Here is a 111,410-nt window from a genome sequence, read left to right as displayed (position 1 = left end):
TCGCCCCCTACGAACGCGGCGCCCAGAACCTGATGCTCGGGCCCGTGCCGCCGTCGGCGGCGCACTGGTTCGGCACCGACGAGCTGGGCCGCGACTACCTCACCGAGCTCCTGTACGCCGGGCGGATCTCGCTGGCGATCGGCCTGTGCGTCGCCGTGCTCGCCACCGTGGTCGGCACCGCGCTGGGCGCCGCGGCGGGCTTCTTCGGCGGCTGGGCGGACGAGATCATCATGCGGATCACGGACCTGTTCATCGTCCTGCCCGCGATCGTGGTCCTGGCGGTCGTGCTCCAGGGCGCCGGCCGTTCCCCCGTCGTGATCGTCCCTGTGCTGGCGGCGATCGGCTGGACCACCGTGGCCAGGATCGTCCGCGGCCAGGTGCTGTCGCTGCGGGAGAAGGAGTACATCGCCGCGGCCACCGTGCTGGGCGTGACCAGGTGGCACATCATCGTGCGACATATCCTGCCCAACCTCACGGGTGTCATCGCCGTCAGCACCTCCCTCGGCGCGGCGAGCGCGGTGATCGTCGAATCGACGCTCTCCTTCCTGGGGTACGGCGTGCAGCCTCCGGAGTCCAGCTGGGGCAACCTGTTGAGCCAGGCGTCCGGGCTGATCGGCACCGGCAAGGTCTACCTGCTGTACTTCCCCGGCCTGTTCATCCTCCTGACGGCGCTGGCCATCAACTTCCTCGGCGACGGCCTCAGAGACGCCTTCGACCCGAAGGGAGCACGCCCGTGACCGCCCTGCTGGAGGTCGACGACCTCACCGTCCGGCTCCCCACGGACGGCGGCACGGTCGCGGCCGTCACCGGGCTCTCGTTCTCCGTCGCGCCCGGCGAGACGCTCGCCATCGTCGGCGAGTCGGGCTCGGGCAAGAGCGTCACGTCGATGGCGGTGCTCGGGATCCTGCCCGGCCGCGCCCGGGTCACGGGGTCGATCCGGTTCCGCGGCGAGGAACTCCTGGGCCGCTCCGAGTCCGACCTGCGCACCCTGCGGGGCAGCCGCATCGCGATGATCTTCCAGGACGCGCTGACCGCGCTCACGCCGGTGCACACCGTCGGCGCGCAGATCGCCGAGGCCATCAGCGTGCACGACGCCTCGGTCACCCGCGCCGCGCTGCGCGAGCGGGTCGTCGAGCTTCTCGACCTGGTCGGCATCTCCTCGCCGGCCAGGCGCGCGAGCCAGTACCCGCACGAGCTGTCCGGCGGCATGCGCCAGCGCGTCATGATCGCGATGAGCATCGCCAACGAACCGGATCTGCTCATCGCCGACGAGCCCACGACCGCCCTCGACGTGACCGTGCAGGCGCAGATCCTCGACGTGATCAGACGGATCCAGCAGCGCACCGCGACCGCGCTCATGCTGATCACCCACGACCTGGGCGTGGTGGCCGGCGTCGCCGACCGGGTGCTGGTGATGTACGCGGGCGCCAAGGCCGAGGAGGCCGCCGTCGAACCGATCTTCTACACGCCCGCCCACCCCTACACCAGAGGGCTGCTGGCCTCGCTCCCCCGGCTCGACGCCCGGCACGGCGAGCGGCTCTACCAGATCCCCGGCCAGCCCTCGCGGGCGCCGGGCTGCCCGTTCCATCCGCGCTGCGAGCACGCCCGCGCCGGTCTGTGCGACACGACGGTCCCGCCGCCGGTCCGGATCGGCGACGGCCACACGGCGTCCTGCCTGCGCGCGGCGGAGCTGAAGGAGGTGCGGCCGCGATGACGGCGCTACAGGTCACAGACCTCGTCAAGACCTATCCCGTGCGCGCTGGGGCGTTCCGCCGCCGGTCCGGCACCGTGCAGGCCGTCTCCGGGGTGTCGCTGCGGATCGAGCGCGGCAAGACGCTCGGGCTCGTCGGGGAGAGCGGCTGCGGGAAGTCCACGCTGGCCGCGTGCCTGGTACGGCTCGTCGAACCGACCTCGGGCCAGGTGCTTCTCGACGGCACCGACTTCACGGCGCTGCCGTCCGACCGGTTGCGCCGGTCGCGGCGGCGCATCCAGATGGTCTTCCAGGATCCGTACGCCTCGCTCAACCCCCGCATGACCGTCCGCGCGATCCTCACCGAGGCGCTCGAGACCCACGGCCTCGGCACCGGGCGCGTCCCCGAACTGCTGGAGCTCGTCGGACTCGACCCCCTGCACGCCGGACGGTTCCCGCACGAGTTCTCCGGAGGGCAGCGCCAGCGCGTCGGCATCGCCCGCGCGCTCGCCGTCGAGCCCGACGTGATCGTGCTGGACGAGCCGGTCAGCGCGCTGGACGTCAGCATCCAGGCCGGCGTCATCAACCTCCTGGAGGACCTCCAGGACCGGCTCGGGCTGACCTACCTCCTCATCGCGCACGACCTGTCGGTGGTACGGCACGCCAGCGACGAGGTGGCCGTCATGTATCTCGGCCGGATCGTCGAGCAAGGACCGCCGGACGAGCTCTACCAGCGTCCCCGCCACCCCTACACCCAGGCACTGCTGTCGGCGGTGCCGATCCCCGACCCGCGGGCCGAGCGCGCCCGCCGCCGGATCATCCTGACCGGCGACGTCCCGAGCCCGACCGACCCCCCGTCGGGCTGCCGCTTCCGGACCCTCTGCCCGAAGGCGAGCCCGATCTGCGCCGCCGAGGTCCCCCCGCTCGTCACCGACGCGCGGGGCCACGGCGTCGCCTGTCACCACCCGGAGTTGATCCATGTCCTCTGACGCCTGGCGCGACCGCTTCGACACCCCGATCATCCAGGACATCCGTCCCTGTCCCGGCGACCTCAACCTCGAAATGATCTACGCGGCCGGCCTCAGCGACGCCGAGATCTCCCTGTGGAATCCGGCCACCGGCGAGACCCTGCGGGTGCCGAACCTGCCGCCGCACGTCGCGAACCCGCTGCCCGCCGCGGACGGGCGCTCCATCCTGGTGCTGCACGACGAGGACGGCGGCGAGGTCGGCCATCTGTGGTCCTGCCCGGTCGACGGCGAACCCGCGGACCTCACCCCCGAGCTGCCTCCTTACACGCTGCGCGGCATCGACGTCGCGCGCGACGGCTCGGCGGTCGTCATCGCGACGGTCACCGACGAGGGATTCACGCTCTACCACCTGACCGGGTCAGGCCCCCACCGGCTGTACCGCAGCAGGAACGAGGCCTGGAACAGCCTGGTCTCCGCCGATGGAACGCTGGCGAGCATCGACACCACGGACCACAACCCCGGCATCCGCCGCTTCGCCGTCACGGTGCTCGACGCCTCCGACGGCGCGGTGCTGGCGTCGGTCTCGGACGGGCCGCTCGCGCCCGTGCGCGGGGTCCGGTTCTCGCCGGTCGCCGGGGACCCCCGGATGCTGCTCAGCACCGAACGCACCGGGTACGCGCGTCCCGCCGTGTGGAACCCCCTCACCGGTGAGCGGACCGACGTCGAGGCGCCCGAGCTGGAGGGTGAGCTCGTCCCGCTCGACTGGTCCGACGACGGCGCCCGGCTGCTGCTCGTCCACGTCGACGGCGGCCTCCACCGCGTCTGCGAATACGACCTGCGGGCCGGTCGGCTGCTGCGCGTGTCCCATCCTGACGGCGCCTACTTCTTCCCCGAGGTGGCGTGCGCGGTGACCAACCAGTGGAACTCGCACTACGGGCCCCGTGGTCAGATCCGGCTGCTGCGCCAGCGCGCCGACCTGCCGTTCGAGATGCTCGCCCTGGAGCGCGGCCAGAGCGAGCCGCGCGGTGTCATGGCCCCGCGCGGGGTCGTACCGGGCATCCCGACGCGTTCGGTCACCGTCACCTCCAAGGACGGGACCGCGCTGCAGCTGTGGGTCGCGGTGCCGGAGGGCGCGAGCGGGCCGGTGCCGCTGGTCCTGCGGGTGCACGGCGGCCCGAACCTCGCCGACGTGGGCGGATACCACCCCGCCGCGCAGGCGTGGCTGGCCGAGGGCTTCGCCTACGCGTCGCTGAACTACCGGGGATCCGTCACCTTCGGCAGGGCGTTCCGCGAGGGGTTCTGGGGAGCCGTCGGCGACCGCGAGCTGGAGGACGTCGAGGCGGCCTGGCGGTGGCTGGTCGACGAGGGCGTCGCCGACCCTTCGGCCGTGTTCATCCGCGGCTCCTCCTACGGCGGGTTCCTGACGCTGCTCTCGCTCGGCCGGCTCCCCGGCCTGTTCGCGGGCGGGTTCGCGTTCATCGCGCTGGCCGACTGGAAGCTCGCCTACGAGGACATGCACCCCGCCCTTCAGGCGGCCTGGCGCGGGTTCCTGGGCGGGCGGCCCGAACTCGCGGAGGAACGCTTCCGGCTCAGCTCGCCCATGACCTACGTCGAGGACGTGCGGGCGCCGGTGCTGATCAACCAGGGGCGCCACGACACCCGCACCCCGGCCCGCCAGGCCGAGGAGTACGCGCGCCGGCTGCGCGCCGCCGGCGGTGACGTGCTGCTGCGCTTCTTCGAAGGCGGGCACGGACCCGTCGGCAACGACGGCGTGGTCGGCAAGATCGAGCTGGAGATGGAGCTGGCCCGCAAGGCCCTGCGCGGGGAACGCTGGTCCTGAGGGCCACTCCGGCCGGGGCCCTGTCTCAGGCCCCGGCCAGGAACGCCTCCAGCTCCGCGGTGACCAGGCCGGGAGCCTCCTCCGGGAGGTAGTGGTCGCTCGGCAGCGCCGTACCGCCGAGATGATCGGCGTACTCGCGCCAGACCTTCAGGACGTCGTAGGCGCGGCCGACGAAGCTGTGCTCGCCCCACAGCGCCAGCACCGGGCAGCGCACGCGGCGGCCCGCCGCGGCGTCGGCCTCGTCATGCTCCAGATCGACGCCCGCCGCCGCCCGGTAGTCGGCGCACGACGCGGCGATCGCGGCGGGGTCGGAGAAGCAGCGCACATACTCCCGGACCGCGGCCTCGTCGTAGGCGGCTCCGCCGGAGTGCCGTGCCGTCATCCGGCTACGGATCCAGAACTCGGGGTCGTTGCCGATCAGCCGCTCGGGGATGCCGTTCCCGGCGGCGAGGAAGAACCAGTGGTAGTAGCCGAGGCCGAAGGCGGCGTCGGCGTGCGCGAACGTGTGCCGGGTCGGCACGACGTCCAGGACGGCGAGCGCGTCGACGGCGCCGGGGTGGTCGAGGGCCATCCGGTGGCCCACCCGCGCCCCCCGGTCATGGCCCACCACGGAGAAGCGCTCGAACCCCAGCTCCCGCATCACGCCGAGCTGGTCACCGGCCATCGCCCGCTTGGAGTAGACGTCGTCGGTGACCGGCTCCGGCTTGGCGCTGTCGCCGTACCCACGCAGGTCGGTCAGCACGACCGTGTGCCGGGACGCCAGCGCCGGGGCCACGTCGTGCCAGATGAGGTGCGTCTGCGGGTAGCCGTGCAGGAGCAGCACGGGCGGCCCGTCACCCCCGACGACCGTGTGGATGGCGACGCCGTCCACGTCGATGGTGCGTGATGAGAACGTGCTGGGCAGCGGGACGCTCATGCTTTCCTTCACCGGGCTTCGACAGTGGATGGTACCGATTCGAGCAGGCCCGTCGGGCCGGCGTCCAAGAGCCCCTGCCTATCTGACCGATCGCCACCGCCTATCCATCGAGTGCCGTGGCGCGCTGGTCGAAGAACAGGCGGGCGACCAGGTCACCCCTGGACCCGGTGCCCGACTGGGCGAGATGGTCCTGAACGGCGTACGTCGTCAGGTGAAGCCGGTTGGCGATCTGCCCTCACCTACGGAGGCGGCCACTACGACATCGCGCAGTGGCCGATCATCGCCGGCGCGGGCAAGGGGCTCAACCTCGGCGGCGGCTCCACCACGATGGCCTGCGGCGACAGCGACGGCGGTCCGGTCCTGACGAACGTCCCCTTCGGCAGCGAAGCGGCGCCCGGCGCCTCGTCGGAAACTACTTCGGCCGACGTAGAGCACGTTCATCCGTGCGCGACCGGGCTACCCGCTCAGGACACCGCCACCTGGCCGAGATGTGCCCGCACGGCGGCCCGGTCGACGCCCAGGTGGTTCAGGAGCTGCGCCACCGGGTCCGGCTCGCGCTGGGCGAGCAACGCCAGGAGCAGCTGGACGGGCGCCTGGGCGTTCCTGTTCTTGCGCGTCGTTGCCTTGATCGCGTGATTGACGGCGGCTCGGGCGCCGGTGGCGAGCGCGGAGACGGGCACCGGAGGGTGCCGGCGTGGTCCGGTCCGCGGCGCCTGGCCGACGTCCAGGCCGATCGCGCGCAGGGCCGCCGTGTCCAGGTCGGCGAGCGCGGCCCGCGCGGTGGCCACATCCACGCCGAGCGCGCGGCTCGTGGCGGAGCCGGGGTCGCCGAGCAGGCCGAGCAGGAGGTGCTCGGTGCCGATGCGACGGTCGCCGCGCTGCCCGGCTTCCCGCGCGGCGGCCTTGACGGCTGCCGCGAAGGGACTCTTCTCGCTTGCGAACATCGCGGTGTCTCACTTCCCGTATCTGGCGTGCACGGATTGCCGGGACATGCCGAGCGCGTCGCCGATCTGCTCCCAGGTCCATCCCTGCTCGCGGGCGAGCTCCACCGAGACGGCCTCGACCTGTTCGGCCAGCCGGTGCAGCGCTCCCACCGCGCGCAGCCCGACGGCGGGGTCGTTCGACCTGATGTGCTCAGACAGTTCTTGCATATCCACGCTGTCAGGCTAGATTGACAGCTCATATTTGTCAATCTAGCCTGACAGTCATGGACGATGTTGTGATCATCGGTGCGGGGCCTGTCGGGCTCATGCTGGCCTGCGAGCTGAGCCTGACCGGCGCCCGCCCCGTCGTGCTGGACAAGCGAGCAGAACCGGGCCAGACGCCCAAGGCCAACGGACTGGGCGGGCAGATCATCGACCTCCTGGAGCACCGCGGCCTCCTGGAACGCCTCAGCGCCGACAGCCCCTTCTGCGGGATCCCCCCGGGCTTCCCCTTCGGATCGGTCCCGCTGCGCTTCTCCGCGGTCGGCGACATCCCGCTGCGCATGCTGATGATCGCGCAGCCCCGCCTGGAGCGGCTGCTGCGCGAGCGGGCGGCCGAGCTGGGCGTGTCGATCCGCTGGGGGCACGAGCTGGCCTCGCTCACGCAGGACGAGTCCGGCGTGAGCGCTCAAGGCGCCGGATTCAGCCTGCGCGCCCACTACGCCGTGGGCTGCGACGGGGGCGGCAGCCGGGTCCGCGAACGGATGGGAATCGGCTTCCCCGGCACCACTGACGAGGAGGAACTGTGGATCGGCCACTTCACCGCCGACGCCGAGACCGGTGTGTTCGACCACCCCCGGCTGGCCGGACTGGAACCGGGGTGGAACCGCACCCCGGCCGGGCGCATCCTGGCCGCCTCGCTCCAGCCCGGCGTCCACATCGTCGGCGTGCGGGAGAAACACCGGCACCCGGCCGGACCGGTCACCATCGCCGGCTTCCGGGCGGCCGTCCACCGCGTGCTCGGCGATGACCTGCCGCTGGGCGAGCCGATCTGGCTGTCACGCACGAGCGCCCAGGCCCGGCTGGCCGACCACTACCGAACCGGACGGGTGTTCCTCGCCGGTGACGCCGCCCATCTGTTCCCGGCGGGCGGCTCGGCGCTCAACGTCGGCATGATGGACGCGGTCAACCTTGGCTGGAAACTGTCCGCCACGCTCGTCGGCCGAGGACCGGAGCACCTGCTCGGCACCTATGAGTCCGAGCGCCGTCCCGCCGCCGAACGCGCCCTGCTGCAGACCCGCGCCCAGGCGGCCCTCGATCGCCTGGGGCAGGAGGAAGGCGAGGCCCTGCGGACACTGCTCACCGAGGTCTTCGCCTACGAGCAGCCCCTGCGCCACATGGCGGCGCTGCTGCACGGCTCCGACCTCCCGTACGGCACCGCCGCCCATCCGCTGGCCGGCCGTCTGCTCCCCGGCCTGCGCCTGACCACCGACGCCGGCGAGCGGCGACTGGCCGCGTCCATGCGGCGGGGCCGCCCCGTCCTGCTGGATCTCGGCTGTGAGGCCAGGCTCGGCGACGACGCCCACAGCTGGATCGACGTGGTGCGAGCGCGCTGCGACGACGCTCCCGCCGACGCCCTCCTGGTCCGCCCGGACGGGATCGTGGCCTGGGCCGGCAGCGATGGGCTGGCGACGGCCGCGGAGGAATGGTTCGCACCCCGCGCCCACCCCTGAAGGCCACGGGCGTGTTCGCTCATGAGGCGGTGCTCGAACTCGGCGACGGCGTGGAAGACGTGGCGGGCAGGGTGAGGGTCAGGACGGCCCCGCCCCGCGCGTGGTTGGCCGCGGTGAGTGTGCCGCCGTGCAGGCGCGCGTTCTCCGCGGCGATGGCCAGGCCCAGGCCGCTGCCCTCGGTCCGGGCGCGGGCGGCGTCGCCCTTGGTGAACCGGTCGAAGACGTGCGGCAGCAGGTCGGCGGGAATGCCGGGCCCGTCGTCGGAGACGGTGACGACGAGCCGGTCGGTCTCAGCCCGTACCCGCACGAGCACCGGCACCGCCGCGCCGCCGTGCCGCAGCGCGTTGCCGACGAGGTTGGCCAGGATGACGTCCACGCGGCGCGGGTCGAGGCGGGCGCGCAGCCCGGCCGGGATCTCGGTGCGGACCCGCTCCTGCCAGTGCCGCAGCGCGAGCGTGTTGGTGATGAGCTCGCCCAGGTCGACCTCGTCGAGGTGGAGTACGGCGGCGCCGGCGTCGAACCGTGACACCTCGATCAGGTCCTCGACCAGGCGGGTGAGCCGGCGGGTCTCGTCGGAGACCAGGTGCAGCGCCTCGGCGGTGAGCGGCGTGAGCCTGCCGCCGGCGGCGCCGGCGTCGAGCACTTCGGTCACCGCGCTCATGGCCGCGAGCGGGGTGCGCAGCTCGTGGGAGACGTCGGCGGCGAACCTGCGTGCCCGCGCCTCCATGGCGCGCAGCGTGTCGGCGTCGGCCTGGAGGGTGGCGGCCATCGTGTTGAAGGTCCGGCCGAGGTCGGCGAGCTCGTCCTCGCCGGCGACGTTCACCCGGGTGTCGAGCCGGCCGCCGGCCATCTGCACGGCGGCCGCGCGCAGCCGCCGCACCGGCCGCAGCAGCCGGCGCGCCGCCAGCAGCGCGACCGCGATGGAGGCCACGGCGACGGGCAGCGCGGCGGCGCGCGCGGCGGCGGCCAGCGTGTCCACGTCCTGCTGCTGGGAGGTCAGCGGGAAGGACGCGTAGACGACGAGCGGCGCGGGACCGTCCGGGCGCGCGGCGGCGGTGACGGGCAGGGCCACGGCCAGCCAGGGCGACCGGACGTGGTGGAAGCGCTGGGCCAGCGCCGTGGTCGCCGTGGCCGCCCGGGCGCGCAGCGGCGCGGGCAGCGGCGGCGGCGGCTCCCCGGCGGTGACGAGCGGGCCGCCGCGATAGGACAGGGCGGTGCGCCAGCCGCGTGTGCCCATCGCGCGGTCCAGTTGCAGGGCGAGGGCACGCAGGTCCGCCTCGGCGGGGTCGGCGGGCAGGTCGGGCGTGCGGGAGGCGAGGTGGGCGCGCAGCTCCTGCAGGGCGTCGGCCTGGGCGCGTTCCACGATCGCGGTGCGGCCCTGGTGAAAGGTGACCGCGGCGGCGACCACCGCGCTGAGCGCGGAGACCAGGAAGAACGCCATGACCAGCTGGGCTCGCAGGCCGCGGGCGAGCGACAGCCGGATCACAGCGGGCCGAACCGGTATCCGAAGCCGCGTACCGTCTGGATGTAGCGGGGATTGCGGGAGTCGTCCTCGATCTTGGCTCGCAGCCGCATGACGCACGCGTCGACCAGCCGGTAGTCGCCGTGGAAGGTGTGCTCCCACACCTGTTCCAGGAGTTGCTGGCGGCTGAAGGTCTGTTCGGGCGCGGCAGACAGGAACAGCAGCAGCTTCATCTCCGTGGGCGCCAGCTCGAGCGGTGCGCCCTTCTTGAGCACGCGCAGCGCGACCCGGTCGATGAGCAGGTCGCCCTGGGTGGTGCGCGCCTGGTTGCCGGAGGCCGGCGGTGCGGTACGGCGTAGCACCGCGCGCATGCGGGCCTCGATGACCTCGCCGCTGGCGGGTTTGATCACGTAGTCGTCGGCGCCCGCCTCCAGGCCCACGACGATGTCCACGTCGTCGTCGCGCGCCGACAGGATCACGATGGGCACCTGGCTGAAGGCGCGGATGCGGCGGCAGGTCTCCAGGCCGCTCATGCCGGGCAGCATCAGGTCGAGCAGGACGATGTCGGGGGCGCCGGCGACGAGTTCGGCCAGCCCGTCCTCACCGTTCGTCACCGCCACGGGTTCGTGGCCGTGATGGCGAAGGCCGAGGCTCACGCCCCGGCGTACGGCCGGGTCGTCCTCGATCAGCAGGACCCGGGTCATGAGAAGCCTCCCCGCCCGACGGGATCGGCCGTCCCGTTCTCGTCACACCTGACCCGCCAGGTGCCGTTCCCCATGCCGGGCTCCAGCACCTCGATGACGGGATCGCCACCGGCGTCCGAGGCGGCGGCGGCCGTGCACACCAGCTGACTCACCGCCACGCTCTTCATGTCGCGCACCAGCCACGGCAGGCGCACTTCCACTCCGCCCTCCGTGGTGCGGGCCTGGATCGGCCGCGCCGCCCACGGCAGGTGCGTGACCACCCCCCGGGCGCGCTCGTCCGCCGTGGGACCTTCCCACAGCGCCTTCATGGCCTGCGGCAACCGGTCGCCGGCCTGGGCCGGGCGGGACACCGGCCACGTGCCCTGCGGCGTGACGAAGTACACCCGCAGGAGGCGGCCGCCGCTCGCGGTCAGGCTGCCTCGGACCAGCTGACCGGCGGGATGGGCGTCGGTGTCGGTGATCCCGCAGCCCGCCAGCGTCGCCGCGGCGGCCATGACGGCCACCGTGCGGCACAGCACCCCCGGCATCTGTCGTCTCCTGTTCTCCAGCATGATCGGTGCGCTCACGACTGGTCGAGCCTGCTCAGGTCCACCGTCCCGGCGCCCGGCACCGGTCGCGGGATCGCCGTCCACAGCCCCACCGCGGTCACCGCCGTGACGGCCAGCACCGCCCATCCGCGCCGCCCGGTGGCCCATCCGGCGCGCAGCCGTACCGGATCCTCGACCGCGGTCTTCGAGACTACCGCAGCCAGCAGAGACAGCCCGATCGCGGCGATCGTCCAGGCCCAGTTCCAGGCCCAGTTCCAGGCCCAGCCGCCGGGTCCGGGCGTCGGCCGCGGTAGCAGCAGGTAGATCGGCCAGTGCCACAGGTACAGGCTGTAGGACAGCTCGCCCAGCCGGCGCGGCGCGGCACTGCCGATCACCCGGCCCACCCGCCCGTCCGGCAGGTGGGACAGGAGCGCGATCAGCACGGCGCCGCCCAGGGAGTGGGCGAACATCCCTCCCTGGAACAGGCCGGGCGCCTTCTCCCCCGCGGTCACCACCCATGAGGCGCCCAGCCCGCACAGCAGCAGAACGCAGATGACGTCCGTGACGGTGCGCGGCAGGCGGGCCACGACGTCCCGCGCGGGCGCGGTGGCGGCGGCGGCGCCGAGCAGCAGCGAGAACGCCCGGGTGTCGCTGCCTTCGTAGGCGCGGGTGGTGTCCACCGCGGCCCCGAGCCTGATCATGAGCAGGAGTGAGACGAGCGCGCCGGCGACCGCGACGAGCGCGACCCGCCGGTGCCCGCCCGGCCCCCGCCCGGCCACGGCGACGATCAGGGGCCACACCAGGTAGAACTGCCACTCGACGCCGATGCTCCACAAATGGGCGAACAGGCGGGTGCCGGAGGCGTCCCAGTAGCCGATCTGCTCGCCGATGTAATGCCAGTTGACGCTCTGGGCGGCCACCCACGGCGCGTCCTGCAGCGCGGACCTCAGCATGTCCGGTCTGGCGAACGCCCAGGCCAGCAGCAGTGTCGCCACCACCATCAGGGTCAGCGCGGGTAGCAGGCGGCGGGCCCGGCGCGCCCAGAAGGCCGGCAGATCGAGACGGCCGTGCCGGCCGAGCTCGTCCAGCAGCAGGCCGGTGATCAGAAAGCCGGACAGGACGAAGAACAGGTCGACGCCCAGGAACCCGCCGCCCAGGTGCCCGGCGTGAAACAGCAGGACCGCGGCGACGGCGAGCCCGCGTATCCCGTCGAGCGCGCCGATGTGCGCGCGGCGGGAGATCGCGGTCATCAGCCGCAGCCGAGTTTGACGAACCGCTCGTCGCCGGTCCATGACCCGGTGGCCCAGGCGGCGGGGGCGGCCGGGGTGAAGCCCGCCAGCTCGCCGAGCCGCTTGGTGAACCAGGTGGCGAAGGCCGCCGACCCCTGCTGGCAGGAGTGGATGCCGTCCTTGGCGCGCTGGGCCCTGCCGGCCGCGTAGTCGCTGCCCCACAGCTCGGTGGCGTCCAGATAGCGAGCGTCGGCGCCGCCCTCGGCGGCCTCGGCGGCCATCGCGGGCGCCCTCTTGATCGCGGCCTCGTGCGGCTTGAAGAACTCGTCGATCTTGAACGGCGGCGCGGACACCAGCACGAGCCGGGCACCGGCGTCCTTGGCCGTCCGGGCGAGCTTCTGGTAGGCCGACAGTTGCTGGCGGGCGGTGCCCCAGTCGTAGCCGGTGAGCTGGTAGGCGATCACCGTCGGGCGGAAGGAGGAGAGGTCCTCCTTCAGCGCCTTCCAGGTGTCGGCGGCTATCTTGCTCGTCACCGGGTGGCCGCCGGCGACCAGGGTGCCGCCGCCGGCGGAGCTGGCGTTCTTGAACGCCGCCCCGCCGGCCTTCAGGGCCGCTTCCAGGGCCGGGGCCTGCGCGCCGGCGATGGAGTCGCCCATCCACAGCACGCGGACATCGGTCGCGGTCTGCCGCTTGTCCTTGGCCGTCCCGCCGGCCACTGCTGGTCCACCGCCTGCCGACGTGCCGCAACCCGAGAGCATGACCACCGATGCCACGGCCACGGCCGCTGCGGCACGGCGGCCGGCCGACCTCTGGGCAGACCGGACGTTCAGGGAGAGATTCATCGATCGCATGGCCGTCAGGCAATCAGGCGAACCCGGAGTTCACCGGCGTTGTCATCGTTTCATCACACAATGAGGGACTTGCCGTCACAGAGGCGGGCGCGGCGCGCCGGGCCGATACACGGGCTCCGGCAAGCCTTCCAAATCAGCAGAAACCAGGTTAAAACAATCACCCCGATAAAGATTATTGACGCCTTTCGGCGAAGAGCTCCAGCGGGGTTTGAGCCGGGCTCTAGTCGCCCACGCCACTATGAGTAGATATGCCCAAAGTTCCGGTGTAGAAGAGGGTCACATGGCCACCGAAAGTCGCCCGGCGTTCCCCCACAGGTGGCTCGCGCTGCTCGTCGTTCTCACGGCCATGTTCATGAACCAGCTCGATGTGACGATCGTCAACGTCGCCCTGCCCTCCATCCAGCGTGATCTGGGGGCGGGTTTCTCGCTGCAGCAGTGGATCCTGGCCGGGTTCGCGCTCGCGTTCGCGTTGCTCCTGGTCACCGGGGGGCGCCTGGGGGACATCGCGGGCCGTAAGAAGGTCTTCCTCGTCGGCGTCGCGGGGTTCACCGCCGCGTCGGCGGTGGCGGGCCTCGCCCAGAACGGGCAGATGATGGCCGGCGCGAGGGTGGCGCAGGGGGTGTTCGCGGCGCTGATGGTGCCGCAGGTGCTGTCCGTGATCCAGGTGATGTTCCAGCCGCCCGAGCGCATCAAGGCGATGGGACTGCTCGGTGTGGTCGTCCCGATCGCCTCGGTCGCCGGACCCGTCGTCGGCGCCCTGCTCACCGCCGGGCCGGGCTGGCGGTGGATCTTCTGGGTGAACGTCCCGATCGGCGTGCTCACGTTCGGGGGCGCGGCGCGCATGGTGCCCGAGTCGAAGTCCGACCGGCCGCTGCGCCTGGACATGCCGAGCGTGCTGCTGCTCGGGCTCGCCTCGGTCATGCTGATGTTCCCGCTGGTCCAGGGGCACGAGCTGGGCTGGCCGCAATGGGCGGTGGTCTCGATGACCGCCTCGCTGCCGGTGTTCACGGTCTTCGGCCTGCGCCAGTTCCGCCGGGAGGGTCTTTCCCCGCTGGTCCCGCCGGTGCTGTTTCGCAACAGGTCGTTCGTCGCCGGATCCATCCTGATGGCGCTCGTCTTCTCCGGCATCATGTCGTACATGATCGTGCTGGTCTGGGACTTCCAGATCGCGCACGGCTGGACTCCCCTGCGCATGGCGCTGACCGGCCTGGGCTGGACGGTCGGACTCGGCCTCACCGCCACCCTCGCGATCAGGTACGGCGCCGTCGCCGGCCGCCGGCTCATCGCCGTCGGCCTGGTCGTCATGGCCGCGGGCATGGCCGCGCTGATCGTGGTGCTTCGGCTTCACGGCGGCGCCACGGACTCCTGGCAGGTCTTCGCCTGTCTCCTCACGGCGGGGATGGGCTCCGGCCTGGTCGTGCCCATCCTGGTGGACCTGGTCCTGGCCGGAGTACCCGCCGGCGACGCGGGCGCCGGATCCGGCGTGGCCAACGCCACCATCCAGCTGGGCACCGCGGCGGGCGTGGCCGTCGTCGGCGCGATCTTCTTCGGCCTGGCCGGCACCGGACCGCGCGACCCGGCCGCCTGGGCGGGCGCCACCTGGCAGACCCTGCTCTACAACGCCGGGGTGTTCCTCGCCGCGGCCCTGCTGGTCCCGCTCCTGCCCCGGCGCACCCGGGCGCGCGGTGCGCCGGCGGGCGCCCGGCAGTTGCCCACGGGCACTTCCTGAATTCTTCCCTCCCTTAACAGGAATAGGTGTATGCACAAATAGGGGAGAAAATCGTTTGCGCCCATTAAAAGGATCTCCGCATAATGGTTAGGGATTCTTGTCAAGGCGAGGCAACTTTGTAACACTGACCAAGTGGGGTGGCGCGATGACTCCGCGGCCCGTGGGCCGGCGGGGACCATCGCGTACGTAATGTTCGAGCGCACTTCATGTGCCATTCATTACACTCCTGCACGGGGGGCAATACCCATGGAAAAGGGGATACGGTTCGCGATCCTGGGACCGTTGGACGTGCAGCGTGGAAACCGGACGATCGCCGTCAACGCCGAGAAGCAAAGAGCGATCCTCGCCACACTGCTGCTGTCAGCGAACCGTGTCGTCCTGGCGGACGACCTCATGGAGCGGCTCTGGGAAGACCGTCTGCCGCGCTACGCGCGGGCCTCGTTGCAGACACATCTGGCCCGGCTGCGCCGCACGCTCGGCGACGTGGAGGTGATCCACACCATCCCGGGCGGCTACCTCGTCGAGTCCGACCAGGATCACCTCGACCTGCTGCGTTTCCGCGCTCTCGTCGATCGGGCCGCGAGGGTGGAGAACGCCGGCGACCTGCCGGGCGAGCTCAACCTCCTGCGCGAGGCGCTGGCGCTGTGGCGCGGTACCGCGCTGGCCGGTATCCGCTCCGACTCCATCCTGCGCGATGAGGTGCCGCAGCTCACCGAGGAGTGGTTCCGGTGCCTGCATCGGCGGTTCGACGTGGAACTCCTGCTGGGAAACCACGACGGCGTCGTCCCCGAACTGCGAAGGCTCGTCCGCAAGTATCCCTTGCGCGAGCGGCTGTGCAGCCAGTTGATGATCGCGTTGTTCCGCTGCGGCCAGCAGGTGGAGGCGTTGAAGGCGTTCGCCTCCGTCTCCGCCGTGCTGCGGCACGAATACGGGCTCGATGTCGGCGACGAACTGGAGCGCCTCCAGCATGCCGTGCTGACCGGCGACCCCGACCTCGTCTCCGTAAGCGGTTACAGAAGAGGAGGCATGGATCTGGGCGCGGCCGTCTCCTCATGGACGACGCCGCGTCAGTTGCCCGTCGGCATCTCCGATTTCGTGGGACGCACCGAGCTGCTGAAGCGGGTCGGCACGGTCCTGGACCCCGGCAGGACCGGCTCGATGGCGATCGTCACACTGACGGGGCCCGCCGGGGTGGGCAAGACCACCACGGCCGTCCGGATCGCCCATCACGTCCAGGACCGCTTCCCCCACGGCCAGATGTACGTCCGGCTGAACGGGACGGGCGAGCATCCGCGCACCCCCGCCGAAGTGCTGGGCGAGCTGCTGGAGGCCACGGGGCTGAGCCTGTCGGCGATCCCGGAGGGCCAGGAGCAGCGATCGGCGCTCTTCCGGTCCCGGCTGGCCGACCGCCGGGTCCTGCTCGTCTTCGACGACGTGCGGGACGTCGAGCAGGTACGCCCCCTCCTTCCCGGCACGCCGGCCTGTGCCGTGATCGTCACCAGCCGCCGCCTGCTGTCCGCGCTGGCCGGGACCGTCTCGGAGCGCCTGGTCTGCCTGTCGGAAGGCGAGTCGCTCGACCTGCTGACCGTCCTGGCCGGACGCAGGCGGGTCCAGGAGGAGGCCCAGGCGGCCGAGGAGATCGCCGCCGCCTGCGGACACCTGCCGCTGGCGCTGCGGATCGCGGGGGCGAGGCTCGCGGCCCAGCCGCTGGCGCGCCTGGGGTCCTTCGCCGCCCGGCTGCAGGATGGGCACCGCCGCCTGGACGAGCTGAGGATCAGTGATCTCGACCTGCGGCGCAGCCTGGAGCGCAGTTACGTCGCGCTGGACGCGCCGGCCCGCGCCGCCTTCCGCCGGCTCGGCCTGCTGTCCGACACCGTGGTCACGCCGTTGACCTTGGCCGCGCTCGCCGATCCCGCCGACGAGCGGCTGGCCGACCGGCTGATCGAGCACAACCTGCTCGAACCGGTCGGCCTCAACACGCTGCTCGACCCGACCTATCGCCTGCACCCCCTGTCCTCCCTCTACGCGGCCGGCCTCGCTGAGCACGACGACCCGGTGATCACGAGCGCGGCCCTGCGCCGCTACACCGACTCCATCCTCGCGTTCGCGGAACGGGCGTCGGGGCACCTGCCCCGGGCGGTCGGCCAGCTCCCGCCGGAGAGCGGTTTCGGCGCGCCGGTCCCCGCGCACGACATCTCCCGCATCGACGACCTCCCCTGGCGGTGGCTTGCCGCCGAGCGCGACCATCTCCGGGCGATGGTGGTCCGCTGCTGCCGGTACGGCTGGCACGAGCGGGCCGCCCGCATCACCGAGATCATCGCCCAGCTCGCCGGCCACAGCGACGACCTGGCGATGCTCATCCGGTTGTGCGTCGTGGTCCGCGACACCGCGTGGGCCAACGGCGACGAGCGGACCGGGTGGCGGGCCGAGCACTGCCGCGCCCTGCTGCTGCTCAGGCAGGGCCGAGTGAGCGAGGCGCACAGGCTGATCGTCAAATGCGTGAGCAACTTCGAACGGCTGGAGGCCGCCGAGGAGCTGCCCTACAGCCTGGCGGTCCTGGCCTTCGTGAACGTGACACGGTCGAAGGCCGGTGACGCGCTGGCGCTGGCGAAGCGCGCGTACCACCTGGCCAGGGGGCGCGCTGACCCGCACGCCGAGATCCTCGCGCTCGGCACCACCGCCGACGCGCTGCTGGGCCTGCGGCGCAAGGCGGAGGCGCGCGTCACGCTGGAGCGGGTGCTGCGGCAGTCGCGCGAGCTGGGCGAGACCCGGCTGGAGGCGGTGACGCTCAACCGGCTCGGCTGGTCGTCGCTGCGCGTCGGCGATCTGCGCTCGGCGCCCCTCAGGGCCCACGAGGCCAGGGAGCTCAGCGGCATCGGCGACCGCTACGGCAAGGCGCGCCCACTCGCGCTGCTCGGCGCCGTCGCGCTGGAGCAGGGGCAGTTCCCGGAGGCGATGCGGCTGGCCGAGGAGAGCCGCCGCATCTTCGCCCGGCTCGGGGACACCTGCGGCGAGGCGGAGGTCGCCTGCCTCGAAGGGCAGATCCATCTGCGGGCCGGGCGGGCGCGGGACGCCGTCGCCCTCCTGGTTCCGAGCCTGAGCCGGCTCAACGAACTGGGCGCGTACCGTGTGCGGGAGCGCGCCTCGCGCATCCTCGCCGAGGCCAACATCGCGCTCGGCGAGCACCAGCGGGGCGGCCGGTGGCCCGGGGAGTTCACGGCGCGCTCGCTCAGGCGGGACGGTCGCAGCGGCGCCGCCTGAGCCGGGCGCGCACGACCCGGACCGCCACGACGACGCCCACGATCGCCGGCGGGATCAGCGTGCCCCACAACCCCAGTTCGGAGCCGAACTCACGATAGGAGGCGCCGACGGCCGCACCCACCCCCACGTAGAGGCACGACCAGGCCAGGGCCGCCGGCAGGGCCCAGCCGATGAACCGCCGGTACGGCATGGCCAGCGTGCCCGCCGCGATCGGCACCAGGGAATGGATCACGGTGACGAACCGCGACCCGAAGACGGCGGGCCCGCCCCGACGGCGGAGGAAGCTCTCGGCCTTGTCCCATTTGGCGGCGCCGATGCGCCGGCCCGCCCAGCTGTGCCGGATCGACGGGCCGAACGTGCGCCCCAGCACGTACCCGAGCGTTTCCCCCGTCAGGCAGCCGACGGTGGTGGCCGCGACGAGCAGGACGAACCGGAGCGGCGAGTCGACGGTGGTCCCCGCCAGCAGCACCACCCCGTCGCCCGGGACGAAGAGCCCGACCAGCAGCGAGGTCTCCACGGACATGAACAGCAGCGCGGCTGCGCAGAGCAACAGCGGGTGGGCGTCGGTCAAGTATTCGATCAGCCCCATGCCGGGCGATCTCCTCTGAAGGTGTCGTTTTACCTCATGGTGCCGTTGACCGCACTTGTCAGCTGACCGATCGCCGCCTTGTCAGGGTCATCTCAGGGACGGCCGGGCAAACGTCAGGGTTGTTCCCGATGGCACCCGTCACCGTACCTGACGAGCATGGTGGTACGCGGTCGGTGACCGGCGCCCGCCTCTCCCGTGCGAACGACAGCTGCGAAGGAGTGGTCCCATGATCTCCTGTCCTTCGGGGCATCCGATCGACGGAGCCGAGGGCGAGCCACGAGCGCTACGGCTGCTCATCGGCACCGACACCTACCCGCCCGACGTGAACGGCACGGCCGGCTCCGCCTACCGGCTGGCTCACGCCCTGGCCGCCCGGGGGTACGACGTGCACATCGTGTGCCAGTCCGAGTACGGGCCGCCCCGGGTGGAGAGGGCGGGCGGCGTGACGGCGCACCGGCTGCGGTCGGTACGCACGCGGGCCCGGCTGACGAAGCGCGTCACCGTGCCGCTCCTGCTCATGGGCACGCTCACGAAGTTGCTGCGGCGGATCGCCCCCGACGTGGTCCACGTGCACAGCCATTTCCTGGTCGGGCGGACGCTGATCAACGCGGCCCGCCAGTTGTGCGTGCCCGTGGTGGCCACCACCCATGTCACGCCGCCGATCCACCCGCCGCACCGCGCGCCGTCGCCGGCGGGGCGGGGGTCGGTGGCGGGTAACGCGGTGGACGATCTCGTGGGGGCGCTGGCCTGGCGCGATCTCGCCCGGGTGTTCGGGCGCGCGGACCACGTCGCGGTCCCCACCCGGGGCGCCGCGGAACTGCTCGCCGACAAGGGCCTCACCCGGCCGGTCGAGGCGGTGCCGTGCGGCGTCGACCTGAGCCGGTTCCGGCCGCGGGAGGAGCCGAAGACGTGGGCGCGCGCGAAACTCGGCCTGCCCGACCGGGAGACCGCGCTGTTCGTCGGCCCGCTGGACGCGGAGAAGCGGATCGACGACCTGCTCCGCGCCCTCCGGTGCGTGTGCCGCCAGGCGGACGCGCAGGTCGTCCTGGTGGGAGTCGGACCCGAGCGCCCGCAGCTGGCGCGGCTGGCGGACACGCTCGGCGTCGGCCGCCGCACCCACTTCCTCGGGCACGTCGCGGAGGACGACCTGCACCTCGCCTACGCCTCGGCCGACGTGTTCGCCATGCCGAACGTCTCCGGCCTCGAGAGCGTCGCCACCCTGGAGGCGATGGCCAGCGGCCTGCCGGTCGTCGCGGCCGAGACGAACGCGCTCACGCACCTCGTCCAGCAGGGCAAGGCCGGATATCTCTACCGCACCGGCGAGGTGCCGGCGTTCGCCCGCCTCCTCACGCGGGTGCTGACCGACTCCGAGCTGGCGGCGACCATGGGCGGGATCGGCCGCGCCGTCGCGGTCACGCATGACCATCTGCGCTCGCTCGCCAGGCTTGAGGAGATCTACACCGGCCTCACCCAGACGTACGGCCGGCGGGTCCAGCAGCTGGCCTAACCGGCCGCCTTGTCCGCCACCAGGACACGGAAGGCCAGGCCGGGAACCTCGTGCCGATGGCCGTTGGTGAACCCGGCCGCGGCCAGCATCCGCGTGTAGGACCGGACGGTGTGCACCTCTCCCTCGAACGTCCACGTCAGCATCAGGATCGAGAACAGGTGCGGGGCCGGGTCCTCGGCGGGCGGCGCGTCCAGGGTGAAGCCGACCAGCACGATCTTGCCGTCCGGCTTGACCGCCGGGGCGAGCCTGCGCAGCAGCTCACCCGCGCGTTCCTCGGAGAAGTGGTGCAGCACGTTCGTGACCAGGACCACGTCGTACGGCCCGCCGAGCGGCACCTCGAACATGTCGCCCGGCAGCCGGTGGACGCGGTCGTGTACCCCCATGCGCTCGGCGTTCTGCTCGGTCAGCGGGAGCACGTTGGGCCAGTCGAGCGCCCACATCCGCGCCTGGGGGTTGCGCTGGGCCAGGGTGAGTCCGTACATGCCGTGGCCGCAGGCCACGTCCAGCACGTCGAGGCCGTCCCGCCCGGCCGCCCAGGGTTCCAGGGCGTCGGCCACGACCTGGGCCGTGGGGCGGGCCACCGCGACCGCGTAGGACGCGAAGTCCTCCCAGTACGCGTAGCCGGGGGTCTCGGCGTGGACCTCCATGACGGTCCCGCCGTGGCGTACGGCCTGGTCCAGCCTCTTGAGCGCGTCCCACTCCCAATCGCTGGCCATGACGCGGACCATGTCGCCGAAGTACGCCGGGCTCTTGCTCACCAGGAACCGCTCGGCTCCGGCCGGCAGGGCGAAGCGGCCGTCGTTCTCCTCGGCCAGGCCGACGGCGGCCAGGGCGTTCAGCAGGATGCGCATGCCGCGCACGTCGCTGCCCAGGCGGCCCGCCACGGTCTCGGCGTCGGCGGGACCCTCCTCCAGGCAGTCGAACACGCCCATCGAGACGCCCGTCCTGAGCAGGCTCGTCGTCTTGTACGCCTGCATCATGCCGAGCAGCGACTCGCGGGTGATGGATTTCTTGCTGGTGTTCATCGTCCCTCCCTGCCGTCGACGAGGTGGACGGGAGAGCCCGCCGGCTCGGCCTCCCATCGGTAGAACTCCCTGGCCATCGCATCGCGCGGAGAACGCCAGGTCTGCGGGTCGTACGGCTCGATGAACTCCGTGAGCCGCTCGCTCAGCCGCCGGAACTCCGGGTGCCGGCGGATCTGGCTCATCGTGTGCCGGGCGTTCCCGCGTACCTCCATGAGCTGGAAGTACAGGTCGTGGAAGGAGAAGAGGCTGCGGCTCACGGCGCCGCCGAGCCAGGGCAGCTCGGTTTGGTCCGATGCGGCGAATAACCGGGCGACCTCCGCTTCGGCGGAGGGCCGCATGCGCGCGACGACCAGGATGCGTTCCATTCGGTTTCTCCTCGGCGTTTCGCTGACGGCCTTCGGCCGCGCGTCGGGCGGGAAGCGGGGACCGGAAACCAGATAACGATCTGGCCGCCAGTCTGCATCGGCGGGCTAGCACGGGGCTCGAATCCCCCTCGAGGACCTCGACCGGCCTTCGACCTGCCCTCTAGTCGCGGCCTGGAGCATGGCAGGTGTCCGGAAGCCTTGGAGGCGTCATGCATCCCCCTTCCAGCACCCCGAAGCCGCGCGAGCGGCCGCGCTGGATCGTCACGCTGTTCCTGACCGACATGTGGGAGAGGTTCAGCTTCTTCGGGATGCAGGCGATCTTGATCTTGTTCGCGGTCGCCCCCGCGGGGGAGGGCGGGCTGGGCCTGCCGCACTCGACCGCGGTCGCCCTGTACGGCGCCTACGTGGGCCTGATCTTCGTGCTGTCCCTGCCCGGCGGCTGGCTCGGCGACCGGGTCCTGGGCGAGCACCGCGCGACCCTGTACGGCGGGATCGTCATCGCGCTGGGCCACTACCTGCTGATGCTGCCGGCCCGGCCCACCGCCTACCTCGGGCTGGTGACGATCGCCGTGGGCACCGGGCTGCTGAAGCCCAACATGCTGGCGCTGCTGGGGCGGTTCTACGGCCCGCACGAGAGCAACCGGCGCGAGGCCGCGCTCGTCGTCTTCTACGTCGGCATCCAGATCAGCGCGCTGCTCGCGCCCCTGGTCACCGGATTCCTGGGCGAGCGCATGGACTGGCATCTCGGATTCGGGGCCGCCGGGCTCGGCATGACGTTCGGGGTGATCCAGTACGCCGTCGGCTCGCGCAGGTTCGGCGAGATCGGCCGCGCGCCGGCGCAGCGGGCGAGCGGGACCGAGCTGCGCACCGTGGCGGCCCGGGTGGCGCTGGCCGCCGGCGTCCTCGGCGCGCTGCTTTCGGCCGCCGTCCTGTCGGGCGGCTTCGCGATCACCCACGGGATCGCGCTCGTCGGGCTCGTCACCCTGGTCGCGCCGTTCGCCTACCTGGCGATCCTGCGCCGGCGGGCGCGGCTCAGCCGGGCCGAGAACCGGCGGCTGTCGGCGTTCCGGTGGATGCTGCTCGCGGTGGCGCTCTTCTGGATGTTCGTCATCCAGGCCGGCTCGACGCTCAGCCTGTTCGCGCAGCGGCACACCGCGCGCGAGGTGGGCGCTTTCCTGATCCCGGCGAGCTGGTTCCAGGCGGCCATCCCTTTGTTCATCCTCGTGACCGCGCCCGTCGCGGCATGGTTCTGGACGCGCGGAGGCGGACGCGTCGGCGTGGTGGACAAGATCGCTTTTGGGCACGGGCTGGCGGCGACCGGCTTCGCCGCGATCGGCGTGGCGGCCGTGCTGGCGGCGGGCGGGCAGGCCGTCTCGCCGGCGTGGCTGCTGTTCGCGCTGCTCACGCTGGCGATCGGAGAGGTGATCCTCGGGCCGACGGTCATGAGCGCGACCGTGGATCTGGCCCCTTCCGCGTTCGCCGGGCGCACCATGGCGCTCTACTGGATGTTCGCGGGTGTCGGGGGCGGGCTCGGCAGCCTGCTCGGCCGGGTGGTCTCCGGCGGGGATCCGCAGCCCGGGTACTTCCTCGGCCTCGCCGTACTCGCGCTCGTGACGGCCCTGGGGTTCGCCGTCGCCAGGCGGCGGCTCGCGGAGGCGATGTCGCCCTCGGACGCGGTAGCCGTGTCCTCGGCGGTCTCCTGAGTACCAGTACCGGTTTCCGGGGATCTCACGCCAGATAATGCGCGAAAGAAAGACGAAAGCGGCAGTTTAGCAGCATCGACTACAAAGGGTGAGGGGACCGCACTCCCCAGTACACAGGACCCCGGATCGAGCCGACGCCGCTACGTGAGGAAACGATGCGACATGCGCTTTCAAGTGCTCGGAACCCTGGAGGTACAGGACGGTAGGCGTCGGTTGACACCGAGCGCGCCGAAGCAGCGGACCGTGCTCGCCCTGCTGCTGTCCTCGGCGAACGAGGTCATGCCGACCGAAGCGCTGGTCCAGGAACTCTGGGAGGGGCACCCGCCGGTGAGCGCGCCGACCACCCTCCAGACCTACGTCTACCAACTGCGCAAACTGCTGTCGCGGGGCGACCGGGAGGCCGACGGGCCGCGGCTCGTCACCAAACACGGCGCGTACCTGCTGGCCGTCGAGGACGACACGCTGGACGCCGTCCGCTTCGAACGGCTCGTCGACGCCGCGCGGCAGCACCTCAAGACGAACAAGCTCGAACCCGCGTCGGCGGCGCTGTGCCAGGCCCTCGGCCTCTGGCACGGATCGGCGCTCGCCGACGTGGTCACCGGGCCCCGGCTGGCGATCTACACGACCCGGCTGGACGAGCTGCGCGTCCACGCCACCAAGCTCAAGATCGACGCTTGGCTGCGGATGGGCCGCCACCACGAGGTGATCGCCGAGCTCAAGCAGCTCACCGCGGTCCACCCGCTCGACGAGTGGTTCCACCTGAGGCTGATGGAGGCGCTCTCGCTGGCCAGCCGGCGGCATGAGGCGCTGGAGGTCTATCACCGGCTTCGCTACATCCTGCGTGAGGAACTGGGCCTTGAGCCCGGCTCCGAGATGCAGGAGCTGCAGCGAATGGTGCTGGCCACCGGCCACGTTCCCGTTCAGGGCCACGGCACGGCGAACGGGCGTCGCGGGCCGGCGTCCACGCACAAGGCCGACTGCGTCCTGTGAGCTCACGACCTCATGGCCACCATGAGGTCGGCGAGCGACGTGGTGTGCCGGGCGTCACGAAAGCGCGGATCCGCCAGCACGTCCTGGAGGAAGCCGATCGTCGTGCTGATCCCGCGCCCCGTGACCTCGAACTCGCTCAGCGCGCGCGCCATCCGGGCGATCGCCTGGTCGCGGTCGGGCGCCCACACGATGACCTTGGCCAGGAGGGAGTCGTAGTCGGCGCCGATCGTGACGCCGTCGGCGCCGTGGGTGTCGACCCGGGTGAACGGCCCCCCGGGCGGCACGAAGCGCTCGACGACGCCCGGTGTCGGGAGGAATCCTCGCCTCGGGTCCTCGGTGTTCACCCGGCACTCGATCGCCACGCCGCGCAGCACCACGTCCTCCTGGCGGAGGGAGAGCGGGCGGCCGGCGGCGATCAGCAGCTGCTCCCTGACGATGTCGGCCCCGGTGACCATCTCGGTCACCGGGTGCTCGACCTGGACCCGGCAGTTGGCCTCGATGAAGAAGAACCCGCCCGCGTCGTCGACGAGGAACTCGAACGTCCCGGCGCTCACGTAGCCCACGCGCCGCGCCAGAGCGACCGCGGCCTCCCGGATGTGCCCGGCCAGCCCGGCCGGCAGCCCGGGAGCCGGGGACTCCTCGATCAGCTTCTGCCTGCGCCGCTGGACGGTGCAGTCGCGCTCGCCCAGGCTCACGAGGCCGCCGTGGAGGTCGCCCAGCACCTGGACCTCGATGTGGCGGGCGTGCTCGACGTACTTCTCGACGAAGACCCGTGCGTCGCCGAACACCGCCTGGGCGCTCGCCCTCGTCTCGGCGAACGCCCGCGGGAAGTCCCGCGCGTCGCGGAGCACCGCCATGCCGCGGCCGCCGCCGCCGGCCACGGCCTTGATGATGACGGGGTATCCGATCGTGTCGGCGACCTCCTTGGCCTCCGGCCCGCTGTGGAGCGGGCGCGGGCTGCCCGGAAGGACGGGCAGCCCCGCGGCGGCGGCCAGGTTGCGCGCCTGCGTCTTGTCCCCCAGGGAGGCGATCACCGACGGTGAGGGGCCGATGAAGGCCAGCCCCTTCGACGCGCACATCTCGGCGAAGTCGGCGTCCTCGGACAGGAAGCCGTAGCCGGGGTGGACGGCCTGCGCCCCCGTGTTCAGCGCCGCCTCCAGGATCGCGGGCGGGTAGAGGTAGCTGCGCTTCGCCGCCGCCGGGCCGATCTGCACCCGCTGGTCGGCCAGTCGCAGCGCGGGCGAGTCGCGGTCGGCCGTCGAGTGGATCATGATGACGCGGATGCCGAGCTCGCGGCAGCTCCGGGCGATGCGCAGCGCTATCTCGCCCCGGTTGGCGACGAGGACCGACGAGAACATGGAGCCTCCAGGCGCGCGGCCGTTCACGGTGTGGTGAGCGGGGCGACGGCGAACAACCTCTGCCCGTACTCGACCGGCGTGCCGTCGGGCACGAGGATGTCGATGAGCCGGCCGGAGGTGTCGGCTTCGATGGGATTCATGAGCTTCATGGCTTCGAGGATTCCGATCTGCTGCCCCTTCTCGACCAGGTCGCCGACGCCGACGAACGGCGCGGCCCCGGGCTCGGGCGCCAGGTAGAAGGTGCCCACCATCGGCGCGCAGACGTGGCGCAGGTCGTCGGGCCCGGCGGGCGCGTCGGGCATCGGAGCCGAGGCGGGCGCAGGGACCCCGGCGGCCTCCGGCCGTTCCAGCTCGACGACCGTGTCGCCGTGCCGCAGCCGCACTCTGCGCATGCCGCCGCCGACGGCGATGAGCTCGGCGGCGTGGCGGCACAACTCGGCGATCAGCCCCCGTTCCATCGGGTCCTCCGCGCTCATCGTGACCCCGCGTCGTACTGGCGGAACCGCCGGCGGCGCTCCGCGATCAGCTTGCGCGGCTCAAGGGCGGCCAGATCGTCGAACGCCTCGGACACGGCCGCCGCCAGCAGCCGCGCCGCCGCCGCCGGATCCGCGTGGGCGCCCTCCCCCGGCTCGGGGATCACGCCGTCGACGATCCGGTGCCGCAGCAGCTCACGGGTGTCCAGGCGGAGCGCTTCGGCGGCCAGCGGCGCGGCCGCAGGGCTCTTCCACAGGATCGACGCGCAGCCCTCGGGGCTGATCACCGAATACACGGCGTTGGACAGGGCCAGGACACGGTTGGCGACGCCGAGGGCGAGCGCCCCTCCGCTGCCGCCCTCGCCGGTGACGACGGTGACGACCGGCACGGGCAGCGTCGACATCAGGCGCAGGTTCTCGGCGATCGCCCACGCCTGGCCGTCCTCCTCCGCCTCGATTCCGGGGTACGCGCCGGGCGTGTCGACCAGCGTGAGAATCGGATGTCCCAGCTTGGCGGCCAGCCGCATCAACCGGGCCGCCTTGCGGTATCCGGCGGGCGTGGGCATGCCGAAGTTGCGCTCGACACGCTCCCTGGTGGTGTGGCCCTTCTGGTGACCGATGAAGACGATCGGCCGGCCGTCGAGCCGGGCGAGACCGCCGACGACCGCCGGGCAGTCACCGCTCAGCCGATCGCCGTGCAGTTCCACGAACTCCTCCAGCATGTAGCCGGCGTAGTCGAGCGTCGTGGGCCGGTCGGCGTGCCGGGCGAGCTGGACGGCCGTCCAGCCGTCCCTGACCGGCAGCCGCTCCGGCTGGAAGAAGAGCTGGGACGGCTCGGCGGCGGGCACACGCTGGGCCGGCTCGCGCAGGGAGCAGAGGCGGGCGAGCGTGGATCGCAGCGCGGCGCGGGGCCGTACGTCGTCGATGAGCCCTTTCGCGCGCAGGAACTCCGCGGTCTGGAATCCGTCGGGCAGTTCCTGGCCGATCGTCTGCTCGATCACGCGCGGGCCGGCGAACCCGATGTGGGCGCCCGGCTCGGAGAGGATGACGTCGGGCAGCGTCGCGAAGGACGCGGCCACCCCGCCGTAGGTCGGATCGGTGATCACCGCGATGGTCAGGATCCCGGCCTCGTCGAGCTCGGCCAGGGCCTGGCTGGTCCTGGCCATCTGCATGAGCGACAGCGCGCCCTCCTGCATACGCGCTCCGCCCGAGGCCGTCACCAGCAGGAAGGGCACCTGCTCCACCAGCGCCACCTCGGCCGCGGCGACGATGCGCGCTCCAACGCCGACGCCGAGGCTGCCGCCCATGAACCGGAAGTCCATGGCGGCGGCGACGGCCGCGTGGCCCTCGATCGTGCCGCGCACGCACAGCACGGCCTCGTCCATCCCGGTCTTCGCGCGCGCCTCGCGCAGCCGGTCGGGATAGGGCCGGCTGTCGACGAACCCGAGCGGATCTTCGGTGGCCGGCGGCGTGCCGATCGTCCGCACCGAACCGTCGTCGAAGATCTGCTCGATCCGCTGCCGGGCGGTGAGCCGGGTGTGCGACGCGCATCCCGGGCACACGCCGAGATCGCGGGTGAACCGCTTGCCGTACACGATCTCCCCGCACCGCGCGCACCGGATCCATTCGGCGACGCCGACCGTGGGGGGAAAAGTGATGGTCATCGTCGTTCCTCCTTTTCCTCGCTCGACCGCCCGTCGGCGAAGCTCATCCGCCCGATTGCCGGTAATCCAGCCCATAAGTGCTGCCCCACCACGTGCATGATCTGCCGCAGGTCCCCGGGGCCCGGCCGTCCTTCAGAACTGGTCCACGACTTCATAGATCCCGTAGCCTTTGCCGCTGTCGTCGTCGCGGTACGAGCGCAGCGCGGACGTCTGCCCCTTGTGCCGCGAGCCCTGTTCCCAGGCGTTGAACTGCGACAGGCTCGTCCACTCGCTCAGCACGGCGAACTCGCTCGGATCCAGCGCCGACTGCAGGAGCTGGCTGTTCAGCAGGCCCGCGGTGCCGCGCATCCCCCTGCTGACCAGCCGGTAGGCGTCGATCACCGAGCCTTCGTCGCCGGCGGCGGCCGCGTAGAAGACCAGGACGCGGACCGCGCCGCTCACCGGCCCGCCTCCGAGCGTTCGCGGCCGAGGTCGTACACCACGTGCAGGGTCGTCATCGTGCCGTGCGAGCGATAGGGGTGCAGCTTCTCGCGGTGCTCGACGTGGGCGTCGCTGCGCTCGAAGGCGCGGAACCTGGCCTCGTCGGCCCAGTCGCTCATGATGTAGTAGACGCCCGCTTCCTCGGCGCTCTTCGACAGCCACTGGCCGACGTTGGCCGGATCGTCGCCGACCACGTCCGCGACGGAGTACCAGACCCGCTCGAAGTCCTCCTCCTTGCCGGCGATGATCTGCATTCTCAGCATCACCCGGAACACCCGCGCGTTGTCGCTCATCTCAGATCCCTCCGTCGACGTGGACGGTCTCGCCGGACATGTAGCGGGAGCGGTCGCTGGCCAGGAACAGCACGACGTCGGCGACCTCCTCCGGCTCGCCGAGCCGGCCGAGCGCGGTCATGGAGCGGTAGCGCTGCTCCTGCTCGGCGCTGAGGCCCTCGGCGGCGTGGGTGGAGATGATCCCGGGGGCGATCACGTTGATCCTGATCCCGCGCGGGCCGAGCTCCTTGCACAGCGATCTGGCCAGGCCGAGGACTCCCGCCTTCGAGGCCGTGTAGTGCGTACGCAGGGGGACGCCGACCATCGCCGCCTTGGAGCCGATCGCGACCACGGAGCCGCCCTCCGGCATCAGCGGCAGCGCGCCGCGTACCACGAGGTACATGCCGGTGAGGTTGGTGTTCAGCACCCGCTGCCACTCGTCCGGCTCAAGCCGGGCGAACGGTATGTGGCTGATGGCGCCGGCGTTGTGCACGACGACGTCCAGGGTGCCGAGCCGCGTACGGCATTCGTCGATCAGCGCGCCGACCTCGTCCGCCTTGCCCACGTCGGCCTGGACGACGCCGTGCTTGCCCGGTGTGGCGGACAGGTCGTTCTCCAGCCGTGCCGCCGCCTCGGCGTCGGCCCGGTAGCACGCGACGACGTTGCAGCCCTCCTGGGCCAGGCTGAGCACGACCGATCGGCCGATCCCTCTCGTTCCTCCGGTGACCAGGACGTTCTTGCCCTCAAGCCGAAAGCTCATGATGATTCTCCTCTGGATTCGCGGTTCAGAGCAGCGCGACCGCGGCGCCGGTGTTCAGCGTGAGCGCGAGTACGGCCAGCCCCGTCCGGGTCCTGTTCCACCGGGCCCACCGGCGGCGGAAGGCGTCCATGTCCCAGCCGGGCGGCAGCGCGTCCGGATCCTGCGCTTTGACCCAGCGGTTCATCGGCACGTTCCGGGTGAGCGAGACGGCCACCACCGAGCCGGCCGCCAGGGCGGCGGCCGCGCACAGCAGCCGCCCCGCCGGGCGCGGCTCCACCGCCGCGACGAGCACGTCGGCCAGGAGGGCGACCACCAGGCAGACGGGCTGGAACGGGTCGTACCGCCCGACGGCGAACGCGTGGGCCCTGACGTAGTCGCCGGCCGTGAGCGTCATGTAGAACGGCACGACCCCCAGCACGGTGGCCATCAGCACGCCCGCGGCCAGTCCGTTGGCCAGCAGGGCCAGCGGCAGCGCCACCTCGGTCATGGCCCGCTCACGTCTTTCCGGCCCGCCGCGCCGCCCGCTCGACCTTCTCCTTGATCAGCTTCATCTGGCCGGGCGAGTTGCCGTTGATGCGGTCGGTCATCTGCTCCAGGTTCACCGGGGAGTCCGGCTTCATGCGGAAGTCCTGGATCCAGCGCATCTCCACGCCGCCGGGTACCTCCACGTACTCCCAGTGCAGGCGCATGTACTCGAACCAGCCCAGCTCGGCGCGGTGCGCCCGCACCGTGCGCGTCTTGGCGTCGGCGGTGCGCTCCGACACCCACGACCAGGCGTTGCCGTCCTTGTCGGGGTGCATCGTGAGGCGGAAGCGGACCATGTCGCCCTCGCGGTGCAGGATCTCGGCCTTCGCGTACTCGCTGAACAGGCTCGGCCACGACTCGACGTCGTTGGTCATGGTCCAGACCAGCTCCATCGGCGCCGCGATCACGATCGAGTTCTCGGTGTGTCCCGCGGCCATCGCTAGTTCACCGCCGCCCGCCCGTTGACGTAGTCGAGGACCGCGCGTGGCGTCTCCAGCGTGGCCGCCACCTCGTCGGGCACGATCACGCCCCAGTCCCGCTCCAGGCGGCCGGCCATTTCGAGCACGGCCAGGGAGTCGTAGGCGAGGTCCTTGAACGTGACGTCGATGATGTCGCCGTCGAGGTCGATCGACTCGTCCTCACCGGCGCTGAGCCGCATCAGGCTTCGCAGGTCGTCAAGCGTGAGTTCTTTCATCGGTCTCCTCCTGTCGCGTGCTGTTGGGTGCGCGCAGCACGAGCGCGGCGTTGAACCCGCCGTATCCGCGGGCGATGATCAGTGCCGAGCGCACCCGGCGGGGGCGGGGTTCGTCCCTGACCAGGTCGATCTCGTAGTCCGGGACGAGCTCGGCCACGCCGACCGTCGGCGGCAGCACCGAGTCGCGCATGGCCAGCAGCGCGGTGGCCACGTCCAGGGACGGCCCGCCCGCGTACAGCCGGCCCGTCATGGTCTTGGGCGCCGTCACCGGCACCCCGTGGGCGCCGAAGACGGCCGCGATCACCTCGGCCTCGGCCCGGTCGAGCTCCGGAGTGCCCGCGGCGTCGGCGAAGACCACGTCGACGTCCCCCGGCGCCAGGCCCGCCTCGGCGAGCGCCAGCTCGACGGCCCGGCGCAGCGCGGGCGGGCGTCCGGTGCCCGGGGCCGGGTCGAACGTGGCGGCGTGGCCGGCGATCACGCCGTAGACCTTCTCCGCTCCGCGCGCCCGTGCGCTCGCGGCGTCCTCGACGATGAGGATGGCCCCGCCCTCGCCCGCCACGTAGCCGTTGGCGCCGATGTCGAAGGGCCGGTAGGCGAGCGCGGGATCGCCGTGGGTGCTCATCAGGCCACCGGCGATCTGGCAGGTCAGGCCGTACGGGCTGAACGGGGCCTCGGTGCCGCCGCTCACGACCAGGCGGGCGCCGTCCTCCAGCACCCGGCGGGCCTGCGCGAGCGACTCCAGGGCTCCGGCCTGCTCGGCGACCACGACCCCGCACGGGCCGCGCATGCCGTGCCGGATCGAGATCTGGCCGGTGGTCGCCGCGTAGAACCAGGCGATCGACTGGTAGGCGCCCACGTGCCTCGGGCCCTTGCTCCACAGTTCCTGGATCTCGCGCTGGCCGAACTCCACCCCGCCCGCCGAACTCGCCGTGACCACGCCCATCTCGTACTCGGGCAGGGCCGACGGGTCCACGCCCGCGTCGGCGAGCGCCATGTCGGTGGCCACCAACGCCATGTGGGTCCAGTGGTCGGTCTGCGGGATCAACCGGCCGGGCACGTTGCCGGCCGCGACGAAGTTCCCGGCCTCCCCGGCCACGCGCACCGGGTAGGAACCGCTCTCGAACCGCCTGATCGTGCCGATCGCCCGCGTCCCGCTCAGCGTCGCGGACCAGTGCGCCTCCGCGCCGAGACCGGTGGGGGCGACGACCCCGATCCCGGTGATCACGGGGGCGCTCGTCATGCGACCTCCAGTCCGGGCGCGGTGAGCACCATCGCCGTCTGGAAGCCGCCGAAGCCGCTGCCCACGCTGAGCACCACGTCGACGGGCTGCTCGCGCGCCACGTGAGGCACGTAGTCGAGGTCGCACTCCGGGTCGGGAGTCTCCAGGTTGGCCGTCGGCGGAACCGTGCCGTGCTCGATCGCCAGCGCGCTGGCGGCCACCTCGATGGCCCCGATCGCGCCGAGCGAGTGCCCGACCATCGACTTGATCGAGCTGACCGGGGTCCGGTAGGCGTGCTCGCCCAGGCTGCGCTTGAACGCGGCCGTCTCGTGCCGGTCGTTCTGCTTGGTGCCGGAGCCGTGGGCGTTGATGTAGCCGACGGCGTCCGGGTTCAGCCTGGCCTGGTCGAGGGCGACCCGGATGGCCTCCGCCATCTCCCGGCCGTCCGGCTTCAACCCGGTCATGTGGTACGCGTTGCCGCGCGTGGCGTACCCGGCGATCTCGCAGTAGACATGAGCCTCGCGGCGCCGCGCGCGCTCCAGGTCCTCCAGCACGAACACGGCCGCGCCCTCGCCCAGCACGAAGCCGTTGCGCTCGCGGTCGAACGGGCGGGAGGCGTGGGCCGGGTCGTCGTTCCTGGGCGAGGTCGCCTTGATCGCGTCGAAGCAGGCCACGGTGATGGGCGAGATCGGGGCGTCCGTCGCACCGGCCAGCACGACGTCCGCCGAGCCCTCGGCGATCAGCCGCGCCCCGTACCCGACGGCGTCGAGCCCCGAGGTGCAGCCGGTCGAGATGAGCGTGACCTGGCCCTCCGCGCCGCACGCCCAGGCGACCTCGGCGGCCATCGAGCTCGGCACCAGGTGCCCGTACAGGTGCGGGACGCCGTAGGAGGAGTCGACGAGCCAGCCGCGACCGGAGTCGCTGACGACCACGTACTCCTCTTCGAGGCTCATGGTGCACCCGACCGCGCTGCCCAGGGTCACGCCGGTGCGCGCCGGCTCCAGGTCGGAGGGGTCGAGGCCGCTGTCGGCCAGCGCCTCCCGCGTGGAGACGACCGCGAACTGCGCGGCGCGGTCCATGCGGCGGATCTCGCGCGCGCTGAGCCCTTCCGCGGCCGGGTCGAAGTCGCATTCGGCCGCGATGCGCGACCGGAACGCCCCGGCGTCGAACATCGAGATGGTCCGCGTCGCGGTACGGCCGGCCGTCAGCAGCTCCCAGAACGCCTTGTGGCCCGTGCCGCCGGGAGCCACGACACCGATGCCGGTGAGGGCCACCCGCCTGCGATTCATGTCGTCTCCCCCACGTTGAGCGAGGGCTCGGCGGGGCCGGGCAGCGGCTCGGTGTCGACGTGGCCGAGGTCCGGCCGCGGCGCGAGCGGGCTGAGGTGGAACACGACCATGGCCTGCGCGTCGCCGGTGTTCTCGACCCGGTGCCGGACCTCGATGGGAATGTGGAGCGCCTCGCCCGGACCGAGCCGGACCGGCGTTCCGTCCACCAGGACGGTCAGTTCGCCCCGGACGAGACAAAGGAACTCCTCCGAGTAAGGGTGGTAATGCTCGGACACGAACTCCCCCGGTTCCAGCGTGAGCATTCCCATGAATCCGGACGTCGCGCCCACCGTCGCGGGACCGAGCAGAACCCGAATATCACCGCCACGCCGCCGATTGGGTGTGATCTCACTGGCCATGATCTTTGCTGCCCGGGTAATCGTCACGTCGAAGCCTCCCATTCAAGCGGACGACTCTGCTGGAAGCAGCATGGCGGTGCGGGCTAGAGGAATGCTCGAAGCGTGCTCAAGCTTTCCGCAAATGGCGCTCGGCGCTATTTCCCCACCGATATTCGAGTCCGCCTCAAGGTGCCGGCCGGATACTTCGGATGGCGACAGAGGGAGGAGCGACAGACGTGATGGCCCACATTCTCACCGCCGCCGTGCTGGTCACCAGCGGACTCGCCGCCGGCGTGCTGTTCGCCCACGCCGTCGGCGTGTGGCCGGCGCTGCAGGCGATGACACCGGAGCGCTACGTCGCCGCCCACAAGTTGCTGGGCCGCGCCTACGACCCCATGATGCCGATCATCGTCGGCACGTCGACGCTTCTCGATGTCAGCCTGGCCTTTATCACCGAAAGCAGCCTGACCCAGAATCTGTTCATCGCCTCGGCCGTGTGCCTGGTCGGCGTCGGCGCGGTTTCGCAGACCAGGAACGTGCCGATCAACCGGCGGGTGAAATCACTCGACCCCCAGGCCATTCCAGCCGACTGGAAAGACCCGAGAAGCGCCTGGGGAAAATGGAACATGGTCCGGACGACATTCGCCGTGCTCGCCCTCGTGGGAAATGCCGCGGCGGCCGTATCCGCGTTCTGAAAACAGAACTCAGCCCGAGAGGATTCACATGTCCGCGACCGGCACCGCGCGGGGCGTCGGCCTCGCCCCGCCCCGCGACCCCGCCCAGCGCAAAGCCGACGTGCTCGGCCGGCTCGAGACGGCACGGTACGCCTGGCTGGCGACCGGCGGCGAGCCCGGCGCCCACCTCGTCCCGCTCGGCTGCGTGTGGGACGGCGCCCGCCTGGTGATGGCCACGCGGCAGCAGTACGTGACCGTGCGCAACCTGCGCCGGCGCGCCGAGTGCCGCGTCGCGCTCGGCGATCCCGCCGACGTCGTCCTCATCGACGGCGCCGTGGAGATCGTCGCGCACCGTGACCTGCCTCCCGGCGCCCCGGGCGTGCTCGCGGACCTCCCGGTGAACCCCACCCGGGTTCCGGGCTGCGTCTATCTCTTCCTCACGCCCCGGCGCATCCTCGCCTGGCGGCACCGCGGCGAGATCCCCGGCCGCACCGTGATGACCCGCGGCCGCTGGGTCGTGTGACCTGCCTGAGAAGATCTCGGAGGAGCACAGATGCCTGAGGTGACGGTGCCGATCGGCGGCATCCCTCATTCGGCCCTGACCGACCCGTATCCCTTCTATGAGCTGTTGCGGGCGCAGGGGCGGGTCCACCACCTGGACACCCCCATCGGACTGAAAGCGTGGTTCGTCCCGCACCACGCGGACGCCCGCCCGCTGCTCAACGATCCCCGTTTCAGCAAGGCCACGCACCACTCCGACGTGGTCAAGGAGGACGGGCAGAAGGCCGAGAGCTCGTTCGCCGACAACATGGTCAGCACCGACCCTCCCGAGCACACCCGGCTGCGCAAGCTGGTGCAGAAGGCGTTCACCCGCCGCCGGGTCGAACTCCTGCGCCCCCAGGTGGAGCGGTTCGCCGGCGAACTGCTCGACCAGATGGAGAAGGCGGGCGAGGTGGAGCTCATGGAGGACTTCTCCTTCCCGTTGCCCATGATGGTCATCGGGGAACTCCTGGGCCTGCCCCCGGAGGACCTCGCCGACCTGCGCGAGAAGAGCATCTTCTGGTTCATGGAGGAGGAGTTCACCGGCAGCCCGGTCGACGTCTTCCGGGCGCGGCAGGCCGGCATCGGGGCGTACGTGCGCGATCTGATCGAACGCCGCAGGGGCGCTCCCGGCGACGACCTCATCCAGGGGCTGATCGAGGCGCGCGACGGCGAGAACCGGCTCTCCGAGCGGGAACTCGTCGCGACGGTGATGCTGCTCATCTTCGCCGGCTTCCTGACCACCGTGAACCTGATCACCAACGGCATGTACGCGCTGGTGCGCAACCCCGGCCAGCAGGCCCTGCTCGCCGCCCGCCCCGACCTCATCGGCTCCGCCGTGGAGGAGTTCCTCCGCTACGACAGCTCGCTGGCCCTGATCGAAGGCCATGCCACGCAGGACATCGAGATCGCCGGAACCCTGATCCCGGCCGGCTCCCTGATCATCGTGCCCGTGCACTCGGCCAACCGCGACCCGGCGGCCTTCCCCGACCCGCACCGGCTCGACATCACCCGCGACCCCAACCCGCACCTGGCCTTCAGCCACGGGGTGCACCACTGCCTGGGCGCGCCGCTGGCGCGGCTCGAAGCGCAGGTGGCCATCACCGCGCTGCTGCGCCGGTTCCCGAACCTGACGCTCGCCTGCGACCCCGGGGAGGTGCGCTGGCACCGCGACTTCTTCCAGCGGTCCCTGCACGCGCTCCCCCTGCGGCTCAACCCCTGACCGTTTCCTCTGGACCGTTGAGAAAGGACGCCGATGTCCGCAACGCCCCTTGTCAAGACAGCAACGGGATTCTTCCAGGCGCAGGCCCTGTTCGCCGGGATCGAACTGGGGCTGTTCGCCCGCATCTGCGCCGCGCCGGCCACCGCGGAGGAGATCCAGCGCGCGTTCGGCCTGCATCCCAAGCTGACGAGCGACTATCTGGACTCGCTGGTCGCGATGGACCTGCTCGTGCGGAACGGCTCCGCGTACGAGGCGGCCCCCCTGACCGCGGCCTACCTCGACCCGCGCCGGCCCGAGTACATCGGCGGCTTCCTCGCCCACAACCAGCGCCGGCTCTACCCGGCCTGGGGCGAGTTGCCCGGCTTCCTGCGCTCCGGCGAGAGCCTGGTGCGGCAGTTGTCGGAAGCCGACTTCACCGAGGGCCTGTACGCCGACCCCACGCGCGCCCGCCACTTCGCCGACGCGATGGACGGCTACGCGGTGCTGCTCGGGCGCCCGCTGGCGGAGAAGTACGCGTGGGACACGGTCAAGTCCTTCACCGACCTCGGCGGCTGCCGCGGGCTGCTCACCATGCGGCTGGCCGCCGCCCATCCGCACCTGCGCGGGGTGACCTTCGACCTGCCCCCGCTGGAGCCGCTCTTCGACGAGCTCATCGAGAAGGAGAGCGGTGCGAGCGACCTGCGTGACCGGGTCAGCTACCGGGCGGGCAGCTTCTTCACCGACGACCTGCCCGACACCCAGGTGTACATCTTCGGCCACGTGCTGCACGACTGGGTGGACGAGCGGCGCAGGGCACTGGTGAACCGGGCGTTCGAGCAGCTGCCCCCGGGCGGAACACTGCTGATCTACGACAGCATGATCGACGACGAGCGGCGCGACGCGGCCTTCGGGCTCCTGATGAGCCTCAACATGGCGATGATCAGTGGATCCTCGGAGTACACGGCCGCCGAGGGACTCGGCTGGCTGAAGGAGGCCGGATTCGAGGTCCGGCCTCCGGTCGCGCTGAACGAGCTCAGCACCCTGCTCATCGGCGACAAGCCGGTCTGACGGCACCGCCGTTCTCGGCCGGGGTTCAGGCGGCTCCGGCCGAGAAGGCGCGCTCCTTCAGCATCGGGATCCGCTGGGCGGTGCGCAGGAACGTGCGGAAGCCCAGGCGGGCCAGCGGGCTCCTGGTGACGAACCGTCTGGCCGTCTTCAGGGAGTCGCGCACGGCGGCGAAGCCGTACTCCGTCATCTGTCTCTCGTAGGCGGCGATCGCCGCGACGACGTCCTTCCCCTGGGCGGCCGTCAGTTCCTGGCAGAGCAGCCGGGCGTCGCGCAGCGCGGTGTTGGCCCCGAGGCCCAGGTGCGGGGCCATGGTGTGGATGGCGTCGCCGAGCAGCGTGACGTTCGTGGCGGCCCAGGGCCCCGTCGGTACGGCGCTGCGGATCGGCAGCAGCGACACCGTCTCGGCGGGGGTCAGGTCGATCATCCGGAGCAGGTCCGGGTGCCAGTTGCCGATCATGCCGGTGACGAGGTCGCGGATCTCGGCGCCCGGCATCTCGGCGGCGTCCGCCGGGAACCGCCGGGTTTCGGCGCCGAAGGCCCACAGGATGTAGCTGCTGGTGTTGTCGTGCATCGCGCCCTCGCGCTCGCTGGCTCCGATGCCGCCGGGCAGCACGACCGGATCGCCGCCGAAGTCGTGGGGCGCGCAGAACATCGAGTAGCCCCTGGCCGGGACGATGTTGGTCAGGCCCTCGTACAGGTGGGCCGGGATGAGCCGCTTCGTCTCCTCGGTGAGCGGGAACTTGCCGGCGACGCGGGTGATGCCGGTGTCGATCCGCTCGGCCTGCGGAAGGTACTGCCGCCGCACCCGCGAGCCGCTGCCGTCGGCTGCCACCAGGACGTCGGTGGTCTCGGTGGAGCCGTCCGCGAAGTGCAGCGTGATCCGGCCGTCGGCCCTGCGCTCGTACCGCTCGAACGTCCGGCCGAAGCGCACCACCTCGTCCAGGCCGGTGAGGAGGATCTGGCGCAGGGTGATCCGGCTGACCGAGTGGTGGTCGCGCCAGTTGGCGTCCCGCTCGCCGGCCTCCAGCTTGATCAGCGGCCGCAGCCGCTCGGTCATGAACACGAAGTCGAGCCCGCCCCTGCCCGTGGTGGCCAGGAACGCCTGCCACAGCTCGGCGGACATGCACGCGCGCAGCGCTTGGGCACCGAGCGGGTTGATGTGCAGGCGGTAGCCCTGGAGGCGGTTGGCCGGTGTGCGGTCCCGCTCGTACACGGTGAGGTCGACGCCCGCCTTGTGCAGGCCCTGGGCCAGGCAGAGCCCGCCCACCCCGGCGCCGATGACTGCTACGTGGAAGGTCATGCTTCCCCGTTCCCGACGATCATCCATTCGGATGACTGTCTCAACCAAACGTATGGATACTTAGAAGGTAACCCGGATCCGCGCACGCGGCAATCGCTTCTTGACGTGGGGTCGCCGACGACGGCCACCTTCGCGTCGTTGACGGCGCCCACGCCCGCCCAGCGCCCTGACCAGCCACCATCCGCGAGCACGCCACGGCAATATTTACGTTTTCTTGACGCCATGATCGCGCGGGATCGACCTTCGGGCTCAGTAGCGTGCATTCGTCTGACATGCCGCACAAGTGGAGGTGGCCCGGTGGCCGGCGCTGTCCGGGAGCGAACGATGCGGCAATGGCTGCTGAAGGGTCTCAAACGTCCCGAAGGGCTGAGCAGCGCGCCCCACGAAGAGGAGACGCCGGAACACCAGCACTCCTGGTGGCAGGTCATGTGCCTGACCGGCGTGGACTACTTCTCCACGCTGGGCTACCAGCCGGGCATCGCCGCCCTGGCCGCCGGCGCGCTGAGTCCCATCGCCACGCTCGTGCTGGTGGGGCTGACGCTCTTCGGCGCCCTGCCGACCTACCGGGCGGTGGCCGAGCAGAGCCCGCACGGGCTCGGGTCGCTGTCGATGCTGGAACGGCTGCTGCCCGGCAAGCTGCTGGTGCTGTTCCTGCTCGGGTTCGTGGCCACCGCCTTCATCGTCACCATCACCCTGTCTGCGGCCGACGCCACCGCGCACATCCTGCACAATCCGTTCGTGCCCGAGTTCCTGGCGAGCTGGCAGGTTCCCGTCACGCTGGTGCTGATCGCGGCGCTCGGCGGGGTGTTCCTGGCGGGCTTCAGCGAGGCGATCTCCGTCGCCGTCGTGCTGGTGGCCGTCTACCTGCTGCTCAACGTGGTCGTGGTGGGCTCGGCCGTACAACATGTGCTCACGGCGCCGGAGAAGGTGACGGGCTGGCAGAACGCGCTGAGCACCGACTACGCCAGCCCGCTCGCCATGGTCGCGGTAGCGCTGTACGTGATGCCGAAACTCGCCCTGGGCCTGTCCGGTTTCGAGACCGGCGTGGCCGTCATGCCGCTGGTCAAGGGTGACGTCGCCGAACGGGTCAAAGGCGCGCGCAAGCTGCTGACCACGGCCGCGCTCATCATGAGCGTCTTCCTGATCACCTCCAGCTTCGCCACCACCGTGCTGATCCCGCCCGCGGAGTTCGCCGAGGGCGGCGCGGCCAACGGCCGGGCCCTGGCCTACCTCGCCCACCAGTACCTGGGCGACTGGTTCGGCACCGCCTACGACCTGTCCACCATCGCCATCCTGTGGTTCGCCGGGGCCTCCGCGCTGGCGGGCCTGCTCAACATCGTGCCGCGCTATCTCCCCCGGTACGGCATGGCCCCGGACTGGACCCGGGCCTCACGCCCGATGGTCCTGGTCTTCACCGCCGTCGCCTTCGTCATCACCGTCGTCTTCGGCGCCGAGGTCGAGACCCAGGGCGGCGCCTACGCCACCGGCGTCCTGGCCCTCATCCTGTCCGCGGCCGTCGCCGTCACCCTCTCGGCCTGGACCGCGGGCCGTACCCGGCCCGCCCTGTTCTTCGGCTTCGTCACCCTGGTCTTCGCCTACGCCACCGTCGCCAACATCATCGAACGTCCCGACGGGCTCGTCATCGCCCTGCTGTTCGTGCTGGCCATCGTGGTCGTCTCCCTCATCTCGCGCGCCACCCGCTCCACCGAACTGCGCGTCACCCGCATCTCCCTGGACGACGAGGCCCGCCGTTTCATCAACGAAGCGGCGGAGCTCTACCTCATCGCCAACGAACCCCACGGCAGGGAGGCCAAGGAGTACGTCGACAAGGCCCGCGAAGCGTGGGAACTGCACCGCCTGCGCACCGGTGAAGGTCTGCTCTTCCTGGAGGTCACCGTCCCGGACGCCTCCGAGTTCGCCGGGGAACTCCGCGTCACCGGCGAGGAACGCCACGGCTTCCGTGTCCTGCGCATGCACAGCACCACGATCGCCAACTCCATCGCCGCCCTCCTGCTGCACCTGCGCGACCAGACCGGCAAGACCCCGCACGTCTACTTCCACTGGGCCGCGGAAGGCAACCCCATCGGCGCCCTGCTGCGCTATCTCGTCTTCGGCGGCGGCGACATCCCGCCCCTGACCCGCGAGGTCCTCCGCCAGGCCGAACCCGACCCCGACCGCCGCCCTGTCGTCCACGTCGGCTGACCTCGCCGAGTCTCGTGGCTCGGGCGGTATGGCGTGATCTGTGGGGTACGCGTCGTTGCGCCATCCCCGGGACGTCGACGACGCTGAAGGGGTGACTCCACGACCACGTGTCGCCTTCGTCATCTTCGAGGGCTTCCAGCCGCTGGACCTGGCCGGCCCGTACGAGGTGTTCAGCCATCCGGGTGAGTACCTGTGCCAGATCGTGGCCGCCGAATCCGGGCCTGTGCGCTCCGCCGGCGGCCTGTGCGTCCAGGCGGGGCACGGTGTCGGCGACCTCGACCCATACGGCGTCGACACGCTGATCGTCGTCGGCGGCAACGGCGTGGACAGGGCACGGCACGACAGCGCTCTGACCCGGTGGATCGCCGCCGCCGGGACGTCCGCGCGGCGTGTGGCCTCTGTCTGCAGCGGCGTGTTCCTGCTCGCCGCGGCCGGCCTGCTGGAGGGCCGCCGGGTCACCACGCACTGGCGCAGAGAAGATCAGCTTGTCCGGGAGCATCCCGAAGTGATCGTGGACTGCGATCCGATCTTCATCCGGGACGGTCGCGTGTGGACCTCAGCGGGGGTGAGCGCGGGGATGGACCTCGCGCTCGCGCTGGTCGAGGACGATCTCGGACGGCGCGTCGCCCACGACGTGGCCCGCGAGATGGTGCTGTTCCTGCGCCGTCCTGGCAGCCAGTCGCAGTTCAGCGTGCCGTTGTGGTCCACGCAGCCCGCCAGTGACCGGATCCGTGTGGTGGTGGAGGCGATTCACGCCGATCCGGGCGCCCGGCACGGCCTGCGGGAGCTGGCCGCCCGTGCCGGGCTGAGCCCGCGTCACCTGCAGCGGCGCTTCAGCGCCGAACTCGGCGTGCCGCCCGCGACGTACGTGGAGCGGGTACGGGTCGAGGCGGCGGGCCGGGCCCTGGTCGAGGGAGACGAACCGGTCGAGGTGGTCGCCCGGCGAAACGGTTTCGGCACGGCGGAGTCGCTGCGCCGTACGTTCCACCGCCATCGTGGAGTTGCGCCATCCGAATACCGGGACCGATTCCGATCCGCGAAGGAGTACGCATGACGAGCTACGGGTTGCTGATCTTCGAGGGTGCGGAGGAGCTGGACTTCGCCGGGCCCTGGGAGGTGTTCACCGCTTCGGCCATGCTCCGCGACCAGGGTGACACCGCCGTGCTGATCGCCGAGCGGGAAGGCCCGGTTCGTTGTGCCAAGGGCATGCGCGTGCTCCCCGATCACACGCTGGACGACCACCCGCCGCTGGATGTCCTGCTGGTGCCCGGCGGCATGGGCACCCGCCGGGAGGTGGGCAATCCGGCGGTGACCGGCTGGATCACCAAGGTCTCCGCCGAGGCGGCCTGGGTGACCGGCGTCTGCACCGGCGCGCTGCTCCTGCACGAGGCAGGACCGGCACGCAACCGCCGTGTCGCCACCCATCACGCGTTCGAGGACACGCTCCAGGCCCGTGGAGAGATCACCGTCGTGCGTGACGCGCGATATGTCGTCGACGGCAACCTCGTCACCAGCCAGGGCGTCTCGGCCGGAATCGACATGGCGCTGTGGCTGATCGGCCGCCTGCACGGCCGCGACCACGCGCGTGCGGTCCGCCGCTACATCCAGTACGAGCCCGCGCCGCCCTACCTCGCCGACGAGCCCACCGCCTGAGAAGGGCGACGCCGGAATCGACGTGGCGGCGGCGTGATCACGTTGCCCGCAGCCGCTGTCACGCACTCCCGGATACAGACGCGGATCTCCCGCGCCACGCCGCAGCGGGATGACGCGCGGCGACACGTCATCCATCCAGCCTCCGTCGGCGAAGTATGGAAGGACACATCGGACCGACGGAGGGGCTTCACATGCGTACCGTCATCAGGTTTGCCGTCATGCTCGCCGGGCTGGTCATCGTCGCCTCGACGGCAGCCGCCGCTTCGGCCGCGACGGCCATCGAGTACGGGCTCATCTTCTGACCCATGCGACCGATTCTCGGCGCTCGCCCGCGACGTCGAAGCGGCACTGGCCGAGGTCGCGATGCCGCTGGGCTTCCACGCCGAGGTGCCGGGCGAGTACGCCGAGCGGCAGGCCGCCCAGCAACGCCTGTTCGGATACGCCGTCCTCGCGCTCGTCGTCGTGCTGATCCTGCTCAACCTGTCCTTCCGTAGCTGGCGGCTGGCCGTCCTCAGCCTGGCCACCCTGCCCGTGGCCCTGGTCGGCGGTGTCCTGGCCGCCTACCTCGGGGACGGCATCGTCTCGCTGGGCGCGCTGGTCGGGTTCTTCACCGTCATGGGCATCGCCGCCCGCAACGGCATCCTCATGATCAACCACTTCCAGCACCTGGAAGAGCAGGAGCACGAACCCTTCGGGGTCGCCCTCGTGCTGCGGGGCGCGCGCGAGCGGCTGTCGCCGATCCTCATGACCGCGCTCGCCGCCGGGCTGGCGGTGCTGCCGCTCGTCATCATGGGTGACATCCCCGGGCACGAGATCGAACACCCGCTGGCCGTCGTCGTGCTGGGCGGACTGTTCACCTCCACCCTGCTCAACCTCTTCGTCACCCCGTCGCTCTACCTGCGCTTCGCCAAGCGCAGGCGAGACCGGGTCGCCGCCTGAGACCCGGACCGGGCATCTCCTGCTCCGCGCGGACCAGGAGATGCCCGGCACTCTTCCACCCGCGCCGGTCCGTACTCACCCCTGCTTCCCCACCCAGGGGGCCGCACCTCGCATACCCGGGGGGAGACTTGATCCATCGTGGTCGTTGGTCGTGCAGCCTTTGGCTCCCTCAGATCCACGGCAGATCGACGGCTTCCGGCTGAGCGAGGTGCTGGGCCGGGGCGGACAGGGGTCGGTGTATCTCGCGGAGGACTCCGCCGGAGGCAAGGCGGCGGTCAAAGTGCTGCGCACCTCCTTCGCCGGGCAACCGGCCGCTCTGCGCCGCTTCACGCGGGAGGCCGAGACCACCGTCATGATCGTGACCATGCTCTCCCGAGTGCTGATCATCTTGTGGCTGGTGGTGCTGAGCATCCCGCTGATCCGCAGCGCCGCGAGCAGACCCGCCCGCGCTGCCACCGCGTGATCCCGAGCGCGTCGACCACGACATCCATGCGCTCGGAGTGCCCCGCACTCTCGGACAAGACCGCCGGCGGCCCTCCTTCACCGTGCTGGGCGAGGGGAGAGCGTTCTGCCTTCGGATCGTCTGACGAGGCCCAGCACCGCGAGGACGCACACCAGCCCCAGCATCCCTCCCCCGTAGATGACCTGGTGGACCGGGAAGAACTCGGCCGCCAGCCCGGCCAGCGCCATGCCGAGCCCCTGGGCCGTCATCAGCCCGGCCGTCATGACCGTCATCGCCCTGCCCCGCAGTTCCTCCGGCACGGCCGCCACGAACCACTGGTCGAGCCCGAGCGTGTACGCGATCCCGAACCCGGTCATGACCTGCAGCAGCAGCGCCCACCCCGGCCCCGGCTCGAACACGTATCCCAGCGCGGGCACCGAGGAGAACAACGCCACGGGCAATGTCAGCCGGGCCCGGCCACGCGGCCCGAGCAGCGACCCCGCCAGGCTCTGGCTCAGGATCGCCCCGATCGGCATCCCGCACATCAGCAGCCCGAGCCAACCGGGCGCCAGGCCTTCGCCGTACGGGATCATGAGGGCCTCGGAGACGACGACGAACATCGGCGGCACCCAGGCCAGCAGCAGCAGCGCCCGGATGCGCCGGTCGGCGAACAGCAGCCGCAGCCCCGACAGCGAGGAGCGCAGCAGCGTCCCGCCCGAGCCCGGCCTGGCCGGGCGGGCGAGCGTGCCGAGACGCAGCAGCAGCGCGGAGCCGAGAAAGGTCACGACCGTCACCACGAGTACGGCTCGCGCCGACGCGAGCCCCAGCAGCAGCCCGCCCACCCCGAACCCCACGAGCTGCCCGCTCTGCCCGACGATCCGGATGACCGAGCGCCCGAGCACGAACAGTTCGCCGTCGCCCAGGATGTCGCCCAGCGTCGCCGCCCTGGTCCCCTGGAAGACGGGTGCCACGGCGGCGGTCACCACGCGCAGCGCCAGCAGCGCCACGACCGGCATCCCGGGCGCCGCCATCCCCAGCGCGCAGGCCGCGCAGATCAGGTCGCAGACGACCAGCACCCGCCGGGCGGGGAAACGGTCGGCGACGGAGGAGAGCAACGTGCCGCCGAGCGCGTACGGGAGCAGCCCGAGCGCGAAGGTGAGCGCGCTGAGCAGCGGCGACCCGGTGATCCCGTAGACCAGGACCGACAGCGCGATCTCGGCGACGACGACGCCGAGCGTCGACAGCGCGTGCGCGGCGAAGACGGCGCGGAACTCGCGGACGGCGAAGACGGCTCGATATCCCATCCCGACAGGCTGCGAGCGGGCCCGGACCGTCTTCTACTCTTTCGTGCACAGGCGAATCACCTGAAGGGGGGACCGTGCGGCTGGAGTTCGGCGCCGACGACCTGCTGCGCTGCCGGTTCGCGATCTCGCCGCTGTGCGAGACGCACGAGGCGGTACGGATGCTGCGGCGCGGCAGCCGCCACGGCTACCACCAGCCGTGGCTGCGGCGGATGCGGGCCTCGACGGAAGGGCTGGACCTGTCGGATCTGTGGCTGTTCATGCCGGACGGCGGCTACATCCCCGACTTCCTCGGCCCGCCGCCGGCCACCCCGGACACCTCGTTCGAGCAGGAACTGGCGCGACTGCGGGCCACCGATCCGGAGCTCGCCCGCGAGGAGATGGTCCGCTCCCTCGGCGGCAGGGCGCGCTCGTCGCGGGCCCGCAGGATGCTGGACGACCCCGAGTGGGCGGTACGGCGGCTCGCCGACCTGACCGAACGGGTGTGGACGGAGCTGGTCGCCCCGGACTGGCCGCGGCTGTCGGCGCTGCTCGACGCCGACATCGCCTACCGTTCACGCAAACTCGCCGAGGGCGGCCTGGAGCGCGCGCTGGCCGACCTGCACAACTCGGTGCGCTGGTCGGAAGGCTCGCTGACGCTGCGCGACTCCCGCGGCCCCGACCGCGACCTACGCGGACGGGGCGTGCTGCTGATGCCGAGCGTGTTCGTCTGGCCGGACGTGGTGAGCGGCTTCGCGCCGCCGTGGCAGCCCGCGCTGATCTACCCGGCGCGCGGCATGGCCGGGCTGTGGGAACCGATGGCGGCGCGGCGGGAGCTGGCGGGGCTGCTCGGCGCGAACCGGGCGGCGATCCTCTCCGGGCTCGACGAGCCCGCCTCGACGACCGGGCTGGCGCACCGGCACGGGCTGGCGCCCTCGACGGTCTCGGCGCACCTGTCCGTGCTGCGCGGGGCCGGGCTGCTCGACTCACGCCGCGACAGCCTCCAGGTGCTGTACGAGCGGACGCCGCTGGGTGAGGCACTGGTCAGACGAGGAACTCGCGACCAAGATCGGCGATGAACCCGGCCCGCCGTACCCGGACTCCCCGGCCGCGGCCGCCATGCCGTACACGCGATCGGAGACGGCGGAACGCCGGACGACCACGGCGAAGTCAGGCCCGGGAGACCTCGCCCCGAGTGTCATCACACCCGCGAAAGCCAGCATTTCTCACGGCGGCCACCCCAACACGTGTCATCGCCGACCTCGGCCATAGAGTGTCCGGGTGATCCTGGAGCTTCCCCCGGGTGAGTTCGGCGCCTATCTCTTCGACTGCGACGGGACCATCGCCGATTCCATGCCGCTGCGTTTTCTCGCCTGGCGACGGGCGTTGGGCGAGTGGGGATGCGAGCTTTCCGAGGAACTGTTCTACGCGTGGGCCGGTCGGACGGTGGCCGACATCATCACCGACCTCAATACGAGCCAGGGGCTGGCCATGCCGGTGCAGGCCGTCGCCCGCCGCGGTGAGGAACTCTGCCAGGAGATGCTGCCCCGGTTGACTGCGGTGCCCGGTGTGCTGGAGCACATCGAAGCCGCGTTCGGCCGCATCCCGTTCGCTGTGGTGTCTGGTAGCGACCGTGCGTCGGTGACGGCGACGCTGACCGCCCTGGGGTTGCTCGGCAGGTTCGAGGTGATGGTCTGCGCCGGTGACTATCCGCGGGCCAAACCCGCCCCGGACCCGTTTCTGATGGCGGCCCGGCGGTTGGGCGTCGACCCGAGGCGCTGCCTGGTCTTCGAGGACGCCGACAACGGGATCCAAGCGGCTCAGGCGGCCGGCATGGCCTGGGTTCGCGTTCCACCGCCAGGGCGACGCTGACCCGGTGGACCCCCTGCTCAGGCCGGGGACGGCTTCAGGTGCTGCACGATGGAGGAGGTGGAGCGGACGACGCCGATCCCAGAGACGGCGCGGCCGTCGTTGTCCTTCCAGAGCTCGAAGTTGTAGCGGCCCGGACGCAGGCCGGTCCAGGTGTGCATCTGCCAGGAGCCGCACCCGAAGCGGGCGGACGCGCCACCCGGGCGTAAGGCGATCCAGTACTCGATCATCCCGTTGGGGCAGGAGAAGTTCGCCCAGATCTCGAGATCGCCCTCCGTGTGCTGAGTCCACTCGCGCGAGGTCACCTGCTTGTACATGTTGGTGACCTTCCAGGGGAAGCCGCTGGCCGGGGACACCGGCGGAGAGGCCGAGGCGGGAGCCGCGTTCGCGGGACCCGGTTCCCGGCCGGAGAGCCAGAGGTATCCGGCGCCCCCGGCGACGATCACGACGGCGAGCGCGGCGGTCAGCGGGAGCCGCCAGGACCCGCTCCGCGGCGGCTCGCCGGCAGGTTCACCTGGAAGATCCAGGGATGATCCCGGCTCCCCGGCGATTGCGCGCCACCGGGCCTCCCAGACCTCCAGGTCCCCGCCGCAGGCCTCGACATACGAACGGACGAAGTCCAGCGGCGGCAGCTCCGCCGGATTCAGCCGCCGGGAGATGGTGCTGGAGTGGTAGCGCATCCGCTGCCCGACCTCCTGCAACGACATCTCGCCTCGCAGCCGGCGCAGATCGTCGACGAACTCCGCGACGGGACCCGTCTCGCGGTCGATCGGCTGATCCTTGCGTCCACCTCGCGACATGGCCCGCTCCGGGTTGTTGCGGTTGTTGTTGCTATTGATGCGCAGCCCAGAAGCGATGACAAGAGCAATCGGCTATGGCGAGCTAGCACTGTCCCCCAAACTCCCGACCAAAGGAGATGACGGATGTCAGGCCGAGTCCGGACACTGCTGGGCGCCCTCTCCATCATCGCGGCCACCCTGGCCCTCACACCGGCGGTGGCGTCCGCCGACAGCGTCCTGCACCGAGACGTCTATTCCTACGCCGGCGGCTACAAGATCAACCTCACGATCTTCGGGAACGCCGCCCAGGCCCGCGCCATGTGCGCCATCACCAACCTGCCGGAGTCGATGATCATCCGCGCCTGCCAGCTCCTCCGCAGCACCTCCGGTGGCGCCGGTACGGAAAGCGGCAACGGCTGGCAGAGGTACGCCCCCAGGGCCTACTCCAGGATGCTGGGGCTGGCCTGCGGCACCTCCTACCGCGTCTTCATCCGCTTCCAGGCCGTGAGCGCGAGTGCGCCGTCCACTGCCTACGGGACGTGGTGGCGCCCCTGCTAGAGGCCCACGGGTAGATGCTGGGCATTCGCTCAACGAAGTTGGGCGAATGCCCCACTTGACCTTGACACAGTGACAAGGCCTTCACTGTCGCCAAGGAGGTGGTTCCCATGACCATGATCTACAAGTCCCCAGAGGGCGAGCTCGAACTTCTCGACCACTACCGGCAGGTCCTGGACACCTGGCCGGTTCCCGCCGAGCACAGACGGGTACCGACTCGCGAGGGCGAGACCTTCGTCCTCGCCTCCGGCCCGCAGGACGCGCCGCCCCTGGTGCTGCTGCACGGCTCGGGCGCGAACACGTCGATGTGGCGAGCGGATATCGCCACCTGGTCGCGGCACTTTCGCACGTACGCGGTCGACCTCGTCGGCGAGCCGGGCCTGAGCGCGCCCTCGCGTCCCGCCCTGGACTCCGACGCCGTGGCCCTCTGGCTGGATGACGTGCTGGACGGGCTCCACGTCACCAGCGCCGCGTTCGCCGGCACGTCCCTCGGCGGCTGGACGGCCCTGGACTACGCGATCCGTCGTCCGGGACGCGTGACCCGCCTGGCCCTGATGTGCCCCGGTGGTGTGGGACGCCAGAAGGTCGGCTGGATCTTCAAGGCCCTCCTGGCCCGGCCCTTCCGGCGCGGCGGCCTCCGCGCGTCGGCCATGGCCGTCGCAGGACTGGACGCGGAGAAGGACCGGCGGGCGCTCGACGCCGTCGTCCTGACGTTCACCCACTTCAACCCGCGCAGGGAGAGGCTCCCGGTGTTCCCCGACGACGCGTTGCGCGGCCTCACCATGCCCGTCCTGGCCATCGTCGGCGGCCAGGACGCCATGTTCGACTCCCATCAGAGCGCGCGGCGCATCCGTGAGTGCGTCCCGCACGCGACCGTGACCCTGCTCCCCGAGACCGGTCACGCCATCTTCGGCCAGAGCGAGCCGATCGCCGATTTCCTCACCCAGGAGCAGCCTTCGGTCTGGGGGACGTGAAGACCATGACCGCCACCAGCAGCATGGCGGCCGGCAATGCGTCCATCAGGAAGATCCAGGCATAGGAGAAGAGGTCGGCACCGCGGCCGCCCGCCACGCCCGAGCGGGAAAGGCGGCGGTGACAAGCCCATAGCCCGCCCGCACCGCGATCGCGGCCGACCGTCCCTGAACCGCCCGGCCGCCGATCGGCCGCTCATTCTTCCCGGCGCAGCAGGAACGGCGATCCACGGAGCGTCGGCGCCTCCAGAGCACCGAACGCCCACAATCCCGGCCCGCCGGACATCGCGCGTACCCGCACCACGTCCTCGCGCCCCCCGGAGAGAGGGCGTTCGCGCGCCCATCGGCGTCCGTCGTAGTGCGCCAGCGTCACCTGGCCGCCGCCGGCCCACACGTGGCCGTCCGCGGTGACCGTGACGCTGAACAGCCTCAGATCCCAGCCGGGCAGTTCCACCCGCTTCCAGGCCGCGCCGTCATAGTGCATGACCAGCGGCTCGGCCGGGCGCGAGGCCGGGGCGGGCGTGGTGTCGCACTCCTCGCCCCCGCTCACCTCGCCCACCGCCCAGACGTCGTCCGGTGCCGCCTGCCACACGTCGCGCAGTGCCCCGCCGGGCACCCGCGGGATCCGCAGGGCGCGCACGCCCTGTCCGTCTCTCCGGTCCTGCGGGCTCTGTCCCATGATCAGCGGGGTGACGTTCCCGCACTTTTCGCTCCCGTACGGCTCCGCGCCCACCGCCCAGATCTGCCCCCGCTCCAGGCTCACCGCGTTGAGCACGCCGCTGGTCCCCTGGTCGAGCGTGAATTTCGTGCCGTCCCACTCCAGGATCAAGCGGCCCTGGGGAGCCTTGCCCACCATGACCACCCGCCCGTCCCCGGCGGCGAGACCGCTGATGTAGTGCCCGCGGGCGACGCCGAACGGCTCGTAGGTATGCCACTCACCGGCGTTCCATCGAGCGAGCGTGCCGCCGTTCGCGATCCACACGCCGCCGTCGCCGTCGCCGTCGAGGGCGTCGACGGAGATGAAGTCGTCCCGCGGCACAGCGATCTTGGTCCACGCCCTGCCGTCCCAGCGCATGAGCAGGGCGTCGCCGGGCTGGTCGTCGGCCGCGTCCTGGTAGCCGCCCGCCCAGGCCTCCCGGGGGCCGGTGACGCTCATCGCGCTCACCTCACCTCTGGCTTCGACCTTGGGAAACCCGGCCTTGGCCCACGGGTGGAGCGAGACGGGGACCTCGGTGGCCGAGGATGCCGGGGACCGTACCGGCTGAGGGGGTTGAGCGGTGCAGGCCGCCAGCGCGAGGCCGGCGACCGCCGCACCGAGCCGCCGTAAGGTGATCACAGAGCACAAACTAGCCGGAAAGCCGACCAGCGACGTCTTCCCGCGCACGGCTGCCGGAGCTGTCACCAAGGGATGGGACGAAGGAGCGCGCTATGCACGCAGAGGGCCGGATCGAGCAGGCCAGGCTGGCCTATGAGCGGGCTGTCTTCGCCGGTGACCTCGGCGTGCTGCCCGAGGCGGAGCGGGGGCTGGACAAGGTCGAGGCCGATCTCGCGCTGGCTCGGGGCCGGATCCTGCATGCGCGGTTTCTGGAGGAACGTCGCGAGGATCCCCAGGAGCTTGCCTTGATGGAGCGTGCGGCGCACCTCTACCGGAGGCTCGGTGATGTGGCCGGAGAAGCCGAGGCGCTGTTCTGGGTGGGGTGCGTCCACCAGGTCATCCGGGGCGATGCCGATGCCGCGATCCCCCTGTTCGAACAGTCTCGCGAGTTGGCGCTACAAGCCGGCGATCCGGGGATTCAATCCGAGGTGCTTCGCCACCTGGGCATCGCCGATCATTTCGCGGGCCGGTTGGACGCCGCCCGGGAGAAGCTGGAGGAGTCGGTACGGCTGCGCCGGGACATCGAGCATTGGGCGGGAGTCGCGGCCGATCAGGTCGGCCTGATCTACCTCGCCGCGGCACAGGGCCGCCGGGACGACGCGCTGGCGCTGGCGGAGGAAGCGTACGCGACCGCGGAGTCCTGCGGCGCCGCGCGCATCATGCGCCAGATCGACGAGGCACGAGCACGGCTTCAGACCCCGGAGACCTGATTTCCGAGAGGGTCGAAGCGAGTCTGCCTACCCCGCCGAGCTGCGCGGACGAGCGGTTGTCCGGTCAGCGGGTGCGTTGGGCGCTGAGATCGGGCGGGCCACCCACGCCACCACCATCCCCGCGACGGGCGCCGTCGCCCTGTGCTACCGCCGCCCCTGAGCCGCGCGTCGCACCTTGGCGCGTTGGTCACGTGGGATCGTTGAGCGCCATGCGGGCGGCGCGCATCTCCGCGTACATCTCCCATGGTCCTTGCGGGAGGACGTGCCCCGTCTCCAGGAAGGTCTTGAGGTTGGCCAGCACGGACGGCCACCCGGCGGAGACCGAGACGTGTTCGTCGTGGTCGGCCAGGTTCTCGTGAGTGACGGTGAGCCGGACGATGTCGCCGTGCGGCTCGATGTCGAAGGTGACCCGGCCGGGGCCGCCGGGGCGCTCCTCGTTCGGGCCGCGCCGGGTGATCACCAGCCGCTTGGGCGGTGCGGTCTCCAGCACCGTGCCCACGAGGTCGACGATCCCGGAACCATCGGTGCGCGGGTGCTCCCAGGCCGAACCGACCTGCCAGTCGGAGACGTTGCGGTGCCCTGCCCAGTATTCGGCGGTCACGTCGGCGTCGGTCAGCGCGTGCCAGACCCGCTCCGGCGTGGCCTGGATGAAGGTGACGTACACGAAAGCCAGCTCGTCCGCCATGTCGTGCTCCTCTCCTCAGATCGCCCCTTACCTTGAGCTATCAAAGTACGCTAGAGACACCTACCTTGGCCTGTCAAGGTAGGGCGTGGATCAGGTTCTCCGCGAGATGACCATGATGTACTCGCAGGGAGCGTTCGTCCGGTTGGCGAAGCCGTGGTCCGCATCGGCCTGGAAGAACAGGGAGTCGCCTGCGTTCAGGGTCTCGCTGATCCCGCCGATCGCGACGGTGAGGGTGCCTTCGAGCACCACGAGCTGTTTCTCCGTACCCAGCGGATACGCGGGCAGCAGCCCGGTGGAGACCTGCGCGGGGAGGTGGTGGACGACCATCTCGGATCCTCCCGCGCCCGGGGCCGCTGACACGATGTGCCGCTCGAAGCCGGTTTCCGGGTCACGGAAAACGGGGCGATCGTTCTTGCGCATGACGATGGCCACACCGGACGCGGCAGCGGCCGGCGCACCGACCAGGTCCGAAAGCGACGCGTCGAGCGCGTGGGCGATCCTGGACGCGACGCCGATCGTCGGGCTCTTCTCGCCGCGTTCGACCTTGGACAGCATCGCCCGGCTGACCGACGACCGCGTGGACAGCTGCTCCAGCGTCAGGCCCGCCTCCTCGCGGCGTCGCCGTACGTTGCCGCCGAACGCGCCGGCCAGGTCGTCACCGTGTTGTGGTTCGGCCACCGTGCTCCTCGATTGATGGGTACCTCGCTGCGACAGTGTATGGTTTCTCCTAAAGTAGACCTCATCTTCTATCGGAGATACCATGCGTTTGATCTCTCGTGGCCGGCTCCACGCCACGTTCGAATTCGGCGATCTGCAGGTGGTCTCGTTGCGGGACGGGTACATCGACATGCCGCCGACACGACTCCGCGACGAGGACGGGCGCACGCTCGATGAGCTGCCGGCCGCCGTCCCGCTGACCGGCGACAACCTGCGGCTGTCGGTCAACGCCTTCTTCGTCACCGACGGCACGCGATCGGTGCTCATCGACACCGGCGCGTCCAACGCCTGGCACGACCCCACCATGGGATTGATCTACGACGCGCTCGACGAAGCGGGAGTCGACCGCGCGCAGATCACCGATGTGGCCATCACCCACAAGCACGAAGACCACGTGAGCGGCCTGATCGCGCCGGACGGCTCAGAGGCGTTCGCCAAACTCGAGCGCGTGTGGATCGGCGCGGGCGACACCTCGGTGTTCACGGGGCGGCTCGAGCCGGTCCGCGACCGGGTCGTCCCCGTGTCGGAGAAGGCCGCGATCAACGACTGGATCACCGCGATCCCGACACCGGGCCATACCCCCGGTCACACCGTCTACGACGTCAGGAGCGGCACCGGTCACCTTCTCGCCTGGGGCGACACCGTGCACGTTCCCACGCTCCAGTTCGAGCAGCCGAACGTGTCCTGGGAGCTCGACGGCGACCAGTCCCAGGCCCGCGCCGCGCGAGCGGCCCTCCTCGAACGACTGACCCGGCCACACCACTTCGTGGCCGGCGCCCACCTCGACTCACCCGGCATCGCCCGCGTAACCCCCTCCGGCGACGGATATGCGCTGGAATACCTCGGCATCGACACGAAGGGATAGTTCGCGCGCCACTCCTCATTTCTCGTACGGCTCGGACTCGATCCGCAGCACGTTCGCGAACTGCCCGAACATCCAGTAGTAGCCGATGACTTGAATCAGCTCGACGATCTGGCGGTCGCTCAGTTCGGCCCGGACCGGTGCGAACACCGCGTCGTCCACCGGCAGCCCGCGCGCCACCGCCGTCGCGAAGGCGAGCACGGCCAGATCGAGACCGCTGAATCCGGAGTGCTCGCCGCGGTAGACCGCCTCGCGCTCGTCCGGCGTGATCGGCGCACCGGGCGGGTTGTGGCGGACGCGCAGATAGTCCGCGCCGAGCACGCGGGCGGTGGCGTTCGCCGCGAGTTCGCGCAGCCGCGCCGGCAGCTCCAGCTCTCTGATCTGCTGCAGACCCACCTGCATGAGCGTCGCCGCACTCGCCTCGGAATGGGCGAGCATCATGAACAGATGGGAGTTCGGCGGCAACCTCGCGTGCCACTCCCGCAGATCGTCGGGTAAGGCGGACATGTCCGCGTACGGGATCCGGGCCATGCCCAGAGCCTAGGACAACGGGTGCCTACCGGCGCGAGGGCTTTCGGATGGGATGGCCGATGCCAAGATTCGAGGGTGGACATGACCGACATCACGCGCGCGATCGCGGCTGCGACTTCGGTCGCCGCATCGCTCGACCTGCCAGCCGGCGACGCCATCGTTCTCCACAACTCGAACAGGCTGGCGCTGCGGCTGACGCCGTGCGACGTCCTTGCCCGGGTCGCCCCTGCGGGGCATGAGGCCGCGCGGTTCGAGGTCGACCTCGCTCAACGGCTCGCCCGGGCCGGGTGCCCGACGGGGCTCCTGGACCCTCGGGTGGACCCACGTGTGTACACGCGCGATGGCTTCACCGTGACGCTGTGGACCTACTACGAACCCGTGACACCTCACACCTCACCAGCCGACTACGCCAAGGCGCTGGAGCGGTTGCACGCCGGCATGCGCGAGGTCGACGTGCCGGGCCCGCGGTTCACGGATCGCGTCGAGGAGGCGGAAGACGTCGTCGGCAACCCGCATCGCTCGCCAGAGCTCGCCGACGCGGACCGCGCGTTCCTCAGCGGCAGGCTGGGAAGCCTGCGGCGGGCGATCGAGGACCGCGGCGCCGTGGAGCAGCTGCTCCACGGCGAGCCGCATCCAGGCAATGTGCTCGCCACGATGAACGGCCCCTTGTTCATCGACCTTGAGACGTGCTGCCGTGGACCCGTCGAGTTCGATCTCGCCCATGTCACCGAGGCGGTCTGCGAGCACTATCCGAACGTTGACCACGGGCTGCTGGACGAGTGCCGGCAGCTCGTTCTCGCGATGGTCGCGGCCTGGCGCTGGGAACGTGGCGACCAGCTTCCGAACGGGAGGCGATTCGGAGAGGAACTCCTGCGCTCGCTGCGTGAAGGTCCCCCTTGGCCGACACTCGACACGATCACCGGGCGACTGGATGGAATCGCGCGAACCGAAGGGTTCTCCTGACGGGCTGCCCTGCTGTCAGCCTTTGGCCGGCAGGGCACAACCGCGGCCCTCCTCGCCCACCAGGCCGGCCTCCTCTGACCGGCAAGAAGCGCACCGCGACCCACCGGCTTGAGGTCACAGCAGTCGGTCGACCAGCCCGTCGACGTAGTCCGGGGCGAGCGGGCCCATGCCGAACAGGACGCGGATGTACATCGGGGCCAGGATGTGGTCCAGCACGCCGAACGCGTCGGGTGCGTGCTCGCCACGTTCGCGGGCGCGATCGAGCATGGACTGCAGTTGCCGGGTGCGTTCGGCGAAGAGGTCGTCACGCGCCTGTGCGCCCTGGTGGCCTTTGCTGGACAGGGCGACGGCCAGGCGTACCACCGCCAGGCCGTCGGGTCCGGTGATCTCGCGGGCCACGTTGGCCGCGTAGGTGCGCAGGTCGCCGGCCAGGCTCCCGGTGTCGGGCATCGGCGACTGCGCGTTGAGGCGGGTGAGCGCCACGTCGGTGAGCAGGGTTTCCAGGCTGCCCCACCGGCGGTAGATGCTGCTGTCGGCCACGCCCGCGCGGGCCGCGACATCGCCGACGGTGAAGTCGCCGTAGCCACGCTCGCCGATCAGGTCGGTGACGGCCTGGTGCACCTCCGCGCCGACGCGGGCGCTGCGCCCGGCGGGCCGCCGGGCTCGCTGTCGCTCGTTCATGCCCTCACCTTAACGCAGTTCCGACTTGCGTTTACGAGACAACCCTTCCTACACTCGCCTAACGCAGCCACTAGCTGCTTTTAGAGCAACCAACGATGGAGAGGAATCCCCGTGGCCGCGTCGCCCGCAGCCGCAGGCAGTCGACCGAACCGGGCCGTACTGCTCACGGTGACCTGCCTGGGCCAGTTCATGGTCCTGCTCGACAACACGATCGTCGGAGCAGCGCTGCCCGACATGCAGCACCGGCTGCACACTCAGCTGACCGGTCTGCAATGGATCGTCGACGCGTACGTCCTGCTGGTCGCCATGCTGCTGCTGTCCGGCGGTGTCTTCGCCGACCGGTTCGGCCGCAAGCGCGTGTACCTGACCGGCGTGGCGGTGTTCACCATCGCGTCGGTGCTGTGCAGCCTCGCGCCCTCGGTCGGCTGGCTGGTCGCCGGCCGGGTACTGCAGGGCATCGGGGCCGCGGCGCTGAGCCCTGCCTCGCTGGCCCTGCTCGTCGCCGCCTATCCCGTGCCGCGAGAACGCGTCAAGGCGATCGGGCTGTGGGCCGGATTCAGCGGGATCGGCCTGGCCGCGGGCCCCGTGGCCGGCGGCATGCTGACCGAGGCCTTCGGCTGGCCCGCCATCTTCCTGGTCAATCTGCCCATCGGCGTGGTCCTTCTCCTGGTCGGCCTGCGCGGCCTTGACGAGACCCGCAATCCGGACGCCCCCGCGATCGATGTCGCGGGGACGGTGCTGTCCGTTCTGGGAGTGGGGGCGCTGACCTACGGGCTGATCGAGGGTGGCGCTCGCGGCTGGACGTCGCCGGTGATCCTCGGCAGCTTCGCCGCCGCGGTGATCCTCCTCGCCGCCTTCGTCGCCGTCCAAGCGCTTCGTTCCGCTCCGATGCTGCCGCTGCGGCTGTTCCGGGAGCGGCTGTTCACCGTGTCCAACACCGCCATGGTCGTGGTGGGGTTCGCGCTCATGGGTTCGTCGTTCTTCTTCTCCCAGTTCTTCGTGTACGTCCAGGGGAGCTCGATCCTGCGCGCCGGCCTGCAGACCCTGCCGCTCTCCCTCGCCATGGTGATCGTCAGCCCGTACGCGGGCCGGCTCGCCGCCCGTTACGGCTTCCGCGTCGTGGTGACCACCGGCCTGGGCCTGGCCGGCCTGGGACTGCTGGCGCTCGGCATGGTGCACGCCGACACCGGTTACGGGAACGTGTGGTGGCGGCTGGGAGTCGTCGGCATCGGCTTCGCCCTGACCATGTCCCCGCTGACGGGAGCCGCCATCCAAGCAGTCAGCCCGCAGGAGGGCGGCCTCGCGTCGGGCATCAGCAGCACCACCCGGCAGATCGGCGCGGTGCTCGGCGTGGCGGTACTCGGAGCCGTCGTCCGCGCCCAGCAGTCCGGCGGCGCTTCCTTCGGGACCGGCCTCAACAGCGCCTTCCTTACCGCCGGCACCGTCACGTTGGTCACCGCCGTGTTCACCGGCCTGTGGCTGGCGAGGTCCAGGCCCGCGGAGGACTCCGCCGCGCCGCAACGTTCCACCGAGCCGGATGCGGTCACCACCTCGAACAGCCGCTGACGGCGAGCGCCCCGCATTTCCGCCGACCTGGCTCATGGGAGCGGCTGCGACGAAGCCACAACGTTTCCCCAACGCCGTCCAGACATACTGAGCCCGGAGAGTCCGGCGAAAGGATGATCATGAAGCGTCTGGCCCGTCTGGTCGTGTTAGCCGCGGTCCCCGCCTTCGCGGGAGTGGCGCTCGCCGCGTCGCCCGCCCAGGCGGCACAACCTGGCTACACCGGCGCCGAGGTGCGCTCGGAACCCAACCCGTTGCAGCAGGTGGTGGCCACCGGGTGCACGCCCCGCAACGGAGCGCCACAGGAGGGCCTGGTCAGAGAGCTCTTCATCTCCTGGCCTGGGGGCCGCATCGAGTGCTTCAGCGGAAGGGCGGCTCCCAGCGGGGCCCATGTGACCGTTCGCGCGAGCGCGTGCAGGTGACGCCCCTGTCGCGGCATCCGCGCGCCGATCGAACGAGAACGGGCCGTCGAGGCGGCGCAGCGGCAGTGCCCAGCCCCGGGTGCGGCCCGGCGGCCGGAGGTGCAGCCGTCCCCGTCTCCCCTGCCAGCAGGCGACCATCACGAAGGTGACGCTGACCAGCAGCGCCCAGGCTCCGAACTTGGCCGGATGGACCAGCTGCCACGCCCCCCGCTGATGGGGGTACTGCCAGGCGCCCAGGTAGGTCGCGATGTTCTCCGCCACCCACAGGAAGAATCCGATGAGGACGAGCGACTGTGCCAGCGGCATCTGGTAGCGATGCTCGCCGACGGTGAAGTGCACCACCGTTCCCCACGTGGCCAGGACGAGCGCGAGGGCGAGCGGGATGCGCAGGTCGATCCACCAGTGCTGGGTGACGAAGTTCGCGTAGATCGCCAGTGCGACCAGTGTCACCGGCCTCGTTCTGTAGGCCACCAGGCGTAACGCGAAGATCCGCCAGGCCGCGCAGATGTAGCTGCCCACAGCGGCGTAGAGGAATCCGCTGTACAGCGGCACCCCGCCGAACTTGGTGAAGGCGTCCCCGGGATAGCTCCACGACCCGAACCTCACCTTGATCAGCTCGAAGGCCAGCCCGATCAGATGGAACCCGGCGATGACCACCGTCTCCTGGGTGCTCTCCCATCGCAGGGCACGGAAGATCACCGTCACGGCCACGGCGTAGACCAGCAGTGCGTCATAGCGCGGGATCGGCAGCGGCAGCACCGAAGAAGCGGCCAGGCCCGCGAACATGGCCACCGCGAATCGGCACGACCTGGCCTCGGCGCACGCGAAGCGGATCAGCTGGGCGGCAGAGAACGTCATGCCCTGTCCGAGCTCCCCCGCGACGCCGAAGTTCTGGGGGCATCGGGGAGGTTCTGTGCAGAAACGAGGAAGCCGGCACGGAGACTCACACCAGATCCTCGAACCTACCGGGCCGCCCTCTTGACCCTGGTCAGGGTGCGCTCCTATAGTCAGCCGCTAACCGTCTGGAAAGTATCCAGACGGTTGTGTTCAGGAGGAGCCATGTCCCCCAACCGCCGCGACGTCCTGCGCGGGCTCGGCCTGGCCGCGTTGGCCGCCCCCCTCGCCGCCTGCGCGACCGCGAGCCGTACCGCCGCTCCTGCCCCCTCCGCCACCGCCGCCGCGACGTCGGCGGCCAACCCGCTCGGCGTGCAGGCCGCAAGCCCGCTCGAAGTGGTCATCTTCAGCGGCGGCAACGGTGACAAGTACGCCGTCGACCTGCACGAGGCCGCCTACAGCAAGGCCTACCCGAACGCGAAGATCAAGCACGTCGCCACCCAGAAGGTCGGTACGCAGCTGCGCCCGCGCTTCATCGCCGGCGACGTCCCCGACGTGATCAACAATTCCGGGCCCGAGGCCCTGGACCTGCAGGCCCTCGTTCAGGAAGGCCACCTGGCCGACCTCACTCCGCTGTTCGAAGCCCCCTCGCTCGCCTTCCCCGGCAAGAAGGTCAAGGACACCCTCGTCGGCGGCGTCTACGAGAACTCCCTGATCGACGGCGTGCCCCGGGTGCTGCAGTACACCGTCGCCCACCGCGCCCTCTGGTACAACGCCAAGCTCTTCGAGGCCAAGGGCTGGACGGTGCCGAAGACCTGGGCCGAGTTCAACGCCCTCGGCGAGGAGGCCAAGAAGGCGGGCATCGCCCTGTTCGCCTACCCCGGCCAGGTCGGCCCCTTCTACCAGCTCTGGAATCTCGTCTACAGCGCCGCCAAGATCGGTGGCAACAAGGTCATCATCGACATCGACAACCTCGCCGACGGCGCCTGGACCGCCGAGCCGGTACGGCAGGCCGTCGCGGCCTGGGCGCAGATCCAGAAGGACTTCGGCGACAAGGCCTACTTCGGCCTCGACCACACGCAGACCCAGATCAAACACCTGCAGGACAAGGTGCTGTTCTACCCGTGCGGCTCCTGGCTGGAGAACGAGATGGCCAAGGACAGGCCGGACAGCTTCGAGTACGCCATCGCCCCCGTCCCCAGCATCGGCGCCGCCGACGCCATGCCGTACGAAGCGATCTTCGTCGGGGTGTCCGAGGCCTTCTTCGTCGGCGCCAAGGGCAAGAACCCCCAGGGCGGCCTGGAGTACCTGCGGTTGATGCTCTCCAGGGAAGGCGCGCGCGGATACACCGAGCTCACCAAGAACCTCACCGTGGTCAACGGCGTCGTCGACGGTCTCAAGCTCACCTCGGCGGTCAACAGCGCGGCCAAGGCCCAGGAGGCGGCGGGCCGGAACACCATCACCGACGCCCGCTTCGAGACCTGGTACAAGGAGCTGTTCGACTACGCCCAGACCCAGACCAACTCGGTCATGGCCGGGCGCAGCACCGCCGAGCAGTTCTGCGCGAACATGCAGAAGAAGGCGGACGAGCTCAAGAACGACTCCGCGATCACCAAGCAGACCCGGAGCGTCTGACCGATGCGGCGGCACGGCTTCGTCGCGGGGTTCCTGCTCCTGCCCGTCGCGCTCTACCTCGTCTTCGTGATCAGCCCGTACGCGCAGGCGTTCCAGATCGCGCTGACCGACTGGCGGGGCGTGTCGGCCGGGCTCAGCTACGTCGGGCTGGACAACTTCGGGCGGCTGTTCGGCAACGACGCCTTCTGGCAGGCGATCCGCAACCACGTGGTCCTGCTCGTCGCCATGCCGCTCGCCACCATCGCCCTGGCCCTGGCCTTCTCCTACCTGCTCAACGCGCAGGGCGGAGTCAAGGGCTCGGGCTTCTACCGGGTCGTCTTCTTCCTTCCTCAGGTGCTGGCGGTCGCGGTGGTCGGCGTGCTGTTCAAGGCCATCTACCGCCCCGACGCCAGCGGCGTGCTCAACGGCGCGCTGATGACGTTCGGGCTGGAGCCCGCCGGCTGGCTGACCGACCAGCGGCTCGCCCTCTGGTCGATCATCGCCGTCATGGTCTGGCAGGCGGTCGGCTTCTACGTGGTGCTCTTCTCCGCGGGCATGGCGGCCATCCCCAAAGACATCTTCGAGGCGGCCTCGCTGGACGGCGCCGGCCGGCTGACCCTGTTCTTCCGCATCACGCTGCCGCTGATCTGGGACACCGTCCAGGTCGGCTGGATCTACCTCGGCATCGCCGCCTTCGATGCGTTCGCCCTGGTCAACGTGCTCTCCATCGAGCAGGGCGGCCCCGACGGCGCCACCACGGTGCTGGCCACCGAGATCTACAAGAACGCCTTCGGCTACTCGCGCTTCGGCTACGCCTCGGCGATGGGCGTGGCGCTGTTCTTCCTCACCCTCACCTTCGCCGCGGTGACGATGCGGGTCACCAGGCGAGAGAGGATCGTGTACTGATGCGCCGCAGGCTCTTCGGCGGCCTGTCCCAGGCCGTGCTCGCCGTGTGGGCGCTGCTCATCATCGGCCCCCTGATCTGGACGCTGCTCGCCTCCTTCAAGAGCAACTCCGAGATCTTCGGCGACGCCCTGCAACTGCCCGGTGAACTGCGCTGGGACAACTGGCTGCGGGCCTGGGAGAAGGCGAACGTCGGCACGTACCTGCTCAACACCGTGATCGTGGTCTTCTTCGGCGTGCTCGGCACCATGCTGCTCAGCTCGATGGCCGCGTACGTGCTGGCCCGCTACCGCTTCCCCGGGAACCGGGCGATCTACTTCCTGTTCGTCTCCGGGATGGCGTTCCCGGTCTTCCTGGCCCTCGTCCCGCTGTTCTTCGTGGTCGACGGGCTCGGCCTGCTCAACTCGCACGTCGGGCTGGTGCTGGTCTACATCGCGTACTCGCTGCCGTTCACCGTCTTCTTCCTGACCTCCTTCTTCCGCGGCCTGCCGGACGCGGTCGCGGAGGCGGCGATGATGGACGGCGCCTCGCACACGCGCACCTTCTTCCAGATCATGCTGCCCATGGCCAAGCCCGGCCTGGTCAGCCTGACCATCTTCAACGTGCTCGGCCAGTGGAACCAGTACCTTCTGCCGCTCGTGCTCCTGCCCGGCGACAAGAGCAAATGGGTCATCACCCAGGGCATCGCCGACATCTCCACCATCGCCGGATACGAGGCCGACTGGCCCGCTCTGTTCGCGGCCCTGAGCATGACGGTCCTGCCGGTCGTCGTCGCCTATATCGTCTTCCAGCGACACATCCAGTCCGGGCTGACCTCAGGAGCCGTGAAGTAAGCATGTCCACCGGGAACCCCACGGTCTTCCGCACCCTCAACGAACGCGCCGCACTCGAACTCCTGCTCCGCCACGGCGGGCTCACCCGCGCCGAGCTGGAACTGCACACCGGCCTGTCCAAGGCGTCGGCCGCCGAGGTGCTGCGCCGTCTGGAGAACGGCGGCCTGGCACGCAAGGCCGGCACCAAGCCGGGCAACGCCGGGCCGGCCGCGCAGATGTGGGAGCTGGAGGGCGGCGCCGCGCTCGTCGCCGGGGCCGACCTGACCGCGAGCTCCGTGGAGGTCTCCGTCGCCGACCTGACCGGAACGACCCTGGCCCGCCACCGCGCCGAGGCGCCCGGCCCCGGGGCCGACGCCGTGGAGTTCCTGACCGCCGCGGTCGCCGCGGCCGCCGCCGAGGCCGGGCTCGGGCTCGACGACCTCGACCAGATCGTGCTCGGCGTGCCCGGCATCGTCGAGGCCGGCGGGCAGCGGCTGCGCCAGGCGGTCCAGTTGTCCGGCTGGTCCCACCTCGACGACCTCGCCGACCTGTGCGACGCCCTCGGGGCCGACCGGTTCCGGCTGGAGAACGACGTCAACCTGGTCGCCATCCGCGAGCTGGCCGACCGCGAGGGACAGAGCTTCGTCCTGCTGTGGGTCGGCGGCGGCGTCGGCGCCGGGGCCGTGCTCGACGGCGCGCTCTGGCGCGGCGTCACCGGGCGCGGCGGCGAGGTCGGCTCCGTGACCGTGCCCGACCCGGCCCGCCGCGGCCGCCTCTACGGCCCGGAGGGCGGACCCCTCGGCGCCCTGCTCGGCGCCGCTCCCCTCGCCGCCCTCGCCGCCGCCCACGACCTGCCCGTTTCCGCCGGCGGCGGGCTGGCCGAGGTGTCAGCCCTCCTGAGTGCCGGCACCTCCCGGGCCTTCCTCGACGACGTCGCCGCCCGCGTCGCGATCGCCGTCACGGCCGCCGTCGGCGTGCTCGATCCCGGCTGCGTCATCCTCTCCGGCCCCCTCTGCGCAGCCGGCGCCGAGCCGCTGCGCTCCCGCGTCGCCGCGCTGCTCGCCCCCACCGGACTGGCCCCGGTCACCGTGACCGCCGGCCGCGCCGGCGGTGGCAGCGTGCTCGAAGGCGCCGTCCGCTATGCCCTCGATCTGGCCCGCGAGCGGGTCTTCCATGCCGGTACGGCAGGCCGTACCGGCGAGCAAATCCCCTGAAGAAAGCTGAGACATGTTGCGCACGCTGGTCATCGCCGCCCATCCCGACGAACCCGAGATCTACGCCGGCGGCACCGCCGCCCTGCTGGCCGGGGCCGGGCACGCGGTGAAGTTCCTGACGCTCACCAACGGTGACGCCGGCCACCACGAGATGGAACGCGCCCCCCTGGCCCGCCGCCGCGCCGAGGAGGCCTGGCGCGCGGCCGACGCGCTCGGCGTGACCACGTACGAGATCTTCGACGACGTGCACGACGGTTTCCTCGAACCCACCGTGGAGCTGCGCGTGCGCGTCCTGCGCGAGATCCGCGGCTGGCGTCCCGACCTGGTGATCGCCCTGCACGCCGACGGCGGCGGCCACCCCGACAACCGCGCCGCGGGCGTGCTCGCCGGGCAGGCGGTGGAGTTCTCCACCACCCGCAACGTCGAATGCGGCAAGCCCGCCCTGGACCGGCAGCCGGTCTGCCTGCTCATGACCGACTACGTCTCCCGTCCCGTCCACCGGGACGACGTCGTCGTGGACGTCACCCCGGTGCAGGAGGCCAAGCTCGACGCCTGCCTGGCGCACGCCTCCCAGTTCCTGGAGTACTCGCCCTTCCAGCGCGGGCTGCTGGCCAAGGTGCCCGACCCGGCTGACATGGCGGCCTGCCGTACCTTCGTGAGCGAGCACTGGGCCGAGCACGTCGGGCCGGAGACCTTCCAGCTCGCCCCCTACGGCCGGCGACCCGCAGACGGTGAGCTGCTCGACCTGCTGCCTTTCGCCACGGTACGAACCCGCTGACGGAGCGTCGGCCGGGTGCCACGGAGGATCGGGGGACCTTGAGACGTCTGGGTCATCGGCAATCTCGCCCACGGCCGCCAAGCCAACATGAGCGCATTGCGTGAGGCGGATGCCCGGCTCGAGGAGGGCCGGTTGCAGCGCGAGCGGTTCGTCGCGCAGCAGCAGCGTGTCGCCGCGGCCCGGGAGATTCACGACATCGTCGCTCATTCGCTCACCGTCGTGATCGTGCAGGCCGACGGCGCCGCGTACGCCGCCGAGCACGCGCGGCCCTGGGATCGCGGGGACGCGGGGAAGGTCCTCGCCACGATCGGGCGGGCCGCCCGGTCGGCTCTCGGCGAGGTGCGCGGCGTCATCGACGTTCTTCGCGACGCCGATGAGGGACCGGACCAGGTGCACGGGGCCGGGCTGGGAGTCGCCGAGCTGTGGCAGCTCGTGGACTCGGTACGGGCGGCGGGACTGGACGTGAAGACGGACCAGATCCGTCGACGAGCCAGCCCAAGCCCCTCCACCGTCACGACTGCCCGCCCGTCCACGCCCGGACCCGGCCTCAACCAGGCTGATCGAAGTACGCTCTACCACGACGTTATGCCGTCCTCCTGACCGCCGCATCAAACGATCACTGAGAACCGCCGGAAGCCGCACCCGCCCGGCCGAGGCTGCGGCGGACTCCGCATGTCCGGCGACCGATGGGGTCCATCCGTAGCTGCCCCTACAGTTGCTCGGTTTGGTGCGTACCCGCCTTGCCCGTTGCGGCCCCGCTCGGCGGACGCTGGCTGTGCTCGCCCTCGTGGTCCCGGCGCCAGAGCCAGGCTCGCTTGTGGCGTTCGACAGGAGTGGTGGCCGGATCCCGTTGCCGCACGGCACGGGCCTGGTCCCGGCCGTCGCTGGGCGACGTTGGATTGGGCATCTGCACTCCATTGGTGAGGGGTGGGCGGAATGCGGGGGTGATCACCGTCCTGACCGAGAAGGGGCAGGTCTCAAACGCGCAGATCTCGGTGCCGGCGCGCGACTCGGCCAGGTTTCGACGAGCTTTGCATTCGACATCCGGTTTTATGAAACATGTACTTTTTGACCGATTCGTGGCTATGCCCGGATTTCACGTTGCGATACCCCTGAACATCTCGTCATGACAGGGCGGCTGGGATACTCTGAGGATCCCTCACCGAGAGGCTCGCGGCAATTTTCTCCGGAAGTATATCTATTCTATTCCGAGAGATATATTTAGAACCCCTCGGCGAGGATTACCCCTTGTCATTCGAGGGAAGAGGCAGCATGGTGGATCGGATCAGTAACGTTGTGCGACATCGCCTGCTGGCCGCCGAGCTGCGAAGGATGCGCACCGAAGCACACCTTTCCGGTCCACTCGTGGCCAAGGATCTTGGAATGTCACCCGCGAAGTTCTCGCGCCTCGAATCCGCGAGCGTCAAACCCTCAGCGACGGATATCCAGGCACTCCTGAACTACTACGGCGTTCCCGCGGCGAAGCAGGGCGGGTATCTCACGCTTGCCCGCCAATCGAGCGAGTACGGCTGGTGGGACAACCACGCCAAGATGCTCCCGGCGCCGTTCGTGAACTACATCGGCCTTGAGCACGAGGCCAAGGTGATGATCAACTGGGAAACTCTGGTCCTGCCCGGCCTGCTGCAGACCGAGTCGTACATGGATGTCATCAACCGCGTCGGCCTCGAGTTCCTCAGGATGAAGCCGAGCTGGGTGAAGCTGCGCTCCACCGTACGGCTCACGCGGCAGAGCCTTCTGACGTGCCCGAATCCACTGCAGTTCATCGCCGTCATGGACGAGGCGGTCATCCATCGGGCTATTGCCACGTTGCGCAATGCCGGCGGTTCAGAACTGGTCCGCGAGCAGTTGTCCCACTTGATCTCCATGGCGAGGCTTCCCAATATAACGGTCCGAATCATTAGATTATGGGAGCCCTATTCGCTCTTCGCGCGAGCCATGGTGCTTTTGCGTTTTGGAGCGGTGGACGCTGTGCCCGGACTTGTGCACCCTGACGTAATTTTTGAGGAAAGCGTGGCGGGTGGGTCGGTAACCGACACGGAGGATGAGACTTATCAGATTGACCAGCTCCTGGACAGTCTGATTCACGTCTCACTCGACCCTCATGAGTCTCTTCGGCGACTACAGCAGCTGGCCGATGAGAATGGCAACTGACAAAAGAGATGAAAGGGAGGTACTTGTGACTTCTTTGAACTTCGCGCCGCAGTGGTTCAAGAGCAGCTTCAGTACGCCAGGAGGCGAGTGCGTAGAGGTCGCAGGCCTGCCTGGAATGCGCATGGCAGTCCGCGATTCCAAGAACCCTTCGGGGCCCGTCCTCGAGTTCTCCATGGATGAGTGGCAGGGGCTCATCAGCATCATCAAGGCAGACTCGAAGGAGTCTCACTAGCTGGGCCTGCTACCCGTAAAGGCTGTGGGGCGCTCAGACATGAGCGCCCCACAGCCTTGTCGTGCCCCGTCGCTGATGACAGGTGTCCTCCACTCCTGTCCCCCACGAGGGATTCTCGCGTACCGGCCGGCGAGTGGCGGCCCATCCGGAGGTCCGCCCGGCCCTGCCTCGCGGAGGTCGCGCCCGGCGTGCGCGCCTCGGGCGCCGATGCCCGCACAGGGCCTCTCGCTCGCAGCCTCCCCTCTGGATTAACCCGATGTATCAGATGCCCCAGAGGCGACAAATAGGGACAAAAGCGCACTCGGATCGCCCAGTAAGCGTTACGCGAGCGTTAAAAATCGGGGCATTGACACCGCGCAGGGTGCGCTCGTACGGTGCTCTTACCCCGCAAACATCGGGTCAATTCGCGGGAGTCCGTGCCATCCAGATAACAAGTAGATGATCGTGTGCGCCGGCGGTGCCGGGTCGTGGCGCAGCCCGTCAAGATGGGAGGTCGCGAGAGAGAGGAGCCCGGTGGCGCTCACAGACGACGCCGTCGACAGAATCCGGCAGATGATCATCACGGGCGAGGTCCGGCCCGGAGATCGGCTGCCGCCCGAGAAAGAGCTGGCCGCCCGGCTCGGCCTGTCGCGGAACTCGCTGCGGGAGGCGGTCCGCGCGCTCACCATGCTGCGCGTGCTGGAGACCCGCCGGGGCGACGGCACCTACGTGACCAGCCTGAACCCCGAACTGCTCCTGGGCACCATGAGCATGGTCGTGGACCTGCACCAGGACAGCACCATCCGGCACTTCCTGGAGGTGCGGCGCCTCCTTGAGCCCGAGGCGACCGCGATGGCCGCTCTGCACGTCGGCGCGGACCGGCTGGCGAAGCTCGCCGCGCTGCTCGCCGAGGCCGCCCAGCTCACGGCCGCCCGCCCGGTCGACCGGGCGGCGCTGCGCGCGAACGGCGAGGACTTCCACCGGCTCATCGCGCACGCGTCGGGCAACCCCGTGCTGGCGACGATCGTGGAGACGGTCTCCGGCAAGACCCTCCGCGCCCAGGCATGGTGCGGGATGACCGACGAATCCGACCTGCACCTGACTCTCACCGAACATCAGGCGATCTACGAGGCGCTGGCCGCCGGCGACACCTACCGCGCCCGGATCCGCGCTGCCGCGCACGTGGCGGGTATCGAGGACGCCGTCCTCACCGTCCGCTGACCCCCTGCTCGGACGCCCCTTTCCGACCTCTTCGCGCCGCGCTCGCCGTCAGCCGCGGCGACGCGTGAGCATGCCTGCCCGCGCCCCGAACGCGGCAACCCCCCGAAAGGACGATGACCCATGCCTACCGAACGCGGAGCCGCAGGGCGTGCTCTGCCGCCGACCGGAGACTCCGATGGCTGACCCGCTACTCGAAGCGCGAGGCGTACGCAAGCGGTTCGACCATGTCGACGCGCTCAGAGGAGCCGACTTCACCGCTTACGCCGGTGAGATCGTCTCGCTCATCGGCGACAACGGGGCGGGCAAGAGCACCTTGGTGAAGGTGCTGTCGGGCGCGCTGCGGCCGGACAGCGGTCAGATTCTCATCAACGGCGAGCCCATCGCCTTCTCCTCGCCCAACGACGCCCAGGCGGCCGGCATCGAGACCGTGTACCAGGACCTCGCACTGGCGCCCGCTCTCGGCCCCGCGGCCAACCTCTTCATGGGCAGGGAGAGGATGCGCCGCGGCCCGCTCGGACGGCTCGGGTTCCTCGACAAGTCCGCGATGCGCGACAGCACGATCAAGGAATTGGCCTCTCTCGGCGTACGGCTGGCCGATGTGGACGCCCCGATCTCCACGCTCTCCGGCGGCCAGCGGCAGAGCGTGGCGATCGTGCGGGCGGTCACCTGGGCCAAGCGGGTGGTCTTCATGGACGAGCCGACGGCCGCCCTCGGCGTGGTGCAGACCAGGCGCGTGCTCGACCTGATTCGCCAGGTGCGCGACTGCGGCATCGCCGTCGTTCTGATCAGCCACAGCATGCCGCAGGTGCTGGAGGTGTCCGACCGGATCGAGGTGCTCAGGCTGGGCGCCAGGGTCGCCCGGTTCACCGCGGGCGAGGCCAGGGCCGAGGACCTCGTCGCCGCCATGACCGGCCTGCTGACCCATGGGGTGCGCCTGGAGGAGACGGCATGAGCACGGCGCTGATCGAGCACGCTCACTCCCCGTCCGCGGCACTGCGCCGCCGGCTGGTCTCCTCCCCGCTCACCTACCTGTCCGCATCGCTGGTCGCCATGATCGCGGTGTTCTCCGCAGCCGCGCCGGACGCGTTCCTGTCGGCCTACAACGTCCAGACGATGCTGACCGTCACCTCGGTGCTGCTCGTGATGTCGGTCGGCATGACCTTCGTGATCGCCACCGCGGGCATCGACCTGTCGGTCGGCTCGGTACTGGTCTTCTCGGCGGTGATGTCGCTCAAGGTGATGACCGCGCTGGGCGGCTCCGGGTTCGGTGTCGTCCTGGCCGGGTTCGCCGTCGCCGTGGTGTCCGGCGTGGCCTGGGGCGCCCTGAACGGTTTCCTGGTGGCCAAGGCCAAGGTGCCCGCGCTGATCTCCACGCTCGGCACGATGGGCGCGGCTCTGGGCATCGCGCAGCTGGTCACCGGCGGCAACGACCTGTCCGGCGTGCCGAAGGCCCTCTATGAGAGCGTCGGCCTCGGCAAGCTCTTCGGCGTGGTGCCCTGGCTGGTCGTGATCGCGCTCGCGGTGATCGTCGCGGGAGGGGTGGTGCTGAACCAGACCAGGTTCGGCCGGTACACGCTGTTCGTCGGTTCGGGAGCCGAGGCCGCCCGCAGGTCCGGCATCAACGTGGACCGCCACCTGATCAAGGTGTACGGCCTCGCCGGTCTGCTGGCCGGTGTGGCCGGCTTCCTCGACCTGGCGCTCTTCGCCAGCGCCAACATCGCCGGCCACTCCACCGACAACCTCCAGGCCGTGGCCGCCGTGGTGCTCGGCGGGACCAGCCTGTTCGGTGGCGTCGCCACCATCGGCGGAACGGTGATCGGCGTCTTCATCCCGGCCATCCTGCAGAACGGCTTCGTGATCCTCAAGGTCCAGACCTTCTGGCAGGAGGTCGCGATCGGCGTGGTGCTCGTCCTCGCCGTCTACATCGACCAGCTCAAGCGCAAGGCACGCGAGAAGTCGTAGCGGTCTCGCCCGGCAAGAAGAACCCCGTTTCGAGAAGAGGTCATCCCAGCATGCGCGGAAAAGTCCTGCTGGCCGCCGCGGCGCTCGCGTTCGCGGCCGGCTGCTCCAGCGGCACCGCCTCCACCGCGGAAGGCGGCGCGAAGCCGTACAAGATCACTTATGTCCAGGGGATGGCGGGCAATCCGTTCTTCACCTCCCTGACCTGCGGCGCGCAGGAGCGCGCCCGCGAGCTCGGCGTCCAGTTCGACGCCCAGGGCGGCAAGGACTACAGCCCGCAGAGCCAGACCCCCATACTCAACGGCGTCATCGTGCAGAAGCCCGATGCCCTGGTCATCTCCCCGATGGCGGGCGAGGCGATGGTGCCCGCGCTGAGCAAGGCCAAGGCCGCCGGAATCAAGCTGGTCTTCGCCGACTCGGTCGCCGCCGACGAGAGCCTGGCCGTCTCCCGGATCGCCTCGGACAACTACGCGGGTGGCGTGCTGGCCGCGCGGACCCTCGCCAAGCAGGTCGGGGAGAAGGGCAAGGTCATGGTGATGGGCGCCAAGCCCGGCATCTCCACGACCGACGCCCGGCAGAAGGGGTTCGAGGAGGAGATCGTCAAGCACGCCGGGATCACCTATCTCGGCCCGCAGTACAGCGAGAGCCAGCCGGCCACCGCCACCTCCAAGTTCGCCGCCGTGCTCGCCGCCAACTCCGGCCTGGCCGGGGTGTTCGCGGTCAGCACGCAGGAGGTGGAGGGCGTCGCGACCGGCGTGCAGAACGCGGGCAAGTCGGGGAAGGTGCAGATCGTCGGCTTCGACACCTCCGACCCGATCCTGGACGACGTCAGGAACGGCGTCGTCCAGTCGCTGGTCGTCCAGCAGCCGCTGCAGATGGGCAGGGACGCCGTCGAGCAGGCCGTGGCCGCGCTGGAGGGCAGGGCGACCACCTCCGCGATCTCCACGCCGTTCGTCGTGCTCACCAAGGACAACATGGCTCAGCCCGGCATCGCGAAGTTCATCTACAAGACCACCTGCTCCTGAACTCCGAAAGGTCCTGACCATGCGGTTACTCGCCGCCGCGGCACTCGCCCTGTCCGCCTTCGCCGTCGCCCTGCCCGCCCAGGCCGCCGGCGCCTTCACCGAGAACTTCGAGGGCGGCTCGCTGCCCTCGGGCTGGCGGATCGTGTCGGGCTCGTTCGGCCGGCTCATCACCGACCGGGCGACCTTCCACAACGACGCCAGGCCGTACAACAAGGAGGGCAGGTTCTTCCTGTCCACGTTGGAGACTCCGGCGCAGACGCCGAGCGACGGCTACCGCGGCGTGGTCGTCTCCGCGCCCTTCACCGTCGTCCAGCCCGTCGTCACCATGCTGGTCGGCGGCGGCGGCGCGGACACCTATGTCGCGGTCTGCGCCTACGACGAGACCAAGCCCGACGGCTGCGGGCAGGAACTCGCCGTGACCAGGGGCAACAGCGCCGAGGTCATGGCGCGGCGGCAGCTCGACGTGTCCGCGCACGTCGGCCGGCGCGTGATCGTCAAGGCCGTGGACGACTCCACCGGCGGCTGGGGCCACATCACGCTCGACGACATCCGCAACGACCTGCCCGCCACACCGGGCGAGGTGCGCGTGGCCCGCACCGCCGGTGAGACGGCGCTGAGCTGGGGCGCGGCGATCGGTGGCGGCACGTACGCGGTCTACCGCTCCACCGAGCGCGACTCGGGCTTCACCAGGCTGGGAGAGGCCGCGGAGCCGGGCTTCACCGACCGGACGGCGCGGCCGGGTACGGCCTACTTCTACGCCGTGTCCTCGCTCTCCTCGGGCGTCGAGTCCAGCAGGGTGTACGCGTATGCCCGGCCGTACAGCGACCTGCGGGCACGGGGGGAGACGGTCACCTACGCAGGACAGAGGCTCACCGACACGCGCTTCCCCGTCGGCCCGCTGGGCTCGGCCGGCATCGTGCATGACGGTACGGGCGCCAGACCCACCTGGTGGATCTTCAACAACCTCGGCCGCGGCGGCTGGCACCTCGATGCCGATTCCTATGCCAAGGGCAAACTGCCCAACAGCTTCTTCGCGGTACGCGCCAAGGCCGCGGGCGGCGAGCCGGTGGTGCGGGCGCTGCAGACGACCGGAGTCGGCGCGTTCGAGCCGGTGAAGTCGCTCACCCAGCAGGGCGAGTACCCGATCCTGAAATATCGGTACAAGGACGAATCGTTGCCGGTCAAGGTCTCCTCCGAGATCCTCAACCCGATGATCCCGGGCAACGTCAAGGACTCGGCCATCCCCACCGCGATCTACAACATCACCGTCCAGAACCCCGGCGACCGGCCCGCCGAGGTGTCGGTGCTGGCAGCGCAGCAGAACGCGGTCGGCTTCAACGGCTACGACACGATCGGCGGCGCGAACAACCGGGTCGTCGCGGGCTACGGCGCCAACCGCACCGTGGTCGACGGCGGAAGCCTGCGGATGACCGGCGCCGACGGCGCGGGCGGCATGAACCTCGCCGCGCTGGCCGGCGGCGTCACCGGCACCGCCGCCTGGAGCACGCTGGAGGCCCTGCGCGGCGACCTGGCCGACGACGGCGCGCTCAGCGGCCCCGCCGACGCGAGCGGCCCGGCGGCGAACACCACCGTCGACGGCGCCCTGGCCACCGCGGTGACGCTGAAGCCGGGCGAGTCGAAGACCATCCCCGTCGTGCTGAGCTGGCACTTCCCGAACGCGCAGAACTTCAACGGAGGCTCGGGCCGGCAGTACGAGAACTGGTGGAACAGCGCCGACGCGGTCGCCGACTACGTGAAGGGCGACCTTGAGCGGCTGGTCGGGCAGACGAAGCTCTACCACGACACCGTCTACGACTCCAACCTGCCGCAGTACGTGCTGGACCGGATCACCTCGGCGACCTCGGTGCTGCACTCCCCGACGGTGTGGTGGGCCAAGAACGGCTTCTTCGGCGCCCGGGAGGGCTGGGGCTGCTGCCCCGGCATGCCCACCCACGTCTTCCACTACGCCCAGAGCCAGGCTTGGCTGTGGCCGGAGGTCGGCCGGCGCTGGACCCAGCAGTGGCTGGACAACGCCGACGACTCGGGCAAGATCCCCATGCGCTTCGACAGCGACTCCAGCTTCACCCTCGACGGCCAGACCGGCGTGATCCTGTCGGCGTACCGGACCTACCAGACCACCGACCAGGCCTGGCTGGCCGCGAACTGGCCGAAGATCAAGCAGGCGATGGAGTACGTGGTGCGGCAGGCCGACCCCGACCGGGACGGTGTGCTGACCGGCATCCACAACACCACGCTCGACGGCGGCGAGACCGGCAACGGCTCATGGCTCGGCTCGCTGTACCTGGCCTCCGTCAACGCCTCGGCGAAGATGGCCGAGCTCGCCGGTGACGGCACGGCCAAGGCCGGCTACGACGCGATCTACGCTTCCGGCCGGGTCAAGCAGGAGCGGCAACTGTTCAACGGCGAGTACTTCCAGGAGGCCTACTCGGCGCAGGGCCACTCCTACGGCGACGGCGTGGCGATCGACATGCTGCTCGGCCAGTGGTGGTCCACTCAGCTCGGCCTCGGCGACATCTACGACTCCGCCAAGATGACGACCGCGGCCAGGAATCTGTTCCGCCACAACTTCAAGGAGCACTTCACCGGCTACAACGACAGCCACCAGTTCCGGCAGTACGTCGAGGAGACCGACGCCGGCCTGCAGATGATCAGCTGGCCGAACAGTCCCAAGCCGGGCAACAGCCCGCTCTACTACGACGAGGTCATGTCCGGCTTCGAGTACTCCGCGGCTGGTCTCATGCTCCAGCGCGGCCTGCTCGACGAGGGCCTGCGCGTGGTCAAGGCGGCCTCCGACCGCTATGACGGCCGGGCCAGGACCGAGCACATCGACAAGAGTCCCTGCTCCACCGGCGACGGCACCGGCAGCCCGTTCGGTGACGACGAGTGCGGCAAGTGGTACGGCCGGACGCTGTCGTCCTGGTCGCTGCTGACCGCGCTGCAGGGTTTCACCTTCGACGGCCCCGCCCAGAAGATGAGCTTCGCCCCGAACTGGAAGCCGCAGGACCACCGCTCCTTCTTCAGCACCGGCACCGCTTGGGGCACCTTCACCCAGAAGCGGGCGGGCCGTACCCAGGATGACCGGATCACCGTCAAGCACGGCGCCGTCACCCTGAAGACGGTCAGCGTCGCCCTGTCCCGGGCGGGAAACCCCAAGCACGTCAAGGTCCATCTGGACGGCAGGAAGCTCGGGGTGACGTCCTTCGCCGTTGACGGCGCGACCCTGACGGTCACCCTGCCGCGGGCGGTCACGTTGCGGGCCGATCCGCGCCGCGCCGCCACCGCCGAGCTCGCCGGCTCGGCCCTGCGGGTGCACGTCGTCCGCTGACAGCTCGTGCGGCCCGGACGCCTCCGCCATCTGCCCGTCGCGGAGCGTCCGGACCGCGCGCTTGTCCCAGAAGCAGACGTACGCCTCCGTCACCGCAGGCGCGCCAGGTTTAATCGGTTTCCTTCCCGTGATTTCGGTCGGTACGGTCGAACGCGGCTCCCCGCATGACGCGAACCCCCGCCGCGACAATCCCGAAGCAGTACCAGGAAAGGAACCCCGTGAGCGGGACGGAACACCATCACAGCCCCGAACGTCGCGCCCTGCGCGACCGGGTGACCGCTCCATCGGCCGTCGCCCTGCCCACGGCCGGCGACGGGCTCACCTGGAGACCCGTCACCGCCGCCGACATCGGCCTGATCCTCGACCTGAAGCGTGCCTCGGGAAAGATCGATCATCCGCGCTCGCTGATGATGAGGGACGAGCTGGAGGAGGAGTTCAAGAGCGCGGTCTTCGACCCCGGGCGCGACGCGGTCATCGCCGTCGACGACGCCGGGCGGGCCGTCGCCTACGGCTCGGCCACGGCCCCGGCGAGCCAGGAGACGATCGTCTGGGTCGACCTCGACGGAACGGTCACCCCGGCCCGCCGCGGCGAGGGCATCGGCAGGGCGCTGCTGGCATGGCAGGAGGCCCGCGGGCTTCAGCATCTCGCGGCCTGTGACGCCACCCTGCCCGGGTGGCTCGCCTCGAGTGCGCACGACCACTCCACGGCTGCGATCCGGCTCCTGGAAGCGCACGGCTACGAGCGCGCCCGGTGGTGGCTGGAGCTGGAGCGCGACCTCAAGGCGCCGGTCGCCGAGCCGCCGTCCACTCCCGGAGTACGGCTGGTGCCGTACGGACAGGAGTGGCAGGAGCGGGCCAGGTCCGCGATGAACGACGCCTTCCGCGACCACTGGGGCAGCCAGCCGGTCACCGCCGCCGAATGGGCCTCCGGTGACCGCCTGGAAGCGTTCCGCCCGGACCTGTCCGTGCTCGCCGTCGCCCCCGGCACGCCCGGCTGCCACGACGGCGAACGCGTCGTCGGCCTCGTCTTCGTCGACGTGGCGCCGGAGGAGTGGCCGCTGCGCGGCGGCCCGTTCGGCTCCATCACGGCCGTCGGCGTGCGCCGGGAGGCACGAGGTCGGGGGCTGTCCCGCACCCTGCTGGCCCACGTGCTGCGGGCGCTGCGGGCCGAGGGGCTGGACCGGGCCGTGCTCGACGTCGACGCGGACAACCCCACCGGCGCCCTGGGCCTGTACCAGAGTCTCGGCTTCACCGTCACCGACCGTGCGGTCAGTCTCGTCAAGCGCTTCTGACCTTCCCAGCCCCGCGGCGCACCCGGCCGGCCATGAAGAGGAGACAGCACGGCATGTTCCACGTCGTGGACCCCGGCAGCTCACGCGGCGGCGTGTTCGAACGCCAACGAGCCGCAGGGCGCGATGGCCTCGTGCCCCGGCGTCGTACGTCACTCGGGCCCCGCGAACGCCTCCACGGCCGGGGGCCGTAGTGCGAGCCGGGCCGGCAGCATCACGGCGGGCCACGCGATCACCGCGGCCGCGATCACGATGCCGAGGTACGTCAGGGGCGGGATCGAGGGGAACACCGAGTGGCGCATCGCGTAGCTCATCCCGATCAGGGACGGCAGCGCGGCGATCGTGCCGACGGTGACCGCGCAGAGCACGATGAGGGCGGCCTCCTGGCGCATCATCGACCGGACCTGGCTGGTCCGGGTGCCGACCAGGCGCAGCAGGGCGAACTCGCGTCGCCGTGAGATCGTCGCCATGACCAGCGTATTGACGACCGCGATGGCGAGATAGCCGAGCAGAATGGCGTTGAGCACGAGGCTGATCCCGCTGCCGCCCGCCTCGCCGGCCGGTGCGGCGGTGATCGCCGCGGCGTCGCGCACGCTCATCGTCGGGTACGCCTCCAGCGCCGCGCGCAGATCCGCCTCCCGGTCGGAGTTGACCAGCAGCCACCGGTCGAGGTGGTCGGTGGTGTGCGCGAGGACCAGGTCGCGGGGCAGCGTGACGTCGCCGAAGCCGAGCCCGTTCTCGTAGATCGCGATCACCGTGGCCTTCACCGTGGCGCCGTCGCCGAGGTGCACGTCGACGCGGCCGCCCACGTCGACGCCGGCCGTACCGGCGACGAGGCGGCTGAGTGCGACCGCAGACCCGGTGAGACCGCGCAGGTCGCCGCGGAGCACGTCCAGGTTCATGGTGTCCGGTACGGCCGCGGGGTCGACGCCCTGCGCCGTGGAGACCCGGTACTGGATGCCGTCGCCATCAGGCCAGGTGAGGATCGTCGAGGTCCGGGCGACCGGGCTGACCGTACGGACGCCGGGAACGCTCCGAAGCTCCTGGGCCAGGCCGGGTGAGATCCCCGCGCTGCCGGAGGTGACCACGTGGTCGGCGATCACACCGCGGGCGACCTGGTCGTGCGCGGTCGCGGCGAGCGTCGTGCCGCTGAACAGCTGGGCGCACGCCATCGTCACACCCATGATCAGCGGCGTGGTGGCGGCGCTGAGCCGGCGGGCCCGCGCCCGGGAGTTGGCGACGGCGAGGAACCGGGTGACGCCGCCCGCGCGACGGCCGAGCAACGTCGCGACGCCGCCGAACACCCTCGGTCCGAGCAGGCCGGCAGCGATCACGAGGACCAGGGCGGAGCCGGCGGCGCCCTGGACGGCCGACTCGCCGGGCAGCGCGATCGGCAGCACGATCGCGACGGCCAGGCCCGCGGGCACGAGCAGCACGCCGAGCGAGAGCCGGAACCGGCCGAGCTTCTTCGGTTCCACGGCCGCGTCGCCGAGCGCCTCGACGGCACTGACGTTCGCGGCGCGCCGGGCCGCGAGCCGGCCGCCGATCCGGGCGGCGGGGACACAGATCAGCAGGGCGAACAGCACGGGCAGCGGCGTGATCACCAGCGAGAATCCGGGTGGCAGTGCGCCGGCCGCCGTGAACACGGTGTGCAGCAGCAGGGCGAGCAAGATGCCGGGGACCGCGCCGAGCGCGGCACCGATGACGCCCACGAGCACGGCCTCAGCGCCGAGCATGCGCAGCACCTGCCGGGGGGTGGCGCCGACGGCCCGCAGCAGGGCCAGCTCGCGGCGGCGCTGCTGCACCGACAGGGCCAGGGTGCCGGCGACCACGATGATCACGAGCAGGATCATGGTGGCGCCGAACGCGATGGCCACCTCGACGAGGAACGACCGCATCTGCCCGACGTCGAGCGTCTCGACGTCGCCGCGGTCGTCGCGGGTGTGGGTGACCACGCCGGGCACGGCCTTCTTGATCCGGTCGGCGAGGTCGTCCGCGTCGGTCCCCTTCGCGGCCAGCACGCCGACCGCGTCGATCTTGCCGGACGGTCCGTGGAGCCGCGTCGCCTGGCCGTCGGTGAAGAAGACCGCGGACTGCCGCTGGAGCGGGGTCGCGGGCTCGGCGACGCCGCTGACCCGGTACGACCCCGGCTTCGACCCGGTCACCAGGGTGAGCGTGTCTCCCGGGGCGACTCCGGCCCGCCGGGCGAGGTCGCCGTCGAGCACGACGTCGTCGTCCGCTCGCGGCCGGGTGCCCGAGCGCAGCGTGAACGGCGCCAGCGCCGAGGCGGACCAGCCGTGCCCGTACACGGACGGGCCGCCGAGGACGGAGCCCTTCTTCAGCACGGTGATGCGGACGCTGACGTCCCCGACCGCGGAGGCGACGCCCGGGACCGCGGCGACCTTCGCGACCGTGTCGGCGGGCAGCCTGACCCGCTCGGAGAGCCGCGGGTCCGCATCGCCCTCGACGGGCATGGCCTGGTAGCCGCCCACGACCACGGCCGCCCGGTGGTACCGCTCGGCCGGGACTCCCGATCTGATGCCGGTCTCCAGCAACACGCCGCAGGCGGTGATCACGGCGGAGCCGACCGCGATGGCGATCAGCACCGCCGCGAAGCCGCCCTTGCGGCCGCGAATCGTGCTCCAGGCCAGCGAGAGGTTCTGGCGCGAGAGCGTGCGGATCTTCTTCCTGGCCGCCGGCGGATCCGCCGCCTCGCCCCTGCTCTCGCGGCTCACCACTCCCCCAGCCTGGTCATCCGGTCGGCCACCTTCTCCGGTGTCGGCCCGGCGAGCTCGCCGGCCAGCCGGCCGTCGGCCAGGAAGGTCACCGAGTCCGCGTGCGAGGCGGCGACCGGGTCGTGGGTCACCATCACCACGGTCTGGCCGGTCCGATCGACGACCTCTCGCAGCAGTCGCAGGACCTGCCCGCCGGTACGTGTGTCGAGCGCGCCCGTCGGCTCGTCGGCGAAGACGACGTCGGGTCCGGTGACGAGGGCGCGAGCGATGGCCACGCGCTGCCGCTGACCGCCGGACAACTGCCCGGGGTAACGGTCGCCCATGTCGGCGAGCCCGACGTTCACCAGCTCGGCGCGCACCCGGTCGTCGGGGACCGGACCGCCGCCCAGCCGGAACGGCAGGCCCACGTTGCCGGCGACGGTGAGCGAGTCGAGCAGGTTGTACGCCTGGAAGACGAACCCGACCCGTTCCCTGCGGAACTCGGTGAGCTGCTCCTCGTGCAGGCCGGCCAGGCGGGTGCCGCCGAGGGTCACGCCGCCCTTCGTGGGCCGGTCGAGACCCGCCGAGCAGTGCAGGAATGTGCTCTTGCCCGAGCCGGAGGGACCCATGATCGCGACGAACGACCCGTGCGGCACGCCCATCGTCACGTCGTTCAAGGCTGTGACCGCATGACGACCGGAACCGTGGACCTTCGTCACCGATTCCAATGTGAGCGCGTATCTCTTCGTCACCGCACACCCTTTCCCGTCGCCGGACACGAAGCTGACCTGGGCTGCCGGCCGCGATGGGGGTGTCGCGACCTCGGGGGAAGGTCAGGCATGGCACGTCGGATCGGTGGCGGGGAGGGTTCCGGTGGCCAGGTAGGCGTTGACCTTGGCGTCCACGCGGGCGTCGCCGTACTCGCCGTGGATCCCGTGGCCGGTGGCGCCGCGCAGGGTGAGCGGGCGGGAGCCGGTCAGCGCCCGGTGCATGGCCTGGCTTCCCTGGTAGGTGGTGGCGGTGTCGCCGGTGGCCGGCACGATCAGCGCGGGGGTGGGGCCGGCGACGTGGGTGAGGCGCTTGCCGGGCTGGTTCGGCCAGAAGGCGCAGGGCCAGATGTTGTTCTTGAGGGGGCCGAAGAGGGGATGGCGCGCGCGGCTGCGCTGGACGCCGTTCCAGTAGGCGGCGGGGTCGCGCGGCGCGGCGCGGTCGCCGCAGGTGATCGCGGCGGCCGGACCGGCGAGCGGGAAGCCGGCGCTTGCCGGGGGCGGGGCGGTGGCGGACAGGACGATCGGGGCAAGGACGGGGACCAGGCGTCCGAAGGTAGGCTCACATCTCAGTTTCATGGTCGAGAACGCTATTTCGGCCGGTCAACCGGCACGATACAGGCGCCCGTACGCGCGTTGGTACAGCCTGCTGTAGTGCCCGGCGGGGTCCGGGCGAGAATAGTGATCTCCAAACCGGCGTCGTGAGGAGGTGCGCATGCGTCACCGGGCATTTGCCGGTTCGGTCTACCTGCTCGGCACGCTGGCCACCGCCGTACTCACGCTGCTCGCGTCGCCGGTGCTGCTCGCGCCGCCGGCGGCGCGGCGCTGGGCGGGCTGGCACCGCCGGCGGGCCGGCAGGCTGCTCGGCGTCCCGGACGGCGGGCGGTGGCCTGGCGGGCGGCGGTGTCTCGCGTGGGCGTTCACACACGTCGCGGTCGGGCTCCCGCTCGGGATGGCCACCCTGATCTGCCTGGGCAACATCCTGGTCGCCGTCGTGGTGATGTCCTTGTGGTGGGTCTTTCCCGTCGACGAACGTCCCAGCCTGTTCGCCTTTCTCGACGTCCATGTGGGCGATTGGATGACCGCGCTGGCCGGGAGCTCCGTTCAGATCGCCGTCCTCAGTGGGGCGGCCTTGTGGGTGCTCCCGGCGCTGGCGCGCCTGCACGCGCGCTTGTCCCTCGCGGTACTCGCGCCGTCGGCCCGCGAGCGGCTCACCGAGCGGGTCGACGTCCTGACCAGGAGCCGGGTCGGCGTGGTCGACGCCCACGGCACGGAGCTTCAGCGAATCGAACGCGATCTGCACGACGGGACGCAGGCGCGCCTGGTGACCATCGCCATGCAGGTGGGCCTGGCCCGGGAGTCGCTCGCCGACGATCCGGAAGCGGTGGCGAGGCTGCTTGAGCAGGCGCACGAGACGACGGAGGAAGCGATGGCCGAACTCCGCGCCGTGCTGCAGACGATCTACCCGCCGATCCTCGCCGACCGCGGGCTCGACGGGGCGCTGACGGCGCTGGCCGCCCGGTCTAACGTGCCGGTTCACTTCGAGCTCGCCGATCTGGGCGCGCTCTCGGCGAGCGTGGAGGCGGTGGCCTACTACGTGATCGCCGAGGCGCTGACGAACGTGACCAAGCACGCCGCCGCCACACGGGCGGCTCTGCGGGTCGAGCGTACCGCCGACGTGCTGTCCATCGAGGTCACCGACGACGGCGGCGGCGGCGCCGACGAGAGGCGCGGCAGCGGGATCGCCGGGATACGCCGGCGGGTCGCCGCCCTGGACGGCTCCGTCCGCCTCGACAGCCCGCCGGGCGGGCCCACCACGCTCGCCGTTCAGGTGCCATGCGCCCAGTGATCGTTCAGGAGGTCTCGTGCGGGTCGTGATCGCCGAGGACAACGTCCTGCTGGCCAGCGGTCTGGAACTCCTGCTGGCGGCCAAGGGCTGCCAGGTCGTGGCGGTCGTCGGCGGCGGCGAGGCGTTCCTCGACGCCGTCGCCGAACACCGCCCCGACATCGCCATCGTCGACGTACGGCTGCCGCCGTCGTTCCGCGACGAGGGAATCCACGCCGCGCTGCGGGCCCGCCGGGAGCACGGCGCGCTGCCGATCCTGGTGCTGTCGCAGTACGTCGAGCGCGAGTACGCCGGCGAGCTCCTGTCCGACGGCCGGGGCGGCATCGGCTACCTCCTGAAGGACCGGATCGGCCGGGTGGCCGAGTTCGTCGACGCCCTGCGCCGCGTCGCGGCCGGCGGCACCGCCATGGATCCGGAGGTGATCTCCCAGCTCCTCGCCCGCCGCGCCGGCGGCCCCCTGGACAACCTCACCTCCCGGGAACGGGAGTCGCTCGCCCTCATGGCGCAGGGCCACGACAACGCCACGATGGCCGAGCGGATGCGCATCAGCGACAACGCCGTCCACAAGCACATCGGCAACATCTTCGCCAAGCTCGGCCTGGCGCCGGACGACTCCGGCCACCGCCGCGTGCGAGCCGTACTCGCCTACCTGGAGGGCACCGCGGGGCCGGCCGAGCCGGACCCCGGCCGCGGGAACCCGCGCTGATCCGGGGTCAGGCCTGCCCTCCGGCCTGGTTGATCGGTGGCCGGCATCCGTTCCAGGAGGAGCGAAAGACGGTCATCTGGATGTGGTTTCGGTCAGGTCACGCACCTCCACGTCCGTCACGCGGCCACGCGCCGGATGGCCTCGACGAGCCGGTCGGCGTCCGGCACCGACACGACGACCTCGTCGAACTCGCCGCCGGAGCTCGCGCGATCCAGGATCAGGTGGGCTGCGGGCTGGTCACGGCCGGCCGCCACCAGCTGGCGGGGGCCGCCGAACAGACCCCAAACGCCGATCTTGGTGTGACCCGATACCGCGAGGCCCTTTCTCGCGCCGCGGGCTATGCGCAGCGGCTGGTGGGTGACCACCGCCTGCCGTACCGCATGAACGGGAATGACGTGCCGGGGGCGGCCGACGAACACCCGCTCCCACAGGCCGAACTCGATGGTGATCAAACCGTCAGTGATCATGACCGTGGCCATGCGTGTCATCCTTTCGTCAAGGGGAGAAGGATCGTCGCCAGCATCCGGGGTGTCCGATCCCCTCCCGGCTCGTTCGCCAGCAGGGGTCGCACCAGTTCGGCGAAGCCCTGCGCGAAGCGCACGAACTCCTCCTCATCCAGATGCAGCACCAGCTGCTGATAGCCGACGCCGTCGGCCACCAGGTCGACGTGCTCTTGGGACAGGTAGCGCGAGAACTCCGACAGCAGGGTGGAGACGAACGCGGTGAAGTAACGCGCGTGCTCCTGCGGTGACGCGGCGGCCAACGCCTCGGGGGTCGGGGTCAGTCCTTCCTTGGGCAGCGCGTAGACGCGTTCCGTCGCACCGCCGACCTTCCGCTCCTCCACCACATCCACCAGCCCGGCCTTGGCCAGGGTGGAGATCTGCCGGTAGAGCGTGGCCTGCGGCACGTCGGGCAGCAGGTCCGCCAGGTCGGAGGCCGTACGGCGGGCGCCGGCGATGGCGGCCAGAATCCGGATGCGCACCGGGTGAAGCGCCAGCTCGGCCCACCGTTCAGTCGAAGCATTCACAGGAAGACATTATCAGTATCGATAATGAGAATGCAAGGCAGCACGGAGAGGGCCGCCGTGTCGGATGCCGGGATCAGATTCGGAACATGGACAGGTCGACAGTGCAGAGAGTCTGCTCGGCGCCGAACTCCTCGAACGTGCTGGTGGGGCGGAAGCCAAGGCGGGCGGCGAGGTTGAGCGATCGGGTGTTCGCCGTCTGGGTCACGAGCAAGACCGGCTGGTCGGGGAGTTCGCCGGCCGCGGCGCGCAACGCGGCCGTCGCGGCCTCGAACGCGAACCCCGTGCCCCAGGCGCTACGCCGCAGCACATAGCCCAGTTCCAGCTCCCCGCCATCCCCGGTGACATGCCCGGGGCCACCGGCCGACCGGCGGGCGAGCATCAGAGTTCCGAGGAAGCGGTTCGTCGTTTTGTCCGCGATGACGTAATTACCGTGACTGGATGTCGCGTCAGCCGCGAGGGCCGCATCGAAGCGCTGCTCGGCCTCACTCCGAGGCCGCGCGCCGCCGAGGTATTCCTGAACCTCGGGATCGGTCGAGAGCTCGATGAATCCTTCACGGTCCGCCTCCTGCAATGCTCCGCGCAGCAGGAGCCGCTCCGAGAGGACTATCGCGGCAGACAGGCTCATGGGCCCATGATCATAGAACACGGGCCCCCCGAGTGGCGGCCGGCAGGACGACGAGCCGCCACAGCGGCGACGGTTTACGGAACGACGAGCCCCCAGTACAGCGCCCACGGCAGGTACGCCGCGGCGGCCGCGAGCAGCAGGCCGAGCCGGATCCGGCCGCCACCGGACAGCGAACGCCGCGAGCGCCACGCGGCGGCCCCGGTGGCGATCCCGGCGGCGACCACGGTCACGGAGAGGAGCTGGAGCAACAGCCAGGGCACGGACCGGCCGAGGACGACGGGCCCGATCACGGTCGCGCCGGTGAGGATCAGGACACCCAGGTAGGCGAGGAAGCCGATCAGTGCCACCGGCAGCGCGACGACGAACACGCGGGCGGGCCGGGCGGCCACGGGTGCGCCGCGGCGTCCGCGTCCACGGCGCACCAGCGCCCCGATGGGGTAGCCCAGGCAGGCCGTCACGAAGAGCGCGAACGCCACCAGCTGCCACTGGGGAGCCTCGTACCACGCGAGCGGCCCGTCGACCGGGCGGCTCGCCTGCGCCTGGGGCGGCGGGCTGCCGACCCGGATCGGCGGCGGCCCGCCGGCCAGGCTCTTGATCCAGGCGGCCTCCAGCGTGGCGTACGTCGGGGGCAGCAGGTCGGGCCGGTCGAAGCCGTCGTCCCGGGTGCCGTTGAGGTTGTGCCGGGCTCCGGCGATGAAGCGGATGGTGTAGTGCTCGTTGCCGCCCCTGGCCAGCGCCCCGGCAATGATCTTCGCGCTCTCCGCGGGCACCGCTTCCCTGTCCAGGGTTCCCCACACCGCCAGGACCGGCTGGCGAACGTGCTCCCAGCCTCGTACGGGATCGTGGGCGGCCTCGCCGAACAGCCCGCCGGCGACGGCGTAACGGATCAGACGTCGTTGCAACGCCGGGACGAGTGACCCGCGGATCCCGGCATGCCTGAGCCGCTCGCCGTACGCCCACGCCTGTTGTCTCGCGGGCGTGGTGCCGACCGCGCCCGCGACGATCAGGAAGGCGACGTCCGCCGAGCGCGCCGCCGCCAGGGGCGCCACCCAGCCGCCCTCCGACAGCCCCCAGACGCCGACCCTGTCCGGGTCGACCTCGGGGCGGGCGCGCAGGGCCCGCACCGCGGCGAGCGCGTCGGTGGCGAGCATCGCGTAGTCCCGCCGCACGGTGGAGTAGCCGTCGGTGCGCTTGTCGTAGATCAGGGTCACGACGCCTCGTCTGGCGTACGCCTCGGCCTCGTCCCGGTACTCCTCCCGGGTGACCGGTCCGGCGCCGTGCACCATGACGATGGCCGGGCTGCGCCTCTTCGCCGCCTGTGGGCCGATGATCGTCCCGTGCAGGGTCACGCCGCCGGCGCCCATGAAGGTGACGTCGCCGCTGCGCACGGCCTGGGTCTCGGCCCGGACGGAGCCGGCCGGCAGAACAGCGACCGGGAGCAGCAGTAAAAGGGCGGGCAACTTGCGTCGGAGCAGCATGAGCTGCTCTCCTTTCTCTGAGGTTTTCGCGCACGGTGAGACACGCCCTTCGCGGGCGTGGTGACGCGGATTCCGTTCCTGGGCCGCCGAGCTGGCACTCGGCGGCCCGGTTTCACTCGTCGTCGGCGGGTGCGGGGAAGGCCAGCAGCCGCGCGAGCACGACACGCGCGCCGGGTGGAGTCTCCTCCTCCGGCCGTTTGAAGCGGTAGAGCAGTTTCACGTACTCCTCGAGGAATTCAGTGAGCTCATCGGCCGTGAGCTTGATCGTCGAGCGGGACCAGGCCAGGGCGTCGGCCCACTCCCCCATCTGTGCGCGCTGGAGCTGGAAGCGGGTGAACTGCTCCAGTTCGTCGGCGAAGTCGAGGCGATTCATCTCCTCGACCGCCTCCCGCATCTCCGGGCTCTGCCTGCTGTAGGGCGGAATCCGGCGATCCGCCGGCACGTGACGCCACCATCGCTCCCGTCCCCGCGACAGCTCGGGGACCTCTTCGATGAAGCCGTGCTTGGCCATCTGCCGGAGGTGATAGCTGGTCAGCCCGCTGCTTTCCCCCAGGGCGCGGGCGAGCGTCGTGGAGTTGGCCGGGCCCTGCCGCAGCTGCCGCTCGATCCGCTGCCTCATGGGGTGAGCCAGCAGCTTCAGCGCCTCGACATCGGCGATCTCTTGGGGACCCGGCGGATCTGGCATGAGACCAGACTATGAGATACAAAGACTCTTTGCAAAGATGACTTGCAAAGGAGCGTGCGCCAGTGGTCGTGCGCGACGGACGTCGAGGAAAGGAAACCCTCACGATGAACGCGTTACGTCAGAGCTGGCGGCCGATCTTGCTGCTGATGGCGCTCTCACCGCTGCTGGCGGAGGTCTTCAGCGGCTCCATGCCGGCCACCGACTTCTTCCGGCCGGGCGTGCTCCTCCCCTTCACGATCTTCGTGTACGGCCTGCCGATCCTGATACTCCGCGAGGTGGCGACACGCGGAAGCTTGGGCCTCCTGGGCCTGTGGTGCCTGGGAATGATCTACGGCCTCTACAACGAGGGCCTCATCTCGGAGACGCTCTTCCACCCGCTCGACCCGGCGAACGAAGCGTACGGAAACTTGGGACTCGTGGCCGGGCTGCGGATCCCCTGGATGCTGTACATCCTGCCCTGGCATGGCCTGTTCTCGCTGGTCACCCCGGTCCTTCTGGTTCACCTGCTGGTCCCCCGGCAGGCGGACCGGCCGTGGCTGCCGAAGCGGGCGACCTGGGTTATGGCGATCGTCACCGGCGGGCTGGCGATCGCCCGTTTCGTGTTCTGGGGTGAGAACCGCGGCGTTCAGGACGGCGGGACTTTCCTGCTGCACGTGGCGGTCGTGCTCGGCGCCGCGCTGGTGGCGTATCTGCTCGCGGTGCGGCTGCCCCGGCGGCCCTGGCTCCCCCGGGCCGTGTCGGGCGTGGATCGTCCCGGTGTGCCCTGGCAGCCGTTCGTGGCGGGCGCCGGGCTCTACGTCCTCTGGTTCGTGGGAACCGAGACGCTGGTCGCGGTCGTCAAGGCGCCGTGGCCGGTCGTGGTGCTCTACACCTCGGTGGCGGTGGTGGCGGGCCTTGGGGCGGTGGCCCGTGTCCAGGCCCCCTCGCGGGCCGCCGCGGCGGTGTTCGTTCTCGGTGCGGGAACGGCACAGGCGGCCATCATCGTCCTGTTGGTCGGGCAGGTGCAGGGCGACGTCTTCAGGAGCGTGTCCGGGGCGATCTTCGTCGCCGCCTACGTCACCGCGGTGGCGCTCATCGCCCGGCGGCGCGGATCCGGCAGCACGATCGAGCAGCGTGGCGGTCAGCCGCGCAGGTAGCTGAGAACCGCCAGGACTCTTCGGTGGCCGACCTGGTCGTCGATCAGGTCCAGCTTGGTGAAGATGCTGCCGATGTGCTTGGAGACGGTCACGCCGGAGATGACCAGTTCCCTGCCGATGGCGGCGTTGGACCGGCCCTCGGCCATCAGCGCCAGCACGTCGAGCTCACGGGCGCTGAGCCGCAGCAAGGGGTCGTCCCGGTGCGTGAGCAGGCGCCGCACCACCTCCGGGTCGATCACCGTCGCGCCCCCGCCGACCTCGCACATGGTCGCCACGAACTGGGCTCCGTCGACCACCCGGTCTTTGAGCAGGTAGCCGGTGCCGGCGCCGCCGCTGCGCAGCAGCTCGGTGAGCGAGGCGGCGTCGACGTACTGGCTGAGGACCAGCACGGGCAACGAGGGGCGGCCGCGGCGCAGCTCGATCGCGGCCCGCAGGCCGTCGTCGGTGTGGTCGGGCGGCATGCGCACGTCGGTGACGACGATGTCGGGCCGGGCTTCGGCGGCCGCGGTGCGCAGGTCGCCGGCCGTGGCCACCGCGGCCACCACCCGGTGGCCGAAGTGCGTGAGGAGGTTGACCAGGCTCTCCCTGAGCAGGCCGGAGTCCTCCGCGAGCACGACTCTCATGCCGTTGTCTCCTGTGGCAGGCAGGGGATCTCGGCGCGCAGCACGGTCGGCCCGCCTTCGGGGCTGTCGAACCTCACCTGGCCACCCACCGCGGCCACCCGGTCGGCCATGCCCTGAACGCCTCCGTCCTCCCGTGGGGTCAGGCCGCCCCGCCCGCTGTCGCCCACTTCGAGTATCAGGACGTCGCGGATGATCCGCCCGCTGACCCAGCAGTCACCGGCTCGGGCGTGCTTGGCGACGTTCGCCAGAGCCTCGCTCACCACGAAGTAGGCGGTGCTCTCCACGCCGGGCGCGAGCCTGCCCGCCACCTCGACCTTCACCCGGATCGCCATGGGGTGGGCGCCGGCCAGCTCGGCGACGGCTTCGGGCAGGCCGCGCTCGGTCAGCACCCGCGGATGGATGCCGCGGACGAGCTCGCGCAGTTCTTCGAGCGTCGTGAGGGTCTCCCGATGGGCTCGGGACAACAGGCCGCGCAGCTCCGGCTCTTCCACGCCCATCCGCGCCAGGTCCAGCATCACGCCGAGCGCGACCAGCCGCTGCTGGGTGCCGTCGTGCAGGTCGCGCTCGATACGCCGTCGTTCGGCGTCGAACGCGTCCAGCAACCGGCCGCTGGAGCCGACCGTCTCCATGCCGGGGACCTCGGACGGTGGCGGCGCGAGCAGTACCCGGACCAACACGACGCGGATGCTCGCGACCGCGACGGCCAGATAGGCCGCGGCGACCAGCCCGAGCGCGGCGAATCCAGCCGTCAGGAGCGAGTCCCCCAGCGTGGCCAGATGGGTGCCGAGGACGTCCACCGGCCCGGACACCAGGTAGACGACGGGAGCGGCGAGGCAGACCAGGCAGGCGAGAGGGACGGCCGCGACCACGTAGTCGAGCGGCCACAGCCCGGTGATCAGCGCCATGGTGTAGGCGAGTTCGCGCCAGGACGCGTTCTCGCGGAGCCTGGTGCGCATCCAGGCCGCGGCCCCCGTGCCGCGCAGCGTCCGGTGAGGGCTGGGGTGCGCCGGCAGGCCCAGCAGCCGCAGCCGCCGGCGTTCGACGGCGCCGACCGGGATCCCGGCCAGCCCCGCCGCCGTGAGCGGGACCAATCCCAGGAGCACGGGCGCCAGCGTCGCGCCCACCAGGACGAGTGCCAGCATCACCGCCATCGCGCAGCCGCCGAGGAGCGCCCCGGTCGCCGCGTAGGCCCAGGCGCGCCAGGGGGCGGAGGAGGTCAGGAGTCTCTGCGGACGAGATCTCAGCGCCTCTCGCGGGTGCGTGCTCTCCACACCGCCGCAGCTTAGGACGTCTGGGTGCCCGTGCCATGACAGCCACCTATACCAAGGAGTGTGGTGCCCGCCGTGATTCGCCCGGCCGCCGGTCACCTGTGTGCTGGAGGCATCGTCGTCGACCGCGCAGGAGGGCATGACGTGAGGGCAGTCCATATCGCACCCAGGCGATCCATCACCTGGCCGATGAAACCCACCGCACGCAAGGTGTGGCTGGTGCTGCACGTGAGCACCTCGGTGGGCTGGCTGGGCGGCAGTTACGCCATGCTCGTCATGGGAGCCGTGGCGCTGACCAGCGAGGGAAGTCCGCTGCGGCCCGCGGCCTACGAGCTGATGCACGTCAGCGACACGGCGATCATGATTCCGGGCAGTCTGGCCGCGCTGGTCACCGGTCTGGTGCTGGCGCTGTACACGAAGTGGCGCGTCCTGCGTCACTGGTGGGTGATCACCAAGCTGGTGCTCACCGTCTTCGCCATGGTCTTCGGCTACGTGTACACCGCGCAGGGGGTGAAGGACGCGCTCGCGGCCACCCTGGCCGATCCGCGGGCCGACCTCGGCTCCCTGGGGCCGGGCCTGGTCAACGGGTCGGTCGTGATGCTGGCCGTCCTCGTCCTCGCCACGGTGCTCTCCATCGTCAAGCCATGGGGACGCACCACCAGAGGCAGGGCCCGGCGAGGAGGAGGATGGCGCGATCGGCGGTCGTCGCCGCTGCCGTATCGCGGGTGAGCGTCAGGAGATCCAGCCCGCGTCGGAGGCGATCCGGATGGCGTGGACGCGGTTGCGGGCGTTCAGCTTTGTCAGGATCTTCGTGAGGTAGTTGCGGACCGTCCCCACCGAAAGATGGAGCGTGGCGGCGATCTCCTCGGGTTCCACGCCTTTGGCCGCCAGGTGCAGGATCTCGATCTCACGCGCCGAGAGCGGGTTCTCTCCGATGTCCCAGGCCGACAGCGCGAGCTGGGGATCGACGATACGCCGCCCGGCCGCCACCCCGCGCACGGCGGCGGCGAGCTGGTCGGCGGGAGCCTCCTTCAGGAGGAAGCCGGACACCGACACCGCGAGCGCCCGCCTGAGCGTGCCCGGCCTGCCCATTCCGGTGACGATGAGCGTGCGGCAGCTGGGCAGCTTTTCGTGGAGGATCTGCGCGGCGGTCAGGCCGTCCATCTTCGGCATGTCGATGTCGATGACCGCCACATCGGGACCTGTTTCGAGCGCCACGGGCACGATCATGTCGCCGCTGTCGACCTCGGCGACCACGGTGAGGTCGGGCTCCAGGGAAAGAAGGGCGGCCAGTGCGCCCCGCACCATGTGCACATCCTCGGCGATCAGCACCTTTAAGTGCAGCATCCACGCCCCCTCGCCCATTCCATTTCATGGAGCGTATAAGCATCAGCGTATACGGCAAGACATTCACAGGAAGGCGGTCACGTGGAACCATCCGTCCGCGACACCGGCCGTCAACCGCCCGCCGACGCCGTCCAGGCGCCGCGCCACGTCGCCCAGCCCACGCTGATCCTGCACCACAGGCTGCCCCGATGACGGATCCACCCCGTCGTTCCTGATGGTGAGCGAGCCTTGCTCGCTGGTGATGACGCAGTGGCGAGCGGTGCTGTGCCGCAGGATGTTGGTGACGGCTTCACGCAACATGGTCGCCAGCACGGCGTCGGCCTTCTGATCGCGGACCCGGCCGTGGAGGTCGATCGTGACCTCGATCCCGGCGGCGGCCAGGATGGCCCGGGAGGAGTCGAGTTCGCCGCCGAAGGAGAGGTTGCGATAGTCGCTGGCCACGTTGCGCACGTCGGCGAGCATCCGCCTGAGCAGTTCCAGGATCCCCTCCAGCTCCGACGGCGCCCGCTCCGGGGCCACGTCCAGGAGGCGGCAGGCCAGCACGCCCCTGAGCGCCACCTGGGACAAGCCGTCCACGAGCACCTCGTTGAGCTCGCGTGCCATGCGCAGGCGTTCGCGTTCGACGGCCTCGTCCGTCAACTCGGTCCGCGCCGAGTGCGCCTCCCTCACCAAGGTCATCAGCCAGCTCACGCCGTACACGATGAGGCCGGTGAGCAGGGTGGAGATGGTCAGCCAGGCGATCATGCTGACGCTGCTCGCGGTCAGCACCGCCAGCGTCAGGACAACACCCCCCAGAGCGGAGTACAGCACCCACCGCAGCACCCCTCTCAGCTCCAGGAGTACGGCGCCCGCGACGAACCCGGCCATGCTGCCCCAGGGGGCGTTCAGCCAGAGCAGCGGCAGGAAGGTGACCGCGGCCTGCCCGGCCATCGCCGCCCTGCGTGCCCAGGGTGTGCGCAGGAATCCGAAGGTGAGCAGCAGCTGCATGGCCAGCATCGTCACCACGCACGCGGCGGCGCCCAGCGCGCCGGCCACACTCGGCTCCGTCCAGACGATGTTGAGCAGGATGGTGAGCGCGTAGCCGGACAGCACCAGGAGAACGATGGCCGAGGTCGTCTTCGGCCCCCACCGCTCCGCGGGACCGGCTCCGCGCGGCCAGCGCTCTCGCGGGGAGGTGTCCGGCGGGTGGCGGTCGGCGGCCGCGGGCTGCCGTCGCGCCGGGGCCTCGACCGTCAGGTGGAACCACTCGCCTTCGCTTCTGGTGGTCAGGCGCCCGCCGACCTCCGCCAGGCGGACGGCCAGATTGCCGAGCCCGCAGCCGCGGTCGGCCAGGTCCTCGGGCACGGTGTCCACTCCGTCGTTGGACATCCGCAGGCGGACCGTGTCGCCTTCGGTCACCAGCTCGACCCGGCACTGCTGCGCCTTGCTGTGGTGCAGCACGTTGGTGATGCCCTCGCGCAGGACGACCGCCATGACCTCGTCCAGGCGTCCGGCGAGCGTGATGTCGGGGATGCGGATCCTCGCCTCGATCTGGGCGCTCGACAGCGTGGCGAGCGCCGCGCTCTTCTCCGTGGCCAGGGAGATCCGGCCGCTGCCCCCGGCGACACCCTGCACTCCGGCCGTGGCGCGCCGTACGACCTCCAGGACGTCGCGCAGTTCGGTCGCGGCCCGCGCGCGGGCGGCGGGCAGCAGGCGGTAGGCCAGCTCGTAGCGCAGGGTGATGGCGGAGAGGTCGTGGCCCACGAGGTCGTGCAGGTCACGGGCGACCCGCAGGCGTTCCTGGACGACCGCCATCCGCACCAGGTCGCCGCGGGAGGCGCTCACTTCGGCGACGATGCCCGACAGTGAGCCGACCGCGTACAGCATCAGGCCGGTCAGGAGCGTGAAGTGCACGGCGTAGGCGAGGTTGAGCGCCTGCCATCCCTGGTGTTGCAGGAGCGCCGCGGCGAACACGCCTGCCGCCACCGCGGCGTAGAGGGCCCACCTCACACGGCTCCGGATCACCAGCAGCATCGAGCCGGCGACGAAGCCCGCGGCGGCGCCGAACTGCGGCCCCACCCACGCGGCCGGGGCGAAGGTGGCGAGCACCTGCGCCAGGAGCGTCACGGAGCGAACCCGCCGCGGCCAGGCGAGCGCGCCTGGGCTGGAATGGGCCAGTTGCAGTGTGACGACGACACCCAGGCAGCCCAGGAAGGCGAACAGGCCCGTGCCGCGCAGTCCGGCGAGCACGACGGTGACCAGCGAGCTGGTGGCGTAGCCGGCGGCGACGACGGCGGTGACGACCCGTGCCGTGCGGCGCGCCCGCGGCTCCACAGGTTCGAGCCGCACACTCTCCCGGTCGTGCACCAGCGCGCCCATCGCCATGCCCTCTCCGCGACCCGGCCGCATTCCTGACATGTACGCGGGGTTTAGCCAGGCGAGTCTATATTGTCACCATATGCCGTTCAAGGTCCCTCATCGGGGCGTACCAATCGGCGTGCCAGATCTGCCCAGTGCGCGTCATTCACTTGATGCCAACCGATTGCCGTGCTGTCTTTCGCCGGCAGTTTTCTCCCGAGCACAAGACCCCCGACACTGGATTCGGCCCGCCAGTCGGCGCCCAATGCTTCCGCCCACAACTCGATGTCCAGGCTTTCCAGGGGATGCGTCCCCAGCCCCAGCCCCGCCGCCACCAGCGACAACGTCTGGCTGAGCATGCCGACGTTCTTCAGGACCGAGGCGTAACTGAGCCCGCTGTACTTCCAGGACACACGGCGGAAACGCGCGGTGATAATGACGAGAACAGGAGGCTGATGACGCATTCCGGCCGCCAGCCGCGCATTCTCCAGGGCGGCGTCGACCCAGTGTATTTCGCCCGCCAGTGCCCTGAGTCCGTGGTTCAGCGGATCGTAGTGATATATGCCCTCGTCAATTCCGGTGCAGTCGCGCACGGCGACGTAAAGCTCCAGCTCATAGCCGGAGCCAATGCTCAGATACGGACGGTCGCTGGTCTCTTCGGGCGAGAATGGGGAACCGCTCAGCGAACGCACCCTGGCCACCCGGTAGAGCAGTTCGCCGAGCTCGCGCGCCGTGATCGGGCCGGAGCTCAGGTGCGCCTCATCCACCGCCTCGACCGCCGCGCTGAGCGGCGGGTCGGCCGCCACCAGTGCCTCCCACGTGGGCCGGTACAGACCGACGAGGCCGTTGTCGCCGCGCGAGACGACCACGGGCTCGACGCCGGGCCGGTCTCCGCCCGGATAGGTCGCGCCGAAGTCGCGATCGTGCCTGCCCAGCGTGGAACGACTGTGGAACAGCAGGTCGACGGGTGACCACGAGATCAGCATGTCGTCGGTGTCCTCGGCGAACTCCACCGGGCGAAACTCTTCGACGCGCTCGGCGCGCACGACCATCCCCGCCGCCGCCAGATAGGCGACGAAGGCATCGAAGTACGGCGAAGCCGTCCGGATCGCGCTGGGCCTGGTCGGCCGCCGCAGATGGCCGAGCAGGCCCATGGCATCCGCGCTGTGCAGGATCACCCGGTGCAGGGCCAGCGGCGATTCGAGCCGGTAGTCCCTGCCGTTGGTGCTGATGACGGCGAACCTGGACAGGCGGATCGGCACGTCGGCGGCGATCGGGGTCACGTGGAACCGCGAGTGGTGCGTCAGCGGCACCACGGACACCAGGGGCTGCTCCCGGTCCACGCTCAGGGAGCGGACCACCAAGGGTTCGAGGCGCTGCAGCAGGCGAAGGAGGTCGGCCATCTCGGCTTCGCCGCTGATCACGTTCTCCAGGTGCGTCGGCCCCAGGCTCATCCGCTGCAGCGCCTCGAACACGGCCGCGCCCGGCTGGACCAGCTCGATGTCGCCCCAGCGGCTGTGCACCAGCAGGACCCCGCCCTCGGACCCGGCTTCGAGGTGGACGTCCTCACGAAGTGACCACAACACGTGGAGCTCCGAGGGTGTCGTCTCGTCCCCGAATCCGGCAGCCATGGTCGGTAACTCCTGGGTCAGAGGAACAGCGGGATGGGATTGAGCTCCGCGTAAGCGGTCGGACGGGGCAGGCGCCCGAGCTTGACGGGGACGTCGTACAGCCGGCCTGGGGCGAAGCGCGCCCAGAAGTGCCGCAGGCCGGGCACCACCACCTTGACGACCGGCATGCCGACATCGGGTCTCGTCTGGTCGAGGACGAGGACGTCCAGGTGGCGACTCTCGGCGACGGCGCGCATGCGGTCCAGGCCGGCGTTCAGGTTACCGCGCTCGGCCTCGCCGCCGCCGCGGAAGCGCGTGGATGGCTGGTCCGGGTCGGGCAGGAGGTACGGCTGGTTCGCCGTGGTCGCCTCCTGCCACCAGCGCCGGATGTGCTCGTCGGTGCGCGGGTATCCGCTGCCGTCTGGCTTGGCGTCCATCACCGCGGACAGGAGCTGGCCGAGTTCCGTGAGCGCCCGCCGTACGGCGATACGCAGGTCGAAGTGGGCGCCGAAGCCGAGCATGATGTCCTGCGCGGGTTTGTCGGTCCGGCGCGAGATCGCCGCCACGACGGGGATCTCCAGGTCGGAGGTGAGGTCGAGGAGCCACACCGCGCGGTTGATCTCGGCGTAGCCGTCGAAGACCTCGGCGATGAACGGGTCGTCCAAGGAGGTCTGGTCGATCGGCGCCTGCCGCGTCCTGTTGTACCACCACAGCGCCACCGCGTCGCGCTCGACGAGTTCGAGGAAGCCCTGGACGACCGCGTCCTCCAGGCTCGCGCCCGCGGCGTTCCCGTTGGAGGTCGCCCTGAGGGAGGGAGCGCCGGTTCCGCCGTTGAAGTACAGCAGGTCGGTGGGCAGCAGCCGCTGCGCCCCCGTCATGATCGAGTGGACCGGGGTCCACTCGATGACCGCGCGTTCGTCGAAGGGCTCGGGGATGCGCTGGAACGGCATGGCGCGCGCGTTCCAGCGGTCCCGGTCGGCGTACTGGCTCGGGTGGAAGAGCTGGCAGGTGTCGGGGTGAATGGCGTCGCCGCGCAGCCGGCCGTACGTGCCGAGGATGACGCGCTCGTCGCCGAGCCGGGTGCCGCAGTATCGCTCCACCGCCTCACCGAGGGCGCTGACCTGTGCCTCCAGATCGGTGCGGCCTTTGCCGCCGCTCCACTGGCGCAGCCCGCCGCGCCCGTCGCCGGCGAGCGCGAGGTTCCTGCCCGACAGGTAGCTGTGAACGAACCGCGGGCAGCGCGGGTCGCGCCGGATGGGGTCGGTGACCCCCGTCACCGGGTCGGCGAGGTGGTGATAGGTGTCCCACATGTCCTCCAGGGACATCGCGCGATGGCTGTTGCCGGGCGCGCTGCCCCCGGACCGGCCGGTCGTGGCGGCCACGGGCACGGCGCTCGCGTCGCTCGTCCCGCACGCGCCGCACTGCGGGCGGCGCGTGAGGGGATGGCGCGTCAAGCCCAGGTCCAGGGTGTCCAGCGTCCACATCCCGTCGCGCAGACCCGTGGACGCGCCGGCCAGCCACTTGGTCAGCTCGTGCACCGCCAGGTGCAGGCCGAGGGCGCGGGTCGGGGCCAGGGACGCCTCGGGCGGGCGGTGCGTGCCCGCACAGCGGTGCATGCGCAGCCGCCCGGCCAGGCACTCCCAGCACGGGCCCGTCCCCGGCTCGAAGGCCGGGCCGATCCAGATGTCGGGACCGCGGGTGGCGGCCAGCAGCCAGGGCGTGCCGTCGGCCAGCCGCCGGGCGTTGACCTCGGCCAGTCTCGGGTCGAGATAGTCGGCGCACAACACCAGGAACATGCCGGCGTCCTCTTCCCGCGCCACGGTCAGGCCGGCGGCCCGGCACGCCTCGGCGGCGGCCTGCGGCCGGTCACCGAGCGTGATCACCGCGACCGGTGTGGAGGCGGACTTGAGTCCCGCCTGGTCGAGGCCGGCGAGGTCCCAGTAGGCGTCCGCCTCTGTCGTCGAGGCGCTCTGGAAGCCCACGAGATTCGCCCGGGTGAGCTGGGCCAGCATGTGGCCGAGCCTGGGCGCGGAGGCCCAGGGCGCCATCGCGTGGCGGATCTCGGCCACAGTGCGGGTGCCGTCGAGCATGGGCGCCAGCCTGTGGACCAAGGCTCCTTCCAGCGCGGTCGTGCCCCTCGCCGACGACACGTACACCGCCTCACCCGCGACCACGTCCACCCGCAGGTGCCGTTTGAAGCCGAGGAGCATCTGGTCTGCCTTGTCCACCATGGCCGCCTCACTCAGTGAAGGTGGGCCATGCCGGCCGCGCCGAGTTGACCAGGTCGTCGATGATGAGGTCCGCCGCCCAGAGCGCGGGCACGTCCGGGGTGGCGAGCACGGCGAGGTGGGAGTCCGCCCGCACGTCGGCGGCCGGGACAACAGCAGCGATCATGACTTTCTCCTTGGTCGAGGAGCTAATCCGAACAGCCAGATCATTAGTCATGAGCGCCGGCATTCCTAGTTAACGCATCATTCGTGCGATGTGAATATTTCACTGTGCACGCGTGATCCATTGCGTCGATCCGCCGTCCCCAAAAACCTACTCTGAGCGAAGAATCACCAGAAATGGAGGGAAGGCGATGATCAGATCTCAGATGCGGAGACCGCCCCGGGCCCGTGCGGGCCGGCAACTCGACCTGCGCACCCCCAGCGGCAGGCTGCTCCCCTACTAGTGATCAGGCCGTTCGGCGCCCGCGGAGGCTGCCGTGGCCACCCGACTCCGCAGCCTCCGCGCACTCATTCGAACGAATAGGCAGCGCCCGTTCCCGGCGCCGTCGATAACCATGTGAACACAAGCTTAGGAAGGCCATGACACAAATTCTGGATCCAGCCCACAAAGTGATCGGCAGCTATCTTGAATACGCCGTGATGTTCACCGATCAGCAGCACACCACCATCGAGGACTTCGGCATGGACAGGGAGGCGGCCGAGTGCGCGCACCGTGAGATGGCCGCCATGGGCGAGTCCGCGGCTCAGGTCGTCTCACGCGCCATCACCGTCGCCTACGGCCCCTGGGAGCCGTTGCCCCTCTCGCACAGGAACGGACCATGATGGAGACGACGCGCGCCCAGCGACCCAGAGGCGGCGAGGTATCGGGCCGCAAACCGGAGGCGGCCCCGAGCAGGCTCGGCGTGGACGGCACCGCCCTCACCAAGCGCGTCGGCCTGGTCCTTCCGCAGACGATGCCGTTCTCCTCCTGGGAACGGCTGGGCAAGCAGATCGCGCTCATCACCGACTCGTCGACCTGGTGGCTCGGCGACTGGATCAACTACGGCGAGCGGGTCTACCCCGACCGGTACCAGCGGGCCGTCGCCGGCACGTCGCTGAACTGCCAGACGCTGCGCAACTACGCCTGGGTGGCCCGCCGCTTCCCGATGAACCGCCGCAGGGACAGGCTCAGCTTCCAGCATCACGCGGAGCTGGCCTCGCTTCCTCCCGAGGAGCAGGACGAGTGGCTGAACCTGGCCGAGCAGAACCGCTGGTCGCGCAACCAGCTCCGGCGCCAGCTGCGCAACCGGAGCGTGGGCGCCCGCGTGCGTCCGGCCGAGACCTCGGTCACGCTGCACATCGACCAGAGCAGGGAGCAACGCTGGCAGCAGGCCGCCGGAGAGTCCCGGCACAACCTGCACGACTGGATGACCATGGTGCTGGACCAGATGGCCGATCTGCTGCTCCTGCCCGAGCGGCGCGCGAGCAACGTGGCCCTTCCGGCCGGTGACGGGATGATCGTGCTGACGCCCGCCGTATCCGATGCCGCCGCCCCCGTCGCGGCGGGCGAGGTGCTCGTGCTGTCAGGCGGCGAACGCCCCCTGTCATGATCATCAGGATTCGCCCCGCCATGAGCTCTCCGGAGACATGGCGGGGCCTCTTTTCGCACGCACGCGTGAGCGCCTGGGGAGGGTGACCCTCCCCAGGCGCTTACGGCAGCAGGCGGACGGGCAGGCTGCGCAGGCCCCAGGTGAAGTTGGAGGCGTTGAACACCGGCTCACCGGCCGCCTCGATCCGGCCGACCCTGCTGATCAGCTCCTCGAAGAAGACCTTCAGCTCCAGGCGGGCCAGCCGCGCGCCCAGGCACAGGTGCCTGCCCGCGCCGAAGGTGATGTGCCGGTTGGGTGAGCGGTCGACGCGGAACTCCCCGGCGTGCTCGAACACCGCCTCGTCCCTGTTGGCCGAGACGTTCCAGAGGGTCACCCGGTCCCCCACGGCGATGCGCGCGTTGCCGATCTTGGTGGGCTTGACCGCGGTACGCAGCGCGTGCACTCCGGGCACCGTCCACCGCAGGACCTCCTCGACGGCGTCCGGCACCCCGGACGGCCCCGCCGTACGCAGGAGCCGCCACTGATCGGGACGTTCGATGAGCGCCAGCACGCCGCCGGCGGCCGAGTAGCGGGTGGTCTCGTTGGCGCCCGCCAGCACACCGTTGCAGTTGAAGACGATCTCCTCATCGGTGAGCGGCCGCCGCTCGCCCTGGCCGGTGCTCCTGCGCTCGGCGGCGATCCGGCTGACGAAGTCGGGGCCGGGATTCTTCCTGCGCTCGGCGAGGAGTTCGGTGAAGTACAGGAAGATCTCGCCGTGCGCGCCCGCGCGCGTCTCCTCGTCGTCCCCCTCGAAGGCCTCGGTGGTCACCGTGCCCACCCAGTCCCATTCGCTGCGCGGAATGCCCATCAGCGCGCACACCACGTTGTTCGGGATCTGCTTGGTCACCTCCAGGAAGTCCATCTCGCCCCGGGCCACCGCCTCGCCCACCACCTCCCCCACGACCCGTTCGACCAGCGCGTGCAGGCGCGGCACCTCGGCATGGCCGAACTCCTTGGCCAGCACGCTCTTCAGCTGGGTGTGATCGGGCGGATCGGAGACGATGAGCATGCGCTGCGCGACGGCGGCGACCGCGCCGGGGTCGCTGTCCAGGCGCATCCCGTAGCGGGAGCTGTAGGACCGCTGGTCGGTGTAGACGCCCACGACGTCGTGGTATCGGGTGACCGCCCAGAACCCCGGCCCGTCGTCCTCCTCGTGCCAGTGCACCGGATCGTTCTCCCGCAGCCAGGCCAGCACGGGCCAGAACGTGCCCCGGCTGAACAGGTCGGGATCCTTGAGATTCACCTTCATGGTCGGCTCCAGTGCCGCCTCAGCCCGGCGACGACCTCGTCCGTCCGGTCGAGACAGAAGTAGTGTCCGCCGGGGAACATCCGCCTGCGGAAGGCGCCAGCGGCGTAGCCGCGCCAGCCGTCGAGGTGCGCGGAGGTGACGGTGGCGTCGGTCTCGCCGCCCCACGCCTCCAGCGTGGAGGGGAGGGCCGCGGCGTGATGGTCGTAGGTGAGCGACAACCGCGCGTCCTGCCGCAGGACGTCGAGCATCAGCTCACGGCTGTCCTCGTCGAGGTCGTCCTCGTCCAGGGCGCGCACGTCGAGCAGCTTGGCCAGCTCGGCGTCCTGGTCGGCCAGGCCGCGGCCGGCGCCCACCCACATGTGGGGCGGGCGGCAGCCGGCCACGACCAGAGCGCGGGGCCATCGGTCGTACTCCTCACCCAGCCTGCGGGTGATCTCGTAGCCGAGCAGGCCGCCGAAGCTCTGGCCGAACACGACCAGCGAGCCGTCCGGCGGCAGCGTCGCCTTCAGTTCCTCGAGCACCGCGGTGACCGCCTGGGTCATGCCGGTCGCCGGCGACTCCCCCCAGCGGGTCTCCCGGCCGGGAAGCTGGACGCCGACGACGGAGACCTCCTGGCCGGCCATGGCCTGCCAGGAGCGGTACTGCCCGCAACCGGCCCCCGCGGGGGCCAGGCACAGCAGGGTCACCGGCCGCGGCGCTCCCGGGTGGAAGGGCACCAGCCAGGATCCGCTCACGACACCTCCTCCGCCGGGGCCGCGCCCAACCGGTCCAGTTCGGCGGCCACACCGGCCACCGTCGGATGGGCCAGCAACTGCCTGATCGTCAGCCGTACCCCGGTCGCCTTGCGAAGCGCCGCCACCGCGCGCGCGGCCAGCAGCGAGTGGCCGCCGAGGTCGAAGAAGTCGGCGTCGACGTCGTGCACCGGCTGCGGCAGCAGGGCGTCCCACGCCTCGACCACGACCCTCTCACTCGGCGTGACCGGTGCTCTCCCGTGCGCCGACGTGGCGGCGGTCATCAGGGCGAGGGCCGCGCGGTCCACCTTGCCCGCAGGGGTGGTGGGAAGCGCCTCGATCGCCGTCACCCGCGCGGGGACCACGGCCGCGGGCAGGCGGCCGGCGCAGGCCGTACGCACCGATTCCAGGCACTCCTCGGCGGACACCACCAACGCGAGCCCGAGCGCGTCGCGGCCGGGCAGCACGTAGGCGGCCGCCCCGCGCACGCCGTCGGTCTCCACCGCGACCCGCTCCACCTCCGTCAGCTCCACGCGGAAACCACGGATCTTCACCTGCTCGTCGCAGCGGCCGCGATACTCCAGCAGGCCGTCGGGCCGCAGCAGCGCGAGGTCGCCCGTGCGGTAGAGCCGGGCGCCGTCGGCGGTGAACGGGTCGGGGAGGAACCGCTCGGCGGTCAGGTCCGGACGATGGCGGTAGCCCGCAGCGACGGCGGGCCCGCCGATGAACAGCTCCCCCGGGACGCCGGGCGCGACAGGGCGCAGATCGGCGTCCAGGAGGTGCACGGTGTAGCCGCGAAGCGGCCGTCCGATCGTCGTCACGTCGTCGCCCCTGGCCGTGTCGGCGCAGGTGGCCGCGATGGTCGCCTCCGTCGGGCCGTAGACGTTGAGCAGCCTGCCGGTGAAGCGGGCGGCCAGCGGGGCGGGAAGCGACTCACCCGCCGCCACCACCACCTCAGCCGCGCTCACCTCCCCCGCGCAGGCCAGCAGGAGGGACGGCGTCATGCACACCACGTCGGGCCGCGCGGTGGCGACCGTCTCCGCGGGGTCGTCACCGGCGATCGTCATGCACTGGCCATTGAGGAGATACAGCAGCGCGCACCACAACCAGCCGTCGAAGGCCGGGGACACCGCGTTGACGCCCGTCCCGCCCACGGGCAGGTCGAGCGCGGCCAGCGCGGCCACGAAGGCGGCCAGGCCCCGGTAGGGCACCTCGACCCCTTTCGGCCAGCCCGTCGTGCCCGAGGTGTAGATGACGTAGGCGATGCCGCAGGGATGCGGGCCGACCCGGCGCGGGGCCGGATGCGCCGCGGTCACGGCGCTGGAGGTCAGCACCTCGCACCGCTGCGGGATGACGCCCGCGGGGACGCGGTCGCCCAGCACCACCTGCGCGCCTGAGTCGCGCAGGACGAAACTGAGCCGGTCCGTGGGATGCCGTTCGTCCAGCGGTACGGCCGTCGCCCCCGTCCACCAGGTCGCCAGCAGCGCGGGCAGCGACAGCCGGCCGCGGCCGAAGCACAGCCCCACCTGGCTGCCCGGCCCCACACCGCGGGCGGCCAGCGTGCCCGCGATCGCGTGTGTGTGCTCGGCGAGCTGCGCGAAGGTGAGGCTCCCGTCGGGCGCGTGGACCGCGGTGCCGGACGGCTGGACGGCCGCCCACCTGTCCATGGCATCGAATATCCGCGCCAGATCGACGTTGACCGTCATGCGCTCATCTCCTCCACGTCCGCGGGGCCGGCCAGGAACGACGGCCGCCAGACCGAGTACGACCGCATGCCGTGCAGCAGCGGCGTTCCGGGTCGCATGACCACGCCCACCAGCCGTCCGAAGATCACCTCGTGATCGCCGTGCCTGAGCACTCTGCTCACCTGGCACTCGGCCATCGCGAAGGCGTCATCGGCCAGCCAGGGCAGCCCGGACTCCGATCTGATCCAGCGCACCGCGCCGAACCGGTCGGGGGCGGGCCCGGAGAACAGCTCCGCCGTGGCGCGCGACTCCCCGTGCAGCAGGTTCACGGCGAAGGCGCCGCTCTGGCGCACGGCGCACTGCGTGGCGCTGCCGATGCGCAGGCACACCAGGATCGTCGGCGGGTGCAGCGTGACGCTGGTCACCGACGAGCACGTCATGCCCTGCGGAACTCCGGCCGCGTCCAGCGCGGTGATCACGGCGACCCCGGTGGGGAACCTGCTCATCAGCGCGCGATGTTCGGCCGTCGACGCCACGGGCTCTTCGAAGACTCTCAGCTCGTGGCCGTTCATCGGCGCTCTCCGTGCATCCGCCGCAGGAACTCGTAGTTGGTGGGCAGGGTGGCGGCGAGCTCTTCCTGGTGGCGCTTGACGTCGGCGAACAGCGCGTCGGCCGCTTCCTCCGCTTCAGGCTTGTACGTCAGCGCGGGCAGCGGCTTCCCGGGCCGCAGTCCCAGGCCGGCGAAGATGCAGTAGTAGCTGCCGTTGGTCCAGAAGTTGCGGAACTCGGCCTCGAAGTTGCCGTAGTAGCCCCGCTCGTCGGTGATCGGCAGGTTGATCGGCAGTCCCGCCTTGAACATGGCGATCTTCCGCTTGATGCCCTCGGCCAGCTCCAGTTCCTTGTTCGCCCGCCAGAACGGCGTGTCCGTGCGCGGGGAGAGGGAGAAGTGCGCCTGGATGAAGTCCCTGGTGTCGTCGAACATCTCCTCGATCTCGCGATTGAAGCAGTCGCTCAGCACCGGGTCGAACGTGCGGTCGGGGAAGTGCTTGGCGAGCTGGTGGATGGCCGCGTAGATGAAGTAGATCCCGGTGGACTCCAGCGGCTCCAGGAAGCAGGAGGCCAGCCCGATGCTCACGCAGTTGCCCACCCACGCGCGCCGGTTGCGGCCCACCCGGAAGCGGATGTGGTTCAGCTTGGTGTTCTCGGGGTCGAGGCCCCACAGCCCGCAGAACTCCTCGGTCGCCTCGTCCCGTGTGGCGAACTTGCTGGAGTACACGTAGCCGGTGCCGAAGCGGGTCAGCATCGGGATCTTCCACGTCCATCCCGACGACATCGCGATCGAGGAGGTGTAGGGCTCGACGCCGTCGGCGGCGTCGTCGTGCGGGATCGCGGTGGCCACGGCGCTGTCGCACAGGAGGTGATCGCTCATGTCGATGAACGGCTCCTCCATCGCCTGGTTGATCAGCAGCCCGCGGAAGCCCGAGCAGTCGATGAACAGGTCGCCCTCCAGCAGCCGTCCGCCCGCGGTGCGCAGCGCCGTGATGAAGCCGCGCTCGTCGCGCAGCACCTCGGTCATCTCGTCCTCGACGTGCTCGGCGCCCTGCTTCTCCGTCGCGAACCTGCGCAGGAAGCCCGCGACGAGCTGGGCGTCGAAGTGCCAGGCGTAGTAGGTGGCCGGGCTGCCGTCCGCGTGACGCGGCGCCAGGTTGCCGTCCATGATCGCGGTCTCTTTGAAGCAGGCGTAGTCGAACGGCTCGTCGCTCTCGCCCTTGAGCGTCTTGGCCGCCCAGAAGTGCGACAGCGGGATCTGGTCGGCCGACGGCAGGAGGCCGAAGGGGTGGAAGAACTGGTCGGTGCGCCCGTCCAGCGGCTGCGGCGTCGGCGAGCTCGGCCCCGGCGTGCGCCAGTTGATGAACTTGACCGCCACCTTGAAGCTGGCGTTGCACTCGCGCATCCACTCGTCTTCCGGGATCCCCAGGTAGTTGAAGAAGGCGCGCTGCAGGTTGGGCACGGTGGCCTCGCCCACGCCGATCCGCGGGATGGCGGGCGCCTCCAAAACGGTGATCTTGACGGTGCGCTGCAACGCCTTGCCCAGATAGGACGCGGTCATCCAGCCGGCTGTGCCACCACCGAGAATGACGACATTGCGCACCCGGTTGTCCTGGAACATGTTCTCTGACTCCTTTAGATCGCGTGTGCGCGAAGCCGTGGTCCGACCGGCTCCGCCACTTCCAACGGCAGCTGGAGCGACTTGGTCTCGCAGAATTCCGCCAGCCCCTCCAGGCCGCATTCACGGCCGATGCCTGACTGCTTGACCCCGCCGAAGGGGGCGAGCACGTTGAACGGCCCGCCGTTGATGTCCACCTGACCGACCCGCATCCGCCTGGCGAAGGCCTGCGCCCTGTCCAGATCGGCGGACCACACGGCCCCGTGCAGGCCGTACGCGGTGTCGTCGGCGATCCTGAGCGCCTCTTCCTCGTCCCGATACGGCATGATCGACAGCACCGGGCCGAAGATCTCCTCCTTGGCGATGGTCATGGTGTCCCGTACGCCGGAGAACACGGTCGGGCGCACAAAGAACCCGCGCTCGCACCCTTCGGGCGCGCCGCCGCCTCCGGCCAGCAGCCTGGCGCCCTCCTCCACCCCGCCTCTGATGTAGCCGCGCACGCGCTCACGGGCCTGGTCGGAGATGAGGGGTCCCAGGTCGGTGGACGGGTCGCGCGGGTCGCCCACGCGATAGCTGCCGGCCAGGCCGGCCGCCAGTTCCGCGGCCTCGTCGTGGCGGTCGGCGGGCACCAGCAGCCTGCTCCACTGCAGGCAGGCCTGCCCGGAGTTGAAGCACATCTGATCCACCGTCGCGGCCACCGCGGGTCGCAGGTCGGCGTCCTCCAGCACGACGCTGGCGTTCTTGCCGCCCAACTCCAGATGGACGCGCTTGACCCGGCCGGCGGCCATCGAGGCCACCTGGCGGCCCGCGCGGACGGAACCCGTCAGCGAGACCAGGTCCACGTGCGGGCTGCGCACCAGGTCGGCGCCGGCGCCCTCGCCCGTGCCCACCACGACGTTGAAGACGCCGGGCGGCAGGCCGCACTCGGCGGTGATCTCCGCGAGCAGGTAGGCGTGTAAGGGCGTGAGCTCGCTGGGCTTGTGCACGACGGTGCAGCCGGCCAGCAGCGCGGGCACCACCTTCTGCAGGGCGAGCAGCAGCGGCACATTCCACGGGGTGATGGCGGCGACCACTCCCGCGGGCCCCTTCAGCACGAGGGAGTTGCCCACCCGCTGCTCGAAGGCGAACCCGGCCGCCAGGTCGGCGAAGGACGCCGTCATGGCGATGGCCAGGCCGACCTGCGCCTGCCGTGCCACGGTGGCGGGGGCGCCGACCTCGGCGGTGATGACCTCGGCCAGCTCGTCGGCTCGATCGGCCAGCCTGCCGGCCAGCCGCTCGACGAACGCGATCCGCTGCTTCAGCGGGGTCGCCGCCCACCGGGGCAGCGCCCCCCGTGCGCCTTGGGCGGCCCTGCGTGCGTCCCCCGGCGTGCCGGCGGGGACGATGGCCAGCAGGCTCTCGTCACTCGGGTCGAGCACGTCGATGCCCTCGACCGCCTCGGAGAGCCGCCAGTCGCCGTCGATCCAGTGTGACTGAACGAGCTGCGCGGACCGCCCCATCGTTACCGCTCCTTCCTGACGGGGAACTCGGCCAGGCCACGGAACTGCGGCGTGTCGGCCTTCCACCGGTGCGGCCGGCCGGGCACGGGGCACAGGCCGGGCGCGCGCTGGGTGAGCGCCTTGAGCGCCGCGGCCGTGATCACCTGGGCCAGCCCCGCGCCGAGGCAGCGGTGGATGCCGACCCCGAAGCCCACGTGTCCCGAGTCGTGGCGGCGCAGGTTGATCCGGTCGGGGTCCGGCCAGCGCTCGGGGTCGCGGTTGGCCGCGCCACGGACCAGGTAGACGAGCTCGCCCTCGGCGATCGGCCGCCCGGCGATCTCCAGGTCGCGGGTCACCAGCCGGTGCGTGAGCTGCACGGAGGCGTCGTAGCGCAGCACCTCCTCCACCGCGGCGGGAATCAGCGCGGGCTCGTTCCTGAGCAGGTTCCACTGGTCGCGCTGCTCGAGGAGGCCGAGGACCCCGTTGCCGATCAGGTCCATGGTGGTGCCGAAGGAGGCCAGCGGCAGCAGCAGCAGGTGCGCGAACATCTCGTGCTCGTCCAGCCGCTGCCCGTCCTCCGTGCCCTGCTCGCTGAGGGTGATCACCCGCGAGACCAGGTCCTCCTTCGGGCACCGCCGCCGGTCGGCGATGATCTCGGCCAGATAGGGCGTCATCGCGCTGAACGCCTCGGCGACCGAGCTGCCCGACGGCGCCACCTGGGTCGGATCGGCGCCGAGGAAGACCCGCTGCATGTGCCGGATCTCGTACCACCAGTCGGTCAGGCGGACGCCCTCGGCGGGCGGCAGGCCGTACATCACCGCCAGCACCCGCCCGGGAAGCTGGTACGCGAAGTCCTTGACCAGGTCGAACTCCCCCTTGGCCGCCGCCTGGTCGATGACCCCGGCGGCGATCTCCTCGATCCGAGGGCGCAGGGCGCGGACGTCCCGCCCCCTGAACTCGGTGTTCATGATCCTGCGGATGCGCGTGTGGTCGGGCGGGTCGCGGAAGAGCATCCACTCGGGCGCGAGATCCATGAACGTCTTCATCTCGTCCGAGGAGGTGGGGCCGACCCTGTTGGAGACCATCGCGCCGAGGCGGTGGGAGGAGTACGTCTGGGGGTCCAGGTGGGCGGCGTACACGTCGTCGTGCCGTGTGATCACCCACCCGTTCAGCCGATCGTCCCAGTGGACGGGCTCCTCTTTCCTGAGCTTGGCGTAAGCGGGGTAGGGGTCGTTCAGGAATTCCTTCCCGAACATGTCGACCCGCACCTTCTGGGATCGAATTTCGGTGCCAACTGTCATCAGCGATCACTTCCTCTTTTTGAGCACACCGATGCCCGCGAAATAAAGAATGGGAAGCATGGGGATAGGCGCAACCCTGCGCACACTTGCGACTAAGGTCGGCCGATTCCCGGCATTTGTCAAGGAGCCGGCCCAGCGCGCACGATGGTGAGCGTCTCCGAGTTGAAAGGGGCTGTCGGTGAAGACCGAGAACGCACTAATCCACGCGACTGATAAGCCATCACGTGGAATCAGGGCAACCGTTTCGTCGATGATCGGATTTGCTCTTGACCTGTACGACCTTTATGTGATCGTTTTCGTGGCGCCCACCATCGCGGCGGTGTTCTTCCCGTTCGAGAACTCCGCCTTGGCGCTGGCCGGCGCCTATGTCGCGCTGGCCGCCACCTTGATCATGCGGCCGATCGGGGCCGCGCTGATGGGCACCGTCGCCGACCGCCACGGCCGCAAACGGGCGATGGTCCTGGCGTTGCTCGGTGTCGGTTGCGTGACGGCGCTCATGGGCCTGCTGCCCGGCGCCCACGCCATCGGTGTCGCCGCGCCGTTGTTGCTGCTGCTCCTGCGCCTGGTCCAGGGCCTGTTCGTCGGCGGAGTCTTCGCCTCCACGCTGACCCTGGCGACGGAGTCGGCCCCGCCGCGCTGGCGCGGGCTCGTCTCGGGCCTGGTCGGCGGGGGCGGAACCGCGCTGGGCAGCCTCCTGGCCGCGCTGGCCCTGTTCGCCGCGACCAGGCTCTTCCCCGGCGACGCCTTCGCCGAGTGGGGCTGGCGCGCGATGTTCCTGGCCGGGGGCCTGCCCGTGCTGGTCAGCGTGTTCGTGATGAAGCACGTGGAGGAATCGCCCGTATGGACGGCCAAGGAGACCCGCTCCGGCAGCCCGCTGGCCCCGCTGCTCGCCCGCGGCCCGCACCGCAGGGCCCTGGTGGCCAACATCGCCGTGGTCTTTGGCGTCGGCACGTTCTTCCTGCTCACCATGGGACTGCTGCCCAGCTTCCTGCAGCTGGTCAACGGGCTGAGCCTGGCCTCGGTCAGCGTCATCCTGCTGTGGGTCAACCTGATCGCCTTCGCCTTCGCACCGCTCAGCGGCCATCTGAGCGAGCGGTACGGCAGGCGGCGCATGCTCCTGTACACCTCGATGGTCAACGCGGTCGCCCTGCCCGTGCTGTATCTGTGGCTGGCCGGCGTGGACTCCCCCGTCCTGGTCATGCTGCCGGCGCTCTTGGTGTCGGGGCTGACCATCGCCGCGTTCGGCCCCTTGCCCATCTTCCTGAACGAGCGTTTCCCCACCTCGATCCGCGCCTCGGGGACGGCCCTGTCGATCAACGGCGGGTTCGCCCTGGCCGGGCTGGTTCCCGCGGCGGTCAACGCCCTGAGCGGTGGCCCCGCCCAGCTCCCCTACGTGGTCGCGGGCGCTCTGGCCCTGGCCGGCGCGGTGACCGTGGCAACACTTTCGCGCACGTCAGAGCCGAAGCGCGGGCTCACCTGATCGGAGAGGACGATTCATGACAACGCTTTCCGCGGTCCGGCCCTCAGGGGTCCAGATCGCTCCGTGGGTACCGGCCGGCGAGATTCTCTCGGCCAGCTCGGTGCTGGGCGCCGCGTTCAGCACCATCTGGGTGCCCGACCAGATGCTCTCGCGCAACGCCCACATCCTGATGTCGGCGATCGCCGCGGGCCGCCAGGTGGGGGTGGCCAGCGGCGTGACGATCCCGCTGTCGCGCAACCCCATCGACATCGCCAGCGCGATGGCCACCGTCGCCGAGCTGGTCGCACCGGACTGCTCGGTGCAGATGGGCGTCGGCACCGGCGGCTCGCTGGTGTCGAGCATGTTCTCCAAGCGCGCGGTGCTCGATCTGCTGCGTGAGTGCATCGGGCTCATCAGGCGGCTGTGGGCGGGCGAGATCGTGCTGCTGCGCGAGTACCCGCTGCTGCGCGACCGGCTGGGCTGGCGCGAGGACGCCATCGCGCAGCTGTCGTTCCCCGTCACCAAGCCGATCCCGATCCTGATGGCCGTGGGCGGGCCCAAGACCAGAGACCTGGCCGAGGAGGTCGCCGACGGCATGATCTGCACCAGCACCTATCCGGCGGTGTCGTACACGGCCCTGGAGTCAGGCGATCACGCGATCGTCGGCGAACTGGTCGCCCTGGGGCAGCGACGGGCCGCGGCCGGCCGGCCGTTCCGGCTGCTCTACGGCTTGAACTGCTGCGTCTCCCAGGACGGAGAGGCGGCGCGGGAGTTCGCCCGCAGGCAGGCGGCGATCGTCGCCGGCAACCCGGCTTTGTGGCCGGATCTGTCGCGGGCCGGGTTCGACATGGACTCGTGCGCCAGGGTGCGCACGGCACTGCGCGGTGGCGCCCCCCTGGCCGAGGCCGCGCGGGATGTGTCCGACGACCTGCTCGACGGGCTCCTCATCTCGGGGACGCCCGAGGAGTGCGCCCAGCGGATGAAGACCGTGGCGCGGACCGCCAGGTCGGCCGGCTTCGGCGAGTTCTATCTCGGCGCGCCGCTGGGCCCCGACATCGGCGAGGCGGCCCAGCTGCTGGTCGAGAAGGTGCTGCCCGCGGTCTGGCCGAACGACATGTGGAGGTAGTGGCATGTGTGGAATAGCCGGTTGGGTCGCCTTCGAGCGTGACCTGACCCTGGAGGTGCCGGCGGCCGAGGCGATGGCGCGGACCATGGCCTGCCGCGGACCCGACGCGGAGGGCGTGTGGACCTCGAGGCACGCCGCGCTGGGCCACCGCCGCCTGTCCATCATCGACCTGGAGGGCGGCGCCCAGCCGATGACCGCCCAGGTGCCGGGCGGCGAGGTCTGCCTGGTCTTCAGCGGCGAGGTCTACAACTTCACCGAGCTGCGCGCCGAGCTGGAGAACCTCGGTGAGCGGTTCAGGACCGCCAGCGACACCGAGGTCGTCCTGCGCGGCTATCTGCGCTGGGGCGACGGGGTGGCCGAGCGGCTGAACGGCATGTTCGCCCTGGCCATCTGGGATACCCGCGAGGACAGGCTGGTCCTGATCCGCGACCGGCTCGGCGTCAAACCGCTGTACGTCTACCCGACCCGCGACGGGTTGCTGTTCGGCTCGGAGCCGAAGGCGATCCTGGCGCACCCGGAGGCCGAGCGCGTGGTCGACGCCGACGGGTTGCGGGAGTGGCTGGCCTTCGTCATGACGCCCCGGCACGCGATCTGGCACGGCATGCGGCAGGTCGAACCGGCGACCGTCGTCACCGTGGACGCCCGGGGCACCCGTGAGCGGGTCTTCTGGCGGCTGGAGACCCGGCCGCACCCCGATGACCTGGACTCCACGATCGCCCGCGTGGGAGAGCTCCTCGACGACACGGTGCGCCGGCAGCTGGTCTCCGACGTACCTCGCTGCGTGCTGTTGTCCGGCGGGCTCGACTCCAGCACGCTGACGGTCCTGGCCGCCGGGCATCTCGGCGCCGAGCGGGTGCCCACCTTCTCGGTGGACTTCGCGGGCCAGGCGGACGGCTTCCTTCCCGACGACCTGCGCGGCACCCCCGACGCCCCGTTCGTGCGCGCCGTGGCCGACCACGTCGGCGCCGACCATCGCGACATCGTGCTGGACCACGCGGCGCTGGCCGACCCGGACGTGCGCCGCGCGACGCTGGTCGCCCGCGACCTGCCGGTGGGGTTCGGCGAGATGGACTTCTCCCTGTACCTGCTGTTCAAGGCGATCAACGAGCACTCGACCGTCGCCCTGTCCGGCGAGTCCGCCGACGAGGTCTTCGGCGGCTACCGGCAGTTCCACGACGAGCGGATCCGCTGGGCACACGAGTTCCCCTGGATCGCCATCAACGCGGGGCCGCTCGACCGGGACGCCGCCTGGCTGGACCCGGGTGTGCGCGCCGCCCTGGACCTGGACGGATACCGGCGCGGCGGCTACGCCGACGCCGTACGCGGCGTCAGCAGGCTGGACGGCGAGAGCGACCTCGAGCACCGCATGCGGATCATGAGCCACCTGCACCTGACCCGGTTCCTGCGCTTCCTGCTCGAACGGAAGGACCGGCTGAGCATGGCGGCCGGGCTGGAGGTCAGGGTGCCGTTCTGCGACCACCGGCTCGTGGAGTACGTCTACAACGCCCCGTGGTCCATGAAGAACCACGACGGCAGGGAGAAGAGCCTGCTGCGCAGCGCCATACGGGCCAAGCTCCCGGCGGCCGTCGCGGAGCGGGTGAAGAGCGCCTACCCGTCCACGCAGGACACCTTCTACGTCAAGGCGCTGCAGGAGCAGGCGCGGGAGCTGCTCAGGCGGCCGGGCCACGCGGTCTTCGCGCTGGCGGACCGGCGCAGGCTTCAGGCGGCCACCGCGCAGGAGCCCGCGGCGGTGGACAAGCTGGCCAGGCTCGGCATGGAACGGGTGCTCGACGTCGCGCTGTGGCTCGACATCTACCGCCCTGACGTGCGGCTCCCCTGACCGGTGTCCCGCTGGCAGGACATCGCCGATGGCCCGCCGAACCACAGAATGGCATCATTCATTTATCGCCCCTTATCACTGAGGAGTCCCTCATGCCGGAAGAGACATTTGTGATCGTGTGCAACCACGAGGAGCAGTACTCCATCTGGCCGGCCGGCCGTGACATTCCGGGCGGCTGGCATTCCGTAGGTCCCGCGGACACGAAACAGGCCTGCCTTTCGCGCATCCAGGAACTGTGGACGGATATGCGCCCACTGAGCCTGCGCAAGGCACTGGCGGAAATCTGACGCAGCGGAAGGGGCGAGCCAGGTGACCGTGTTCTCCGGATGGAGCAGTGAGCTCTCCGCATTCTTCACCGGCCTGGAACAGGACAATTCCCAGAGTTACCTGGACGCCCATCGCGATTTGTGCCGGCGAGCGGTCCTGGAACCCGCCAAGGCCCTCGCCGCGCAACTGGAACCCCGGTACGGCAGGGCGCGCGTCTTCCGGTTGCGCAAGGACGCGCGCTACGCCGACGAGCGCAGCCCGTACCACACGCATCTCGGTGTGCAGTTCGCAGGAGGCGGAGCCCACCACTATCTGTCGGTGTCGGCCAGGGAACTGATCGCCTCCGTCGGCGTCTTCCGCGCCGGCGGCGCCTGGCTCGCCGCCTTTCGCGAGGCGGCGGCCGGGCCGGCCGGGGCCCGCCTGCTGACGATCGTCTCGGCTCTGGAGTCGGAGGGGTTCGCCATCTCCGGGCAGACGCTGAAGAAGGCTCCTCGCGGATACGCGCGGGACCATCCCCGCATCCGCCTCCTGCGTCACACCAGTCTCACCGCCACGTGGCGCTGGCCGGCGCCGCTCTGGCTGGACGATCCCGGCGCCGCCGATCTGATCACGGGGGCGTGGGAGCGTGCGGCTCCGCTGAGCGGCTGGCTGCGCCATCATTCGCCTTTGGAGGATTGACGTGCCCATCTCCCCTACGAGGACGCGTGCCTCATCGCTCAAGGACTACCAGCGTTCCGCGTGGTCGGGCGGCGACTACACCTCGGTCGCGGGAACCACCACCATCGCCAGCGAACTCCTCGTCGAGCGGCTCGACGTGCGGCCCGGCGAGCGGGTGCTCGACGCCGCCTGCGGCAGCGGCAACGCGACCATCGCGTGCGCCCGGCGTTTCGCCGACGTCACCGGCCTCGACTTCTCCGCGACGATGCTGAAGGACGCCGAGCGGCGCCTGGCGGCCGAGCGGGTGAGCGCGGAGCTCATCGAGGCCGACATCGAGAACATCCCCCTGCCGGACGCCGGCTTCGACGTGGTCGTGTCGGCCTTCGGCGCCATGTTCGCCCCCGACCAGAAGCGCACGGCCGCCGAGCTCCTGCGGGTCTGCAAGCCGGGCGGCCGGATCGGGCTGGCCTGCTGGACGGCCGTCGGCTCCCTGGGCGGCCTGTTCGACATCATGTCGCGCTACATCCCGCCCACGCCCGGCACCCCGCAGCCCACCGCCTGGGGCGACCCCAGCCAGTTGCGCGAGCTGTTCGGCGACGGCATCGACGAACTCGGCGCGACCCGCAGGGAGTTCGTCTTCCGCTACCGCTCTCCCCAGCACTGGCTGGAGCACTTCAAGACCAACTTCGGACCCACCAGCATGGTCTTCTCCGTTCTGCCTCCCCGCCAGTCGGCGGCGCTGGAGCGCGACCTGATCGACATGTGGCGCTCCTGGAACCGGGCCTACGACGGCACGCTGGTCGCGCCCGTCGAGTACCTCGAGGCCGTGCTGATCAAGAAGTCCTGACCACCGCAGGGCTCCCGCGGCGCGGGGGGGGGCCCCCCCCCCGCCCCCTCGCCCCCCCCAACACCAGCCCACCAAACAAACCCGCGCGGGCC

The 111,410-nt window shown here is 70.8% G+C and carries 106 protein-coding genes and 1 pseudogene (1 of these 107 cut by a window edge); 53 read left to right on the top strand and 54 right to left on the bottom strand.

Features of this window, described 5'->3' with window-relative positions:
* The 4 genes in view from ACIBHY_RS10615 to ACIBHY_RS10600 are tightly spaced (each overlapping or abutting the next) and all read left to right on the top strand, a layout consistent with a single transcriptional unit that may run on beyond the window.
* Positions 1–737: the 3' portion of an ABC transporter permease gene (locus ACIBHY_RS10615; RefSeq protein ID WP_397306543.1), read on the top strand. 121 nt of this gene lie to the left of the window's left edge; only the last 737 of its 858 coding nucleotides appear in the window; the start codon falls outside the window, past its left edge; its stop codon occupies positions 735–737.
* Positions 734–1,714 carry an ABC transporter ATP-binding protein gene (locus ACIBHY_RS10610; RefSeq protein ID WP_397306542.1) on the top strand — a complete coding sequence of 327 codons (981 nt, stop codon included), beginning with the start codon at positions 734–736 and terminating at the stop codon, positions 1,712–1,714. Before ACIBHY_RS10615 ends, ACIBHY_RS10610 begins: the two co-directional genes overlap by 4 nt.
* On the top strand, positions 1,711–2,679 hold the full coding sequence (locus ACIBHY_RS10605) for an ABC transporter ATP-binding protein (protein WP_397249228.1): 969 nt from the start codon (positions 1,711–1,713) through the stop codon (positions 2,677–2,679). The genes ACIBHY_RS10610 and ACIBHY_RS10605 overlap by 4 nt, the downstream gene beginning before the upstream one ends.
* The gene (locus tag ACIBHY_RS10600) at positions 2,669–4,498 is read left to right on the top strand and encodes a S9 family peptidase (RefSeq protein WP_397306541.1); all 1,830 of its coding nucleotides are present in this window, start codon (positions 2,669–2,671) and stop codon (positions 4,496–4,498) included. Before ACIBHY_RS10605 ends, ACIBHY_RS10600 begins: the two co-directional genes overlap by 11 nt.
* A gap of 25 nt (positions 4,499–4,523) precedes the next feature.
* On the opposite strand, the gene ACIBHY_RS10595 is transcribed toward ACIBHY_RS10600, so the two are convergent.
* The 3 genes from ACIBHY_RS10595 to ACIBHY_RS10585 form a co-directional block, all read right to left on the bottom strand.
* Entirely contained in the window at positions 4,524–5,414 is an 891-nt protein-coding gene (locus tag ACIBHY_RS10595) for an alpha/beta fold hydrolase (RefSeq protein WP_397306540.1), read from the bottom strand.
* A gap of 464 nt (positions 5,415–5,878) precedes the next feature.
* Positions 5,879–6,358, bottom strand: a complete 480-nt coding sequence (locus ACIBHY_RS10590; RefSeq protein WP_397306539.1) for a Clp protease N-terminal domain-containing protein — start codon at positions 6,356–6,358, stop codon at positions 5,879–5,881.
* Positions 6,359–6,367: 9 nt separating this feature from the next.
* On the bottom strand, positions 6,368–6,565 hold the full coding sequence (locus ACIBHY_RS10585) for a hypothetical protein (protein WP_397250304.1): 198 nt from the start codon (positions 6,563–6,565) through the stop codon (positions 6,368–6,370).
* A gap of 56 nt (positions 6,566–6,621) precedes the next feature.
* Here ACIBHY_RS10585 and ACIBHY_RS10580 point away from each other — a divergent pair, with 56 nt between their 5' ends.
* Positions 6,622–8,070, top strand: a complete 1,449-nt coding sequence (locus ACIBHY_RS10580) for an FAD-dependent oxidoreductase (RefSeq protein ID WP_397306538.1) — start codon at positions 6,622–6,624, stop codon at positions 8,068–8,070.
* Positions 8,071–8,089: 19 nt separating this feature from the next.
* Here ACIBHY_RS10580 and ACIBHY_RS10575 read toward each other — a convergent pair whose 3' ends face one another.
* The 5 genes from ACIBHY_RS10575 to ACIBHY_RS10555 are packed head-to-tail and all read right to left on the bottom strand — an operon-like array spanning position 8,090 to position 12,708.
* A complete protein-coding gene (locus ACIBHY_RS10575) occupies positions 8,090–9,556 on the bottom strand; it encodes a sensor histidine kinase (RefSeq protein ID WP_397306537.1) in 1,467 nt (488 codons plus the stop codon).
* Complete coding sequence (locus ACIBHY_RS10570) at positions 9,553–10,236, bottom strand: winged helix-turn-helix domain-containing protein (protein WP_397249240.1); 684 nt, start codon at positions 10,234–10,236, stop codon at positions 9,553–9,555. Before ACIBHY_RS10570 ends, ACIBHY_RS10575 begins: the two co-directional genes overlap by 4 nt.
* On the bottom strand, positions 10,233–10,802 hold the full coding sequence (locus ACIBHY_RS10565; protein WP_397306536.1) for a hypothetical protein: 570 nt from the start codon (positions 10,800–10,802) through the stop codon (positions 10,233–10,235). Before ACIBHY_RS10565 ends, ACIBHY_RS10570 begins: the two co-directional genes overlap by 4 nt.
* Positions 10,799–12,013 carry an acyltransferase family protein gene (locus tag ACIBHY_RS10560; protein WP_397306535.1) on the bottom strand — a complete coding sequence of 405 codons (1,215 nt, stop codon included), beginning with the start codon at positions 12,011–12,013 and terminating at the stop codon, positions 10,799–10,801. Before ACIBHY_RS10560 ends, ACIBHY_RS10565 begins: the two co-directional genes overlap by 4 nt.
* Entirely contained in the window at positions 12,013–12,708 is a 696-nt protein-coding gene (locus ACIBHY_RS10555) for an SGNH hydrolase domain-containing protein (protein WP_397306534.1), read from the bottom strand. Before ACIBHY_RS10555 ends, ACIBHY_RS10560 begins: the two co-directional genes overlap by 1 nt.
* 415 nt (positions 12,709–13,123) lie before the next feature.
* Between ACIBHY_RS10555 and ACIBHY_RS10550 the strand changes: the two genes are divergently transcribed.
* Entirely contained in the window at positions 13,124–14,572 is a 1,449-nt protein-coding gene (locus ACIBHY_RS10550) for an MFS transporter (RefSeq protein WP_397306533.1), read from the top strand.
* A 288-nt stretch (positions 14,573–14,860) separates the two neighbouring features.
* On the top strand, positions 14,861–17,833 hold the full coding sequence (locus tag ACIBHY_RS10545; RefSeq protein WP_397306580.1) for a BTAD domain-containing putative transcriptional regulator: 2,973 nt from the start codon (positions 14,861–14,863) through the stop codon (positions 17,831–17,833).
* Here ACIBHY_RS10545 and ACIBHY_RS10540 read toward each other — a convergent pair.
* Positions 17,802–18,422 carry a DedA family protein gene (locus tag ACIBHY_RS10540; RefSeq protein WP_397249250.1) on the bottom strand — a complete coding sequence of 207 codons (621 nt, stop codon included), beginning with the start codon at positions 18,420–18,422 and terminating at the stop codon, positions 17,802–17,804. The two genes, ACIBHY_RS10545 and ACIBHY_RS10540, sit on opposite strands and share 32 nt — an antisense overlap.
* A 226-nt stretch (positions 18,423–18,648) precedes the next feature.
* On the opposite strand from ACIBHY_RS10540, the gene ACIBHY_RS10535 reads away from it, so the two are divergent.
* Positions 18,649–19,929 (top strand): glycosyltransferase, encoded by a 1,281-nt coding sequence (locus tag ACIBHY_RS10535; RefSeq protein WP_397306532.1) that lies wholly within the window; start codon positions 18,649–18,651, stop codon positions 19,927–19,929.
* On the opposite strand, the gene ACIBHY_RS10530 is transcribed toward ACIBHY_RS10535, so the two are convergent.
* Together ACIBHY_RS10530 and ACIBHY_RS10525 are read right to left on the bottom strand one after the other, a co-directional pair.
* Positions 19,926–20,954 carry a methyltransferase gene (locus ACIBHY_RS10530; protein WP_397306531.1) on the bottom strand — a complete coding sequence of 343 codons (1,029 nt, stop codon included), beginning with the start codon at positions 20,952–20,954 and terminating at the stop codon, positions 19,926–19,928. The genes ACIBHY_RS10535 and ACIBHY_RS10530 overlap by 4 nt on opposite strands.
* Positions 20,951–21,319 (bottom strand): TcmI family type II polyketide cyclase, encoded by a 369-nt coding sequence (locus ACIBHY_RS10525; protein ID WP_397306530.1) that lies wholly within the window; start codon positions 21,317–21,319, stop codon positions 20,951–20,953. Before ACIBHY_RS10525 ends, ACIBHY_RS10530 begins: the two co-directional genes overlap by 4 nt.
* A gap of 209 nt (positions 21,320–21,528) precedes the next feature.
* Here ACIBHY_RS10525 and ACIBHY_RS10520 point away from each other — a divergent pair, with 209 nt between their 5' ends.
* Both ACIBHY_RS10520 and ACIBHY_RS10515 read left to right on the top strand, forming a co-directional pair.
* Complete coding sequence (locus tag ACIBHY_RS10520) at positions 21,529–23,022, top strand: peptide MFS transporter (RefSeq protein WP_397306529.1); 1,494 nt, start codon at positions 21,529–21,531, stop codon at positions 23,020–23,022.
* A gap of 162 nt (positions 23,023–23,184) precedes the next feature.
* On the top strand, positions 23,185–24,012 hold the full coding sequence (locus ACIBHY_RS10515) for a BTAD domain-containing putative transcriptional regulator (protein WP_397306528.1): 828 nt from the start codon (positions 23,185–23,187) through the stop codon (positions 24,010–24,012).
* A 2-nt stretch (positions 24,013–24,014) separates the two neighbouring features.
* Here the strand turns inward: ACIBHY_RS10515 and ACIBHY_RS10510 are convergent, their stop codons facing one another.
* The 12 genes from ACIBHY_RS10510 to ACIBHY_RS10455 all read right to left on the bottom strand — a co-directional run bounded on the left by ACIBHY_RS10510 (position 24,015) and on the right by ACIBHY_RS10455 (position 33,054).
* On the bottom strand, positions 24,015–25,370 hold the full coding sequence (locus tag ACIBHY_RS10510) for an acetyl/propionyl/methylcrotonyl-CoA carboxylase subunit alpha (RefSeq protein WP_397306527.1): 1,356 nt from the start codon (positions 25,368–25,370) through the stop codon (positions 24,015–24,017).
* A 23-nt stretch (positions 25,371–25,393) separates the two neighbouring features.
* A complete protein-coding gene (locus ACIBHY_RS10505; protein WP_397249264.1) occupies positions 25,394–25,828 on the bottom strand; it encodes an acetyl-CoA carboxylase biotin carboxyl carrier protein in 435 nt (144 codons plus the stop codon).
* 14 nt (positions 25,829–25,842) lie between these two features.
* Entirely contained in the window at positions 25,843–27,507 is a 1,665-nt protein-coding gene (locus ACIBHY_RS10500) for an acetyl-CoA carboxylase carboxyltransferase subunit alpha (RefSeq protein WP_397249266.1), read from the bottom strand.
* 132 nt (positions 27,508–27,639) lie between these two features.
* Positions 27,640–27,948: an antibiotic biosynthesis monooxygenase family protein gene (locus ACIBHY_RS10495; RefSeq protein ID WP_397249268.1), complete on the bottom strand. Its 309-nt coding sequence runs from the start codon at positions 27,946–27,948 to the stop codon at positions 27,640–27,642.
* Positions 27,945–28,280, bottom strand: coding sequence for an antibiotic biosynthesis monooxygenase family protein (locus ACIBHY_RS10490; protein ID WP_397249270.1), 336 nt, complete (start codon positions 28,278–28,280; stop codon positions 27,945–27,947). Before ACIBHY_RS10490 ends, ACIBHY_RS10495 begins: the two co-directional genes overlap by 4 nt.
* Position 28,281: 1 nt before the next feature.
* Positions 28,282–29,019 carry an SDR family NAD(P)-dependent oxidoreductase gene (locus ACIBHY_RS10485; RefSeq protein ID WP_397249272.1) on the bottom strand — a complete coding sequence of 246 codons (738 nt, stop codon included), beginning with the start codon at positions 29,017–29,019 and terminating at the stop codon, positions 28,282–28,284.
* Between the two features lie 25 nt (positions 29,020–29,044).
* Entirely contained in the window at positions 29,045–29,506 is a 462-nt protein-coding gene (locus ACIBHY_RS10480; protein ID WP_397249274.1) for an anthrone oxygenase family protein, read from the bottom strand.
* 7 nt (positions 29,507–29,513) lie between these two features.
* Positions 29,514–29,981 carry an SRPBCC family protein gene (locus tag ACIBHY_RS10475; protein ID WP_397249276.1) on the bottom strand — a complete coding sequence of 156 codons (468 nt, stop codon included), beginning with the start codon at positions 29,979–29,981 and terminating at the stop codon, positions 29,514–29,516.
* A gap of 2 nt (positions 29,982–29,983) precedes the next feature.
* Positions 29,984–30,238: a phosphopantetheine-binding protein gene (locus tag ACIBHY_RS10470; protein ID WP_397306526.1), complete on the bottom strand. Its 255-nt coding sequence runs from the start codon at positions 30,236–30,238 to the stop codon at positions 29,984–29,986.
* The gene (locus tag ACIBHY_RS10465; RefSeq protein WP_397306525.1) at positions 30,219–31,478 is read right to left on the bottom strand and encodes a ketosynthase chain-length factor; all 1,260 of its coding nucleotides are present in this window, start codon (positions 31,476–31,478) and stop codon (positions 30,219–30,221) included. The genes ACIBHY_RS10470 and ACIBHY_RS10465 overlap by 20 nt, the downstream gene beginning before the upstream one ends.
* On the bottom strand, positions 31,475–32,746 hold the full coding sequence (locus ACIBHY_RS10460) for a beta-ketoacyl-[acyl-carrier-protein] synthase family protein (RefSeq protein WP_397249282.1): 1,272 nt from the start codon (positions 32,744–32,746) through the stop codon (positions 31,475–31,477). The genes ACIBHY_RS10465 and ACIBHY_RS10460 overlap by 4 nt, the downstream gene beginning before the upstream one ends.
* A complete protein-coding gene (locus tag ACIBHY_RS10455; RefSeq protein ID WP_397306524.1) occupies positions 32,743–33,054 on the bottom strand; it encodes a cupin domain-containing protein in 312 nt (103 codons plus the stop codon). Before ACIBHY_RS10455 ends, ACIBHY_RS10460 begins: the two co-directional genes overlap by 4 nt.
* 308 nt (positions 33,055–33,362) lie before the next feature.
* Between ACIBHY_RS10455 and ACIBHY_RS10450 the strand changes: the two genes are divergently transcribed.
* Genes ACIBHY_RS10450 through ACIBHY_RS10435 form a run of 4 tightly spaced genes read left to right on the top strand, consistent with a single transcriptional unit; the run spans position 33,363 to position 36,606 of the window.
* The gene (locus ACIBHY_RS10450; protein WP_397306579.1) at positions 33,363–33,818 is read left to right on the top strand and encodes a DUF1772 domain-containing protein; all 456 of its coding nucleotides are present in this window, start codon (positions 33,363–33,365) and stop codon (positions 33,816–33,818) included.
* 28 nt (positions 33,819–33,846) lie between these two features.
* A complete protein-coding gene (locus ACIBHY_RS10445; RefSeq protein ID WP_397306523.1) occupies positions 33,847–34,320 on the top strand; it encodes a pyridoxamine 5'-phosphate oxidase family protein in 474 nt (157 codons plus the stop codon).
* A 30-nt stretch (positions 34,321–34,350) separates the two neighbouring features.
* Entirely contained in the window at positions 34,351–35,559 is a 1,209-nt protein-coding gene (locus ACIBHY_RS10440; RefSeq protein ID WP_397306522.1) for a cytochrome P450, read from the top strand.
* 33 nt (positions 35,560–35,592) lie between these two features.
* Positions 35,593–36,606, top strand: a complete 1,014-nt coding sequence (locus tag ACIBHY_RS10435; protein ID WP_397249290.1) for a methyltransferase — start codon at positions 35,593–35,595, stop codon at positions 36,604–36,606.
* Between the two features lie 25 nt (positions 36,607–36,631).
* Here the strand turns inward: ACIBHY_RS10435 and ACIBHY_RS10430 are convergent, their stop codons facing one another.
* Positions 36,632–37,906, bottom strand: a complete 1,275-nt coding sequence (locus tag ACIBHY_RS10430; RefSeq protein ID WP_397306521.1) for an FAD-dependent oxidoreductase — start codon at positions 37,904–37,906, stop codon at positions 36,632–36,634.
* A 324-nt stretch (positions 37,907–38,230) separates the two neighbouring features.
* Between ACIBHY_RS10430 and ACIBHY_RS10425 the strand changes: the two genes are divergently transcribed.
* From ACIBHY_RS10425 to ACIBHY_RS10405, 5 genes and pseudogenes are all read left to right on the top strand, one after another.
* The gene (locus tag ACIBHY_RS10425) at positions 38,231–40,108 is read left to right on the top strand and encodes an amino acid transporter (RefSeq protein WP_397306520.1); all 1,878 of its coding nucleotides are present in this window, start codon (positions 38,231–38,233) and stop codon (positions 40,106–40,108) included.
* 91 nt (positions 40,109–40,199) lie between these two features.
* Complete coding sequence (locus tag ACIBHY_RS10420; RefSeq protein WP_397306519.1) at positions 40,200–41,162, top strand: GlxA family transcriptional regulator; 963 nt, start codon at positions 40,200–40,202, stop codon at positions 41,160–41,162.
* The gene (locus ACIBHY_RS10415; protein ID WP_397249298.1) at positions 41,159–41,761 is read left to right on the top strand and encodes a DJ-1/PfpI family protein; all 603 of its coding nucleotides are present in this window, start codon (positions 41,159–41,161) and stop codon (positions 41,759–41,761) included. The genes ACIBHY_RS10420 and ACIBHY_RS10415 overlap by 4 nt, the downstream gene beginning before the upstream one ends.
* Positions 41,762–42,100: 339 nt before the next feature.
* Positions 42,101–42,700 (top strand): annotated as a pseudogene (locus ACIBHY_RS10410) (efflux RND transporter permease subunit); the annotation flags it as partial.
* 151 nt (positions 42,701–42,851) lie between these two features.
* Positions 42,852–43,163, top strand: coding sequence for a hypothetical protein (locus ACIBHY_RS10405; protein WP_397306518.1), 312 nt, complete (start codon positions 42,852–42,854; stop codon positions 43,161–43,163).
* 77 nt (positions 43,164–43,240) lie between these two features.
* On the opposite strand, the gene ACIBHY_RS10400 is transcribed toward ACIBHY_RS10405, so the two are convergent.
* On the bottom strand, positions 43,241–44,446 hold the full coding sequence (locus ACIBHY_RS10400) for an MFS transporter (RefSeq protein WP_397249302.1): 1,206 nt from the start codon (positions 44,444–44,446) through the stop codon (positions 43,241–43,243).
* Between the two features lie 74 nt (positions 44,447–44,520).
* Between ACIBHY_RS10400 and ACIBHY_RS10395 the strand changes: the two genes are divergently transcribed.
* Both ACIBHY_RS10395 and ACIBHY_RS10390 read left to right on the top strand, forming a co-directional pair.
* Positions 44,521–45,501, top strand: a complete 981-nt coding sequence (locus tag ACIBHY_RS10395) for a DUF5937 family protein (RefSeq protein ID WP_397306517.1) — start codon at positions 44,521–44,523, stop codon at positions 45,499–45,501.
* Between the two features lie 202 nt (positions 45,502–45,703).
* Complete coding sequence (locus ACIBHY_RS10390) at positions 45,704–46,294, top strand: HAD family hydrolase (protein ID WP_397306516.1); 591 nt, start codon at positions 45,704–45,706, stop codon at positions 46,292–46,294.
* Positions 46,295–46,311: 17 nt separating this feature from the next.
* On the opposite strand, the gene ACIBHY_RS10385 is transcribed toward ACIBHY_RS10390, so the two are convergent.
* Positions 46,312–47,091 (bottom strand): hypothetical protein, encoded by a 780-nt coding sequence (locus ACIBHY_RS10385; RefSeq protein ID WP_397306515.1) that lies wholly within the window; start codon positions 47,089–47,091, stop codon positions 46,312–46,314.
* 123 nt (positions 47,092–47,214) lie between these two features.
* On the opposite strand from ACIBHY_RS10385, the gene ACIBHY_RS10380 reads away from it, so the two are divergent.
* Together ACIBHY_RS10380 and ACIBHY_RS10375 are read left to right on the top strand one after the other, a co-directional pair.
* The gene (locus ACIBHY_RS10380; RefSeq protein ID WP_397249310.1) at positions 47,215–47,628 is read left to right on the top strand and encodes a hypothetical protein; all 414 of its coding nucleotides are present in this window, start codon (positions 47,215–47,217) and stop codon (positions 47,626–47,628) included.
* A 107-nt stretch (positions 47,629–47,735) separates the two neighbouring features.
* On the top strand, positions 47,736–48,599 hold the full coding sequence (locus ACIBHY_RS10375) for an alpha/beta fold hydrolase (RefSeq protein ID WP_397249312.1): 864 nt from the start codon (positions 47,736–47,738) through the stop codon (positions 48,597–48,599).
* A gap of 193 nt (positions 48,600–48,792) precedes the next feature.
* Here the strand turns inward: ACIBHY_RS10375 and ACIBHY_RS10370 are convergent, their stop codons facing one another.
* The gene (locus tag ACIBHY_RS10370; RefSeq protein ID WP_397306514.1) at positions 48,793–49,932 is read right to left on the bottom strand and encodes a hypothetical protein; all 1,140 of its coding nucleotides are present in this window, start codon (positions 49,930–49,932) and stop codon (positions 48,793–48,795) included.
* A gap of 92 nt (positions 49,933–50,024) precedes the next feature.
* Here ACIBHY_RS10370 and ACIBHY_RS10365 point away from each other — a divergent pair, with 92 nt between their 5' ends.
* Positions 50,025–50,681: a tetratricopeptide repeat protein gene (locus ACIBHY_RS10365; protein ID WP_397306513.1), complete on the top strand. Its 657-nt coding sequence runs from the start codon at positions 50,025–50,027 to the stop codon at positions 50,679–50,681.
* Positions 50,682–50,868: 187 nt separating this feature from the next.
* On the opposite strand, the gene ACIBHY_RS10360 is transcribed toward ACIBHY_RS10365, so the two are convergent.
* Both ACIBHY_RS10360 and ACIBHY_RS10355 read right to left on the bottom strand, forming a co-directional pair.
* On the bottom strand, positions 50,869–51,366 hold the full coding sequence (locus ACIBHY_RS10360) for an SRPBCC family protein (protein WP_397249318.1): 498 nt from the start codon (positions 51,364–51,366) through the stop codon (positions 50,869–50,871).
* 90 nt (positions 51,367–51,456) lie between these two features.
* Complete coding sequence (locus ACIBHY_RS10355; RefSeq protein WP_397306512.1) at positions 51,457–52,044, bottom strand: helix-turn-helix domain-containing protein; 588 nt, start codon at positions 52,042–52,044, stop codon at positions 51,457–51,459.
* Between the two features lie 82 nt (positions 52,045–52,126).
* Here ACIBHY_RS10355 and ACIBHY_RS10350 point away from each other — a divergent pair, with 82 nt between their 5' ends.
* Complete coding sequence (locus tag ACIBHY_RS10350) at positions 52,127–52,948, top strand: MBL fold metallo-hydrolase (RefSeq protein ID WP_397306511.1); 822 nt, start codon at positions 52,127–52,129, stop codon at positions 52,946–52,948.
* A gap of 15 nt (positions 52,949–52,963) precedes the next feature.
* Here the strand turns inward: ACIBHY_RS10350 and ACIBHY_RS10345 are convergent, their stop codons facing one another.
* Complete coding sequence (locus ACIBHY_RS10345; RefSeq protein ID WP_397306510.1) at positions 52,964–53,476, bottom strand: carboxymuconolactone decarboxylase family protein; 513 nt, start codon at positions 53,474–53,476, stop codon at positions 52,964–52,966.
* A gap of 81 nt (positions 53,477–53,557) precedes the next feature.
* Between ACIBHY_RS10345 and ACIBHY_RS10340 the strand changes: the two genes are divergently transcribed.
* Positions 53,558–54,439, top strand: coding sequence for a phosphotransferase (locus tag ACIBHY_RS10340; protein WP_397306509.1), 882 nt, complete (start codon positions 53,558–53,560; stop codon positions 54,437–54,439).
* A gap of 114 nt (positions 54,440–54,553) precedes the next feature.
* Here ACIBHY_RS10340 and ACIBHY_RS10335 read toward each other — a convergent pair whose 3' ends face one another.
* The gene (locus tag ACIBHY_RS10335) at positions 54,554–55,120 is read right to left on the bottom strand and encodes a TetR/AcrR family transcriptional regulator (RefSeq protein WP_397306508.1); all 567 of its coding nucleotides are present in this window, start codon (positions 55,118–55,120) and stop codon (positions 54,554–54,556) included.
* 111 nt (positions 55,121–55,231) lie between these two features.
* Here ACIBHY_RS10335 and ACIBHY_RS10330 point away from each other — a divergent pair, with 111 nt between their 5' ends.
* Positions 55,232–56,686 carry an MFS transporter gene (locus tag ACIBHY_RS10330; RefSeq protein WP_397306507.1) on the top strand — a complete coding sequence of 485 codons (1,455 nt, stop codon included), beginning with the start codon at positions 55,232–55,234 and terminating at the stop codon, positions 56,684–56,686.
* A 146-nt stretch (positions 56,687–56,832) separates the two neighbouring features.
* Here ACIBHY_RS10330 and ACIBHY_RS10325 read toward each other — a convergent pair whose 3' ends face one another.
* A complete protein-coding gene (locus ACIBHY_RS10325; RefSeq protein ID WP_397306506.1) occupies positions 56,833–57,963 on the bottom strand; it encodes a DUF817 domain-containing protein in 1,131 nt (376 codons plus the stop codon).
* 201 nt (positions 57,964–58,164) lie between these two features.
* Here ACIBHY_RS10325 and ngcE point away from each other — a divergent pair, with 201 nt between their 5' ends.
* The 14 genes from ngcE (at position 58,165) to ACIBHY_RS10255 (ending at position 74,486) form a co-directional block, all read left to right on the top strand.
* A complete protein-coding gene (gene ngcE, locus ACIBHY_RS10320; RefSeq protein WP_397249332.1) occupies positions 58,165–59,574 on the top strand; it encodes an N-acetylglucosamine/diacetylchitobiose ABC transporter substrate-binding protein in 1,410 nt (469 codons plus the stop codon).
* 3 nt (positions 59,575–59,577) lie between these two features.
* On the top strand, positions 59,578–60,459 hold the full coding sequence (locus ACIBHY_RS10315) for a carbohydrate ABC transporter permease (RefSeq protein ID WP_397249334.1): 882 nt from the start codon (positions 59,578–59,580) through the stop codon (positions 60,457–60,459).
* Positions 60,459–61,289: a carbohydrate ABC transporter permease gene (locus tag ACIBHY_RS10310; protein ID WP_397249336.1), complete on the top strand. Its 831-nt coding sequence runs from the start codon at positions 60,459–60,461 to the stop codon at positions 61,287–61,289. The genes ACIBHY_RS10315 and ACIBHY_RS10310 overlap by 1 nt, the downstream gene beginning before the upstream one ends.
* Before the next feature lie 2 nt (positions 61,290–61,291).
* Complete coding sequence (locus tag ACIBHY_RS10305; protein WP_397306505.1) at positions 61,292–62,482, top strand: ROK family protein; 1,191 nt, start codon at positions 61,292–61,294, stop codon at positions 62,480–62,482.
* 13 nt (positions 62,483–62,495) lie between these two features.
* Positions 62,496–63,260, top strand: a complete 765-nt coding sequence (locus ACIBHY_RS10300; protein ID WP_397306504.1) for a PIG-L deacetylase family protein — start codon at positions 62,496–62,498, stop codon at positions 63,258–63,260.
* Positions 63,261–63,347: 87 nt separating this feature from the next.
* The gene (locus tag ACIBHY_RS10295) at positions 63,348–63,860 is read left to right on the top strand and encodes a histidine kinase (protein ID WP_397306503.1); all 513 of its coding nucleotides are present in this window, start codon (positions 63,348–63,350) and stop codon (positions 63,858–63,860) included.
* A gap of 672 nt (positions 63,861–64,532) precedes the next feature.
* A complete protein-coding gene (locus ACIBHY_RS10290) occupies positions 64,533–65,432 on the top strand; it encodes a helix-turn-helix domain-containing protein (protein ID WP_397249342.1) in 900 nt (299 codons plus the stop codon).
* Positions 65,383–65,664 (top strand): DUF397 domain-containing protein, encoded by a 282-nt coding sequence (locus ACIBHY_RS10285; protein WP_397306502.1) that lies wholly within the window; start codon positions 65,383–65,385, stop codon positions 65,662–65,664. Before ACIBHY_RS10290 ends, ACIBHY_RS10285 begins: the two co-directional genes overlap by 50 nt.
* A gap of 513 nt (positions 65,665–66,177) precedes the next feature.
* Entirely contained in the window at positions 66,178–66,864 is a 687-nt protein-coding gene (locus ACIBHY_RS10280; protein WP_397306501.1) for a FadR/GntR family transcriptional regulator, read from the top strand.
* Between the two features lie 175 nt (positions 66,865–67,039).
* Entirely contained in the window at positions 67,040–67,816 is a 777-nt protein-coding gene (locus ACIBHY_RS10275) for an ATP-binding cassette domain-containing protein (RefSeq protein WP_397249346.1), read from the top strand.
* A complete protein-coding gene (locus ACIBHY_RS10270) occupies positions 67,813–68,826 on the top strand; it encodes an ABC transporter permease (protein ID WP_397306500.1) in 1,014 nt (337 codons plus the stop codon). Before ACIBHY_RS10275 ends, ACIBHY_RS10270 begins: the two co-directional genes overlap by 4 nt.
* 50 nt (positions 68,827–68,876) lie before the next feature.
* Positions 68,877–69,848: an ABC transporter substrate-binding protein gene (locus ACIBHY_RS10265; protein WP_397306499.1), complete on the top strand. Its 972-nt coding sequence runs from the start codon at positions 68,877–68,879 to the stop codon at positions 69,846–69,848.
* Between the two features lie 19 nt (positions 69,849–69,867).
* Complete coding sequence (locus ACIBHY_RS10260) at positions 69,868–73,194, top strand: GH116 family glycosyl-hydrolase (RefSeq protein WP_397306498.1); 3,327 nt, start codon at positions 69,868–69,870, stop codon at positions 73,192–73,194.
* 218 nt (positions 73,195–73,412) lie between these two features.
* Complete coding sequence (locus ACIBHY_RS10255; RefSeq protein WP_397249354.1) at positions 73,413–74,486, top strand: GNAT family N-acetyltransferase; 1,074 nt, start codon at positions 73,413–73,415, stop codon at positions 74,484–74,486.
* Between the two features lie 149 nt (positions 74,487–74,635).
* On the opposite strand, the gene ACIBHY_RS10250 is transcribed toward ACIBHY_RS10255, so the two are convergent.
* From ACIBHY_RS10250 to ACIBHY_RS10240, 3 genes are all read right to left on the bottom strand, one after another.
* Complete coding sequence (locus ACIBHY_RS10250; protein WP_397306497.1) at positions 74,636–77,218, bottom strand: ABC transporter permease; 2,583 nt, start codon at positions 77,216–77,218, stop codon at positions 74,636–74,638.
* Complete coding sequence (locus ACIBHY_RS10245) at positions 77,215–77,949, bottom strand: ABC transporter ATP-binding protein (protein WP_397306496.1); 735 nt, start codon at positions 77,947–77,949, stop codon at positions 77,215–77,217. Before ACIBHY_RS10245 ends, ACIBHY_RS10250 begins: the two co-directional genes overlap by 4 nt.
* Positions 77,950–78,030: 81 nt before the next feature.
* Entirely contained in the window at positions 78,031–78,543 is a 513-nt protein-coding gene (locus ACIBHY_RS10240; RefSeq protein ID WP_397306495.1) for an alpha/beta hydrolase, read from the bottom strand.
* A gap of 136 nt (positions 78,544–78,679) precedes the next feature.
* Here ACIBHY_RS10240 and ACIBHY_RS10235 point away from each other — a divergent pair, with 136 nt between their 5' ends.
* Both ACIBHY_RS10235 and ACIBHY_RS10230 read left to right on the top strand, forming a co-directional pair.
* The gene (locus ACIBHY_RS10235) at positions 78,680–79,813 is read left to right on the top strand and encodes a histidine kinase (RefSeq protein ID WP_397306494.1); all 1,134 of its coding nucleotides are present in this window, start codon (positions 78,680–78,682) and stop codon (positions 79,811–79,813) included.
* A 16-nt stretch (positions 79,814–79,829) separates the two neighbouring features.
* Positions 79,830–80,516, top strand: a complete 687-nt coding sequence (locus ACIBHY_RS10230; protein ID WP_397306493.1) for a response regulator — start codon at positions 79,830–79,832, stop codon at positions 80,514–80,516.
* Positions 80,517–80,632: 116 nt separating this feature from the next.
* On the opposite strand, the gene ACIBHY_RS10225 is transcribed toward ACIBHY_RS10230, so the two are convergent.
* From ACIBHY_RS10225 to ACIBHY_RS10205, 5 genes are all read right to left on the bottom strand, one after another.
* On the bottom strand, positions 80,633–80,995 hold the full coding sequence (locus ACIBHY_RS10225) for a hypothetical protein (protein WP_397249368.1): 363 nt from the start codon (positions 80,993–80,995) through the stop codon (positions 80,633–80,635).
* A 5-nt stretch (positions 80,996–81,000) separates the two neighbouring features.
* The gene (locus tag ACIBHY_RS10220) at positions 81,001–81,543 is read right to left on the bottom strand and encodes a helix-turn-helix domain-containing protein (protein ID WP_397249370.1); all 543 of its coding nucleotides are present in this window, start codon (positions 81,541–81,543) and stop codon (positions 81,001–81,003) included.
* A 73-nt stretch (positions 81,544–81,616) separates the two neighbouring features.
* On the bottom strand, positions 81,617–82,168 hold the full coding sequence (locus ACIBHY_RS10215; RefSeq protein WP_397306492.1) for a GNAT family N-acetyltransferase: 552 nt from the start codon (positions 82,166–82,168) through the stop codon (positions 81,617–81,619).
* Positions 82,169–82,242: 74 nt separating this feature from the next.
* A complete protein-coding gene (locus ACIBHY_RS10210) occupies positions 82,243–83,646 on the bottom strand; it encodes a prolyl oligopeptidase family serine peptidase (protein WP_397306491.1) in 1,404 nt (467 codons plus the stop codon).
* 112 nt (positions 83,647–83,758) lie between these two features.
* Entirely contained in the window at positions 83,759–84,331 is a 573-nt protein-coding gene (locus tag ACIBHY_RS10205; protein WP_397249376.1) for an ArsR/SmtB family transcription factor, read from the bottom strand.
* A 104-nt stretch (positions 84,332–84,435) separates the two neighbouring features.
* On the opposite strand from ACIBHY_RS10205, the gene ACIBHY_RS10200 reads away from it, so the two are divergent.
* Positions 84,436–85,467: a hypothetical protein gene (locus tag ACIBHY_RS10200; RefSeq protein ID WP_397306490.1), complete on the top strand. Its 1,032-nt coding sequence runs from the start codon at positions 84,436–84,438 to the stop codon at positions 85,465–85,467.
* Here the strand turns inward: ACIBHY_RS10200 and ACIBHY_RS10195 are convergent.
* On the bottom strand, positions 85,452–86,090 hold the full coding sequence (locus ACIBHY_RS10195; protein ID WP_397249380.1) for a response regulator: 639 nt from the start codon (positions 86,088–86,090) through the stop codon (positions 85,452–85,454). The two genes, ACIBHY_RS10200 and ACIBHY_RS10195, sit on opposite strands and share 16 nt — an antisense overlap.
* The gene (locus ACIBHY_RS10190; protein ID WP_397249382.1) at positions 86,087–87,361 is read right to left on the bottom strand and encodes a sensor histidine kinase; all 1,275 of its coding nucleotides are present in this window, start codon (positions 87,359–87,361) and stop codon (positions 86,087–86,089) included. The genes ACIBHY_RS10195 and ACIBHY_RS10190 overlap by 4 nt, the downstream gene beginning before the upstream one ends.
* A gap of 186 nt (positions 87,362–87,547) precedes the next feature.
* On the opposite strand from ACIBHY_RS10190, the gene ACIBHY_RS10185 reads away from it, so the two are divergent.
* Entirely contained in the window at positions 87,548–88,087 is a 540-nt protein-coding gene (locus tag ACIBHY_RS10185; RefSeq protein ID WP_397306489.1) for a hypothetical protein, read from the top strand.
* Positions 88,088–88,090: 3 nt separating this feature from the next.
* Here the strand turns inward: ACIBHY_RS10185 and ACIBHY_RS10180 are convergent, their stop codons facing one another.
* The 5 genes from ACIBHY_RS10180 to ACIBHY_RS10160 form a co-directional block, all read right to left on the bottom strand.
* Entirely contained in the window at positions 88,091–88,705 is a 615-nt protein-coding gene (locus ACIBHY_RS10180; protein WP_397249386.1) for a DNA-binding response regulator, read from the bottom strand.
* A 63-nt stretch (positions 88,706–88,768) separates the two neighbouring features.
* On the bottom strand, positions 88,769–91,069 hold the full coding sequence (locus tag ACIBHY_RS10175) for a sensor histidine kinase (RefSeq protein WP_397306488.1): 2,301 nt from the start codon (positions 91,067–91,069) through the stop codon (positions 88,769–88,771).
* Positions 91,070–91,149: 80 nt separating this feature from the next.
* A complete protein-coding gene (locus ACIBHY_RS10170; protein ID WP_397306487.1) occupies positions 91,150–92,673 on the bottom strand; it encodes a SagB family peptide dehydrogenase in 1,524 nt (507 codons plus the stop codon).
* A gap of 17 nt (positions 92,674–92,690) precedes the next feature.
* A complete protein-coding gene (locus ACIBHY_RS10165; RefSeq protein ID WP_397306486.1) occupies positions 92,691–94,883 on the bottom strand; it encodes a TOMM precursor leader peptide-binding protein in 2,193 nt (730 codons plus the stop codon).
* A gap of 7 nt (positions 94,884–94,890) precedes the next feature.
* Positions 94,891–95,046: a hypothetical protein gene (locus ACIBHY_RS10160; protein WP_397249393.1), complete on the bottom strand. Its 156-nt coding sequence runs from the start codon at positions 95,044–95,046 to the stop codon at positions 94,891–94,893.
* Between the two features lie 416 nt (positions 95,047–95,462).
* Between ACIBHY_RS10160 and ACIBHY_RS10155 the strand changes: the two genes are divergently transcribed.
* Both ACIBHY_RS10155 and ACIBHY_RS10150 read left to right on the top strand, forming a co-directional pair.
* The gene (locus ACIBHY_RS10155; protein ID WP_397306485.1) at positions 95,463–95,705 is read left to right on the top strand and encodes a hypothetical protein; all 243 of its coding nucleotides are present in this window, start codon (positions 95,463–95,465) and stop codon (positions 95,703–95,705) included.
* The gene (locus ACIBHY_RS10150; RefSeq protein WP_397249397.1) at positions 95,702–96,472 is read left to right on the top strand and encodes an LmbU family transcriptional regulator; all 771 of its coding nucleotides are present in this window, start codon (positions 95,702–95,704) and stop codon (positions 96,470–96,472) included. Before ACIBHY_RS10155 ends, ACIBHY_RS10150 begins: the two co-directional genes overlap by 4 nt.
* A gap of 100 nt (positions 96,473–96,572) precedes the next feature.
* On the opposite strand, the gene ACIBHY_RS10145 is transcribed toward ACIBHY_RS10150, so the two are convergent.
* The 7 genes from ACIBHY_RS10145 to ACIBHY_RS10115 are packed head-to-tail and all read right to left on the bottom strand — an operon-like array spanning position 96,573 to position 105,077.
* Positions 96,573–97,760 (bottom strand): cytochrome P450, encoded by a 1,188-nt coding sequence (locus ACIBHY_RS10145; RefSeq protein WP_397249399.1) that lies wholly within the window; start codon positions 97,758–97,760, stop codon positions 96,573–96,575.
* Positions 97,757–98,494: a thioesterase II family protein gene (locus ACIBHY_RS10140; protein ID WP_397249400.1), complete on the bottom strand. Its 738-nt coding sequence runs from the start codon at positions 98,492–98,494 to the stop codon at positions 97,757–97,759. Before ACIBHY_RS10140 ends, ACIBHY_RS10145 begins: the two co-directional genes overlap by 4 nt.
* Positions 98,491–100,197 carry a non-ribosomal peptide synthetase gene (locus ACIBHY_RS10135; RefSeq protein ID WP_397306484.1) on the bottom strand — a complete coding sequence of 569 codons (1,707 nt, stop codon included), beginning with the start codon at positions 100,195–100,197 and terminating at the stop codon, positions 98,491–98,493. The genes ACIBHY_RS10140 and ACIBHY_RS10135 overlap by 4 nt, the downstream gene beginning before the upstream one ends.
* Positions 100,194–100,748, bottom strand: coding sequence for a flavin reductase family protein (locus tag ACIBHY_RS10130; protein ID WP_397306483.1), 555 nt, complete (start codon positions 100,746–100,748; stop codon positions 100,194–100,196). The genes ACIBHY_RS10135 and ACIBHY_RS10130 overlap by 4 nt, the downstream gene beginning before the upstream one ends.
* Positions 100,745–102,346 carry a tryptophan halogenase family protein gene (locus ACIBHY_RS10125; RefSeq protein ID WP_397306482.1) on the bottom strand — a complete coding sequence of 534 codons (1,602 nt, stop codon included), beginning with the start codon at positions 102,344–102,346 and terminating at the stop codon, positions 100,745–100,747. The genes ACIBHY_RS10130 and ACIBHY_RS10125 overlap by 4 nt, the downstream gene beginning before the upstream one ends.
* Before the next feature lie 14 nt (positions 102,347–102,360).
* Positions 102,361–103,842, bottom strand: coding sequence for an aldehyde dehydrogenase family protein (locus ACIBHY_RS10120; RefSeq protein ID WP_397306481.1), 1,482 nt, complete (start codon positions 103,840–103,842; stop codon positions 102,361–102,363).
* 2 nt (positions 103,843–103,844) lie between these two features.
* Positions 103,845–105,077, bottom strand: a complete 1,233-nt coding sequence (locus ACIBHY_RS10115; protein ID WP_397249410.1) for a cytochrome P450 — start codon at positions 105,075–105,077, stop codon at positions 103,845–103,847.
* A 295-nt stretch (positions 105,078–105,372) separates the two neighbouring features.
* Here ACIBHY_RS10115 and ACIBHY_RS10110 point away from each other — a divergent pair, with 295 nt between their 5' ends.
* From ACIBHY_RS10110 to ACIBHY_RS10085, 6 genes are all read left to right on the top strand, one after another.
* Entirely contained in the window at positions 105,373–106,602 is a 1,230-nt protein-coding gene (locus ACIBHY_RS10110) for an MFS transporter (protein WP_397306480.1), read from the top strand.
* 16 nt (positions 106,603–106,618) lie between these two features.
* Positions 106,619–107,707, top strand: coding sequence for an LLM class flavin-dependent oxidoreductase (locus ACIBHY_RS10105; protein ID WP_397249414.1), 1,089 nt, complete (start codon positions 106,619–106,621; stop codon positions 107,705–107,707).
* 4 nt (positions 107,708–107,711) lie between these two features.
* A complete protein-coding gene (asnB, locus tag ACIBHY_RS10100; protein WP_397306479.1) occupies positions 107,712–109,547 on the top strand; it encodes an asparagine synthase (glutamine-hydrolyzing) in 1,836 nt (611 codons plus the stop codon).
* Positions 109,548–109,639: 92 nt separating this feature from the next.
* On the top strand, positions 109,640–109,834 hold the full coding sequence (locus ACIBHY_RS10095; protein WP_397249418.1) for an MbtH family protein: 195 nt from the start codon (positions 109,640–109,642) through the stop codon (positions 109,832–109,834).
* 22 nt (positions 109,835–109,856) lie between these two features.
* Positions 109,857–110,492, top strand: a complete 636-nt coding sequence (locus tag ACIBHY_RS10090) for a DUF2461 family protein (RefSeq protein WP_397306478.1) — start codon at positions 109,857–109,859, stop codon at positions 110,490–110,492.
* A gap of 1 nt (position 110,493) precedes the next feature.
* Positions 110,494–111,318, top strand: a complete 825-nt coding sequence (locus ACIBHY_RS10085; RefSeq protein ID WP_397249422.1) for a class I SAM-dependent methyltransferase — start codon at positions 110,494–110,496, stop codon at positions 111,316–111,318.
* Positions 111,319–111,410: the final 92 nt, after the last annotated feature.

Source organism: Nonomuraea sp. NPDC050547 (assembly GCF_044457345.1).
Lineage (GTDB): Bacteria > Actinomycetota > Actinomycetes > Streptosporangiales > Streptosporangiaceae > Nonomuraea.
This window is presented reverse-complemented; position numbering and strand designations above follow the sequence as displayed.

Excerpts from the sequence above, each read along its gene's own strand:
- ACIBHY_RS10265 (WP_397306499.1), top strand. The coding sequence starts at position 68,877 with ATGCGCGGAAAAGTCCTGCTGGCCGCCGCGGCGCTCGCGTTCGCGGCC.
- ACIBHY_RS10305 (WP_397306505.1), top strand. The coding sequence starts at position 61,292 with ATGTCCACCGGGAACCCCACGGTCTTCCGCACCCTCAACGAACGCGCC.
- ACIBHY_RS10210 (WP_397306491.1), bottom strand. The coding sequence starts at position 83,646 with ATGCTGCTCCGACGCAAGTTGCCCGCCCTTTTACTGCTGCTCCCGGTC.
- ACIBHY_RS10535 (WP_397306532.1), top strand. The coding sequence starts at position 18,649 with ATGATCTCCTGTCCTTCGGGGCATCCGATCGACGGAGCCGAGGGCGAG.
- ACIBHY_RS10400 (WP_397249302.1), bottom strand. The coding sequence starts at position 44,446 with ATGGGATATCGAGCCGTCTTCGCCGTCCGCGAGTTCCGCGCCGTCTTC.
- ACIBHY_RS10385 (WP_397306515.1), bottom strand. The coding sequence starts at position 47,091 with ATGTCGCGAGGTGGACGCAAGGATCAGCCGATCGACCGCGAGACGGGT.
- ACIBHY_RS10165 (WP_397306486.1), bottom strand. The coding sequence starts at position 94,883 with ATGGTGGACAAGGCAGACCAGATGCTCCTCGGCTTCAAACGGCACCTG.
- ACIBHY_RS10340 (WP_397306509.1), top strand. The coding sequence starts at position 53,558 with ATGACCGACATCACGCGCGCGATCGCGGCTGCGACTTCGGTCGCCGCA.
- ACIBHY_RS10095 (WP_397249418.1), top strand. The coding sequence starts at position 109,640 with ATGCCGGAAGAGACATTTGTGATCGTGTGCAACCACGAGGAGCAGTAC.
- ACIBHY_RS10380 (WP_397249310.1), top strand. The coding sequence starts at position 47,215 with ATGTCAGGCCGAGTCCGGACACTGCTGGGCGCCCTCTCCATCATCGCG.
- ACIBHY_RS10335 (WP_397306508.1), bottom strand. The coding sequence starts at position 55,120 with ATGAACGAGCGACAGCGAGCCCGGCGGCCCGCCGGGCGCAGCGCCCGC.
- ACIBHY_RS10195 (WP_397249380.1), bottom strand. The coding sequence starts at position 86,090 with ATGAGAGTCGTGCTCGCGGAGGACTCCGGCCTGCTCAGGGAGAGCCTG.
- ACIBHY_RS10350 (WP_397306511.1), top strand. The coding sequence starts at position 52,127 with ATGCGTTTGATCTCTCGTGGCCGGCTCCACGCCACGTTCGAATTCGGC.
- ACIBHY_RS10115 (WP_397249410.1), bottom strand. The coding sequence starts at position 105,077 with ATGTTCGGGAAGGAATTCCTGAACGACCCCTACCCCGCTTACGCCAAG.
- ACIBHY_RS10440 (WP_397306522.1), top strand. The coding sequence starts at position 34,351 with ATGCCTGAGGTGACGGTGCCGATCGGCGGCATCCCTCATTCGGCCCTG.
- ACIBHY_RS10145 (WP_397249399.1), bottom strand. The coding sequence starts at position 97,760 with ATGAAGGTGAATCTCAAGGATCCCGACCTGTTCAGCCGGGGCACGTTC.
- ACIBHY_RS10150 (WP_397249397.1), top strand. The coding sequence starts at position 95,702 with ATGATGGAGACGACGCGCGCCCAGCGACCCAGAGGCGGCGAGGTATCG.
- ACIBHY_RS10325 (WP_397306506.1), bottom strand. The coding sequence starts at position 57,963 with ATGACGTTCTCTGCCGCCCAGCTGATCCGCTTCGCGTGCGCCGAGGCC.
- ACIBHY_RS10295 (WP_397306503.1), top strand. The coding sequence starts at position 63,348 with ATGAGCGCATTGCGTGAGGCGGATGCCCGGCTCGAGGAGGGCCGGTTG.
- ngcE (WP_397249332.1), top strand. The coding sequence starts at position 58,165 with ATGTCCCCCAACCGCCGCGACGTCCTGCGCGGGCTCGGCCTGGCCGCG.
- ACIBHY_RS10595 (WP_397306540.1), bottom strand. The coding sequence starts at position 5,414 with ATGAGCGTCCCGCTGCCCAGCACGTTCTCATCACGCACCATCGACGTG.
- ACIBHY_RS10435 (WP_397249290.1), top strand. The coding sequence starts at position 35,593 with ATGTCCGCAACGCCCCTTGTCAAGACAGCAACGGGATTCTTCCAGGCG.
- ACIBHY_RS10200 (WP_397306490.1), top strand. The coding sequence starts at position 84,436 with ATGAACGCGTTACGTCAGAGCTGGCGGCCGATCTTGCTGCTGATGGCG.
- ACIBHY_RS10525 (WP_397306530.1), bottom strand. The coding sequence starts at position 21,319 with ATGGAACGCATCCTGGTCGTCGCGCGCATGCGGCCCTCCGCCGAAGCG.
- ACIBHY_RS10365 (WP_397306513.1), top strand. The coding sequence starts at position 50,025 with ATGCACGCAGAGGGCCGGATCGAGCAGGCCAGGCTGGCCTATGAGCGG.
- ACIBHY_RS10500 (WP_397249266.1), bottom strand. The coding sequence starts at position 27,507 with ATGACCATCACTTTTCCCCCCACGGTCGGCGTCGCCGAATGGATCCGG.
- ACIBHY_RS10205 (WP_397249376.1), bottom strand. The coding sequence starts at position 84,331 with ATGCCAGATCCGCCGGGTCCCCAAGAGATCGCCGATGTCGAGGCGCTG.
- asnB (WP_397306479.1), top strand. The coding sequence starts at position 107,712 with ATGTGTGGAATAGCCGGTTGGGTCGCCTTCGAGCGTGACCTGACCCTG.
- ACIBHY_RS10490 (WP_397249270.1), bottom strand. The coding sequence starts at position 28,280 with ATGAGCGACAACGCGCGGGTGTTCCGGGTGATGCTGAGAATGCAGATC.
- ACIBHY_RS10445 (WP_397306523.1), top strand. The coding sequence starts at position 33,847 with ATGTCCGCGACCGGCACCGCGCGGGGCGTCGGCCTCGCCCCGCCCCGC.
- ACIBHY_RS10345 (WP_397306510.1), bottom strand. The coding sequence starts at position 53,476 with ATGGCCCGGATCCCGTACGCGGACATGTCCGCCTTACCCGACGATCTG.
- ACIBHY_RS10590 (WP_397306539.1), bottom strand. The coding sequence starts at position 6,358 with ATGTTCGCAAGCGAGAAGAGTCCCTTCGCGGCAGCCGTCAAGGCCGCC.
- ACIBHY_RS10470 (WP_397306526.1), bottom strand. The coding sequence starts at position 30,238 with ATGAAAGAACTCACGCTTGACGACCTGCGAAGCCTGATGCGGCTCAGC.
- ACIBHY_RS10130 (WP_397306483.1), bottom strand. The coding sequence starts at position 100,748 with ATGAACGGCCACGAGCTGAGAGTCTTCGAAGAGCCCGTGGCGTCGACG.
- ACIBHY_RS10105 (WP_397249414.1), top strand. The coding sequence starts at position 106,619 with ATGACAACGCTTTCCGCGGTCCGGCCCTCAGGGGTCCAGATCGCTCCG.
- ACIBHY_RS10360 (WP_397249318.1), bottom strand. The coding sequence starts at position 51,366 with ATGGCGGACGAGCTGGCTTTCGTGTACGTCACCTTCATCCAGGCCACG.
- ACIBHY_RS10425 (WP_397306520.1), top strand. The coding sequence starts at position 38,231 with ATGCGGCAATGGCTGCTGAAGGGTCTCAAACGTCCCGAAGGGCTGAGC.
- ACIBHY_RS10185 (WP_397306489.1), top strand. The coding sequence starts at position 87,548 with ATGAAACCCACCGCACGCAAGGTGTGGCTGGTGCTGCACGTGAGCACC.
- ACIBHY_RS10570 (WP_397249240.1), bottom strand. The coding sequence starts at position 10,236 with ATGACCCGGGTCCTGCTGATCGAGGACGACCCGGCCGTACGCCGGGGC.
- ACIBHY_RS10485 (WP_397249272.1), bottom strand. The coding sequence starts at position 29,019 with ATGAGCTTTCGGCTTGAGGGCAAGAACGTCCTGGTCACCGGAGGAACG.
- ACIBHY_RS10450 (WP_397306579.1), top strand. The coding sequence starts at position 33,363 with ATGGCCCACATTCTCACCGCCGCCGTGCTGGTCACCAGCGGACTCGCC.
- ACIBHY_RS10170 (WP_397306487.1), bottom strand. The coding sequence starts at position 92,673 with ATGGCTGCCGGATTCGGGGACGAGACGACACCCTCGGAGCTCCACGTG.
- ACIBHY_RS10315 (WP_397249334.1), top strand. The coding sequence starts at position 59,578 with ATGCGGCGGCACGGCTTCGTCGCGGGGTTCCTGCTCCTGCCCGTCGCG.
- ACIBHY_RS10310 (WP_397249336.1), top strand. The coding sequence starts at position 60,459 with ATGCGCCGCAGGCTCTTCGGCGGCCTGTCCCAGGCCGTGCTCGCCGTG.
- ACIBHY_RS10580 (WP_397306538.1), top strand. The coding sequence starts at position 6,622 with ATGGACGATGTTGTGATCATCGGTGCGGGGCCTGTCGGGCTCATGCTG.
- ACIBHY_RS10270 (WP_397306500.1), top strand. The coding sequence starts at position 67,813 with ATGAGCACGGCGCTGATCGAGCACGCTCACTCCCCGTCCGCGGCACTG.
- ACIBHY_RS10415 (WP_397249298.1), top strand. The coding sequence starts at position 41,159 with ATGACGAGCTACGGGTTGCTGATCTTCGAGGGTGCGGAGGAGCTGGAC.
- ACIBHY_RS10125 (WP_397306482.1), bottom strand. The coding sequence starts at position 102,346 with ATGTTCCAGGACAACCGGGTGCGCAATGTCGTCATTCTCGGTGGTGGC.
- ACIBHY_RS10215 (WP_397306492.1), bottom strand. The coding sequence starts at position 82,168 with ATGAGCCTGTCTGCCGCGATAGTCCTCTCGGAGCGGCTCCTGCTGCGC.
- ACIBHY_RS10605 (WP_397249228.1), top strand. The coding sequence starts at position 1,711 with ATGACGGCGCTACAGGTCACAGACCTCGTCAAGACCTATCCCGTGCGC.
- ACIBHY_RS10275 (WP_397249346.1), top strand. The coding sequence starts at position 67,040 with ATGGCTGACCCGCTACTCGAAGCGCGAGGCGTACGCAAGCGGTTCGAC.
- ACIBHY_RS10430 (WP_397306521.1), bottom strand. The coding sequence starts at position 37,906 with ATGACCTTCCACGTAGCAGTCATCGGCGCCGGGGTGGGCGGGCTCTGC.
- ACIBHY_RS10530 (WP_397306531.1), bottom strand. The coding sequence starts at position 20,954 with ATGAACACCAGCAAGAAATCCATCACCCGCGAGTCGCTGCTCGGCATG.
- ACIBHY_RS10585 (WP_397250304.1), bottom strand. The coding sequence starts at position 6,565 with ATGCAAGAACTGTCTGAGCACATCAGGTCGAACGACCCCGCCGTCGGG.
- ACIBHY_RS10235 (WP_397306494.1), top strand. The coding sequence starts at position 78,680 with ATGCGTCACCGGGCATTTGCCGGTTCGGTCTACCTGCTCGGCACGCTG.
- ACIBHY_RS10155 (WP_397306485.1), top strand. The coding sequence starts at position 95,463 with ATGACACAAATTCTGGATCCAGCCCACAAAGTGATCGGCAGCTATCTT.
- ACIBHY_RS10240 (WP_397306495.1), bottom strand. The coding sequence starts at position 78,543 with ATGAAACTGAGATGTGAGCCTACCTTCGGACGCCTGGTCCCCGTCCTT.
- ACIBHY_RS10110 (WP_397306480.1), top strand. The coding sequence starts at position 105,373 with ATGATCGGATTTGCTCTTGACCTGTACGACCTTTATGTGATCGTTTTC.
- ACIBHY_RS10375 (WP_397249312.1), top strand. The coding sequence starts at position 47,736 with ATGACCATGATCTACAAGTCCCCAGAGGGCGAGCTCGAACTTCTCGAC.
- ACIBHY_RS10460 (WP_397249282.1), bottom strand. The coding sequence starts at position 32,746 with ATGAATCGCAGGCGGGTGGCCCTCACCGGCATCGGTGTCGTGGCTCCC.
- ACIBHY_RS10260 (WP_397306498.1), top strand. The coding sequence starts at position 69,868 with ATGCGGTTACTCGCCGCCGCGGCACTCGCCCTGTCCGCCTTCGCCGTC.
- ACIBHY_RS10290 (WP_397249342.1), top strand. The coding sequence starts at position 64,533 with ATGGTGGATCGGATCAGTAACGTTGTGCGACATCGCCTGCTGGCCGCC.
- ACIBHY_RS10135 (WP_397306484.1), bottom strand. The coding sequence starts at position 100,197 with ATGACGGTCAACGTCGATCTGGCGCGGATATTCGATGCCATGGACAGG.
- ACIBHY_RS10505 (WP_397249264.1), bottom strand. The coding sequence starts at position 25,828 with ATGGAACGGGGGCTGATCGCCGAGTTGTGCCGCCACGCCGCCGAGCTC.
- ACIBHY_RS10180 (WP_397249386.1), bottom strand. The coding sequence starts at position 88,705 with ATGCTGCACTTAAAGGTGCTGATCGCCGAGGATGTGCACATGGTGCGG.
- ACIBHY_RS10515 (WP_397306528.1), top strand. The coding sequence starts at position 23,185 with ATGCGCTTTCAAGTGCTCGGAACCCTGGAGGTACAGGACGGTAGGCGT.
- ACIBHY_RS10160 (WP_397249393.1), bottom strand. The coding sequence starts at position 95,046 with ATGATCGCTGCTGTTGTCCCGGCCGCCGACGTGCGGGCGGACTCCCAC.
- ACIBHY_RS10475 (WP_397249276.1), bottom strand. The coding sequence starts at position 29,981 with ATGGCCGCGGGACACACCGAGAACTCGATCGTGATCGCGGCGCCGATG.
- ACIBHY_RS10480 (WP_397249274.1), bottom strand. The coding sequence starts at position 29,506 with ATGACCGAGGTGGCGCTGCCGCTGGCCCTGCTGGCCAACGGACTGGCC.
- ACIBHY_RS10120 (WP_397306481.1), bottom strand. The coding sequence starts at position 103,842 with ATGGGGCGGTCCGCGCAGCTCGTTCAGTCACACTGGATCGACGGCGAC.
- ACIBHY_RS10600 (WP_397306541.1), top strand. The coding sequence starts at position 2,669 with ATGTCCTCTGACGCCTGGCGCGACCGCTTCGACACCCCGATCATCCAG.
- ACIBHY_RS10175 (WP_397306488.1), bottom strand. The coding sequence starts at position 91,069 with ATGGCGATGGGCGCGCTGGTGCACGACCGGGAGAGTGTGCGGCTCGAA.
- ACIBHY_RS10285 (WP_397306502.1), top strand. The coding sequence starts at position 65,383 with ATGAGTCTCTTCGGCGACTACAGCAGCTGGCCGATGAGAATGGCAACT.
- ACIBHY_RS10465 (WP_397306525.1), bottom strand. The coding sequence starts at position 31,478 with ATGACGAGCGCCCCCGTGATCACCGGGATCGGGGTCGTCGCCCCCACC.
- ACIBHY_RS10560 (WP_397306535.1), bottom strand. The coding sequence starts at position 12,013 with ATGACCGCGATCTCCCGCCGCGCGCACATCGGCGCGCTCGACGGGATA.
- ACIBHY_RS10300 (WP_397306504.1), top strand. The coding sequence starts at position 62,496 with ATGTTGCGCACGCTGGTCATCGCCGCCCATCCCGACGAACCCGAGATC.
- ACIBHY_RS10225 (WP_397249368.1), bottom strand. The coding sequence starts at position 80,995 with ATGGCCACGGTCATGATCACTGACGGTTTGATCACCATCGAGTTCGGC.
- ACIBHY_RS10540 (WP_397249250.1), bottom strand. The coding sequence starts at position 18,422 with ATGGGGCTGATCGAATACTTGACCGACGCCCACCCGCTGTTGCTCTGC.
- ACIBHY_RS10520 (WP_397306529.1), top strand. The coding sequence starts at position 21,529 with ATGCATCCCCCTTCCAGCACCCCGAAGCCGCGCGAGCGGCCGCGCTGG.
- ACIBHY_RS10510 (WP_397306527.1), bottom strand. The coding sequence starts at position 25,370 with ATGTTCTCGTCGGTCCTCGTCGCCAACCGGGGCGAGATAGCGCTGCGC.
- ACIBHY_RS10455 (WP_397306524.1), bottom strand. The coding sequence starts at position 33,054 with ATGGGAATGCTCACGCTGGAACCGGGGGAGTTCGTGTCCGAGCATTAC.
- ACIBHY_RS10550 (WP_397306533.1), top strand. The coding sequence starts at position 13,124 with ATGGCCACCGAAAGTCGCCCGGCGTTCCCCCACAGGTGGCTCGCGCTG.